The sequence below is a fragment of the Cytobacillus firmus genome, from assembly GCF_023715565.1.
GTDB lineage: Bacteria > Bacillota > Bacilli > Bacillales > Cytobacillaceae > Cytobacillus > Cytobacillus firmus_C.
Genome location: NZ_JAMBOJ010000016.1, coordinates 1 through 84,528 on the forward strand (window position 1 = coordinate 1; position 84,528 = coordinate 84,528).

Genomic DNA, 84,528 nt, shown 5'->3' on the forward strand with positions numbered 1-84,528 from the left:
GGAAATTCACTGCCAAAAAATAAGAATTTAAAGAATTAATACCCTGAAATAAGAGAAAGGTGAATTTGAGCGCACTCAAATTCACCTTTCTTACTATCTGAAGCTAGTTTTGTCCCAGCCCCTTTTTTTGCCAAATAATTGTTCGTTTTTTTATAGGAGTTTGATGTGGTAAAATAATGAAATAATCGTGTACATAGAGAAAAGGAGAAAAAACATGAAATGGATCTATCCTTTATTAGGCAGCAGAGCTATGCTGATACTCCTTCTGATTATTAACACAGCAGGCACCATCTATGGGTATATATGGTATAAGTGGCAGCTGGTAGATACACCGGCTATTTTCTTGCCATTCGTACCCGACAGCCCTACAGCGAGCCTGTTTTTTATGTTTGTGCTCATTGCCTTTCTAATGGGCAAAAATTGGCCATTGATGGAAGCTTTAGCAATTGTAACCCTTATTAAATACGGAATATGGGCTGTAGTTATGAATTTGCTCGTATTTCAGGTTACAGGTGAATTGGATCCCCTTGCTCTCATGCTGATCTTCTCTCATGGTGCAATGGCAGTCCAGGGTGTTCTCTACGCACCATTCTATCGCTTCAAAACATGGCATCTAGTCATTACGGGTATCTGGACTCTGCACAATGATGTAATTGATTACGTCTTTTTCATGCTTCCCCGCTATCCGATACTAAATCTTTACACACCGCAAATCGGCTATTTTACATTCTGGCTCAGCATTTTCTCACTAGGAACAGCGTATTACTTCGTCCTAAGAAAAAATCGATTTCGTCTGGATATAGTGAAATAGTGCTCCGATTCCCTTGATCCAAACCATTTAGTGTTTTGGGTCTTTTTTGGTTTAGGCTGTTTTCGCACTGTTTGTTGCTATTTATATTATATTTACTGAGTTGATTGTAGTGGAAGGTGCGAGATCCTCGAAAATGCATTCGCATTTTCTTCGTGCGGTGTCTACTCAAGGAAGCTTATTCAAAGTCCTGCGGGAGTAGCGGGACAGGTGAGACCCCGCAGACGCGGAGCGTTGAGGAGGCTCACCGCCTGCCCCGCGGAAAGCGAGCAGCCTGGAGCGGAAATCAACGGACAATATTGATAGATGAAAAACAAAATTATATACGAAAAGAGTTTTTTTAAAAGAAATAACCTGGCCCCCAAAATTATTTTCTGGTCTAACCTTGTCCCTCTTTTCATATTTATCTAATAGTAATTTGAGGGGGGACAGTTTGATGAGGCGAAAAGTAATCGCATTCTTATTCATTATTATGTTATTGCCTGGAATGGTGTCTGCAGATAAGACAACCAAAATAGATAAATTAGATAAATTGTCTAATGAAGCCTTACAGATGGTTAAGCTTCACAGGTATGAGGATGCCAAGAAGCTGTTGGAGTATTTCTCCGAGCAATTTGTTGCTATAAACGGCAAGGAAAGGCCATTTACAATGGACGAGCTGCGGATTATTACAGTCTCTCATGATGATGCTGTACAAGCTGCGGTAAATACATCTATGAGCCACGAAGAACGGCTTAATCATGCAACAAAATTCCGCCTCGTAATGGATGCGATTTCCTCCAAATATCAGCCTTTATGGACTGAAATGGAGAAGCCGATCATGTCAGTGTTTGGTGAGGTAAAGGAAGCGGCATACAGCGGTAATAACGAGAACTTCCATTCACGTTTGAATTCCTTTTTGTCTTTATATGAGGTTATTTATCCCAGTCTGAAGATAGATGTGGATGCAGAAAAGGTACAAAAACTGAACGCCCGCATAAATTTTATCGATCATTATCGGCCTCAGGTGCTTTCCCAGCAGGCAAGCCAGCAGGAACTTGCTGCATTGGAAAATGATCTGCAGACTATCTTTGATGAAATGACAGAAGATGAAACGGATCCATCCCTCTGGTGGGTGATCATCTCAACCGGGAGCATAATCATCATTACATTATCTTACGTAGGTTGGAGAAAATATAAGGGAGACAGGGCAAGACAAAAAAATCGATCTTAATAAGAAAAGCGGAAGCACCTTGCTCACCCCCGACAAGCACAAGACGAGCCTCACGGAAAGGCGTTCTTTGCCTTTTTGGGGGGAGCGGCTTGTGACCTCGAGGGGGTAGGTGCTGGAGCTAGACAGGCCTCGAAGTTCAAAAATTTCTACACTCTTATCTTTGAACAAAAAGAATAAAGAGTGTCTTTTCCCGTTTTGTAATCAAGAGGAAAGGGAAAAGATAGGCAAATCGATTTGTATGCTGGATATCTGCAGGCCAGCGGATAAAATACACCATGACCAGCTTAATGGGGAGGTAACAAAATGGGAGGATATCTCATTTATTTCGCAATAATTATTCTTGTTCCGCTTTGGGCACAAATGAAAGTAAAGGGAGCTTACAGCAAATATTCAAAAGTTCCTTCATCCACTCAAATGAGGGGTGCTGAAGTAGCCAGAAGAATTCTGGATGAGAATGGTCTGTATAAAGTTGGCGTTGAAGAAACCAGGGGGCATCTAACAGATCACTATGATCCTCGATCCAAGACAGTCAGGCTTTCGGCAACAAATTATCATGGCCATTCTGTGGCTGCTGCTGCAATAGCAGCCCATGAAGTTGGCCATGCCATCCAGGATAATCAGGATTACGCTTTTCTGCGCTTCCGCCATGCACTAGTACCTGTTGCGAATATTGGTTCAAACTTCTCCTGGATTCTGATCATGATTGGTTTTTTTGCTGGGTTGAGCGGTATGGTGCTGCTTGGTATAATCTTCATGGCAGCTGCAGTGGTTTTTCAAGTGATCACACTTCCGGTAGAGTTCAATGCTTCTAATCGTGCGATGGATCAGGTAGTATCCCTTGGAATTATCAGAAACGATGAAGAAAGAGAGACTAAAAAAGTTTTGAATGCAGCTGCGTTGACATATGTGGCGGCAGCAGCCGTGGCAGTGCTGGAATTGCTGCGTTTAATTCTTATTTATACAGGAATGACCAGATCTGAGTAAAGGCCGGCAATGCCGGCTTTTTTAATGAAAAAAAAATGATGCCCCTGGGACATCACATTGATTTTCAGCGTTCAACCGGCTTTTTATTTTCATCCAAAGTAAAGCCTTCACCCAGCACATCATGTACAGCTGTGACAGAAACAAATGCATGGGGATCAACAGAAGTAATCGCATTTTTTAAACGGACAATTTCATTACGGCCGACAACACAATATAATACTTCCCGCTCTTTTTTTGTGAAGGAACCATGGCCTTTTAATACCGTAACGCCCCGATCCATTTCTTTCATGATTTTATCGGCAATTGCATCGTTTCGTTCTGATATGATCATGGCCCCCCTTGCTGCATAAGCCCCTTCCTGCATGAAATCAATTACTTTTGCACCAACAAAAACAGCAACCAAGGTGTACATGGCTTCCCTGTAATTCAAATATGTAATTAATGAAAGGGCAATCACAAAAAAGTCAAAAATGAACATTGTCTTTCCCATGCTGACTCCGGCATATTTATGTACAAGTCTGGCAATTATATCAACTCCGCCAGTTGTGCCTCCAAATCTGAAAATCGTGCCAAGACCGATCCCTATAAAAACACCCGCGAATAAAGAAGCGAGAGTCAAATCCTCTTTTAATGGCATTTCAATCTGATACCGCTGAAAAATCCATAGGAATAGGGACACACCGACCGTTCCGATGATGGTATAAAGAAAAACATTTCTGCCCAGAAGTTTCCATCCAATAAAGAAAAGAGGTATATTTAGCAGAAGGTTAGTATAGGAAGGGTCCCACTCGAAAAGGAAGTATAAAAGCAGGGTAATACCGGTGAAACCGCCTTCAGCCAAGTTGTTTTGCATATTAAAGTGAACAAGGCCCCATGAAAAAATGGCTGAGCCAAGCAGAATGAAAAAAATATTCTTAAATTTCAATCCATAAAACATGTTATCCCTCCGCTGCCTGAATATCACAATACCAAAGCGTATCTAATTATATAAGATACAGATTATAAGAGCAATAACATCAATGGACAAGAAGCGGCTGACTGACCATCTATTAGCAATGATAAAAAATATTTGTAAAATGGCTGAGCTATAGCTTAACATGAAAAGTGGAAATCTCGTATAGAACATGTAATAAAAACAGAGGTGAAAGTATGGAGACACCAAAAACAATGAAAGACATGCAAACTGACGTTGACAAATACATAAGCCAATTTAAAGAAGGTTATTTCAGCCCATTGGCGATGCTTGCAAGGATGACCGAGGAACTTGGGGAACTATCCAGGGAAGTGAACCATCACTATGGTGAAAAACCAAAAAAATCAACAGAGGAAGAAAAGGCTATCGAAGAAGAGCTTGGAGATATGCTCTTTGTTCTAATATGCTTTGCAAATTCCTTAAATATTGACTTAGAAGAAGCGCACGATCGTGTCATGGAAAAATTCAGCACACGCGATAAAGACAGATGGACAAGAATTGAAGAGTAGAAGGAGAGAGGAAAATGGATAAAGTTAAAGTTATTATAGCGGGACCACGGGGGAGGATGGGAAGTGAAGCCGTCCAGCTTGTTAAGCGAACAGAGAACTATGAGTTAGCTGGCGTGATCGACCATAAAAATGGCGGTGGTTTTCTTAGCGATTTTGAAGGCTTCTCTCATTTTGGCCATGTTCCGGTGTACACAGATCTGGCCCTGGCCTTTCAGGAGCTGAGTCCCGACGTACTGATCGATTTGACAACTCCGGAAGTAGGAATGTTCCATACAAAAACTGCACTGGAATATGGTGTAAGGCCAGTTGTTGGAACAACAGGCTTTTCGAAGGATAATCTGAAAGAGCTTGAAGAACTTTGCCATGAAAAAGGAATTGGCTGTATTATTGCGCCAAACTTTGCACTTGGTGCTGTATTAATGATGAAATTCTCCCAATTGGCAGGAAGATATTTTAATGATGTGGAAATAATTGAGCTGCACCATGACCAGAAATTGGATGCTCCATCTGGTACTGCAGTTAAAACAGCGGAGATGGTTGCTGACGTAAGAACGAAAAAGGAGCAGGGGCACCCCGAGGAGAAGGAAACGATTCCTGGTGCCAGGGGCGCAAATTTCGATGGTATGCATATACATTCTGTTCGCCTGCCCGGCCTGATTGCTCATCAGCAGGTAATGTTCGGCTCTGAGGGCCAAACATTGACCATCCGTCATGACTCATATAATAGAGCTTCTTTTATGTCAGGTGTAAAACTTGCTGTTGATACGGTTTTAAAAATTGATACGCTCGTTTACGGTCTCGAAAATATTATCGACTAGAAAGGGGTGCCGACATGAATATTGCCTTAATTGCCCATGATAAAAAAAAGGATGATATTGTAAGATTTGCGATCGCCTATAAATCCATTCTTGCTGAACATACCCTTTATGCTACCGGAACAACCGGTTCACGCATCATGAAAGAAACTGGCCTTTCCATTCACCGTTTTCAGTCAGGACCTCTTGGGGGGGACCAGGAAATTGGTGCTTTAATTGCCAACAATAAAATGGATGTTGTATTTTTCTTCAGAGATCCTCTGACTGTTCAGCCCCATGAGCCGGATGTCTCAGCGTTGGTGCGCCTTTGTGACGTATATGCTGTGCCGCTCGCGACAAATATGGGCACAGCGGAGATTATAATTAAAGGCATTGAACGCAATGATTTATCGTGGAGAAATATTGTAATTGAAAAAGGTGACATGAATGAATCCGGATAACCTTGATATTCTGGCATTTGGCGCTCATGCTGATGATGTTGAAATCGGCATGGGCGGCACAATTGCCAAATTTGCCTCTATCGGAAAAAAGATTGGAATATGCGACTTAACACAGGCAGAGCTTTCTTCCAACGGGACGGTTGAAATCCGAACAGAAGAATCGTTGAAAGCAGCAGATATTCTGGGTGTTACTATCCGGGAGACTCTTAATCTTCCTGACAGGGGCTTATTTTATAACCAGGAATACATAAAAAAGATTGCTGAATTAATCCGTAAATATAAACCTGCTCTAGTGTTTGCGCCATATATGGAGGACAGGCATCCAGACCACGGGCATTGTGCCCGCCTGGTGGAAGAAGCCGTCTTTTCAGCAGGAATCAAGAAATATGAAACAGGCGGCAATTTCGCTCCGCATAAAGTGAAAAACCTGCACTTTTACATGATAAATGGCTTCCATAAGCCTGACTTCCTGATCGATATCTCCTCTTTTATGGATAAAAAAATTGCAGGTCTCGAATCCTATCAAAGTCAATTTGCAAGAAGCCCAGGTTCATTTGATACACCGCTTGTCAACGGCTATATTGAAACTGTTGCAGCGAGGGAAAGCTTATTTGGAAAACAGGCAGGGGTGCAATATGCAGAGGGGTTTAAAGTGAAGAATCCCTTACTGGTAAATACTGATATATTTGGTGGAGAATTATGAGGAAAAAGTTAAAAATAGGTATCACCTGCTATCCCACGGTTGGAGGATCAGGTGTCGTTGCTACAGAATTAGGGAAAATGCTTGCCGAAAAAGGCCATGAAATACATTTTATTTCATCAAGCCTCCCTTTTAGACTGAAAAGGATGTACCCCAATATTTTTTATCATCAGGTGGATGTCAATCAATACTCCGTATTTCAATATGCTCCTTACGATATCGCGCTGGCAAGTAAAATGGCGGAAGTGATAAAACGCGAGGGCCTTGATCTGCTGCACGTGCATTATGCGATTCCCCATGCAGTTTGCGCGATTCTGGCAAAGCAGATGAGCGGTACAGACATTAAAATTGTTACCACCCTTCATGGAACAGATATTACAGTTCTCGGGTACGACCCATCCCTTACAGATGCGATACGTTTTGGAATCGAAAAGTCTGATGGAGTTACAGCTGTTTCCAAAGCTTTAATATCGCAAACTTATGACCTGATTAAACCTGATAAGTCCATAAGAGCTGTTTATAATTTTATAGATGAAAGAATATACAGGAAAACCGATTCTCTTTACCTAAAAGAAGAGTATGGCATAAACGATGGTGAAAAGGTGATCATCCATGTATCTAATTTCCGCAATGTAAAGCGGGTACCGGATGTTGTTCAAGCCTTTGCCAAAATATCCGAAGAAGTTCCTTCAAAGTTGCTGTTAGTTGGAGACGGACCGGAAATGAGCGTTATATGCAGACTGGTGAATGACCTGAAGCTTAAAGACAAGGTTTTGTTTTTGGGAAAGCAGGACAATGTGGAGGAGCTTTACAGCATCAGTGATTTAATGCTCCTGTTATCGGAAAAGGAAAGCTTTGGACTTGTTGCTCTTGAGGCAATGGCATGCGGAGTGCCATGCATCGGTACAGATGTCGGTGGAATTCCCGAAGTAATCAGCGATGGTGAGACCGGCTATATTTGCACTTTGGGTGATATAACTGGTATCTCGCTAAAAGCAATTAAATTGCTTACTGATGAGAAACTGCTAGACCGGTTCTCTTCACAATCCATATCGCTTGCAAAGAACAGGTTCAGTGCCGGCAGCATTGTCAGTCAATATGAAGAGCTTTATTATGAACTTTTGGAAAAAGGTGACCTTTAATGAATGAAGCTTTTGCAAAGGCAGTTCCTGTGCTGGAGAAGTTAGAGGCTGCAGGTTTTGAGGCCTATTTTGTAGGAGGCTCTGTCAGGGATTATATACTTGGAAAAGAAATTGCAGACGTCGATATTGCTACTTCGGCTACCCCGGAAGAAGTAAAAACCATATTCTCAAGAACACTTGATGTGGGTATTGAGCATGGCACTGTGGTGGTTCTATATCATGGCATACCCTATGAAATTACAACCTTCCGAACAGAGGCAGAATACCTGGATTTTAGGCGGCCTTCAGAAGTAAGATTTATCAGATCACTGGAAGAGGATTTGAAAAGAAGAGATTTTACGATGAACGCGATTGCCATGAATAAAGAAGGGCAGCTTATCGATCCTTTTAACGGCAGGGGCGCCATAGAGGAAAGAAAAATTTGTACTGTAGGCAAGCCGGCTGAGAGATTTACTGAAGATGCCCTTCGAATGATGAGAGCAGTCCGTTTTTTCAGCCAGCTGGCATTTGAGATTGATAAAAACACTTATGCTGCTTTGGCATCCCTGTCACATTTACTAGAAAACATAGCAGTGGAAAGAAAGCTGGCAGAGTTCGAAAAGCTATTGGCGGGAACCGGCAGGATGAAAGCTCTTAAGGTCATTGCGGAAACAGGATTGTTTAATTATCTGCCAAAAATGTCAGGCTTCCAACAGGAATTAAAAGAAGCAGAGAAATATAATGCTGCTGATCTGACTGGAGATGAAATGTGGGCCTTTCTTGCGTATATCTTTAAGTTGGACGAGTCACAGGCTGAAGCTTTTCTGAAGAACTGGAAACTGCCTTTAAAGAGAACAAAGAAAATAGTGTCGATTATCAGCTGGATCCGGTACAGAGCCAAAAACCAGTGGGGGGCCTATTCCCTTTATCAGGCAGGGGACAAGTCCCTGAACGCGGAACGGGTCCGCAACGTAATCTTGCATGAGGACTCAAGCAGGGGAACAGTCAGCCTGCTGAGTCAATATAATTCTCTGCCGATCAAAGAAAGAAGAGACCTTCAGCTTACTGGAGATCAGCTGATGAATTGGTTTGGCAAACCTCCTGGTCCCTGGATTAAAGCGGAGCTTGAAAAAACCGAAAAAGCAGTCTTGCGCGGCGAAGTGAGTAATAGCAATGAATCCATAAGGGAGTGGCTCATAAAGTGCAATCAAAAATCAGGAACAAATTGATTGATGCTTTTACGAAAAGCAATGAGGAATATCTTTCAGGCCAGTATTTAGCTGACCTGATTGGATGTTCAAGAACGGCTGTATGGAAGCATATTGAAGAGCTGAGGAAAGAAGGCTTTGAATTGGAAGCGGTCAGAAGAAAAGGTTATCGGATAACAAAAACACCTGAAAAAGTTACCCCTGATGAAATCAGGCTTGGTTTGCAGACTGAAGCCCTCGGACGCCAGATTCATCATGAAGAAAGTGTTGATTCAACCCAGAAGATTGCCCATCGCCTTGCATACGAGGGTGCGCAGGAAGGAACCGTTGTCATAGCGGAAGAACAGCTTTCAGGCAGGGGCAGAATGGACAGGAGATGGCATTCTCCCAAATCAACAGGCATATGGATGAGTGTTATCCTAAGGCCGAACATTCCACCGCCGAAAGCTCCGCAGCTTACGCTGATTACAGCAGTGGCTGTTGTACAGGCAATTGAAGAGCTGACCGATTTAACACCGCAAATTAAATGGCCGAATGATATTTTGATGAACGGGAAGAAGGTTACAGGAATTCTGACAGAACTGCAGGCGGATGCCGACCGTATTATTTCTATTATCATAGGAATTGGCATCAACGTTAACCAGCAGCTTGATGATTATCCCGATGAACTTAAAGAAATTGCCACTTCATTATCCATTGAAAAAGGCGAAAAGCTTTCAAGAGCTGAGCTCATTAAGATCCTGCTTGGCAAACTGGAAAACCTGTATAAGCTTTATTTAGAGAAGGGCTTTTATCCGATTAAGCTTTTATGGGAAAGTTATGCGGTTAGCATCGGCAAGAATCTTACTGCAAGAACGATTACCGGAAGTATATATGGCAAGGCCCTTGGAATTACCGAAGATGGGGTCCTGATGATTGAAGACAGCAGCGGGAAAGTCCATCACGTATATTCTGCAGACATTGAACTGGATGTTTAGAAGGCCCGCCTGAAAGTTTTTATAGCCAACTCATTTGCCTTTTTGATATACTTTTTATGGGCAGTATCCTTAACAGAACTGCACCTTTTTTAAGGAAACGCAAATATAATATATCTGCCTAGATCCAAAAAAAATGGACCGGGACAGAGGGATGAACTGATATATGAGCTTATGTAAAATCCTTCTGCCAACAGAAGGATTTTTTTAATGTTCTGTTTTTTAAACTCATTAAAGTTTTATTGCCTCTTCCTGCATAAGGAGGACGAATGATGAAGCAAACAACAGACTTTTTAAAAATGAAAGAAAATGATGAGAAAATTGTCATGCTGACCGCCTATGATTTCCCTGCTGCCAAGCAGGCTGAAAAGGCCAATGTGGACATGATACTTGTTGGGGATTCGCTGGGGATGGTAGTCCTGGGCTATGATTCAACGGTTCCTGTGACGATGGAGGATATGATTCATCACGGAAAAGCTGTTAAACGGGGGGCACAACATACTTTCATTGTCATTGACATGCCGTTTATGAGTTATCACTTGTCCGTGAAAGATACACTGTTAAATGGAGCAAGGCTCATTCAGGAGACTGGTGCACATGCTGTTAAGCTTGAAGGCGGTGATGAAGTCGCACAACAAATCATGGCGTTAACAAAAGCAGGCATTCCTGTTATTGCCCACCTCGGTCTGACACCACAATCCGTTGGCGTCCTGGGAGGCTATAAGGTCCAGGGGAAAAACGCTGAAGCAGCCAGAAAGCTGATTGATGATGCCAGGGAATGTGAGAGAGCCGGAGCCTTTGCTCTTGTCCTTGAGTGTGTTCCAAAACAGCTGGCAAAGCAGATCACGGAAGAATTGACGATTCCAGTCATTGGAATCGGGGCTGGCAAGAATACCGATGGACAGGTCCTTGTGTACCATGATGTATTAGGATACGGTGTTGATCGTGTTCCAAAGTTCGTGAAACAGTATGAAAATCTGAACCCGATTATCGGCGAAAGCCTTACTAAGTATTCCGCTGAAGTGAAGAATGGAGCATTTCCTGATGATTCCCATTCTTTCAGGATGAAAGAGGAAGAGCTGCTGAGTCTGTATGGAGGAAAAGCATGAGAACGATTACTGATATAAGAGAAATGCAAAGGATTGCTTTACAGCTTAAGAGGGAAGGAAAAACAATCGGTTTTGTCCCGACAATGGGCTATTTGCATGAAGGCCATCTTTCGTTATTAAGGAATGCCAGGAAAGAAAACGATGTGACTGTGGTCAGCATCTTTGTCAATCCGCTGCAATTTGGCCCTAAAGAAGATTTAGCGACATACCCAAGGGATTTCGAGCGTGACAGCAGCCTTGCAGAGAAAGAGGGCTGCGATTATCTTTTCTTTCCTTCAGCAGAAGATATGTATCCTGCAGCACTGTCGGTAACGGCTAAGGTACAGGAGCGGACAAATGCTTTATGCGGAAAATCACGGCCTGGACATTTCGATGGTGTGGCCACAGTCTTGATAAAACTGTTCAACATTGTTCAGCCGGATAAAGTGTATTTCGGGATGAAGGATGCCCAGCAGGTGGCTGTCGTTGACGGGCTTGTAAGAGATTTTAATATTCCAGTGGAGATTGTTCCTGTTCAGACGGTAAGGGAAGAGGATGGTCTTGCTAAGAGCTCACGCAACGTTCACCTTCTGCCGGCGGAACGCGACCAGGCCTCTGCTCTCCATCAAAGCCTTAAAATGGCGGAGTCTCTAATAGCTGAAGGGGAAAATGATCCCGTCAAGCTTCTCAGCATCATCAGGGGATTTATTGAAAAAAACACAAGCGGGGAAATAGATTACATTGAAATTCTATCCTATCCGGATCTTAAACAGCTCACCCGTCTCGAAGAGAAAATCATTATCGCTATGGCCGTTAAATTCACAAAGGCCCGTTTAATAGATAACGCAATAATATCAGTGAAAAAAGAAAGCTAAGGGAGGAAGGCAGCATGTTTCGCACCATGATGAATGGCAAGATCCATCGTGCAACAGTAACAGAAGCCAATCTGAATTATGTTGGCAGCATCACAATTGATACGGACATTATTGAAGCGGTAGGAATGGCACCTAATGAAAAGGTTCAAATCGTCAATAATAACAATGGCGCAAGATTTGAAACCTATATTATTCCAGGGGAAAGAGGCAGCGGAGTAATCTGTGTAAATGGGGCAGCTGCACGTCTTGTTCAGGAAGGCGATATTGTCATTATCATTTCATATGCTCTTGTTCCTGATGATAAGGTGCCTTATCATGAACCAAAGGTAGCCATAATGGACAGCAGCAATCGGATCGCTGACATGATACATGCAGAACCGGAAAGTACAGTGCTATAATGTATTTAAACTAGAGCGGAACTCTTATGGAGCTTCGGCTCTTTTTTATAATCGGCAATGAATAAGGGATAGAAGCAGGTGGAAGAAAATAAAGAGGGAAAAGTATTTGCCTTTTTCTTTTTCCGTTTTTATGATACCTTTTGAATGACTGAATATGAGGTGTTAGCCATGGGTAATAAATATGTTGTAGTGGATTTGGAAACAACCGGGAACGCCCCGAAAAAAGGCGATAAAATAATACAATTCGCTGCTGTGGTAATCGAAAACGGAAAAATTACTGAGCAATACTCCTCCCTTATAAACCCGGAGCAATCTATTCCCCCTTTCATAGAAGAACTGACAGGTCTGTCAGATGAAATGGTGGAGGATGCCCCGCTTTTTTCGGAGATTGCCCATAAAGTCCTGACTTTGCTTGAGGGTGCCTATTTTGTGGCACACAATGTCCTATTTGATTTGTCTTTTTTACAGGAAGAATTGATTGAGGCAGGATATAACGGATTTTACGGCCCTGTTCTCGATACAGTGGAGATGGCCCGAATTCTTCTTCCCACCGCAGATAGCTACAAATTATCAGATCTGTCGCTCCGGGAAGGACTGAATCATGAACGCCCCCATCAGGCAGATAGCGATGCATATGTTACTGCTGAGCTCCTGTTAATATTATTAAACAAGCTTAAAAACCTTCCTAATACCACCATAGAACGGCTGCATAAGCTGTCTGGAGGCTTAAAGAGTGACCTTGATATATTATTGGACGAGCACATTTTAATTAATGATAGCAAGATTGAGCAACTGGCAGATGATATTGAAGTTCACAGAGGAATTGCTTTAAAAAAAGGAACGGAACGGCAGGAATCTCCAGGATCCGGAGTTCAGGCCTTTCCTTTCCGTGAAGAGGAAAAACAGGCATTGTTCGTTAAAGCTTTCCCGTCCTATGAAAAAAGGCAAGGCCAGTTTATCATGATGGATTCGGTTTATGAAGCTTTCAAAAATAAACAGCATGCATTAATAGAGGCAGGAACTGGTGTTGGGAAATCCCTGGCATACCTTGTTCCGGCTGCTTTACATGCAAAGGAGAGCGGCAGAACTGTCATTATCAGTACATATACAACACAGCTGCAGGAGCAGCTGCTTTCAAAGGATGTTCCTCTGCTGCAAAAAATGCTTTCATTCCCGCTTAGTACTGTATTGCTGAAGGGGAGAAGCCACTATATCAGCCTGGCGAAGTTCGTTCAAACACTGAGAGATGATGAAGATAATTATGATACAATCCTCAGTAAAATGCAGATTCTTGTATGGCTTCTTGAGACTGACACTGGTGATATTGATGAATTAAACCTGTCAAGCGGCGGGATGATTTACTGGAGCAGAATAAAAAATGATGAAACAGCTTTTTTGCAGGATAAGTCGTGGATATCGAGAGATTTTTATCTGAGGGCAAGAAAGGAAGCACAAAAGGCAGATATCATTATTACGAATCATTCACTGCTATTAACGGATCTTACAGCAAGTACTGCTATTTTGCCGGAATTCAGCCATGTGGTGATCGATGAAGGGCATCATTTTGTGAAGGCTTCCGGGAAACATTTCGGAAACAAACTGGATTATTTATCAGTGCGGCTGATGCTTGGACAAATTGGAATGATGGAACAGAAACAGCTCTACTTTAAGCTTGAGAAGCTGGTGGAAGAGAAAGCAGTTACACGGGATGATTTCATGCATTCTTTTGAAGTCAACCAATTAATAGCTGATATTGTTCATGAAATGGATGAATTGTTCAGAGTAATAGCGATGTATGCAAAGAAGTACAATAAAGCCAAAAAAAGCGTAAATCGAATTTCAGTGAGATTTAATAAAAGTGCTGCCAATAAGGAAATGAAGGCTGTTTTAGCGGGTGCTGAACGTTTTGGCTTTATGATTAAAGATTTAATCCAGGCCCTGGACAGTCGTGTATGCGCAGTTTCAGCAATTAAATCGGCCCTGTCTCTTGAGGAAAAGGCATTAATGGAGGAAGTGGCTTCTATTTTGGATGATTTGCGGGATATGAATGAAGACGTAAAACATATCTTTCATTTGCCGGCCGCCGAATTTGTTGTATGGATAGAAATGGATACGCGCGCAGCCCAAAATGCCACAACGGTTTATGCACAGCCTGTATCGGTTTCTGAATACCTTAAAGATCAATTCTTCAGCCAAAAGGAAAGTACGGTTATTACATCTGCCACTTTATCAGTAAAAAATTCCTTTAGTTTTATCGTAAAAGAATTAGGGCTGGAGGAACAGCAATGCACTCTGAAGCAAATTCAATCTCCTTTTGATTATCAGAATCAGGTTAAGCTCGTGATTTCTGATGATTTGCCTGAAGTTAATGCAGTACCGCTCGAGGAGTATGTCGCATCCATTACCGAGCATATTATTTCCATTGCGGAAGCAGCAAAGGGAAGAATGCTGATTCTTTTCACTTCGCATGAAATGTTAAGGAAAACCCATGAGCTTATAAAGGAATCAGGATTTCTGGAGGACTATGCTATCATCGCACAGGGTGTGACAAGCGGGAGCAGGTCAAGGCTAACGAGAAATTTCCAGCGTTTTGATAAAGCCATCCTCTTAGGGACAAGCAGCTTTTGGGAAGGTGTAGATATCCCGGGTGAGGATCTTTCCTGTCTTGTTATTGTAAGACTGCCATTTTCTCCGCCTGATGAACCGATGGCACAGGCAAAAAATGAGCAGATTGCCAATAAAGGAAAAAATCCGTTTTCCGAATACTCTTTGCCCGAGGCAATTATCCGTTTTAAGCAGGGTGTAGGGAGATTAATCAGAACAAGTTCCGACAGGGGAGTCATCGTGATATTTGACCGGAGAATCATCACCGCACGATATGGGAAAGCATTCCTGGATTCCATTCCGCCCATTCCTGTCGAGAAAAGCAATATTGATGAAATTGTTGATTTAATTAATAATTGGCTATAAACGTTTAGTGTATTTTCACTTTCACTCCTTTATGATGAACAAAGGTCTGTAATGCAGGATAAATTTAGATGATTAACACATTATAAATTTGTTGGGTTTTAATAAACCCTCATTCTGCTTTTGTTTCAATGTAGGAGGAATGGAAAGATGAACGTGCTGTTCGCCTTTATGCTGCTGTTTGCGAATTGGTATTACATACCGAAAGATTCACCGGCAGTTCCTGTTAAAGTGGAAAGCATTGACCTAAAACTGAAAAGTGATGAACTGGCTTTTACGTTTCTTTCTCTATCGGATGGCGAGTCTGCCTTAATTCATCATGGAAATGACGAAAAAATCCTCATTAACACCGGTGGGCAGGGAACTGAGGGTGAATTAAGAACGCTTCTTGAATTATATGGCGTTAATCAGATTTCAGCAGTCATCCTGACAGATGAAGAATTATATAATAAGACAAGCCTTAAATGGCTTATTAAAAACTTCGGCATAAGGGAAATTATAGCGAATGAATCTGCCCTTTCAGAGCTGAAGTCTGAAAAAGGAATAAGTGATCTCGGTTTTCATGCCTGGAATCAAAATACGAAGCAGCAGCTTTTTCCGGGATTACATGCAGAAGTTTTATACGAAGGCAGTGACCCGGGTGAAGGAATGGATATTTCCTTTATATTCAAAAGACATCGGGTATTGTTTATGAACTCGACAAGTCCGGAAGCCAAAGAATTTCTTATGGAAAAAGAGTTATCGAATGTTAATATTGTTAAACTTCCTGCATTTGGAGAGAATGGCTCTATATCAGAAGAGATGATTAAACATCTGGATCCCCAGATCGCTATTCTTTTTTATAGACCATCCATAAAACATGATTCAGATCTGTTCAGGCTGTTAAATGATGCCTGGGTTGATGTGTATTATACAAGAAAGCACGGTACGGTAACCATCAAATTTACAGACGTGAATTATGAGCTATTCACGATTTTTCCGGGTGAGGAGTTCAAATAAACAGAAACGAAAAAGCTGCGCTTAGGGCGCAGCATGACGTGGTGGACCAGAAGAAAATTTGTATTGTTTTAATACCAGTTGATCATTTCTGCTGTTATACTGTTACTGAGAATTATTTCTTTGTAAAATTAGTTTAACCTTAAGGGTTGGATATATAAGTTACAAATATTGTAGAGGCTGAGGAGGAATTCCAGAATGGAAAGCAAAATTGAGGTTTTATCTACGGTGAAGATCCAGCAAAGCCCGGATCTGTATAAAATTGTTGATGCACTGAACAGAACGTTAAAAGAAAAAGACTTGATGTTCGGTTTGGCACTTGATCAGGAAGACCAAAATAAAGCGATTTTTACGATTTATCGTACATAAAAGAGTGATTGAGATATGAAGAAAGTATTATGGGGTATCATTATTCTGCTTGTCATAAGCATTGGAGCAGGATCAGTTATTTATTTCAACAGCATGAAGCCAGTGAGGGCAGCAGAATCAAAGGCAGTTGAGCTTGCAAAACAGGAAACGGATCTTGCTGAAGCTGAGGACTTCAATTTATATCATGGAACTGAGACCTTCTATGTGATCGAAGGCAAAGACCATGATGGTACAAGCATGTATGTCTGGGTTCCGGAAAAAAAGGGAAAAATCGTCTCACTGAAGCAATCTGATGGAATTTCCAAGAATGAAGCCATTAACAGGCTCAAGCAGGAGAAAAATTCTGCTGAGATCGTGTCTGTCCGGCTCGGGATGGAGAAAAATATTCCATTATGGGAAATTCATTACCGTTCCGGCAGTAATTTAATAAATTATTACTATTTAGATTTTAAAACAGGGGAATGGCTGAAAAAAATTGAAAACCTGTAGCCTGAGGCAATCACTGCCGCAATGCAGGAGAAAATCGGGAGGAAGCAAGCAATGGAGATTCAACTGGCACAAAGAGTAAAAGCATTAACACCATCCACAACTCTGGCAATCACTGCTAAAGCAAAAGAGCTAAAAGCTCAGGGACATGATGTTATCGGTTTGGGAGCAGGCGAACCGGATTTTAATACGCCACAGCATATCATTGATGCTGCAGTGAAATCCATGAATGAGGGTCATACAAAATATACACCATCGGCAGGTCTTCCAGCATTAAAAAAAGAAATTGCAAACAAGTTTAAAAAAGATCAGGGACTTGAATATGATGCTTCACAAATCATCGTAACCAATGGGGCAAAGCATGGCTTATATACACTGTTCCAGGTCTTGCTGAATGAGGGGGATGAAGTCATTATCCCGATTCCATATTGGGTCAGCTATCCTGAACAGGTTAAACTAGCCGGAGGTGTTCCTGTTTATGCAGAGGGAAGAGAAGAGAATGACTTTAAGATCACTCCGGAACAGCTGGCCAAAAGCATAACTGACAAAACCAAGGCTGTTATTATCAACTCTCCAAGCAACCCGACTGGCATGCTTTATTCTGCTGAGGAATTAAAGGAGCTTGGAGAGGTATGTTTGAAGCATAATGTTCTGATTGTTTCTGATGAAATTTATGAAAAACTGGTTTATGGCAGCCATCAGCATACTTCGATTGCTGAGCTTTCACCAGAGCTTAAGGAACAAACCATTATAATTAACGGGGTATCGAAATCTCATTCTATGACAGGCTGGAGAATCGGATATGCTGCAGGGAATAAAAGTATTATCAAAGCTATGACAAACCTTGCCAGCCACAGTACATCCAACCCGACAACAACAGCACAATATGGCTCAATCGCTGCATATGCCGGGCCGCAGGATACACTGGAAGAAATGAGAGAAGCATTCGAACATCGGCTAAACGTTATCTATGATAAATTAATCAGCATTCCGGGATTTACATGTGTAAAGCCACAAGGTGCATTTTATCTGTTTCCTAATGTAAAAAAGGCAGCAGAATTGACCGGATTTGCGAGTGTCGATGAATTTGTGGAGGCGCTTCTGGAGGAAGCGATGGTTGCAGTCATTCCTGGATCTGGTTTTGGCGCTCCGGATAATATCCGTTTATCCTATGCAACTTCCCTTGAGTTATTAGAAAAGGCAGTGGAACGGATGCACGGATTTGTTGAAAAGAAGTTAAAATGATAGTAAAGCGGGGAAAGCCGGATCGTATCCGGCTTCCTTCTATGTTTTCAGCCTAATTAGAGCGTTTAATGATTTACTGTTATTGCTTGTCAATGTGCTTGAAGGTATAATATATAGCGATACATAAGAAGAGATTGCTTAGATTTTTTTGGAGGGAACTTAAATTGATAAAAACAACAATTTCTCAAGTTCATAAATATGTTGACCAGGAAGTTACCATCGGTGCTTGGATTGCCAACAAGCGTTCAAGCGGGAAGATTGCGTTTTTACAGCTGCGCGATGGAACAGGATTTATTCAAGGTGTTGTAGTAAAAGCAGAAGTGCCGGAGGAAATCTTCCAAGGTGCTAAATCAGTCACTCAGGAATCATCCGTATATGTGACGGGCAGAATCCAAAAGGACGAGCGTTCTCCTTTCGGATTTGAAATGCTTGTTACAGGCCTTGAAGTTCTTCATCAGGCTGTCGATTATCCTATTACGCCAAAAGAGCATGGAACTGAATTCCTTATGGATAATCGCCACTTGTGGCTGCGGTCCCGCCGTCAGCATGCAGTGATGAAAATCAGAAATGAAATTATCCGGGCAACTTATGAGTTTTTCAATGAGCAAGGGTTTTCCAAGGTTGACCCGCCAATTCTGACGGGCAGCGCACCGGAAGGAACGTCTGAGCTTTTTGCGACCAAGTATTTTGATGAAGATGCTTATTTATCCCAAAGCGGCCAGCTTTATATGGAAGCAGCTGCGATGGCTCTTGGAAGAGTATTTTCATTCGGGCCGACCTTCCGTGCTGAAAAATCGAAAACCCGCCGTCATTTAATCGAATTTTGGATGATTGAACCTGAAATGGCTTTCTGTGAATTTGATGAAAACTTAAAGGTTCAGGAAGAATATGTTGCTCATATTGTTCAGTCCGTACTTAAGAATTGTTCAATTGAACTTAAAACACTTGGCCGTGATACAGAGAAGCTTGAGAAAATTACAGCTCCATTCCCGCGCATAACGTATGATGAAGCAATTAAGTTTCTTCAGGAAAAAGGCTTCGATGATATCCAGTGGGGTGACGACTTTGGGGCACCACATGAGACAGCTATTGCAGAAAGCTATGATAAGCCAGTCTTTATCACGCACTATCCAACTTCACTGAAGCCATTCTATATGCAGCCTGATCCTGCAAGAGAAGATGTTGTACTATGTGCCGACTTGATTGCACCTGAAGGATATGGAGAAATCATCGGCGGCTCTGAGCGGATACATGATTATGACCTGCTTAAGCAGCGCATTGATGAACATAAATTAGATTTGGATGCTTACAAGTGGTACCTGGAGCTACGCCAATATGGTTCAGTGCCTCATTCCGGATTTGGTCTTGGTCTTGAAAGAACAGTTGCCTGGATCAGCGGCGTCGAGCATGTACGTGAAACAATTCCGTTCCCTCGATTATTAAACCGCCTATATCCATAATAAAAATGAATTAATAAATAAAGCAAAAATCCGCCTCCCGCGGATTTTTTGCTTCTTCCGGTTTCGTTAGAACATTCAGAAGAAGGCAGTCAAGCTGAACCTTCATGGAAAAGTTACCGTTTTTTCAACTCACTTTGGTCACTATGTTCATGATATACTGAGAAGGAGGTGTCCCGAATGTCTAAAAATAGTTTATTAAAATGGCTTCAGGAAGGTAATATATCAATTCCTGGAGTCCTGCTTTCACAATATAAAGAAATGAATTTGAATGAGCATGAACTCGTCCTGATACTTCATGTAATTTCCTATATTGAACATGGGAATAAATTTCCCACCCCTGTAGAATTATCTTCCCGCATGACTATTTCTGTGGCGGAATGCACGGAAATGCTAAGAAAACTAATCCAAAAAGGCTTTATTGATATTAAAGACAGCTACTCTGAAGGTGGAATCAGATATGAAAGTTACCATCTTGATCCGCTTTGGGAGAAGCTCATTGATCAGTTTCTGCTCAGCGGTAAAAAAGAGGAAGCTGCTAATATGCAGCAGGAGGAAACAGATCTTTATACCTGCTTTGAAAGGGAGTTTGGCAGGCCGCTCTCACCTTTTGAATGTGAGACACTTGCTCTTTGGATGGATGATGACCACCATGATCCCCATATTATAAAAGCTGCCTTAAGAGAATCGGTCCTGTCCGGTAAACTGAATTTCAGGTATATAGACAGAATCCTTTTTGAATGGAAAAAGAACGGCATAAAAACGATTGAACAGGCTAAAAGCTATGGAAAAAAATTCAGGCAGAATCAAGCACAGCAAAGGACGAAGAGGGAGGATACTCCGTCACAGACAACGAAATCTGTTCCCTTTTATAATTGGCTTGAACAGTAAGCAGTCACTGCTGCCCGAAAAAATAATGAAGACAGTAAGTTGGTGATTTTTTTGTTAAATAAAACACAAATTAGACACTGCCTTGATGAAATGGGAGAAATGTTCCCGGAGGCACATTGCGAATTGAATCATTCCAACCCTTTTGAACTGGTCATAGCGGTGGCACTGTCTGCACAATGTACTGATGCACTGGTTAACAAAGTGACAAGGAACCTGTTCCAAAAGTATAAAACTCCTGAGGATTACCTGAATGTTTCCATAGAGGAATTGCAGGAGGATATCCGCTCCATTGGTCTTTATCGAAACAAAGCCAAGAATATCCAAAGGCTATGCAGATTGCTTCTCGATGAATATGGAGGGGTAGTGCCGCGTGACAGAGATGAGCTGACAAAGCTTCCCGGAGTAGGCCGCAAAACTGCTAATGTCGTTGTCTCAGTGGCTTTTGGAGTGCCTGCCATTGCAGTTGATACTCATGTTGAACGAGTCAGCAAAAGGCTCGGTTTCTGCCGCTGGAAGGACTCTGTACTGGAAGTTGAAAAGGCATTGATGAAGAAAGTGCCGATGGATGAATGGTCGATTACACATCATCGTATGATCTTTTTTGGAAGATATCACTGTAAGGCACAAAATCCTCAATGTGAAATCTGTCCGCTGCTCGATTTATGCAGGGAGGGCAAAAAACGAATGAAGGTGAAGCAGGCAAAATGACCGGAGAAATCGTCATACCTGTTAAAGCGCATTTATGCCATACCCTGTTTTATAAAAGGGGTGATTCATTGGCTGTTAACGAAGAATCTCTTTTCACTTACCAGCCGCTGCCGCCCTTTTTATATGAAGCGGCTTTTTATGCGGGTATCCCTGCAGTAAAACCTTGGGAAAACAATGCTGAATATATTCCGGTTTTGATTGATGAGTGGGCAGGACAGAAGGATCTTCTTGGTATGCACTTCACAAACCGGGACCTTAAAGCTGCTTTAGATCCGATGAAAGTATCTCTGGGATTGTTTTTGCAGATGCTCTATTGGACAAACGGGAAGCCGGTAAACCTTTTATCCGATCCCGGGGAATTATCCATAAAGCCAGTGAATATAAAAGAACGGCTGGATTTCATTTTTGCACGTCCGGCTTTATATCATTCTTACATACAGCTGTCTGGACTGATAGCTGAAATGGAGAAGCAATATATGAAGATGCTGGCATTGGAACAAATGAAGAAAAAGCGCTGATTCAAATCTGAATCAGCGCTTTTTTCATTAGCTTTATTTAATTACGGCCGCCACTGGATTCAGATCCATTTCCGGAAGCTCCTCCGGTGTTTCCGCCAGTTCCGCCAGTTCCAGTTCCTGCTCCGGTACCTGTATTGCCATCTCCAGTACCTGTATCGCCATCTCCGGAACCTTCACCATCACCGTTTCCAGTTCCTTGACCATCTCCAGAGTCATCCCCGGAACCTTCACCATTACCATTTCCAGAATCGTCGCCATCCTGGTTTCCGTCCTGGCCGCCTTCACCATTTTGATTGTCCTGATCTTCCTGATCTTCCTGTTCTTCTTCTTCCGTTCCATCTTGCCCTTCACCTTCCGTTTCATCTTCTTCGATGAGGCTTGGGTCGGGGATTTCTACTTTTACAGAAGCAGGATCACTTTGCTGGTCACCGTTAAATGCTGTTACTTTAAAGGTATACACAGCTCCTGGCTGAGGGTTGGCAATTTTCAAGCCTTTTTCTGAAGTAACGCTAAGCTGCTGATCTCCGCCTTCATTTACGGATACAGTCACTTCAAATTGAGTACCTTCTGCATCTCCCGGGTAATCCCATGATAATGTGATTTCATTTGCATCCTGGTCAAAGTTCGCTGACAGTCCAGAAGGCGAGTCCAGTTTATCAAACTTCTCGGATACTTGTGTCGGAGCATTGCCTTTTACAGCATACTCATAAATGATTTGCTCCTTAGGTGTGTACTGGCTTGCCAGTTTGGCAGGATTGCTGCCTTTTTCAATGGCTACCTTCTCTACAGAGTCAGGGGCCTTGAAGTCTTCTGTTTCTTTTCCTTCTGAAACATGTGCCATTAAGCTGCTGAAAAGCTTTTGAGCAATTTTTTGCTCATCGCCGGCCGGGATATAATTTTTTCTATCCTGATAGCCGGTCCAGACAGCTGCAGTATAGTTAGTTGTATAGCCTGCAAACCAGGCATCAGGCACGGCACCTCGAGGTATCCCAAATTCCTGTTCCTGTTCATCCGTATAGTTAGTAGTCCCTGTTTTCCCTGCAACTGGCAATCCTGGTACATCAGCCAGACGTCCTGTTCCGTAAGAAGATTTAACTGCACTTTTCAGCATGTCACTGATCATAAATGCAGTATAATCCTTCATTACTACTTCAGATTCAGGTTTCAAATCAAGTTTCGTGCCGTCACGCATTTCAATTTGCTTGATGGCATGTGGTTCAGTGTAGAAGCCATTGTTTCCAAATGCACTGTATGCACCGGCTACCTGAAGGGAAGAAACCTCATAAGCGCCGATAGAATAGGACTCATACATCTCTTTCATTGGAATGCCTAAATTATTGGTGAATTCCAATGCCTTATCAGTCCCGACTTCCTGAAGTGTCTTCAGAGCCGGAATATTGCGTGAGCGGGCAAGTGCCTCCCGCATGGACATAGGACCCATGTGCTTTCCATCCCAGTTATTGATTTTTGTACCTCCGGAATATGTGTGAGGTTCATCAACAATTGTCTGGTAAGTTCCCCATTTTAGATATTCAATTGCTGGTCCATAATCGACAATTGGTTTAAAGGTTGAACCGGCATGTCTTTTTTGATCCACGGCAAAGTTAAAACCGCGTTTTACTTCCTGATTGCGTCCTCCGCCGATTGCTCTGATTTCTCCTGTCTTTGTATCAAGAAGGGTGATACCCGCCTGAAACTTCTCATCAGGATAGGCTACAGCTGCATCAGTGTTTAAAATATTTTCTACGTGTTTCTGTGCATTTGGATCGAGTGTAGTATATATTTTCAGCCCGTCAGAATATGGGTTAAGATCCGGATATTTTTTTTCAACTTCATCCAAGACAACATCGATGAACGAGTCATATTTTGATTCGTTTGTTTCTCTTTTTTCTTCAGCTACAAGTGTAGATTCCACAGGAACCTTTTGGGCTGCTTCCATTTCTTCTTTTGTAATAAAACCATGCTGATTCATCAATGAAAGGACAATATTTCTCCTTTTCTCTGCCTTGTCAGGATGGTCAAAAGGATTATAATTGTTCGGGCTCTGCGGCATGCCGGCTAAGAGGGCAGCTTCATGAAGCTCCAGCTCACTAAGTTCCTTATCGAAGAAAATTTTCGATGCCGTTAAAACACCATGGCCTTTGGACATATAAATCTTGTTCACATACATTTCAAAGATTTCCTGTTTTGTATACTTGCGTTCAAGCTGGAAGGCAAGCCAGGCTTCCTGGGCTTTCCTGCTAAGCGTTTTTTCATTATTCAGGAAGGAGTTCTTTACCACCTGCTGGGTAATCGTACTTGCCCCTTCAGAACCGAATCCGCGCGTCACATTAGCGATAACAGCACCGCCTAAACGGATTAAGTCCATTCCATTATGTTTATAAAAGCGGACATCTTCAGTTGCCAAAAAGGCGTCTTCCACAAGTTTTGGGATGTCTTCATAAGCGACATAATCCCGGTTTTCCGAGCCTACATCTGTTATGAATTCGCCCTCCATATCGTAAATCTGTGAAGAAATGGGATCCTTCAGCAATTTTTCATCAAGCTTTGGTGCGTCTTTCACCATAAAAGCAAAAGCGCCTGCTCCTAAGAGCATTCCAGCAATTCCGAGGGCAATTAAAATAAGGAAAATGCGTTTAAAAGTGCTCGTGCCATTTTTCTTGCCCTTCTTTTTAGGCTGGGATTGCTGTTTGCGGCGCTCCTCCCTTGATTGATATTTTTCTGTCATATCTATGTTCATCCTTTCTGACAATGGAACTGTAAATTAGTTATTTAAGGGTATAAAGATAATCTATTATCTTAATATAGTCAATTCTTGGCTGAAATCCAAGCGGAATGTAATGGCCATTCATTTCAATTTCACCCTTGGTGATTGATTTTCTCCCCCCATCCTTCATTCTCTCCCAATATGAGAGCAGATGATGTGCCTCTAACAGGAAAACTTCTTCGGTAGCCGAGAAGCGGAGGAGGACAAAACAAATCCCTTTCTGGGCTAAAACTTTCTCCATGTGCTTTACCTGGTGCTCATGAAAATTCTTTAAAGGGAAGGAGGTCGTGTTCTGGGTTTCTTTTGCTTCAAAATCAATATACCTGCCTTTATACACACCATTATAATCAGTTGTTGATGCTTGTTTGAAATAAGCTTCTTTAATAACAGCTGCACTTCTCTTTGGATAATCGACCTGTACGATTTGAACAGGCGTGGGCTTTTTATGAATAGTGGCTATTCCATGCTCCAAATAGAATTCATTGGTTTCATTTATATCTTCCTCCAGTGTCATTCCGCGATTGCTGTAGGTCCATTTCTTCTCTGGAGTCAGTTTTTTGGCGCTATTAGCAGGCGGGGTATATCTCCTGCCATTAGGATAGTGGAAATTCATGCATTCACCTCATTTTCAGCTACTCCCTATGATAACAAATGTACGCACGATTTGGTTGAATAAAAAGTTCTAAATAACAAAGTATATAGGAAACTCCAGTTAAGCAGTATTTTCAGGTTTTACCCGGATGCTGCCTGACGCCCAAATATAGAACATTCATTTTCTCTGAGGTGAATTGCGGTGTCGCTTTCTTGGAAATTCCTGAACAGACATGAAAAAAAGGAACAGGCAATAAAGGATCATATTATGAAAATGACAGCCAAATATAACATAGACAATATCTCGAGAACGGAAGCTTATTTTCATTTTTACAAAAAGCATCCTGAAATACGCTGGGCGTTCCTGGCCTCCATGGTATCCCGTAATGCCGGCTGGAATATGTGCGATCTTGAAGGAAGCTGTTTTCCTAAATTGATAGGAAAGAAATTCAGGGATATGCTTTATATTACATATGAAAGGGCCAATTGGCTGATTTTTCAGGATGCATTTCCCCAGCTGCTCCTCTATCATTATTCGACGAAACTAAATAGGCCAATGTTTCATTTATTAAAAACTTTTCATGTATCGGCCTTTATGGAAAAGGAGTGGCTTTATTTCTGGAAAAATAGAAATAAAAAGAGGTTAATGATTTCACTGATTATCAACGAACAAAATGTTATTCAAGAGCCTGTAATGGAGCATTCTATTTATAAAAATAAAGTTTTTCATACATTGCTTTTTTCCTTTCAGGATTATCTTCATTTTAGTTCAGTCATCTTCCCTACTTGTAAAGGGGAATTATACGGGGCGAGTGTAAATGGTTTCCGCTCGGTGTCCAAAAGAATTGATCTTGGAAAACGGCTGGCAGAAATATTATTTGACACAAGTTATTATGACGACGTGTATGAATTTGCTTTAAGGACGGTTCATACGGGTTCAAGGAACGATTATGAGAAATACTTTAATGGAAGCAAACGGAGAACTACTCCTTTCTTACGCTGTACATACCCAATAATCACTCATCACATACATCAATTTAATGATTGGTTTGTCAAAAAACGCATAAAGAGTAAATGGACATCAGAATCGGTTGTCCTAAAACATCCCGTCCATATTACAAAATGGTATTTGCATAAGCAGGACCAGCTTCACAAGGCTGCCAGGCTGGGAAAAATATTTCGCTCAATTTGCTAACAGAATAATACTGCAAACAAAAAAGCAAGGGGTCCCTTGCTTTTTTAGTGTCTGTATTAAGCTCCAGCGCCTGCCAGTCGAGAGCAGAAGCCATTCCGCTTCCGTTTTTCTTCTGTTAAGTTGAAGGGCGGTCAGGACCTTCAAGCTTCTTGTTGCCATAGCCAGCTTTTGTTTCTTCCAGCTTTTTTGGCTGAACTTTATTTTGTTTTTCTTTTTTTGCCATAACAGAACACCTCCGTTCATTAGTTTGTTCAATGTTGTGATTTTCATTCTTCGGAGGCTGTCGAAACCTTGGCGCTTCTATGCAAATAAGTACTTTCTTTGGCGAATCACTTCTAGTTTTGTCATGCATGGAGGAAACCCTCAGGGAAGATAGAATTTATGTAGGCACAAAGCAAATTTTCACTGTATCCTTCGTTGTATTTATAGCAGATGGCAAGGAGAAAAAGAAATCGGGAGGTTTTTTGAATGCAGGGAAAAATGGTAGAAAAAGAAGAATTGCTGGCCATGCTTTCGGAAATATACGATCAGCTTGAAGTGCTTGAAAATGTACTGGAGTCTAATTTGTCGGGACTTCGGCAGGATTGGTATTATGAACAGTCAGAGAAAATAGAGGCTTGTGAAAGCAGACTCGAAGTGATTGAAGAAGATATGACGGCAATCAGGTCTGAGACAGACAGTTTAGAAAGCGCAAAAAAATCAGCACGAATGAAGCTTGAACTCGGCTTCTAAGTGGAATAGAATAGCAGTATCCTTCAGTAGCTAAAATTGACTAGCTACTTTTATTTTTGGAGATGAAGCCCATGGTAAATGAAAATTCGCTGCAGCAAATGACAGAACTGCTGCTTGAATATGTGGAGATCTCGGACAGCAGGTATATAAAGGTTAAGGAATCAGGTGAAAAGGGTGATTTTTATAATGAAGTCAAGCCTTTTGCTGATGAGGTTAAATCCATAAATGACAGATGGAAAGAAGAAGCCCGGGAGTGGGTTAGCATCCATAAACCGCGAAATCTTTATTCACAGCAAATTGAATCTGCTTCTGAACATATTGAAATGGTTTCCATTCAGGCATTTTTTCCTGAAACAAGCAGAACAAGATTCATTAATTATGTTAATTCGGCTGTGTATGTGTTAAAGCAGTTGATAATATTATTAAGTGATGAAAAAAAGGGAACCTGAATCAGGCTCCCTTTTTCATTGAATTCTTATGCATTTACTGAATCCTGGAGGGTATTATCTTTGTAGCTTTCTGGAACGGCCGCTCCTTGAGCTTCGAGCTCACGAACGAGATTTCGATAATCTGTACTGGAAATTTCATTATGGATATAGGCCTTTTTAGCAAAATCCAATAATTCATTAACATTTTCAGGAGTATACTCCCGCAGCTGATGAAACTTCATTTGTAGTTCGTGAACATTCATGATATTTCCTCCTCTGGAATAGATTCGCGGAGAAATTTCTTCCCCGCATCCGGTAAATGAAAAAGCGGACAAGAAACGATTTGTTTTTTATATCCTAACATGAAAATTTATTTTTCATCGTTTTTAAAAAAATCAAACTTCCGACATCTTTCATCATAGTTAGACAAAAACGGAAAGCGCTTCCTTTTTTGCTCATTTTTTACTCCTTTCACATTCTGGGCAAATCATTCATATATTGTAATGGTGATAATGCGAAGGCTACTGCCTGATAGTATCGCTAATATACTTATCTTATTGAATGGGGAGGATGTTTGCCCATGTTTGGCCGAGTAATGAATAGAACGAGCCATATACAGCCATACGGCCATTTAAATCAAAATGTATACTTTGATCCATTTTATATGGGGACCAATGGCCAATATTATATGAGGCAGCAGCCATTGCAGAATTATAACCAAGCTGCCGAACAGTATAATCCTTATTTTTCGCCTTTTAATATGGAATACCAACAGCCGCAGCAAATGACAGGAATGCCGCAGAGTTTTCCGCACCAGCCCTATCCGCAGCAAAATTTTGATCCCGGATATTACTCACATACAGGATCAAAAAATGCAGGTATTTTTCAGAATCCGCTAGAATCTGAAGATTATTATGGAAATCAGCCAAGCAAGCCAGCAGCTCCGCAAATGCCATACATGAATCCATATCCAAAGCAATCCTTCATTCCAAAACAGCCATCTGGCGTGCAAAGCATTATGAATTCATTTAAATCCCAGGATGGATCACTGGATCTCAATAAAATGGTGGACACAGCAGGCCAGATGATGTCTGCAGTCACGCAGGTATCATCCATGGTTAAAGGGATTGGCGGAATATTTAAAGCTTAAAGGATCATGGCCGCACAGGCCTTTTTTTTATGGTTTAAAAAAATCAGACTTGAAAAAAGATTAAATATATTTAAAAATAGAATAGCCGGTCTATTTTTAAAGGTATATAGGGAATATTATCTATGAGAATTTAGTTGTATGATTGACAAAATTTAGATAAAAGTGAAAAAATAAAAAATGACTCTTAGTCATAAAGGGGGGGTAATATGGTTCGTGCTGTCCAGCAAATTTTTATTATATTTGTATTAATTTTAGTTCTAGCAGCTCTGCCAAAAATTATATCTGTTGATCCATTGAGCGGGAGTCTGCAATGGAGCTTCGAAAGTCTGCCGCATATTTATGGAGATTTTATTTCTGAAATAAGCAAGGGCAGCCTTGGTACCTATGAGCTTGGGATGCAGACACGTCCTATAGCCGGGGACATTGCTGATAACTTTTTTACCAGTCTCCTGATCGTATTGATTGCTGTAAATGCATCCTTAATTATAAGTCTAATTTTCGGGGTATTTATCAGCCGCTTCAGGCTTACTAAGCTTTTTGGGGCATTCATGAATATTCTTGCGGCCATACCTGACTTTATCATCATAGTGATGTCTATGATTCTTGCCGTTAAAATATATAAAATGACCGGTATCAGAGTGATTTCACTCAGGCCGGATGGAGGAGCCCTTAACACCTGGTTTCCCACAGTGCTTGCAGCGATTGCCCCGACACTATATTTATTTAAGCTCGTGTCGGTCAAATATTATCAGACAAGCGGGGAGGACTACATTAAGACTGCAGTTGCTAAAGGAATGGGCTTAAATTACATAAACTTTCAGCATGTCTTCAAAAATTTAGAGCCATTTATCAAATCTGAACTTGTCAAAGTGATTTCCCTGGCTATTGGAAATCTCTTTATTATTGAACATATTATGAATGTTTCCGGCATAACAAAATTCATTTTTCAGAGCAGCGGAGTTCAGCCGATTGCAATCGGCTTGTTTGCAATGCTTCTGATTTCTTTAATTGTCTATATTTCTAATAGACTCATATTCTATCTGTTTAAACGGGGTTTTATCTATGAATAAGCTGATAAAAATAAATTACTCCTTAATTATCGGAACTGTTATGGTTACCGGCTTGCTTTTTCTTAGCATATTCGGGCCTATTCTGGCACCGCATTCATTAACATCGGTTTTAGAAACACAATATACAAACGGGAAGGTTCTGGCACCGCCAATGGAGCCTTTTGAATCCTCTTCCTATCCGCTGGGCACCGATAAATGGGGTTATGATATCTTATCCATGATTTTATATGGATTAAGGTACACTGTTTTTATTGCAGCTGCTGTGACTGTTATAAAAATGGCATTTGGAACAATTATCGGTTTGTATGCGGGCACCTTGAAAAGGACGCCAGGCTGGCTGATTGCTTTCGAAAATGCATGGAGCTATGTACCTCTGTTTCTTATCCTGTATTTTTTCCTTGCCCCAATAAGCTTCAACAGTACTCTTAAGCAAAATGTGTTAATTGTTTATTTTATTGTCATTGCGTCAGTCATCAGCATTCCAAGCATTGTATCTTCTGTAAGGCTTAAAACCGCACAGTTATATAAGTCTGTTTATGTTGAAGCTGCAAAAGCCCTGGGGGCCGGAAAACACCGTCTGATCTGGAAGCATGTTTTTCCTCAGTTAAAGGAAACGTTCCTGGTAATGTTTATACTTGAAATTGTGTACGTAATCGCCCTTATGGGCCAGCTGGCACTAATAAATATATTTGTCGGCGGAACCATTATGAGATATGACCCCATCATCTTCCTTTCAGCAACAAAGGAACTGGCGGGATTGGTTGGTCAAGCAAGATTAAATATTTATGGCAGCACCCATATATTAATTGCACCATTAGCGGTCCTTTTACTTGCAACTGTGTCTTTCAGTCTGCTGGCAAATGGACTGAAGAACCGTTTTCAATCAAACTATCAGCGTACTCCCTGGATTAAGACTGGGCATGAGCCATTAATAAGGCCCTCCAGAAAACAATATGGCCGAAAAAAGAAATTCTGGTCATTATCCGGCCCTAAAGCCGGCTTTGCTGCATTAGTGATTGCTTTTGCAGGTGCAGGTGTCTATGCTGTGGCTGCAAAGAATTCAAATACAGGCGTCCAAAGCGGCAGCAAGGCGGATTATAAAATTGATCTGGAAATGAACGCTGAAGGCTATTTTACTGCTAATGCAAATATTCAGTTGAAAAACAAATCAGATAATAACTGGAATGAGCTTATCTTTTATTTCATTCCGAATGTTTTTAAAGAGGGACATTCATTTGATTCTGTTGAAGGATCGTCTGAAGCGAAGATCGAAAAAGTGACAGTGAATGGGCAAAAAGCTTCTTTTAAGCTGGATGGTGATACGCTGACAATAAACTTAAAACCGGAAATGAAAGATAAAAGCAGACATAAGGTGGAGATCCAATATGGATTTACAGTACCAGAGGGAGGCAGCCGTTTTTCAAAAGCAGGCACAAATTATTATCTTGCTCAATGGTACCCAATGGCTGCAGTCTATCAAAAAGGCAAATGGAACAAAGAGCCTTATATGGAGGGGCTGGAAACATTTCATACAGGCTTCTCTGATTTCAAAGTTTCCTATAAGCTGCCTGAAGGGTATTCCCTGGCTTCTACAGCAGAAATAGATCCGGCAAAAGGAAAAAATGAGGGGACAGTTAAAGCTAAAAAGGTCAGGGATTTCTTCATTGCAGTCATGAAGGATATGAAAGTGTATGAAACGGAAGCGCAAGACGGTGTGAAGGTCAGACTATTTTCAAAAGGGAATCATGACAAAAACCCGGAAGCATCGTTAACACTGGCTAAAAAAGCACTATCTTTCTATCAGAATAAAATTGGAGATTACCCGCATGAGCAGCTTGATATTGTTTTGGATGAAGGGCAATTCATGGAATATCCCGGTATAGTCACTATAAATCCTTATATTGATGATAAAAGGTTTTATGATATTTCTATTGTCCATGAAATTGCTCATCAGTATTTTTATGGAGCAGTAGCCAATGACCCATACAACAATGCGTGGATTGATGAAGGAATCACTGAATTTGCCACCTCTATGTATTTCTATGCAGGACAAAATCAAGCTGAACAGCAGGCATTTGGCATCTCCCATTATCGGATGGAGGCAATCGAGGAAGCTGGTTTAGGCAGGCAATATTCAAATGTGCCGGTTAATGAGGTAAAGCATACAGGATATATTTATGGTCAGCCTGCTCTGGAGATTTTACAAATGATTCAGGAAAAGTATACCTTGAAAGGGGAATCTCCAAAGGATGTGGGGATGCAGTTCCTGTCCGATTACTATCAGAAATTCCGCTATAAAGAGGTCGATACGAAGGAGTTTATATCCTTCACAAAGGATTACTTCAGTGTTCCGACAGGCTATTTCAATAATTGGATTGATACATCTAAACTGAACAGTTAAGCCCAGCTTAGATAACCCAAACAAAAACAAGCAGGCATGATACTGCTTGTTTTTGTTTAACCAGATTCTATAAAAGTGCAGCCAGAATCACTTCTCATCGATCAGGATTCTTTTTCCCTGCTGCTTAGGTACTGTAATTTGCAAAAGACCATTTTGGTAAACCGCTTTTACTTTCTTTTCATTAACTGGCTGTGGAAGCGGAATTGTCCGGCTGGAACGCTGCATGCTTTGCTGCCTGCGGAAAATTTTGTTTTTTTCATCTTCTTCCGTTATTATCTCAGAGGATTTAACTGAAATGGTTATATAATTATCCAGGATATCAATCTGTATTTGCTCTTTATTTATTCCCGGAAGTTCCGCACTAATGATGTGTTCCTTTTCAGTTTCAGCAACATCAACATGGAAGGAAGAAGAAGCCGGGAAGGGATTTTTAAAGAAATCATCCATTGTCTGCAGAAATCCTCTGCCAGGTTTTTCATGGAAAAGCTGATTCATTGATCTCATCAAATCCCCAAATGGTTCGTTTCGATCCTTTTTCTTTGGATCCTCCATATCCATCCATCCCCTCTCAAACAGGATTTTTCAACATATCGTATGCCGCCTATTGGGTGGATGTTCCTGTTGAATAATCAGGAAAAAGAAAAAACCGCAAGTTGCGGTTTTAAAATATTGTCTCTAATAGTTGATCAGGGTTTATGATTAAATGTCCATCCTGGTCTGTTTCAATTAACATTTCTTTTTTCATTTTGGTTAAAGTCCTGCTGACCGTTTCCCTTGTGGTGCCAATCATATTAGCCAGGTCTTTATTGGTAAAGTCCCCTTTTAAAACAAAGGTGCCGTTTTCAAGCTTTTTTCCATGCATTTTGGCAAGCCGGATAAGCAATTTAATGATTTGCTCGTAAGTATTGTTTAAAATTTGCGATTCCAGGCGCTCCTGCAGATCGACAATCTTCTCGCCAAGGACTTTAAACACCTTAATACATAACTCCGGATTTTCTATAAGCACCTTTTCAAATTGCGAAATGGGCACAACTACGAGCTGAGCGTTTTCCAGCACCTCGGAAAAAGCCGGGTACCCGCCTTTTCTAAAGAATCCCACGTGAGGGAACATCTCGCCTTTTGCCAGGATGGCAACAATCTGTTCTTTACCACTAATATCACTTCTATAAATCTTAACTCTGCCGTTGTTAATAAAATAAACATTATCCAGCGGGTCGTCCTGCAGAAAAACATGACTTCCTTTTTTCCATTCCCGTGATATGGATATCTCAACTACTTTATCCAGTTCTTCGCTGTTCAGCTCTTTAAAAAGAGAGAACTGGGAAAGAACTGCCTTAATTTCTTCTGTTTTCATAATCCACCTCTTGCTTCTGTCCTATTAAGCTTATTGTAACAAAAAATATTAATAACGTTTATATTAAGAAAAGCTTATTTTAATAATCCCTGCTGGGTCATCTAAATATATCGGACCTTCCTGGTGAAAAATGATTTTAATCCCTCTGCGAATATATTAAAAGTTAAGATGGCATAGGTCATGGCAAATGCCGAGAAAAAAGGAATCCAAATTGGGCCTCTTATATCCTCAAAGGCTTTCATCATCATCATTGGCCAAGAAATCGAATTATTGACCAATTGCCAATCTCCTGTCATGGATTGAACAAAATCCTGCGAAATAAAAATGCCGACAAACCCTAATTGACCAAGCAGAAACATGACTTTTCCAAGATCAGTAACCATATATACAAGAAGCTTACTATATAAAAGAGGAAGATAGTATATTCTGAAAAGCCTGTATGGTGAAGCTCCGGCAGCAATCCCTCCATATATATACTCTTTAAATGAAATCTGATCAAATTCCAGCTTTATCATTTCGGCAGCACGGGGCATTTCTGCCAGAGCAATAATAAGGAGCAGGAATAAGGGGCGGTATTCACTCAGTAAAAATGGCGGCAGCATGGCAAGAAGCATGATAATGATGATGGTTGGAATATATGACAGCAGTCCATTCAGCCATTTTAGCAAAAGGTGTGTACCCAGCCATTTTTTGTGTGCAAGAAAGGAGAGCGGAATGGCCAGTACATAGCGAAGGACAGTTATACAGGCAACAAGCAAAATGGTTTCTTTTGCTCCCAGGATGATCAGGCTGAGTATATCCCGTCCGCTTTTGTCAGTGCCCAATATGTAATCCTCTGATGGCGGATAAGGCGGTATAACTGGCTTCTTTTCCTCATTTAGGATGTATGTAATCGTTGTTAGCTCACGGTCAACAAATGGAAGATATGGTCCTGCAAATGTGATTGCCAGCAATAGCAGCAGCAAAAAGGTTCCTAAGCAAAATAAAGCATGTTTCCTGATCCATAATAAAAATCGCATCTCCCTCACACCCTTTCCTTTTGGACGAGCCATAATTTTGCTGTCTGTGAAAGGATAATAGTTAAAAACATGATGAAGAGGAAGGGAAGCATTAGGGACAGTGCCTTAATTTCATCATTAGATGATATGCTGAATAGAAGTTCCTTGCCTGCCCCGTTATAGCCTGCCAGCTTTTCAATGATTGGAAGGCTTGATAGGATATAGAGCATCACCAGCTGCGCCTGGTTCATAATGGGGGACCAGCAATTCCAGAGCATGTGAAGAAGTGCTTTAAAGTGGCCAAGCCCTTTTGCATATGCTGTGCGGACATACTCTTCGCCCATTTCATTTTCAAGAGCAGCCGATGTAAAACGGGACATGTGCAAAAATGGAAACAGGGATAATGAAATGAGCGGCAAAAAAAAGCTATACCAATTTTCATGTCCATATAGCTTAAAGTGCGGAAGACCATGCTGCATCATCAGAATGAAAAGATACTGTATGGCAATAAACAGAAAAAAATCGGGTATGGAAGAAAACATCCAGGAAAGAAAATTCTGGAGTTTCCCGGTGAATTTTGTTCTCCGGTAAAATTGGACAGCACCCATTAGTGTGCCAAGAAGCATGCTGACCATGAAAGCAGGCAGAACAATTTTTAAGCTGCGCGCAACAAATATTCCAGCTTCATCACTAACTGGGCGTCCGGTGCGGGCTTCCCCTAATCCTTTTTCAGTTAAAATATGGCCTGTGAAATCTTCAATTCTTTCCACATACAGTTCAAAGCTGAAGGGGTAATCTGCTTCAATTTGAAAGGCCGATAAAAAGGTTAATTCCTTTTCTCTTGGAAGAAAAAGAATCAGGATAAATCCAATAATAATTAACATAAATACACCTGTTGATTTTAAAATGCTTTGCAGCAAGACTTCACCTCATTTGAGAAAAAATGGATATATTATATTCTCTTATATTTAGAACTTTCAGTCAATTTTTTCTGTGAATCTGAAAAAAAGAGCAAAGACTTAAAGGCTTAATAGGAATTTTCCATAAAAAGTTAATAGAAATTAAGAGTTTGCTCTGTTAGAACGAACGTTTATTCGATAGAATAGAAACATGAGGTGAAATAGATGAAAGTGCGAAAAAATTTGCCTGAAATCATGAAAGAGCTAATATCTGAACAGCAATATAAAGAGAATATTGTCCATTGGCACACAATAGAAGAAAAAGAGGCTAAAACTGCCAGTCTTCCGGAAAACATTCATCCATCATTAAAGGATGCACTGCAAAAAAGGGGCATTTCAAGGCTTTATACACATCAGAAAACATCTTATCAGACAGTCATGAATGGGGACAGTCTGGTAGCAGTTACTCCAACGGCATCTGGAAAAACGCTTTGCTACAACCTTCCAGTCCTGCAGACGATCGTAAATGATCCGGATGCAAGGGCGCTTTATATGTTTCCGACAAAAGCATTGGCTCAGGACCAAAAAAGCGAAATCAATGAAATCATCCAGGAGTCCGGATTGGATATAAATTCCTATACATATGACGGGGATACACCGGCAAACATCCGTCAAAAAGTTCGCAGGGCCGGGCATGTGGTTATTACAAATCCGGACATGCTTCACTCGGCAATATTGCCCCATCATACAAAGTGGGTATCCTTGTTTGAAAATTTAAAGTATGTGGTCATAGATGAACTTCATATTTACAGAGGTGTATTTGGCAGTCATGTAGCAAATGTTATTCGCCGCCTCAGGCGCATTTGCCGTTTTTATGGCAGCGACCCCATTTTTATCTGTACATCTGCAACAATAGCCAATCCTCTGGAGCTGGCAGAAAAGCTTACTGAAAAGCCGATGAAACTCGTGGATAATAATGGAGCACCAAGCGGGAAGAAACATTTTGTATTTTATAATCCCCCAATCGTCAATAAACCGCTGAATATCAGAAGAAGTGCAACTCTCGAAGCGAGAAAGCTCGCAGGAGAACTTCTGAAAAATAAAATCCAGACCATTGTATTTGCAAGAAGCAGGGTCAGAGTCGAAATTCTTTTGACGTACCTCCAGGAGCTGGTCAAACATAAACTGGGGCCTAAAGCTATTCGGGGTTATAGGGGCGGTTATTTGCCAACCCAGAGACGGGAAATTGAAAAAGGACTGCGTTCAGGGGAGATCTATGGAGTTGTCAGCACAAATGCCCTTGAACTGGGAGTGGATATCGGACAGCTGCAGGTTTGTGTCATGACCGGCTACCCCGGTACCATTGCCAGCTCATGGCAGCAGGCTGGACGTGCAGGCAGAAGGCATGGTGAATCGCTTGTTATTATGGTGGCAAGCTCCAGTCCGCTGGATCAATATGTTATTCAAAATCCTGATTACTTTTTTAATAAAAGTCCTGAAACAGCCAGAATAAATCCGGATAACCTTATTATTCTGGTTGATCATATCAAATGTGCAGCCTATGAGCTCCCTTTTAATGCCGGGGAATGTTTTGGCACTTTTGAAACTGAAGAGGTATTGGAATACCTGGCGGAGGAAAGGGTGCTTCATCAGAACGGGGATAAATTTTATTGGATGAAAGACTCATTTCCTGCCCACAACATCAGTCTCCGTTCAGCATCACAGGAAAATGTTATCATAATTGATCAGTCAGATATTGCGAATGTAAAAGTAATTGGTGAGATGGACCGCTTTTCCGCTATGACCCTTCTTCACGATGAGGCAATCTATCTTCATCAGGGAACCCAGTTTCAGGTGGAAATGCTTGATTGGGAAGAGAAGAAAGCATTTGTCAGGGAAGTGGATGTGGACTATTTTACCGATGCTAATCTGGCAGTAGAGCTTAAAGTGCTTGAGCAGGATAAAATCAGGTCGTCATCCATTGGAGAGATTGGCTTTGGAGATGTCAGTGTTGTAGCAATGGCAACAATATTTAAAAAAATCAAGTTTGAAACACATGAAAATATCGGATCCGGTCCAATAACACTCCCTGAAGAAGAGCTCCATACAAGCTCAACCTGGCTTTCGTTTAACCCGGAGTCGCTGAATTATAAGCAGGACCGGCTTGAACAGGGACTCATTGGAACAGCACATGCGCTTAAGCATATTGTGCCGTTATTTGTTATGTGCGATCCTCAGGACGTTCATGTTATCCCGCAAGTGAAAGCTGCCCATAATGAAAAGCCGACGATCTTTTTCTATGACAGGTATCCTGGCGGTGTAGGATTAAGTGAGAAAATTTTCGGGGGAATCGAACATATCATGAACGAAACGATGGAAATGGTATGCAGATGTGCATGTGACCATGGCTGTCCTTCCTGCATAGGAACAGATACCTCATCAGAAACGGCCAAAAAAGACGTACTCAGGATTCTCGGCTCTTTAAAAAATGGCGTTAATAGCGCAGGTGATAGAATTGTCCATTAAAAACAAGCTGAACAGGCTTAAGGGCCATCTTGGGACAGATAACGACAAACAGCCTTCATCCGTCCAAAAACAGCAGGAGAATAAGACCGATGTTCCTTTCAGAGAAGTATGGGCTAATGAAGGGGTTTATCCATATTATTTTGAAGACTCTTACTGTCTTGTAAGAGAAAAGGAATACAGCCTTGATTACAGGCATGGAATCTATTCTTTTGGGCAGTTTACTGCAGCGGTGGATGCCTGGAATTCTTCCAGCTTAAGGCATCCGCTGTCTGCTTCCGGTCACGGGCCTGAAAATCTTTTCTTTTTTGATACAGAGACAACCGGATTGGGCGGAGGGACTGGCAATACTATTTTCCTTCTTGGCCAAGCCAGCCTGCAGGGAAGCAAAATAAAGCTGAAACAGCATATTCTTCCTCAGCCGGGTGCTGAGATAGCTTTATATAAAAGTTTTCTGGAAAGCATTGATTATTCAACAATGGTCACATATAACGGGAAAGCTTTCGACTGGCCGCAGGTTAAAACGAGACATACCCTGTTAAGGGAGCATGTTCCAAAACTGCCGCCCTTTGGACATTTTGATTTATATCATGCTGCAAGGAGAATGTGGAAGCATAAGCTTGAAAGAATAAAGCTTGCTGCAGTGGAGAAGGATGTTCTGGGGATTGAAAGAAAAGACGATATTCCAGGGTTTCTGGCACCAATGATTTATTTTGATTTTATTGAAAGAAAAGATCCTGAAGGCATGCTGGGAATCATAAAGCATAATGAAATTGATATCCTATCCCTGATCAGCCTGTATACACATCTTTCTTTCCAGATACTGCAGCTCGATGAAAAACAGACTTCCCGTGAGGTTTATGAAGTAGGAAGGTGGCTGTCAACACTGGGTGAATCTTCAGAGGCAGCAATTGCCTTCAATAAAATATCTGAAGGAGAGTCTTCTGAAGCTTTGGATGCCAGGTTTGCATTAGCTTTTGAGCATAAAAAACATAAAAATTGGGATGAGGCAGCGAAACTATGGAAGGATAGTGCTGAAAAAGGCTTGATCAATATGAAGGTAATATCCTGTGTTGAACTGGCCAAGATCTATGAGCATCGATTAAAGGATATTGACCAGGCATTAAAATACTCGAAAAAAGCGTTAAACCTGCTGGAGGCAGATACCGGAACAGAAAAGCTGAAAATAAAACAGGAAGATCTACACCGGCGGATTGTACGGCTTGAACGAAAATTTAATCAGGCTTAAATCTCTCTGTAACATAATTTTAATATACCAGACAAAAAAATCCACTATTTCCTAGTTGTATGTACTTCTTCTAACAGTTAAAATTATAAATTGTGTGGTACTTTTTTAGGAATTTTATATAGTGAGGCTGGTATAAAATGTATAAAGCAATCTTATTTTTATTCTTCCTTGTAATTTTCACTACTGCAATCGTTTTCTCCAATTTAAAAGACAGTTTCTACAGTATGCTCTAAGGCTAGTACCTATAAAATAGGTGTTTTCATTAGTACAAGATTACTCTTTCTAACATAGGTTGTTAATGTAAAAACAATTTCGAAAGGGGATCTTCACATGTATTGCAGACCAAGACCTTCGCAGGTGATGCCTGCTGTTGTTCATCCGACAAAGTGCTGTGTAACTCATTCGTTCCAGAACATTGTGGTTCCGCACATTCATCCTACACATCATACTCATGTAAACCACATTAACTATCAGAATCAGCACTCTTACCCGCAAACGCAGTCAAATGTTAACCAGGTGACACAATCAAATGTGAACATGGGACCGAGACCTGGTGTGGCAGGTGCATATAGCCCAGGAATGGGTCCAGGTATGGGAATGGGCCCAGGAATGGGAATGGGTCCGGGATATGGCGGACCTGGAACTGGCGTAGCTGGAGCATCAACTGGTATGGGTCCAAAACAAGGGCCGGGCTTTTCAGGCAGATAATGAACAAGGGCTTTTGCCCTTGTTTTATTTTTATTAAATGGCAGCATTCCCAGCCAGATTTCTTTAAGGAGTTTTGCAATTGACAAAAGTAGCAGTTATTTCAGGGTATAAGCCTTTTGAGGTAGGGATATTTAAAAATGATGACCCTGCTGCAGGCTATATCAAAACCGCAATCAGAAAAAGCCTGCTTTCATTGCTGGATGACGGTCTCGAATGGGTAATCATCAGCGGGCAGCTTGGTGCAGAACTTTGGGCAGCTGAAGTTGTATATGATCTTCAGCTTGAAGGTTACGAAGACCTGAAGCTTGCAGTCATTACTCCCTTTTTAGATCAGGAAGTTTCCTGGAAGGATGCCAACAAGGAATGGTATGAATCCATATTGGCTCAGGCAGATTTTGTGGATTCAGTAACAAAAAAACCATATGAAAGCCCGCAGCAGTTCAGATTAAAAAATCATTTTTTGATCAGTAAAAGTGATGTTCTGCTGCTGTTTTATGATATGGAAAAAGAGGGAAGCCCAAAGTATCTGTATGAAACCGCAAAAAAATATCAGGAAGAAAATGAATATGATATTAGACTAATCACCTTTTATGATTTACAATTGATTATAGAAGAAGAACAATTCTCTCAGAGAGACACATTTGAATAATGCTCAGATAAATTGACAAATGTACATATCTCTGGAAAAATAGTATTAATTATGATTGCCGATATACTGAGGTGAGTGTCATGCTATCCGATAAAATTAAATTAACTGCAAAAGATATTTTGGAAAAAGAGTTTAAGACAGCCATGAGAGGCTACAAGCCTGAAGATGTGGATAAGTTTTTAGATGTTGTCATTAAAGACTATGAAGCATTCCATCAGGAAATTGAAGATCTGCAGCTGGAAAATATGAAGCTGAAAAAACAGGTTGAGGAAGCTTCACGCAGACCTGCAGCACAAACTGCGGGAACAACCAATTTTGACATCCTAAAAAGATTATCAAACCTGGAAAAACACGTTTTTGGCAGTAAATTGTATGATTGACAGTATTTATCGGACTTTCCAGTTTAAAACCATTGCTATTCTATCACAGATTACATATAATATTCTTTGTGATCATTAATAGCGTTCGGGTAATCGCTGCAATATATTTTATATTGTAGAGGAAAGTCCATGCTCGCACAGGCTGAGATGCCTGTAGTGTTCGTGCCTAGCGAATTCATAAGCTAGGGCAGTCGGAGTTTCTTCGGCTGACGGCAGGGAAAATGCCTAAGTCCTTCGGGATATGGCATGAATACCTTGAAAGTGCCACAGTGACGTAGCCTTTTCAGAAATGAAAAGGGTGGAACGAGGTAAACCCCGCGAGCGAGAAACCCAAATGATGGTAGGGGCACTTTCCCTGAGGAAATGAACAACGGGAAGGACAGGCAGATGCCTGTAGATAGATGATTGCCACCTGAGTACGAGACATTTGTCGCTTGCAGTACTACGGTACAAAACATGGCTTACAGAACGTTATTAGTGAGACAGTATGAGTGTTATAAATTCAAGCTCTCCTTTTTGGGAGAGCTTTTTTATTTTGCTGCAGGCTGGTAAGAAATATATGCTAGTTCCAGAAAAATTGATGTTAAAAATATTGGTCTAATTTACTGAGTTGATTGGAGTGGAGGGTGCTTGACTCCTGCGGGAAGAGAGGGAGCGGGAGACCCCGCAGGCGAAGCCGAGGAGGCTCCCGTTCCTCCCCGCGGAAAGCAAGTGCCCGCAGCGGAAATCAACGGACTAATTCATTATTGAAACAAACTATTAGAATAAAGCAAAGCTGAGTTCAAGATGACTAAGCAGAGGACCTGAGAGTCTCATTGCGGCTAAAGAAATAAACAGATATACTTTAAGTGTTGATTGCTATGCCCAGTTAGGGTATACATAATAGAAATAAGAATTAGGTTAGGGTGAAAATATATGTCTAAATACGATTTAATCGCCACTACGGCTATGGGCCTTGAGGCACTTGCTGCCAAAGAAGTGCGCGATCTTGGATATGAATGTGAAGTTGAAAATGGCAGAATAACATTTAAAGGCGATGAAGCTGCAATTGTCCGGTCTAATTTATGGCTGAGAACAGCAGATCGGGTTCGCATTAAAGTAGGAGAATTCAAAGCAACAAGCTTTGACGAGCTTTTTGAAAAAACAAAAGCGCTGCCGTGGGAAAGGTATATGCCGGAAAATGCCGAATTCCCAGTATCAGGTAAATCTGTAAAGTCCAAGCTTTTTTCTGTTTCCGATTGTCAGGCGATTGTCAAGAAAGCAATCGTGGAACGGATGAGAACAAAGTATAATAAGACAGGCTGGCTTGAAGAAAATGGCCCCCTATTTAAATTAGAAGTCGCTCTCCATAAGGATGTAGCCCTTCTGACCATCGATGCCAGCGGAAGTGGCCTCCATAAACGGGGATATCGTGCAGGGCAGGGTGAAGCACCCCTGAAGGAAACACTTGCAGCTGCATTGGTTATGCTGACAAATTGGAACGCTGATAAACCATTTGCTGATCCCTTCTGCGGATCCGGCACTATCCCGATAGAAGCAGCATTAATCGGCCAGAATATTGCACCTGGTTTTAATCGTGAATTCATTTCGGAAGGATGGTCCTGGATTCCTGAAAAAGTCTGGGAAGATGCAAGAAATGAAGCTGAAGACCTGGCAAACTATGATCAGCCACTCGATATAACAGGTGCAGACATTGATCACAGGATGGTTAAGATAGCAGAAGAAAATGCTTTCGAAGCTGGATTGGGTGATTTGATCAACTTTAAACAAATGCAAGTGCGTGATTTTACGACTCCTAAGGAATATGGTGTCATTGTCGGGAATCCTCCATATGGGGAGCGCCTTGGTGAAAAGGCTGCGGTACAGCGCATGTATGCTGAGATGGGAAATGCCTTTGCTCCTCTTGACACGTGGTCCATTTATATCCTGACTTCAGACGAGGAATTTGAAAATCACTATGGAAGAAAAGCAACTAAAAAAAGAAAGCTCTTCAATGGTTTTATCCGTACAGACTATTATCAGTACTGGGGCAAAAGACCGCCGAGAAATAATTAGCAGCATAAGCATAAAACCTCCTGAAACTGTATAGAATATATCTATCTGATTCTTTTTTCAAAACATCAGAATCTATATTCTACTTCGAGAGCTGTCTAGCTCCAGCGCCTACCCCCTCGAGGGGATTGTCGGGGGTGGGCAAGGCGCTTGCGCTTTTCTAAGGAGGGGTGGCAATGAAACATTCCAGCATCGATTTCCATAAAATTTCCCAGGCGCTGAATGGAACACTTGAAGCAATACACGGAGACGGTGATCCATCAGCAGAGGCACTGGAGAGTCTTAAAAACGCACAGGACGAACTTCAGCAGGCATTGTCATTTTCTATGTCACGTTACAACTAGTCGTTTCTCGCAGTCTAACGGGCAGTAAGACCCCCACTTCAAGAGATAAGTGGGGGTCAAACTGCCCGTAAAGGCCCGATTGGTTCAACTAACAATCAGTGGGGGATAAGGAAAACCCCCACTGATTGAAGTTTCACTTTATAATGAGCAGGGGGCAGCTTTAAAGCACCCCTGTTTTTTTGATAAATTTGCAGGTTTGGCGTTATATCTTGACAGTTACTGTATTTGAGATAAAATTATATGATGTTCATTTGATTATTAACATCTAATATATGAAATAATGATAGAGCTGAATTCAGGAGCGTCTGGCTAATAGGCGCTTTAACTTTTTAATTACGGAGGGGTAGCATGTCGAACCGGATGCCTTTTGCCGTATCCAAGAGCGAATCTTTTTATGAAAAGCTAAGTGAGTGGATCGGAGATGTTTTTTACGATATATTGCCTGAAGCAGGATTTGAAATTCGGGATGAGCAAATATTTATGGCCTTTCAGCTGGAAAAAGCTTTTAAAGACAAAAGTGTTATATTTGCTGAGGCAGGTGTAGGGACTGGGAAAACGATTGTTTACCTTTTATATGCAATCAGTTATGCAAGGTACATAAATAAACCTGCTATTATCGCCTGTGCGGATGAAACTTTAATCGAGCAGCTTGTGAAAAAAGAAGGTGATATTGCCAAGTTGGAAAAAGCTTTAGGCTTAAATATTGATGTCAGACTGGCAAAGTCACGCGATCAGTATCTATGCCTAAACAAGCTGGACAAGCTCGTAGCAAATGATGTTCATGATCACTATAATCACATTTTTGATGATCTTCCGGACTTTGTTCAAACAGGCTCATCCATGCAAAAGTTTGAAAGATATGGTGACCGGAAAGATTACCCTGAATTGCCGGATGAGCATTGGACCAATGTCTCTTGGGATTCAATCCAGGACTGTTTCACTTGTGAGAAGCGTCACCGCTGCGGTCAAACTCTCCATAGAGAATATTACCGCAGCGCAAAAGACTTGATCATTTGCTCACATGATTTTTACATGGAACATATTTGGACCAAGGAATCGAGAAAACGGGAAGGACAGCTGCCTTTGCTTCCTGAGAGCTCTTGTGTGGTTTTTGATGAAGGACATCTGCTGGAATATGCATCCCAAAAGGCTCTGACATATCGTTTTTCCGAGCAGATTCTGGAGTCCATCCTAACAAGGCTTATGGCGAATGATGTACGTGAAAAAACGTTAAATATTATTGAAGATGCTATTTACCAGAATGAGCATTTCTTTTTGACACTGTCCATGTCTGCTTCGGGTGATACTGGTTCTGACAAGAAAGCGATTGAAAAAACTGCAGATGTTATGAGAGAAGGACGTAAACTGCAGGACTTGATCAATACACTTGAGGAAGAATTAGTTTTTGAAAGCGAAATGTATGTCATTAATGAATATGATTTAAAAATTGTTGAAGAATATCTTGAGCAAATCTCATACTCGCTTTCATTGTTCCTCAAGGAATTAAAAGGAATCACCTGGTTTGAAGAGAATAATGGGGAAAGAACTCTGGTTATTATGCCTAGAATGGTCGAAGATATTATGCGGGAAGAAGTATTTTCCCAGAAGAAACCGTATGTTTTTTCCTCGGCAACACTGTCTGAGAATAAGTCCTTTGATTATATGGCAACAAGCCTGGGAGTAGACGATTATCTATCCTTTACCGTAGATTCCCCGTTTGACTATGAAGAAAATATGGTCATTCGCATGCCGGAATTTTCAGAGGGATCAGGAACTTCGAAAATGGACTACATTCTCGAACAAGTTAAAGCAACAGAAGGACGGGCTTTAGTATTATTCAACAATTCTTCTGAGCTGGCAGAATTCAAAGCATTTGTTTCTGGGAAAATAAGTGTGCCGGTCTTTTTTGAAGGGGATGCAGAGATAAGCAGCCTCGTATCAAATTTCCAAAATGATGAGCATTCAGTACTCTGCTCTGTTCATTTATGGGAAGGTCTTGATATACCGGGCAGATCCCTGGAGAATGTGCTTATTTATGGCCTCCCATTCCCTCCGCACGATCCGGTCTTTACGGCCAAAAGGGAAGGTTCGGCTGATCCTTTCAAAGAGGTTGATCTTCCATATATGATCCTGCGGTTAAGGCAGGGGATTGGAAGATTAATTAGAACACATGAAGACAAAGGGACCGTTCATATTCTGATGAATAAAAATGAAAATCCTGAAGTCCGCGAATTGATAAAAAAGGTTCTGCCTGCAGAGCCCGTAACAAGCTGAACTAAGGCAGTGCCCAAGCGGGCACTGCCTTCCTTTTAACCTCTTAACAGCTGATTTGCTTCGGGTGTCATACGAGCAGGAGTCCAGGCAGGCTCCCAGACAAGGTTAACCTCTACATCTGAAAACAGCTCAAGTTCTTCAATGCAATATCTAACTCCACTGACTATGCTGTCATGCAACGGGCATCCAGGTGTTGTCAAAGTCATGGTAATAACCGCCTTGTCATCCTCTGGAATATTAATATCATAAATAAGACCCAAATCAACCACGTTTATATTCAATTCAGGATCCATAACTCTTTTTAGATTACTGAGGACTATTTCTTTTCGATTCATGGTAATTCCCCCTATTGTTTTATAACAGTAATAATCAAATAACAGAAAACAATGCTTGCCCCAACAGTTAAAATCTGGCCGGATAGGAACAGGGCGGGCTGTTCATATGCAATGGAGACTGTCACACCAAGGATACCGAGAATGAATGCGGAAAGAACCGGAATGGATGCCTTGTCTTTCATCATATCTTTGAGAGAAGGCACACTCCGTTTGCCTATCTCTTTGCTGTATTTCCAGGTCCACCACAAGAATGGCACGATTTTAAATAGATAACCGAGAATACTCAAAGCTACCCAAAGCATGAGATAAGCAAATACGAGATACCCAACCTTATTTTGAAAACTCCCGATTAGAGAGCTTATGAAAGCTCCAAGGTGGATTGCCAGTCCTGCAGGTATGGCGAGAAGTGCAAATCGGAATGAATAATCAAGCTTTTTCTTTACTCTTTTCTGCAGGATTTGCAGCATGTGCCAGGTGAAGAATGCAAATCCGCCCGCCAGGATCATTAATGCAATGGTTAAAAGCGAATTATTCCCGGTGAAAAAAGATATAACTGCCGCTGCCAGCCCTGCAGCATACACCATAAACACATATTTGGCAGGCTTCATGCTGTAGCCATGGGACAAGGAAAACATGGGAACCATTTTATAGGAAAATCCAAAAATCAGAAGTGTAAACCAGCCTGCAGTTCCGAGCAGTATGTGGCTTTTAAAGACTGCCTGATAATGGCTGGAAATAAATCCGGTTTTCATGCTGAAGACCATAAGGATTCCGAGTATAATTGCAGATAACAGGCTAATCAATGCAGTTCCTACGAAAAGAGTCAGTACATTGGGCTTTGCCTGCTGCCTTAAAGTCATAAACATTTGCAGCAGAAACATTAAGATGCCTGTTAAAGTAATGAGCCCGGGCAGCATTGCACCCGCCGGATTATAAAATAAACTATGCGCAAAATATAATATTCCAAAGGCAGTTACAGTAAATTGTATAAATCCAAATCTTTCATTCCATATAGGGGTAAGAAAAGCCACCGGAACGAGCTGATACATGGCTCCCATTGCTGTCATCAGCGCCCAGCCTAATATAAACAAATGAGCAGCTGACCAAATGGCGGGTATACGAAACTGACTGTTAATTATGGATTCCCCTTGAAAAAGAATGAGCGCCATAGATCCTATTAAGCAGAGCAAGCTGAAAAGAATAAATGAAAAGGGAAGTTTGATATTGGTCTCATTTTTTGTATTGGCCAGCAACGCGATCACCTGCTTATTTTGTTATTTCTATTAAAAAGCTTCCGTCTTCCTGTTCGGCAGTTACATGCCTGCAGCCCATTTCGTCCAGCTGTTCATAAAGAAACATGGGCCTCCTGTCATTTATAATGGATAAGGTTTCTCCCTCTGGCAGATCTTCAAGAGCTGCCAGAGTTCTCATCATCGGCTGAGGCGGTTCCAGTCCCCGGTTATCAAGTTTCATTTTGAAGCACCTCTCTTAGTAAAGATCACTTTCCAATGCTTCTTTTCAATTTCTTCAGCTTTATATTCAAACCCTTTAGCTTTCAATACTCCAAAGAGAGGGACGGGTTTAAACGGAGCATGAAGGATAAAAACATCATCGATATCAAGTTCAGCAATCGCCGACATGATTTTCTGAAACGGCTCCAATTTATTTTTTAAATCCTCTCTTACGTCAAGTTCAATCACTTTGTTTTCCATTCTGATCTCTCCTTCGTTAACTGAAAATCACCTGCCAGTGAGAATCGTTATTAATTACTTTAAGTTTAACAGCATGAGCTTTTCAAATAAGTGACATATATCATATTGCAAAGAACATTTTTTAAAATGCACAAATCAAATGGGACAAAAAAATCCGCGGATGCTTAATCTGCGGATTCCAGACTGTAGACAAACTTGATGAAAAACGAGCTTGTCTGCAGTTTTTTTATTTAGCGTGTAATCGAGGCTGTTGATTTCCGTTCCAGGCGCTTCGCTTTCCTGCGGGCCGGCGCTGAGCCTCCTCGGCGCGTTCGCGCCTGCGGGGTCTCACCTGTCCAGCACTCCCGCGGGAGTCTTCGCGCCTTCCACTCCAATCAACAGGCTTTCTGAATTTTGTATCGCATGTTCTCTAAGTCTTGATACAATAGGAATATCAATTGCTTGAGGTGATGGTCTAGAAGGAGGCCAGAGGAAGATCTGTATATAGAGGAAAATGAGTGAAAATCACAAAAGGGCTTCGGAATGAGAGCATTCCGAAGCCCTTTTGTCGACAAACTGAAATCCGCAGTTGCTTAATCTGCGGATTCTTCCTGTTTCTCCATACATTCAAAACAGATGGTTTCATTTTTTTCATTATGGACTCCGTTGAAGAATCCATCAAGACAGTATAGGTCTTTCCCGCAAACAGTGCAGCTGCCAACTAATTCTTTCATTTTCAGTCACTCCCGTTTTTTAATAATTTGGGGATTCTCTTTTTAAAGTATATCGACATGCCGCATACTGTTAACAGCAAAATGGCTGCGGCGATTAAAAAACCTATGTTAAATGTTACTCTCAAGAAACCTAATATGGTGGAACCGGCTACCACACCTAAAGAAAAAAAGGCATAGAAGAGGCCGAACGCCTTTCCTCTTGTTTTTTCAGTTGTATGATTGGCTATAAGGGCATTAATGGACGGGAATAGAAGAGCAAATCCGGTGCCGTAAAGAACCATGCATAGAAACATGAACCCAAGAGAGGATGCTGAACTTAGCAGGATTAATGCAATTCCTATGATCACCATTCCAGAAAGCATGCTATTGTGATGCTTATATTTATCAAATATTTTATTAATGGGCAGCAGAAAAATAAGAATTGCAGTTATTCCGAATGTGCTTAATAATATTCCGCTGTACATCGCATCAATTTGCAGCGCTTCTACCTGAAGAGGAAGAAGATAGGCAAGTGTCCCTTGAGCAAACATAAGAGAAAAGGCTCCTAAATAACTTGCTGCGAGCATAGGATTCTTAAGCAAAGGAAGCATTTTCTCATGGGAGCTCTCTTTTTTTACATTTTTCAGAGTCCCTGCCGGCAAAAACACAAAGGCAAGGACTGCGCTGCTGATCATTGTTGCTGCTATAGTTAAAAAGACCCAATTTATGCTGTAATTGGAAGCAATGACTGCCCCAAAAGCGGGTCCTATAATGGCTGAACAGCCGACAGCTGCGCCTGATACAGCCATTTTTCTGCCTTGTTTGTCTGAAGTTCCAAGGTTTGAAATGATTGTAAAAGCCGCAGGGACCAGGAAGCCGCCAAATAACCCGTGCAGAAATCTTACTGAGATTAATTGGAGGGGTGAATCAGTAAAGGTATACAGGACTAAAATGATTCCGGTTAATGATAGACCGGACACAAGAACTCTTTTTGCTCCGCTTCTATCTATCCAATAGCCGGCTAAAATATTGCCTATCATATTCGAGAAGGAATACATCCCAACAATCATTCCCGCAAAGGCGGGTGATGGATGATATGTCATGGCAAAGGGGCTCATTATAGGAAGCTGAGAAAATGTATCAATAAATGCTGCAATAACGATAAAGTAAATCAAATATTTCATGCTATCTCACTTTCCGGTTAGTTCACTTTCCACTATTATAACTCTTTGGGAACCAGGTGAAAAAGAAAAACAGCCAAAGGGCAAAGAACAAGAAAAAGATTATAGAGACTGCCTTTTCAGAAAAATATGATAAAATGAAACTGTAATTGATACAAAGGGGGAAAAATTGTGGCAGAATCACTAAAAAAGACAGAACAGCAATTCCTTGATTATGTCAAAAAAATGACGGCCTATAATGAAGCGATCGGGCTGATGTATTGGGATATGAGGACAGGCGCACCCAAGCAGGGAATGGAACAGCGCTCAGAAGTGATTGGAATGATTTCTTCAGAAGTTTTCAGAATGTCCACTTCTGAGGAAATGGCAGCATACATAGCGAAACTCTCCGGCCGGGAAAATCTTTCTGAAGTAACTGTGAAAACACTGGAAGAATGCAAAAAGGATTATGACCGGAATAAGAAAATTCCTGCGGAGGAATATACCGAATATGTCATCCTGCAATCCAAGGCTGAAAGTATTTGGGAGGATGCAAAGGAAAGTTCAGATTTTGAAATGTTCCAGCCTTATTTGGAAAAGCTTGTTGAAATGAATAAAAGATTCATTTCTTATTGGGGATATGAAGGAAATAAATATAATACTCTGCTGGATATGTATGAACCTGGTGTCACCGTAGAAACGCTTGATCAGGTGTTCGGGCAGCTGAGGGAAAAAATTGTTCCGCTTGTTCAGCAAATCTCTGAATCACAGAATAAACCGGACACCAGCTTTTTGTTTGAACACTTTGCCAAGGATAAACAGCGGGATTTCAGCCTTAAAGTTCTTGATCAAATGGGCTATAACTTTAAAGCAGGTCGTCTCGATGAAACTGTGCATCCATTTGCAACAGGTTTAAATCCTGGTGATGTCCGAGTGACCACCAAATATGATGAAGCTGATTTCCGGACAGCTGTATTTGGCACGATTCATGAAGGCGGGCATGCTCTATATGAGCAAAATATTTCTTCTGACCTGGTTGGAACTCCGCTGTGCTCTGGAACATCAATGGGAATTCATGAATCACAGTCATTATTTTATGAAAACTTTGTCGGAAGACATCGTTCTTTCTGGAAAAAGAATTATGACCTTCTTAAAGAATATGCAAGCGGTCAATTTGATGATGTGTCAATAGATGCTTTTTATCGTGCAATTAATGAATCAAAGCCTTCATTAATCCGTATTGAAGCAGACGAATTAACATATCCGCTTCATATCATTATCCGTTATGAAATTGAAAAAGGCTTGTTTAACGATGAAATTGAAGTTAAAGACCTTCCAGCGATCTGGAATGAAAAATATGAACAATACCTCGGAGTAAAGCCTGATAATAATGGAGAAGGCGTTCTGCAGGATGTTCACTGGGCAGGGGGAAGCTTTGGTTATTTCCCTTCATACGCTTTGGGTTACATGTATGCAGCACAGCTGAAAAACAGCATGTTAAAGGACTTGCCAAACTATGATGAATTACTTGAAGAAGGCAATTTAATGCCAATCAAAGAGTGGTTTACTAAGAATGTGCACCAATTCGGCAAAATGAAAAGGCCGCTTGAAATCTTAAATGAAGTCACCGGGGAAGGCCTGAATGCCCAGCATTTAATTGATTATCTGTATGATAAGTACGGTAAGGTGTATCAGCTGAATTAATTGTTTAATCATAATTTTTGTAAGAGGGTGGTCTCAGCCATCCTCTTACTTCATGGAGAGACAAAATGAAGAAATTACTTCCTTTTCTAATGATTGCGTTAGGTGCAAGTCTATGGGGTATTATTGCTGTATTTGTTAAAGGGCTCGGGGAATATGGTTTTTCAGCTATGGAAATCGTGACTGTAAGAGTTTTTTTTGCAGCCATCTTTCTCGTTCTGATCGGGATCATGCGTTTCCGGAACTGTTTTAAACTGGAATCTGCCTCTGACATTAGGTTTTTTATTGGAACCGGGATACTGAGCATTGTCTTTTTTAATTATTGTTATTTCACAGCGATGAACCAGATCAGCATTTCATTGGCAGTCGTTCTGCTTTATACAGCTCCGGCATTTGTGACTGTATTATCTTACCTGTTTTTAAAGGAAGGGCTAAATTTGAGAAAGATTGCAGCTGTGGCAGGCACCATTGTGGGCTGCATTTTAGTAGCCGGATTATCAGCAGGCAGCAGTGATATAACTCTTCTTGGAATTTCAACGGGATTAGGTGCCGGGTTTGGCTATGCACTTTATACAATTTTCGGGAAATTTGCGTTAAGAAAGTATCATCCCTTTACAGTTACGCTTTATACATTCCTGATTGCTTCGGTATTTCTGATCCCCGTTACAAAGCTATGGACAAAAGCTTCAGTTTTTTTCAACGCTGAAGTTTTGTTTCTTAGTATGGGTTTAGGGTTTGTGCCTACGGTTCTCGCCTATTTTGTTTACACATGGGGACTGGAAAAAACAGATGGAAGCAAGGCAGCTGTGATCGCTACAGTCGAACCAGTCGTGGCCATGCTTTTAGGAGTGACACTTTACGGGGAAAATCTTGGTGCAGTCCAGATTGCAGGTGCTTTGCTGATACTCAGTTCGGTTATTATTGTTAATTTGCCTGTAAGAAGGAAAAATGCGGGAATGGCGGCTGACACCAGCAGGCCAGGACACTAAAACACTCCGATCCAACTGGAACGGAGTGTTTTTTTACCAAAGCTTATATCCCTTAGCCCCTGGAGGTGCATTTTGAATCAAATCGATAAATGGAATGGTGTAGGCAAATAGAATAAGAACAACGGTAATTCCGAGCCACAGCTTCCAGTTTTCAAATACCATCGGAGCTTTTTCAGCTTCATCAGCAGCTTCTCCGACAGGGAACTCCTGCTCGCCCTTCGGTGCGAAGAATGCAAGGTTGATAAAGATATAGATCATTAAAATAATGCCAATGAAAAGAATTGATCCGCCAATTGCCTGTGCAATCTGGTATGGAATCCATTCTGCTGCTTGTGCTGCTCCGCCATATTCAGAATATGATGAACGGCGCGGTGCTCCAAGCAAACCGACAGCATGCATGGCACCGGACATGAATGTCATTCCGATGGACCAGATAACCGCCTGGATGATCCCTAATTTATTCATCGCTTTGGTTAATGTTCTTCCGGTCAGATGAGGAATAAGCCAATAAGAAATCCCAAAGAATGTAAGCATTACTGATGTTGCCACTGTTAAGTGAAAGTGGCCGGTTACCCAAATCGTGTTATGAACTACCTGGTTCATCTGGTGGGAGGCGTTGACGATCCCGCCTGCACCCGCAGGGATAAAGGCTACCATCCCAATGAAAGGAACGACAAATCGCGCATCTCCCCAAGGAAGCTTCTTAACCCAGCCGAATAACCCTGTAGCCCCTTTTGAGCGGCCAAAGCTTTCGAAAGTAGCAAATAATGAAAATGCAGTCATTAAAGATGGAATGACCACCAGGAATGTCAGGATAACCTGAAGGAATTTCCATGCAGGGTCAATTCCCGGCTCCATTAATTGATGGTGAAATCCGACAGGGATTGAGAACAGCAGGAATAATATAAATGACAAACGCGCCAATGAATCAGAGAAAATTTTTCCGCCGATGACCTTTGGAATGACAACATACCAGGCCATATAAGCCGGCAATAGCCAGAAGTAAACAAGCGGGTGTCCGAAATACCAGAATAGAGTACGGCTGACACCGATATTTACGGTTTCCACAAATCCTAAAGACCATGGAAGCAGCTGGAAAAGTACGGTAGATGCTACACCGATTGTTGCGACAATCCACATCATTGTATTGACCAGAGACATAAAAGTTAATAACGGACTCGGCTGACCAGGATTTTTCCTTCGCCATTCTGCATACTTCATAATGATTGCTGCCCCGTCAATCCAGCTTCCCACTATAACAAGTGTTAAACCGATATAGTACAATGCATGTGCCTGAAGAGGAGCATAGAAAGTATAAAGAACTGTAGCTTCATTCAGCAGAATCATAACAGCTGCAAGAACAGTTCCCGCTGTCATCAGCCAAAAACCGATCCAGCCGGCGATACGCTGTTTATTTGTAAGTGCTCCTGATGTTTTGCTTGTTGCTGCTAACTGGAAGCCCATTATAAAAAAGGTAGTAAGTACAAGTCCGAGCACAACACCGTGAACCGTGAGTATTTGGTAATAGCCGATGCCTGCAGGAAGCTCAAATTTACCGGATCGGACCAAAGTCTGCAATAAACCGGCAAGGCCTCCTATTGCTAAAGCAGTAAAGGCAACGAAAAAGTGAGCCATTGCCAATTTACCGTCCCGAGGGTCAACTTTTAATTTTGCTGAAGGATTAAACATTATTCCACCACCTTAATTTTAGACGACATCATGTGGTGACCAACACCGCAATATTCATTACATACAATTAAGTATTCGCCTGTTTTATCAAATGTTGTAACATGCTCACTGATATAGCCGGGTTCAAGCATCATGTTGATATTTGATCCCGCAACCTCAAAACCGTGGACAACGTCTTTGGTTGTAGCGATAATTTTCACTTTAGCGCCATATGGAACCTCCACTTCAGCTGGGCTGTAGGAAAACGCAGATGCAACGTATACCAATTCGTAATCCCAATCTTTTCCTTCTACCTTTTTCAATCCAGGCTCATTAAATGGAACGGTAGTATCGACCTTTTCAGGGTCAATAGTTGCCAAACAGCTCGGAGGCTGATTGCCCAGGTAAAATGCGCTGACTCCCAGTACTGTTAGAAAAACAAGCAGTGATCCGATTCCGAAACCGAGCCAGGCTTTTTCAAACTTATGCATATGCATGGCTTTTTCCCCTTTCTAACTTTAAAAGCGGCTGATAAATAATAGATAAACGCCTACCCATGTAATAATCAGGAAGAATCCCAATAAGAAAACGGAAGCTAACGTTCCCTTTAAGGAAGAGCTATCCTCTATTTCAGTTTTCGTTTTGCGGCTGAGTTCCGTTTTCGCCATTTTCCTTCACTCCTTTCGAAAATTGGAAAAAGTAAATGATTACACTTTCATAATACAAAACATTTAGGAAGATTCTAGATGCTTTTAGTGAGTTCACAAATTGTTCATTCGTAACTTAAACACTATGATAATGGTGAAAAGTTGATATTTAAGTGATTTAAATCACAAAACTTATGTGTAAATTGTGAAATAAATGTGAAAGTTTACATTTGGCTTCAAAAGAGGTACTAATTATAGAAAAAAATCATACTGAAGATGAAAAACCCTTTAATTTACGAACGATTATACATAAAAAACCCTTTTGGTTCGTATTTACTTGTAGGTTTTTGTTGAAGTATGAGGAAATGATGTTATAATGTTAATAAATTAATAACATTCACTCATATAATCGCGAGGATATGGCTCGCAAGTTTCTACCGGGTTACCGTAAATAATCCGACTATGAGTGAGCAATGACCAGGACGTTTTTTTGTCATCCCTGTTTGCCTGCAGCTAAACTCCCAGCCTGAAGGCCATTGCTTCACTCATTTTTATGTTGTGAATGCGATGGGCCTCAGGCTTTTTTTATGGTCCTGAAGGCTTTCTATCACAGAGGAGGATGCAAAATGGATATGCTTATTGAAAAAATAAAAAGCGAAGGGATTGTTTTATCACCTACAGTCTTAAAGGTGGATTCATTTCTGAATCACCAAATAGATCCTCAGCTTATGCAAGAAGTCGGAAGAGTATTTGCAGATAGATTCTCAAACTGCGGGATTACAAAAATATTGACAATTGAATCTTCAGGGATTGCACCAGCTGTAATGGCGGGACTTCATCTGAATGTCCCGGTTGTATTTGCGAGAAAAAGAAAATCTCTCACTCTGGTAAATGACCTGATTACAGCTTCTGTCTATTCTTTTACTAAAGAAGAAACAAGTGAAATCTCTGTCTCAAAGAAATTTCTTTCAAAAGAGGATAATCTACTGATCATTGATGATTTTCTAGCGAATGGACAGGCTGCATTAGGTCTTGCGGATATAGCGGAAAAAGCTGGATCAGCAGTTGAAGGGATAGGAATTGTTATTGAAAAAGGCTTTCAAAAAGGCGGACAGCAGCTGAGAGAGAGGGGATTCCGGGTCGAATCTTTAGCTATTATTAACTCTCTTGAAAATGGCATCATCAGCTTTGAAAAAACATCAGAGAATGTGGAGGAAATGTTGCGATGAATCAGAATCCAATAAAAATTGCTTCGCTCGGAATTCAGCATGTCCTTGCTATGTATGCAGGCGCGGTCATTGTACCGCTGATTGTAGGAGGGGCACTGGGATTAACAGGTGAACAACTTACCTATCTGGTTTCAATTGATATTTTTATGTGCGGAATTGCAACACTGCTTCAAGTATGGCGCAGTAAATTTTTCGGGATTGGCCTTCCGGTCGTGCTTGGCTGCACATTTACGGCTGTTGGACCAATGATTGCGATTGGCGGTCAGTATGGAATACCAGCAATCTATGGGTCTATACTCGTTTCCGGTATTTTTGTGGTTGCTGTTTCAAAGTATTTTGGAAAACTGGTGAAATTTTTCCCGCCTGTTGTGACAGGGTCGGTGGTTACAATAATCGGGATTACGCTTATTCCTGTTGCTATGAATAATATGGCCGGCGGGCAGGGAAGCCCTGACTTTGGTTCGATGACAAACATAGCATTGGCTTTTGGAACTTTGCTGTTCATCATTATTCTCTTCCGTTTCTTTAATGGCTTTATCCGGTCGATTGCCATTTTACTGGGATTGGCTGCAGGAACCATAGCATCCTATTTTATGGGCATGGTCGACTTCACAGCTGTTGGTGACGCTTCCTGGTTTCATATGCCATCCCCTTTCTATTTTGGCATGCCGACATTTGAGGTGACAGCCATCCTGACTATGATTCTAGTAGCAATGGTCAGTTTAGTTGAATCTACAGGCGTATACTTTGCTCTGGGAGATATCTGTGAAGAAAAACTGGAACAAAAAGATCTGTCAAATGGTTATCGTGCCGAAGGGCTTGCCATTATCCTTGGTGCTGTCTTTAATGCATTTCCTTATACAACCTATTCCCAAAACGTTGGACTTCTTCAGCTGTCAGGCGTAAAAACAAAGAATGTTATATATACAGCAGGGGCATTCCTTGTACTGCTGGGTCTGGTTCCGAAAATTGGTGCATTGACCACGATCATTCCCACTCCAGTATTAGGAGGCGCAATGGTTGCCATGTTCGGCATGGTAGTCGCCTATGGAATAAAAATGCTCAGCAAAGTGGAATTCTCCTCCCAGGAAAATTTATTGATCATCGCCTGCTCTGTCGGGATGGGACTGGGTGTAACAGCTGTTCCTGAACTATTCGCACAAATGCCTTCGAGTGTGCGGATCCTGACGGATAATGGGATAGTGGCAGGCAGTGTGACGGCCATTCTTTTAAATATCGTATTCAATGTAGTTAAAGGAAAAAAAGCAGTTCAGCGTCCTTCTCTTACGGAGCCGAAGGCTTTATAATTCTCGTTTGAGGCAATCACAATAATATTGGAAATCAATATAATATTCTATCGGTATTTTTACATTTCCGAAGCGATGTTTCTCGCAAGAAAGAGAGTGTAATGTGATGGAGAAATATTATTGTGATAACTGCCGGCTTTTATATAATGAAGAAGAAGTTTGTGCTGCCTGCGGTATCCAGGTGACAAAAAAAATATATATAGAAGTTCAAAAGCATCATAAAAATCTTAATGGATTGGATGCATCAGAATAATTGCTTAATCGCCGGCCGCATTTCATGGTTAGATGAGGGACTAAATAGTAATTGGAAAAGATTTAGTAATGCTATTCATTTAATGATTCATTTATAATAAAGATGCACAACAACTCCTTCAAAACACATTGCTTCCTCCATACGGGGGGAGCTTTTTTTTTGCTCTTTATCCAACTTTGAAACATAAATTGCTTTTATTTGGAAAAAATAACAGAAAGCAATAGAAGGAGAGTTGCTTATGCCAGCAATTGTATCAGTAGCGGAGGCAATACCTGAACATGTTCTGACACAGGATCAGGTAATGGATTTTGCCAGAGATTTATTTTCCGATTCCTTTAAGGATATTGAAAGGCTATTAAAAGCTTTCCACAACGGCCAGATTGAGAAGCGGCACTTTGCAAAGGGACTGGAATGGTTTAAAACAGATAAATCATTTGAAGAACGAAACAATGCATATATTGAGCAATCTATTGAACTGGGAACAAGGGCCATAAAGCGCTGCCTGGAAAATGATCTTTTCCTGACCAGAAGTCTTCAGTGCGATGAGATAGACGCCATCTTTACTATCTCAAGTTCAGGGATTGCCACTCCAAGTATTGAAGCAAGAATCATGAATAAGCTTCCATTTTCTGAGCATACGAAACGAATTCCGATATGGGGGCTGGGATGTGCAGGAGGTGCTTCAGGGCTTTCAAGAGCCTATGAATATTGTCTGGCATTCCCTGAAGCGAAGGTGCTTGTATTAAGTATAGAATTATGCAGTTTGACCTTTCAGCGCAATGACCGGTCAAAAAGCAATCTTATCGGGACCTCTCTCTTTGCTGACGGTGCAGCATGTGCTCTTATAACAGGTGATAAGGTACAAAGGGATTTTCAAAAGCTGCCATCCATTCCGGGAATTCGGGGAACCCAATCGACAACCAAGCGAAATTCTCTGGATGTAATGGGCTGGGAAGTTAAGAATGAGGGTCTATTTGTGGTTTTTTCAAAGGACATCCCATTCATAATAGAGGGATGGCTGAAGCCCAATGTAACGGAATTTCTAAGGGGAAAAGGCATAGAAATGGAAGAGATAAACCATTTTATTGCTCATCCCGGAGGAAAAAAAGTCATTGATGCTTATCAGAAAGCGCTGCAATTTGACCCTGGTATGACAGAGATTTCACTTGATGTATTAAGGGAGTTCGGTAATATGTCATCTGCAACTATTCTATACGTACTCAAAAGGTTTATGGAGATCGGCAGAAAGGGAGACACCGGGCTTGCAACTGCACTCGGGCCTGGATTCAGTTCGGAATTGCTGCTGCTGGAATGGGAGTGAATACATGCTGTTCTTAATTTTTATAACCTTCATCATTTTACAGAGGACTGCAGAGCTTGCTGTAGCCCGGGGTAATGAAAAGTGGATGAAAGAGCGTGGAGCATTAGAATTTGGCCAGAGGCACTATCCATGGATCGTTGCTGTTCACGCTTCCTTTTTTGTCTGCTATTTGCTTGAAGTAATCATCTTTGAAAAGAATCTGTCGCCTTTTTGGCCCATATTGCTGATTCTGTTCTTCCTTACCCAGGCGGGAAGGGTGTGGGCGCTGTTTTCCTTGGGCAAATACTGGAATACAAAAATCATTGTCCTGCCGGGAGCTAAGGTAGTCAGAAGAGGGCCATACCGGTTTATAAAGCATCCCAACTATGCCATTGTAGCTGCTGAATTTCTCGTGATTCCTTTAATGTTTCAGTCATATATAACGGCTGCTGTTTTCACTCTGTTAAACATAATGGTGTTATCGGTCAGAATACCAGAAGAGGAAAAAGCGCTGAAGGAATTGACAGAATACGAAGAAGCCTTTTTACGGTTACGGCCTGACCTTAATAAAGATATTAAAAAAGTTTGACAATTTTAAATTACCTATTGAAAATGATTATCGTTCGTGATAAACTTCTAATTGAATTTGAAAATTATTCTCAATATCATTCCAACAGGAAGGTGCTGCTACATATGACAATTCTATTCGTTGCCGGCACAATTGCTGCCTACTCACTTGTTATGAAACATGTTTTAAATAACGTAGCTAGACCACATACAAGATAATAATTACTTATTGAAACCAGGCTATCAATGCCTGGTTTTTGTTTTCATATCGTCTATTTAATTAAATTTTTAGAAGTTAAATACATTAATGCACTGAGTTGATTGGAGCGGAAGGTGCGAGACTCCGGTGGGAGCAGCGGGACAGGTGAGACCCCGGAGACGCGTAGCGTTGAGGAGGCTCAGCGCCCGCCCCACGGAAAGCGAGTGCCTGCAGCGGAAATCAACGGGCCAAATTGAAAGACAAACAATTTATAAGCAGTAATTTGAAAATAGAACATAGAATAACAGCAGAAACTGATTTGCTGAGAAAAATTAGAAATATCAAAGATTAATCCATCCTGTATAGGAAAATAAACAAAAATCATTTAAAATAGGAAGTAAATTAAAGTTACAAGGGGATTAATGGAAATGGCCGAAACGATTTCGCAACCAGGATTGCAGCAAACTGAATTAATAAACAGAATATCTGCTATATATACATTTGCCCAGAGAAATGGAGATGCCGAGACAGCCCAAAGAGCTAAAGATCTCGTGATTAAGCTAAGGAACCAGGAATTTGCCATCGCTTTTTGCGGGCATTTTTCTGCCGGAAAATCGAGCATGATCAACAGGCTGGCAGGCGAAGATCTTCTTCCTTCCTCACCAATTCCAACCAGTGCCAACCTGGTCAAAGTCAAATCAGGTGAGGAAGATTATGCAAAAGTAATTTTTAAGGAAGGAAAGCCAAGGCTTTATCCTGCTCCATATGATTACGGACAGGTAAAATCCTATTGTAAAGATGGCGATTCTATCCATTCCATTGAAATAAGCCATTCCTCCACCAGCTTGCCAAAGAAGGCAGTGATTATGGATACACCCGGAATCGATTCCACTGATGATGCGCATAGGATTGCTACTGAATCTGCTCTTCATTTGGCTGATCTCATTTTTTATGTAATGGATTACAACCATGTCCAGTCGGAATTAAATTTTCTTTTTACTAAAGAACTGACGGCTGCTGGAAAAGACGTTTATCTTGTTATCAATCAAATTGATAAACATCGCGATGAAGAACTCAGCTTTGAGCAATTCAAAAAAAGTGTTAAGGATTCATTTGCATCCTGGGGAGTAAAGCCTGCCCGGATTTTTTACACCACGTTAAAAGACGAGAACCATCAGGCAAACGATTTTAAGGATCTTCAGAGTTTTATTAACAGCAGCATCGCTGATCGTGAAGAACTTTTGCCTCAGTCTGTTTTTAATTCTTTGAAGAAGTTAACAGAGGATCATCTTGAGTTTTTAAGAGACTCTCATGCAGCTGAAAAAGCTGACTGGGAAGAAAAATTGGCAGACCTTGAACAGGATGACAGGGAGCAGCTTCCCGAAAGACTGGAAGAACTGGAGAAGCAGTTAAATGAGTTGAATTCTTCCTTACATGAAGCTGATATAGAGGTAACCGATAAATTAGATGAGATTTTGAAAAATGCCTATTTAATGCCTTTCCAAACGAGGGAACTGGCTGAATCATATCTGGAATCGTGCCAGCCTTCATTTAAGATTGGCCTATTTTTCAGCAAACAGAAAACGGAGCAGGAAAGGTCATTGAGGCTTGACCGCTTCTACGAGGATTTATCAGAAAAAGTTAAATCTCAGCTGGAGTGGCATATAAAGGAGCTGTTTTTACAGCAGTTCAAGAAGCATAATATCCATGATTCTGAAAAGCTTGCACAAGTTCAGAGCTTCAAGCTCTCCTTTGAACCGGCTGTTTTAGCTGAAACGGTAAAATCCGGAGCAATGGTTTCTGGTGACTATGTTTTGCAGTATACAAACGACACAGCAGAGGCCCTAAAGAGAATTGCCAAAAAGAACGCAGCTTCTTTAACGAATTCACTTTTAGAAGCACTTGAAGAAAATAACAGCCAGGAACAAACTGCGCTGGTCAATGAAATTCGCACCCTTAATGCTTATGCTGAAGCACTATATGCACTCAAGGCTATCAATGAAAAAATTAGTAGCGCATCAGCGGGAATGAAAGTCTATTTGACTGGTGAATTCAATACTCATGAGTTTCAGGGAAAAGCCCAGATGCTTGCAGCAGAAGAAGTTGATGAAGCTGAAGTTGTTTTCCTGAATGAAGATAATGCTGAGAAAGAACAGGCAACCCGGAAATCTGAGCAGTTACCTGACGAAGAGCCTGAAAAGGAAGCGGTTTCTGCAGTTGACGTACAGCCTGTTATTGAAAAGCTTCGATATACTGCTAATGCAGTAAAGGAGCTGCCGGGCTTCAGAAAGCTTGCAGCTGATTTGGCAGATAAAGCATCAAGGCTTGAAAGCAAGGAATTCACAGTTGCCCTTTTTGGTGCATTTAGTGCAGGGAAGTCTTCCTTTGCCAACGCTTTGATCGGGAATAAGCTTCTTCCGGTTTCACCGAATCCGACGACGGCTGCTATCAACAAGATTAAGCCTGTCACAGATGAAAATAAACATGGAACCGTCCTTGTTAAAGTTAAAGATTCACATACTCTTTTAAATGATATCAATCATTCCTTGAAGGTGTTTGATTATTCAGCAGGAAACTTCGATGAAGCTGCCGCCGCTATTAAGAAGATCACTGGGGAAAATCGGGATTTTGATGCGAGTGAAAAGACACATTTTGCATTTCTTAATGCCTTTATGAAAGGGTACAAATTCTTTACAGATAAGCTGGGGAAAATCATTAAAGCTGACCTGGATGAGTTTGGGGATTATGTTGCCAATGAAGAAAAATCATGCTTTGTGGAAACGATTGAAGTTTACTTTGACTGTGAACTGACAAGGCAGGGAATTACCCTGGTTGACACACCCGGCGCTGATTCGATTAATGCGAGGCATACCGGGGTTGCATTTGAATATATTAAAAACTCGGATGCTATCCTTTTTGTCACTTATTATAATCATGCCTTCTCAAAAGCGGATAGAGAGTTCCTTATCCAGCTGGGAAGGGTTAAGGATACCTTCTCTCTTGATAAGATGTTCTTTCTTGTCAATGCCATTGACCTTGCCAATAATGAGGAGGAAAAAGATTCGGTGCTCCAGTACGTTGAAGAACAGCTGGTGCAATACGGAATCCGCCGTCCGAATCTGTCTGGCATTTCAAGCCTTCAAGCTCTGGCAGAGAAGCTGGATAGCAGCAAAGAGGAAGTATCCAATATCAGTTCATTTGAAAAAAGCTTTTACTCCTTTATTAATCAGGATCTGCTGAATATTTCCATTTCATCAGCAGAAACAGAGTGGAGGCGCCTATTATCCCAGCTGAGGTCTTATATTTCTTCCTCACAGGAAAATAAAGAAGTCAGGCTCGAAAAGCTCAAACAGCTTGAGAAAGAACATAAGGATATTTCTGCGATTATCAGCGGACAAAAACCTGAACTGCTTTCCCAAAGGCTTGAACAGGAAACAGATGAGCTCGTCTTTTACATCAAGCAGAGAGTATTTCTTCGTTTCTATGACTTTGTTAAGGAGGCCTTCAATCCATCAGTTCTGAAAGATGATGGCAGGAATTTAAAGAAAATGCTTAAGCTGGCACTGGATGAATTCCTTGCAAGCTTTGGATTTGATTTTGCCCAGGAGCTCCGTGCAACAACATTAAGGCTTGAATCCTATTTATCCAAATTGATCGCTCAGCAGCAGGAGACTATTTCGAAAAAAGCCTCAAGTGTAAACAGTGATTTGACTTTTAGCATATATGAGCCGTTAAAAATGGACAGTATTGAATTTGAATCAGCATTTTCCAATGAAGACCCGAACCAATTTAAAAAAGCTTTGTCCTACTTTAAAAATCCAAAAACATTCTTTGAAAAGAATGAGCGCAAGCAATTAGCGGATGAACTGGAGAAGAATCTGCAGGATCCTGCAGACCGTTATTTGCAGGCTGAAAGCAGCAGGCTGAAATTCCATTACAGCAGCCAGCTGATGAATGAATTTGAGCGGCTGCTCAATTCGCTGATTGAACAGAATAACGAATATTATGAAGGTATTACGGCTGCTTTAAAAGATAATTTCCCAATTGAAGAGCTTAAAGAAATTGAGAGGGGTATTGCACAGTACGAAAAATAACTTGGAAAGGTTGCTGCTTTTCAGATGGACAAATGGCTGTGCACAGCAGAAGAAAAGTATAATATCGATATCCTTTTTGCTTGTGAAGCAGGGAGCAGGGCTTGGGGGACAGATGATGCGGATTCAGATTATGATATCCGCTTCATCTTCAAACATAAGAATCTTAAAACATATCTTTCCCTTGAACGCGCAAGTGATGTTATCAATACAGATACCCCTTATGATGCGCACGGCTGGGATATCTTTAAAGCATTTGACCTTGTGCAGAAATCCAATCCCAGTATATTTGAATGGGCTTACTCACCTATTATCTATAAGGATATGAACGGCTTTTCAGAAAGGCTGAGGAGTACTGCGGAAGAAGAGTTTTCAAGATTTAAGTTATTACAGCATTACACTCAGGCTTTTTCCCGGAATCTCGGTGAAGCTGCAAAAAATGAGAATCTTACGTTTAAGAAACAAAAGCTGCTGATTCAGGCAGTAAGGGCATGCCTCATATCAAGGCAGCTGCTTAAGAAAAGTAATGTAAAAGGGGATTTTTTGTATACAGGACTCTTTGGCATAAAGGCCGAGGATGAGATCACCCGCTTTTATCAGACCCTGGTTGATGCAAAACAAAGCGGGAGGATAATCGAGAAGCATTTAGCAATGCAAATGGCGGAGAAACTGGAGTCAGAAAGGGAACTGCTCTATGCAGCAGCTGACTCAATGCCTAAAGAAAAAGGCAAGGTATCCGGATTGAATGAATGGCTCTGGGAACTGCTGAAGGTTTAAAATCATTTCTGAGAAGAAAAGGGAGACAAATGGAGAAGAATTCTTTTCATGCATGTGCCACCTGCATAAACTTCCAGCCTGAAAAACGTAAAGACGGAATGTTTTATTTTTGCAGCAGGCTGGGATATGAAACAAAGCCTGACTATCAATTCAATTGCTGGACACCAAAGGAACATATCATACACCTGATGGAAAAGAGAAAAGGGGAGAACCTTTAATGAAGTATCTAGCAGAAAAGGAATGGGTATTATCCAAACTGGATGATCCCAATATCCGAATTGCCGACTGCCGTTTTAAACTTGGATCGCCAGATGAAGGGCGCAGCTTATATGATCATAGCCATATTCCCCATGCAGTGTATTTTGATCTGGAGAAAGATCTGTCAGGTCCGGTAAGAGAACACGGAGGCCGGCATCCCCTTCCGGATCCGGCTCAACTTAGAAAAGCCCTTGAGAAAGCCGGGATCAGCAGAGATACCACAGTTATTGCATATGACGGCGGAGAAGGGGCATTTGCCGCAAGATTCTGGTGGCTGCTCAGGTATTTAGGGCATGAGAAAGTTTTTGTATTGAACGGCGGATATAAAGAATGGACTGAAAGCGATTATCCTTTGACTAAAGAAGTTCCCCGCATGGAGCGGGCGGATTTTAAAATTGATCTGCAGCCTGACATACTTGCCTCATACGAAGAAGTTAAAAGCGCTGCAGGTAATCAGGAAAGTGCTGTAGTAATTGACTCCAGAGAGGAAAAAAGATACCTTGGGCTGGAGGAGCCAATTGATAAAAAAGCAGGCCATATTCCGAGAGCAATCAATAAAGTTTGGCTTGAAGCATATAAAAATGGCAGATTTAAAGATGCCGAAGAACAGGAAAATCGATTTGCGGGTATTGATAAAAACAAACCCATCATTGTTTATTGCGGCTCTGGTGTAACGGCGGCACCTAATTTTCTAGCTTTAAAGGAAGCCGGCTATAAACATGTTAAATTATATGCCGGAAGCTTCAGCGATTGGATCTCTTATGACAGCAATAAAATAGAAACTGTCGAAAAATAGTGAAATCCCTTTTGGAAAAGGGATTTTTTTACTGTTAAATTTATTATATAATTTAAAATGTTTGATAGATTTGAAAAACGGAGGGTAAATATGAATACTGCTGGTTATACCATAACGAAAAAACAAAAAACAGATATAACTCAAATATTGGTCACGATGGGAATCATTCTAATATTATCTGCCATATTTATTCCAATATTTTTACTTTCCCCATTTCAGGCTCAATTTTATAGACCTGAAGGAACCTGGGTATTCGAAGCGCCAAAATCAGCTTATTTGACATTTAGCATTGGTCTGGCAGCTGTGGGTGTTTTTATCTTATTGGGAGTTTGGATGAAAAGCGCCGAAAAATTCGGCTGGTTTGGAACAGTTTTTGCAGGAGCAGGATTATTAATTTCGCTTTTGATAGCGATTTTAAGTTTTGATTATTATCACTATATCGATAAAAATGGTGTGCATTTCAACACATTACTCAGTTTGCAGGAGAAGCATTATGAATGGTCCGAAATTCAGCAGGCAAGGCAAACGGTTATAAATAAAATGGGTGTTATGTCAGATGATGAATTAATTTTTACTTTTAACGATGGGACAGAATATTCATTCCAGCTGAATGATAATATCCGCAAAGCGAGAATAGCGACTTACTATGAACTGGAAGAACAGGGAGTGGAATTGATCAGGGAAACAGACTAATTCTGTAAAACTTTTCAAGAGAAATGGAGAGTTTCCCATGTTATAATAGTTGTTATGATTATAATTGGGAGGCGGAGACATGAACGAGAATAAACCTTCACTGCTGCTTGTTGATGGAATGGCACTGCTGTTCAGAGCTTATTTTGCAACAGCAATGTCCGGTCAATTTATGATAAATTCTAAAGGAATTCCTACAAACGGAGTTTATGGTTTTGTTAAACATTTTTTAACAGCTGTTTCTTCCTTTAATCCGTCACATGTGGCAGTATGCTGGGATATGGGCAGCAAAACCTTCAGAACGGAAATGTTTGGTGCCTATAAAGCAAACCGTCCAGAAGCTCCAATCGAACTTGTGCCTCAATTCAGTCTGGTAAAAGAAGTGGTGGAAGCGTTCGATGTACCTAATATTGGCCTTGAAGGATTTGAAGCTGATGATTGCATTGGAACCATTGCAAAAAAGGCAAGCCAGGAAGCGGATGTGCTGATCCTTACAGGTGACCAGGATATGCTGCAGCTTCTGGATGACAATATTTCTGTCATTTTACTGCAAAAAGGCTACGGCAATTACCTTGTGCATACGACGGAGACGTTTTATGAAGAAAAAGGAATCACACCTAAGCAGATGATTGATCTGAAAGCCTTCATGGGGGATACAAGTGATAATTACCCGGGTGTAAAAGGAATTGGCGAAAAAACAGCGCTGAAACTGCTTCAGCAATTTGAGCATATTGAAGGCGTATTAGAAAATCTGGAACAGCTAACAAAGGGACAGCGTGCCAAGATCGAACAGGATCTTGAAATGCTTCACTTGAGCAGGCAGCTGGCCGAAATAAAATGCGACGTTCCTGTTGAATGCCCTCTTGACCTCGCCCAATTCACAATGAACCGGGAAAAGGTCATCGAGAAATTCACTGAAATTGAATTCAAGGGACTTCACAGATTCCTTGATATTAAAAAGGAATATGCATAAATAAAGCTCCAGGCTTAGCCTGGAGTTTTTTTGCATACTTCGAAAAAAGCCGCACGTGGCGGCCATCCTAATATTATTTAGTATTTTTCTTCTTCGCTGCATTCTCCAGCTTGCTTTTAGGCTCTTCTGCAAATTCAGCATCCTGCCCGTATCCTTGCGGGTTTACGCCAGGTGCTTTTTTTCCTCTGTTTGTATGTCCGTTTTTACTCATCTGATTCACCTCCTAAATCCAGCAATTCTTCATTTGATAAGCTTATTATTGTTTAAGTGTTCGTGTTTTAATCATGTACAGGCAGGGTACAATTTAGCAACTGATGCGGTGAATTTTTTCTTCAGATTCGGTTTAAATTACTCCATAAAATCCAATCTATTTAGCATTTGAAGGAGGAATAATAAAAGTCTGCATACTTAACACTAAAGATGAGGTGAGTTTTTATGAATAAGGGAGTTTATATCGCTCTTTTAAGTATAGGATTGGCACAGGGCCTGAAAATTCCGATCCACTATGTCAAAAAGAGGGAACTGCGTCCGGATTTATTTTTCCAGACAGGAGGCATGCCAAGTTCCCATTCGGCAGGCGTATCGTCTTTAACCACGTTTATTGCTTTAAAGCGGGGTGTACCAACAGTGGATTTTGCTCTATCTCTGGTTTATGGCCTGATCGTAATGTATGATGCCCAGGGAATCAGGCGCCAGACAGGTGAGCTTACCTTAAAGGTAAACAGTCTGGGTGAACTGGTTGATAAAATTCACAAAGATGAAACAGTGAAATTTGAGGAAGAAGGTCCAAAAAAGCTGAAGGAAATGCTGGGCCATCAGCCTGCTGAAGTATTAGGCGGAGCAATCCTGGGTGTATTAACCGGAACACTTGGCTACCTTCTTACTAAAAAGAAAAAATAGCTGCTCACTTGAGCTTACAGTGCCCCTGCTTCATGCCGAAAAAAGGTAGATAATTGTCGAAAAATCAGTTAAGATTTAAGAATACAGGAGGAGCAGGGGAAGAGGGTAAGTACAGTGAAGACAGTTGAAGAATATTTGCATTTTTTGCAAAGTAAAGGTTTTCAATTCAGGGAGGACGCAGTTGGCTTCATTTACTTTGGAAAACATTATACCAATGCTTCTGACGAGCTGGCCAATGCAGCAATTGAACTGACATTAAAGGCACAGAAATCATTTGATGGAAGTTTTTACGTTTCTTTGCTGGAAACTTTGGTTTCAAAGAATATAACCAGCAGGCGGGAAGCAATAAAATTTGTAAAAGAAAAAGCAATCATCTAAAAAGGCGTGTCTGTTTCGAGAACACGCCTTTTTCAAATTATGAAGCTGTCTTTTTTCTGATGGTTAAAAAAGTTTTCTTAGCAGGCAGTTCTGCAAAAATCATTCCCGCAAAAATAAGCAGACAGCCGGCCAGGGCGCTGAGTGAAAGTCTTTCATTCGCCCACATAAATCCTGCAGCTGCTGCAAACACAGGCTCCATGGCGAAAATCAGGGCCACTCTTGTTGGTGTTGTGTACTTTTGAAATGCCGTCTGTGCAAAGAATGCAATAGCGGTAGCAAAAAGTGAAGTCACAATAAGGGCAGTTACGACATTGGCTTTAAATAAAACTTCTGTCTCCAATGCCTGCTGCCAGTCTTCATTGATCAATGCAAAAATGACTGATAAAACTGCCACCGTACTCACTTGGATAACCGTTAATAGCAGGGCAGGATATCTGCTGCTGTATTTACCTGTAAAGATAATATGGAGGGCAAAACCGACAGCGCAGATTAATACATAGGCATCACCAATATTCAGCGGGGCATTATCGTTCATGGTTAGAAAATATAGTCCGGCCGTCGCGATTGAAACGCCGATAATGGCATTGAATCCCGGCTTGATTTTTAGCAGCATTAAAGATAAGACTGGAACCATTACTACACTTAACCCCGTAATAAAGCCGGCTTTTGAAGAAGTTGTGTGCAGCAGGCCGATCGTCTGGAAGGCATAGCCTATAAATAAAAACAAGCCCATAATAACTCCGGATATTAAAAGCTTTCTATCCATTTTCTTTACCTGTTCTCTTTCAAAAATTGCAAGCCATCCGCCCAGAATTAAAGCGGCCAGGAAAAAGCGGACACCATTAAAAGAGAATGGTTCAAGAAAAGCAATGGCGTTTTGTACAAGCACAAAGGTGGTTCCCCACACAAAGGCAACCAGCAAAAGGCTTACATCTGCAAATATGACTGATCTATTCATGATCTTCCTGACCTTTCACTTTGTTTTTGTGAATGGCAGCTCTTGCTAATTCATCCGCTGCCTTGTTTTCAGAGCTGGGAACCCACTTCATAAAAAATAAATCAAATTTTCCTGTAAGCTCCAAAGCTTCTTCAAGCAGTGGGGCAAACTTTTTATTTTTTACAAATTCTTTTTCAACAGCACGGTTAACAAGCTGTGAATCCGTTCGAAACGAAACTGTTTTATATCCCTTATCAATGCATAGTTTCAGTGCATGAATAAATGCACGGTATTCTGCTTCATGATTTTCCATGCAGCCCAATGCAATGGAAAAGCGTTCAACCTGGCCATTATTTTTTATGAATATGCCTGCACCGCTGGGACCCGGGTTTCCCGCACTTGCTCCATCGATATATACTTCAACCAATTGAATTGCCTCCTGATTTTAACACTATAATAGGGTAAACTAAATGTAGTTTATCACAAAAATAGTTGATACTGCAGAAAAAGGATACCTAAACGGCATCCTAATCTTTTACTGGGAAACGTTTAGCAATATAGCCAAACGGGGTATCAAGTACAGCTACTATAAATTTCAGAAAGTAAGTTGTGATGAAAATTTGAATCCATTCTTCCGTAGGAAATACACCGAGGAAGGCAATGCTTGTAAACACAAGGGTATCCAATAGCTGGCTGATCATGGTGCTGCCATTATTCCTGATCCAAAATTGGCCGTCTTTTGGAAATTTCTTTTTTAAATAGGAAAAGATATAAACATCAGTAAATTGGCTGACTAAATAGGCAGCGAGGCTTCCGGCAGCAATCCGCGGCAGAACCGAGAAAAGAGTGCTGAGAGATTCCTGTGCAAAATCCGTTTCATGCGGTTTGAACAATAATACCATCTGCATGATTAGAGTCATGGACAGAAGAGTAAAGAAACCGAGCCATACAGCTTTTTTCGCTTCTTCTTTTCCGTACTTCTCATTTAAGATATCTGTAACAAGAAAAGCAGTACCATACATAGCGTTGCCTAAAGTGGCAGTCAGTCCAAACATTTCAATTGTTTTTACGACTTGAAGATTGGCCATGACAGTGGAGAAGCCGATCCACACGAAAAGTCCAGTCTTTCCGAACAGGCGGTACATCGCCAATACTAAAATGAAATTAATTATTGCAAAAAGCAATCCAAACCATTCATTAAACATCAAATTCCTCCTAGTTTTGTTAATGCGGGAGTTTTCGAACCGCAGAATATAAAAATGTCATTGACCATTATACATTGAAATATACTCATTTAGTAATAAACAAAGCAAAGTATAATAAGTTCAACTATTGCAAACAGTTCTAATAATGATAACCAGCTAATAAAGTACAGAAAGGCTGACCTAAATGAAATATAAATTAGAATGGAAATACAAACTTAAAGGAACTGAGGATATTTTATTTACTTCAGACCTGATCGATGGTGAAACTGCTTTGCAGGCTGGTGAAGATATTGAAAAGTCGGGCAAGGGCAAAGAGGTAATTTATTATGATGAAGCCGGCACTTCCTGGAGCACAAAGGAAATGAAAAAGCTTCTTATGGAAGTTGAAGAGGACCCTCATGATATTACCGTATTTTTTGATGGCGGCTTTAATAAAGATACCGGCCAGGCCGGACTCGGTGCGGTCATTTATTTTAAACAGGGCAAAAAAAAGTACCGTGTGCGGGCAAATGAGCTTTTTGATGAGATGGATAATAATAATGAGGCAGAATATGCAGCAATTTATTACACCCTGAATCTGCTTGAAGAAATGGGTGTTCATCATATGACATGTGAATTTAAGGGGGATTCCCAGGTAGTATTAAAACAGCTTGAAGGTGAATGGCCGTGTTATGAAGAAAATCTAAATCGCTGGCTTGACCGAATCGAAGAAAAAATTAAAAAACTGGGCATACTGCCAAGATATAAATCCATTCCGCGCAATGAAAATAAAGAAGCGGATAAGCTGGCAAGCCAGGCATTGCAAGGGAAATTTATTAACAGTAAAATGCAGATCATATAATTGTGAATAAGGAAGGCGTGAACAGTTTTGAGCAGAAAGGAAATTATCAATGAAGTGGAGGAGCTGATGACCAGTAACTGCAAAGACTGCTTCCTTCATAAACATCATAAAGATGAAAAAGGGCGCAGATATGCCCATCGATTTTGCATTACAGAGTGCACTGTCGGTGAGAAAATAAAATCGATAGGAAGCAAGCTTTCATAAAGGGAAACTTTAATCAGTGGGGGGGTATCCGGTGCAACTTCTGACACAAAAAGAGAAAAAGGGCGGTTTAGAGTCAGAACCCGGTGCAACTTCTGACAGAAAAAGAGAAAAAGAGCGGCTTAGAGTCAGAACCCGGTGCAACTTCGGACACAAAAAGAGAAAATGGGCGCTCCAGAGTCAGAACCCAGCCCAACTTCGGACACAAAAAACATCCCCACTGATTGTTAGTCGCGTTCTAGTGTCGCTAAGATCTCCGCTAGCGCTTCGATCAATCGACACTACGAACCCGATTGGTTCAACTAAGCCTCTGCATGCGCGTCGGCAAGTTTCACTGTATCTCACTAATCGGGCCTTTACATTATAAAGCGAGGCGACTTGCCTTGGGGTGACAAGCATAAGACGAGCAGATGGTGGGGAGTGCTTTTCTTCCCATCAGCTGATTGGCTTATGACCTCGAGCCCCTAGGAGCCGCAGCTAGATTGGGCAGTTACCCCCGCTTATCCTCTATTGATTCATCTGAGTTTTAAAGTGGGGATCTTACTGCCCGTTAGACTGCGATGAATCCTGTACAAAAATATAAGGCTGGCAGATGCCAGCCTTATTATCATTATATTTGAATTATAGTTTTACAACGTTTGCAGCTTGTGGTCCGCGGTTTCCTTCAACGATTTCAAAAGAAACTTCCTGGCCTTCTTCTAAAGATTTGAAACCGTCACCTTGGATAGCTGTGAAGTGTACGAATACATCGTCTCCGCCTTCAACTTCGATAAAACCGAAACCTTTTTCATTGTTGAACCATTTTACTTTACCGTTTTGCATGTTTACTTTTCCTCCTAAGCCTTTAAAGACACAACAGGTGTCTAAGATGAATATTACCACCTAACAAAACATAAAGCAGATATTTTTAGCTAAAATACATTCTGTTAAATGATGATTATAATATACACGAATGGGCAATTTCAGTCAAGGAATTGAACACCATTTTTACAAAAAACATTAAAATATTTTAAATATTTTTACTTTTTTGCTTTGGGAAGGAAAATACCAAGTTTCTGCTGTGATCTGATAACATAATTTATCGTTTTTCTCATATGAATTATTAATTATCTTGTTGTTAAAGGGTGAGGAAAATGTACCGGTTTTCGATTGAGGATCAGGATTGGATTTTGAGGTTTTCACCCAACATCCAAATTGAAGCGGAAGAGAAGCAGGCCATTATCAGTTCCATCCTGCAGCTTGGGAAGGATCTCCCGCAATACTCGCATGGAGAGTCTTTTATCATTATGAATGACCAATTAGGCATTATCGTTCTTAGTGTCGAGAAAATACCATCTATGATATTGACCGTTTCAAACATTGTTACAGAAGATAAATGGTACATTCAAAAGAACCTGACCATAAAGCGCTATCTTAAAGAATGATCGGCAAATGCCGATTTTTTTTGTGAACAGGTTTGATATAGGTAAAAATTCACAGAGTCTTCCGCCTTATGCAAACGCTTTCCTTGTTGGATTAAAATATAAATGCAGGAATCTTTAAACAATTTATAAAGGAGGGCTTAAGTTGAAAGGGTTTAAACCGTTTATTTTTCTGGCCGCAGCTATAATATTGGCGGCATCCAATTTTTTATCCCCATTTATGCAAACGATTGCATCGGCCGAAAAAACAACACAAGGGGCCGGTCAGACTACAGCAGTTACCATCCATTATCAGCCTGAAGAGGGTGAAATGAAGGATTGGAATTTGTGGGTATGGCCTAAGGATGGCGAGGGTCAGGTTTTTGAATTCACAGGTGAAGATGAATTTGGACTTATTGCAAAGGTTGTGCTACAAGGTATTCATGATGAAGTTGGTTTTATTGTCCGCACCGACAGCTGGGAGAAAGATGGAGGGGACAGATTCATCAATGTAAAGAGCGGCATTGAAGAGGTATGGGTGAAAGCAGGCGATGAAAATACATATACATCACCGCCTGATGGTGAGTACAGAGACTTTCCGGCATTTGAACGGGTAAAGGTAAAACTCCACTACTTTCGATATGACGGAAATTATGAAGGCTGGAATTTATGGACATGGCCAGAAGACAAGGATGGAAAAAGAGTTGAATTTACAGCAGAAGATGATTTTGGGAAAGTTGCAGAATTTGAGCTTGAAAATCCGGAAGGTATGAAAAAGGCCGGATTTATAGTCAGGAAGAGCACGGAAGGAAATGATTGGGCCGGCAAGGAATTTGGTGATCGCTTTATTACAAAGTTCGATGAAAATGGGAATGCGGAAGTTTGGATTGTTCAGGGAACAGAAAGAATTTATTACAATCCAGCTTATATTGAAAAAGATCCAAAAATAGTGAATGCTTCTATGGATGCTTTTAATCAGATTACACTTGAAACCAATTTTCCTTTCCAGTGGAGGGATTGGGAATCCATAATTAATATTGACAATGCCGATATTAAAGAAGTTGTCCCTTATGACGGGAACGAGGAAAACAATTTTACAAATAAAGTAAAAGTGATAACAGAAGATAATCTGGATTTTAGACAATCTTACAAAATCTCTGCAAGTTCATTTGGAGAAGCAGAGGTGAAGATTGGGGAGGTTGTCAGATCAAAGGAATTTGATGATGCTTTCTATTTTGATGGCAAGCTTGGAAATCAGTATGCGAAAAATCAAACCTCCTTCAGGCTTTGGGCCCCTACAGCAAGTGAAGCATCGATTGTGCTTTATGACAGCTGGGATGATCAGACCGCTGAAGAGCTTCCTCTTAAAAGAGGTGAAAAAGGAACCTGGACAACTGTTCTAAAAGGTAATCAAAATGGGCTGATTTACAATTATAAAGTCAAAATTGGAGGGGAATGGACAGAAGCGACTGATCCCTATGTCCGGGCTGTAACAGTAAATGGCGACAGGGGCGTTGTGATGGATATGGAATCTACCGACCCTAAAAAGTGGAATAATCAGAAGCCGAAATTAAAGAATCCAGAGGACTCCATCATTTATGAAGTCCATGTACGGGACCTTTCAATTCATAAGGACAGCGGCATTAAGCATAAGGGGAAGTTCCTTGGGGCTGCTGAGAAAAGCACCCTAACTTCTAAAGGAGAAAAAACAGGTTTAAATCATATAAAAGATCTTGGAGTCACACATGTCCAGTTCCTTCCGATTTATGACTACCGGACAGTTGATGAAACAAAACTGAACGAGCCGCAATATAATTGGGGCTATGATCCTAAAAACTATAATGTGCCGGAAGGATCGTATTCTACTGATCCTTATGATCCGGCTACAAGAATTACAGAATTAAAGACAATGATTCAGGAATACCATGATCAGCAACTGCGGGTTGTAATGGATGTCGTGTATAATCATGTGTTTGCTGTAAATGAATCCAGTTTCCATAAGCTTGTTCCAGGCTACTATTTCCGCTATAACGAAGATGGAACACTTGCCAATGGCACAGGCGTCGGCAATGATACAGCTTCAGAACGAAAAATGGTGCAGAAATTTATTGTCGACTCTGTTGCCTATTGGGCAGAGGAATATAATCTTGATGGATTCCGCTTTGATCTGATGGGCATTCATGACACTGAAACAATGAATAAAGTAAGAAAGGCATTGGATACTATTGATCCTACTATCATTATCATAGGGGAGGGATGGGATTTAAACACACCACTGGCAGCTGAAAGAAAGGCCAATCAGAAAAATGCCGAAGATATGCCTGGCATTGGCCATTTCAATGATGGCATCCGGGATGGTTTAAAAGGAAGTGTGTTTGATGAACTGGATAAAGGTTTTGTAAATGGCAAACAAGGTATGGAAAACTTTGTACAGCAAGGAATTGCAGCAGGATTGGATTATCCGGGCACAATGGCCACATACAAAGATCCTGAACAGGTGGTTACGTATGCTGAGGCACATGATAACCACACTCTTTGGGATAAGCTTGAACTGACCAATCCAGATGCAGGGGAAGAATCAAAAAAGAAAATGCATAAATTGGCTTCTTCCATTATACTGACGTCCCAAGGGGTCAGCTTTGTTCATGCAGGCCAGGAATTTATGCGGACAAAATACGGGGATCACAACAGCTATAAATCCCCTGACAGTGTAAATCAGTTAGACTGGGACCGACGAACTGAATTCAGCGGGGAAGTAGACTATTTTAAAGGTCTGATTAAGCTCAGAAAGCATTATAAATCCTTTAGAATGACAACAGCTGAGGATATTCAATCAAAGCTTAATTTCATTGAGGCCCCGGATAATACGGTGGCCTATAGACTGGATGCAAAAGGCCTGAAGGATAGGGCGAAAGAGATCGTTGTAATCCATAATGCAAATACAGAACCAGCCATAATTTCACTTCCGGACAAGGGTCCTTGGCATTTACTTTCAGACGGAAAACAGGCTGGGATTAAAACACTAAAGATATATCATTCAGAAACAATTGAAGTACCTGCACAAACAAGCTTTATTCTCAAAAGATAAGTAAAGGAGGAGAATCCTGTAAGGGGTTCTTCTTTTTATTTAGCGCAACACGATTGTTTTAAAAATTTCATAACAATAAAGGTATTTTAACTCCCTTTGCTAAATTTTTAGGTTAATATTAAAATAGATGTCTATATTTTGTTCTTACAACACAAAGGGAGCTAAAGTATGAAACTGATTATCGCGGAAAAACCCGATCAGGGTATGACGCTGGCTTCTATTTTTAAAATGAGGAAACACCAGGGATATATTGAGATCTTTCCAAATGATATATTCCCCCAGGGGGCTCATGTTACCTGGGCTATAGGCCACCTATGCCAGCTGTCTGCCCCTGAAAAATACAAAAAGGACTGGAAAAAATGGTCATTGGACACATTGCCGATCATTCCGGAGCAATTTCAATATGAAGTGACAAAGGATAAAGCAAAGCAATTTAATATAATCAAACAGCTTGCTTCTAATCCTGATTTAACAGAAATTATCCATGCGGGCGATGCAGGGAGAGAAGGAGAGCTTATCATCCGGAACATTCTTAGGCTTACCGGTTCTGGAGTGCCCATGAAAAGACTCTGGATTTCTTCTTTGACTCCTAAAGCCATAAAGGAAGGGTTCCTTGCCCTGCTGGATGAAAGTGACACAAGGAACTTATATTATGAAGCCTATACGAGAGCATGTGCCGACTGGGTCGTTGGGATGAATGCTTCGCGTTTATACAGCCTTCTTCTGCAGCAGCAAGGGTTCTCAGATGTTTTTTCTGTAGGAAGGGTTCAGACCCCAACTCTTGCATTAATCGTAAAAAGAGAGCAGGAGATTCAGAATTTTGTTTCCGAACCTTTCTGGGAGGTAAATGCACAATTTAAAGTGAACGGGAAAAAATATACCGGCAAGTGGGAAAAAGATGGTGAGACCAGAATTAAGACCAAAGAGCTTGCCGAAAAGATTGCTGCATTTTGCAGAGATAAAGAGGCACAGGTGGAAGATGTGCAGGCTGAAAAAAAAGAATTCCTGCCGCCGATGCTTTATAATCTTTCGGCCTTGCAGGCGGAAACCAACCGCAGGTTCAAGTTCCCGCCTAAAAAAACACTTGATGTTCTGCAGAAGCTTTATCAAAAAGGAATCGTATCATATCCCCGTTCGGACTCCAGGCATGTAACAGAAGGAGAAGCGGAAATGTTTCCGGAAATCCTCAGAAAAATGGAATCAAAAGAGGAGTATAAGGAATTTTTCCCTCTGCCTATAAGCTCCATATTGCAGAATAAACGGTATGTGAATGACAAAAAGGTAACGGATCATTATGCCATTATTCCGACGGAGCAGGTGCCGGATCTCGGAAGACTGTCACAGGATGAAAAAATTCTCTATGATCTGATCGTGAGGAGCTTAATAGCTGCACATTATGGAAAAGCTGTATCAGAATATACAACTATAAAAACCCTTGTTGATGGAAGAGCTTTGTTCCTTTCTAAGGGAAAAGTACAGCTTGAAGAGGGCTGGAGAAAAGTGATTCCTCAGCAGGAGAAGGAAAAGGAACCGACTCTGCCTTTATTGCAGGCAGGCGACCAGGGAACAGTGTTAAAGGCCGATGTAAAAGAAAGTAAAACCCAGCCGCCCAAAAGGTATACCGAAGGCCAGCTGATTACACTCATGAAATCGGCCGGGAAACAGATCGAGGATAAGGAACTCGAGAAGGTTTTGATGAAAACAGAAGGCCTGGGAACGGAAGCCACAAGAGCGGGAATCATTACTATGCTGAAGGAGCGCAAATACATTGATATTAAGAAGAATCTTGTATATGCAAACTCAAAAGCAAAAATCCTCATAGAAGCAATAGGAACAGAGATACTTGCTTCCCCTGAAATGACTGCCAAATGGGAACAGCGGCTGAAGGACATTTCCGATGGGCAGGCATCCCCGAAACAATTCATGGAGCAGACCAATAAAATGGTTGGCCATTTGATCTCTGCTTCCATTGAAAATGCAGGAAAGTGGGCATTCTCAGAAGATGACAAAGAGGGATTTATCCCTGGGAAATTCAAACAAAAAAGATCAGCCAATCTGGGAAAATGCATGCTGTGTGATGGTAAAGTTGTGGATAAAGGAAACTTCTATGGCTGCTCCAATTATAATAAAACCAAATGCACTTTCACTATTTCTAAAAGCATTATGGGCAAGACAATAACTCAAAAACTGCTCAAACAGCTATTAAAGGATGGAGAAACAGAATTAGTCGAAGGATTTACAAGTAAAGGAAAAGAGAAAACATTTTCTGCTAAATTATCCTGGGACCGGCAGGAAAACAGAGTTAAATTTCTCTTCCCGCAAAAGGCCTGAATATGCCTGATGCAGTATATTTCCTTGTCTCCATTTTCCAACTGTAGTAAAATCGTTAAAGTCTAATATTTATTTAAGAAAGATATAAAGTGAACATGCGCTCTGCGCTTTTCTAAAATAGTTGTCTAGCTCCGAGCGCCATCGGCTCGAGGTCTTAAGCCAATCGCTTCTGAAGGCAAAAAACGCCTTCTGCCAGCGCTTGTCTTAAGCAGGTCGCCGAAAGGCAGGCGCTCTGCGCTTTTCTAATTGGCAGGAGGTTGCGTAATGCCAACACCAAGTATGGAAGATTACATTGAACAAATATATATGTTAATTGAAGATAAAGGATATGCGAGGGTTTCTGATATTGCCGAGGCTCTTTCTGTGCATCCATCATCTGTGACAAAAATGGTTCAGAAGTTGGATAAAGATGAGTATCTTGTTTATGAAAAATACCGCGGGCTTATATTAACGCCAAAAGGGAAAAAAATCGGCAAGAGACTCGTGTATCGGCATGAACTTTTAGAACAGCTCCTGCGTATCATTGGAGTCAAAGAAGAAAACATTTATGAAGATGTGGAAGGCATCGAACATCACCTGAGCTGGGATGCTATCGACCGGGTTGGCGACCTGGTTCAATTTTTTGAAGAAGATGACAGCCGAATCGGAGTACTTAGGGAAATTCAGCGTAAAAATGAAGAAGAACAGTAAAAACCTGACTGCTATGAGTCAGGTTTTTTCATGTTGCAATATTAATAGAGGCTTGGAAAGTCATCAAAAGATGGCGCATCGGAAGGATTCAGCTGCATAGAGCCATCTTCGTTTTCATAAATATGGATACCCTCAATCCCACCGTTCTCAGCCTCCATTAGTGCTTTGCGATAAGAAATAATCCGTCCTCCGGAAGTCTGGAATGAAATTATTTCACCCCTATTGTTGCGGTAGACTGCTGTCAGCTGCTCGCCGTTCATACAAAACTCTCCTTATTCATTTTCTATCACTATTGTTGACGGTTTTAACAGTTAATAATCAGAGGTATTTTTGTGAATCTTAGCGAATTTAAAATATTGGGAACTTTTTTATTGCACAATCGTATTCATAAACGGAGGGATAAAATGAGCACTTTTAATTGGTCTGCAGAAGCAGAGAAGCTGTGGGATAATAATTCGAAATCATGGAATGCAAAAAGCAGGGCAATGTGGGAGGAAGGAAGCCGAAAGGATATCATCTCTTTCTTCGAAAAGCATGTCAAAAAAGGATCTGCTGTTTGTGATCTTGGTTGCGGGGATGGTTACGGTTCATACAAGCTTGCTTTGGCTGGCTATAAAGTTACTGGGATTGATGTCTCAGAAGAGATGATACATAAAGCTGAAAAGTTAAACGCAGAAACTGATGCGGTTTTTAAGAAAGAAGACATCTCAAATCTTTCTCTTGGGGAAAATGGGTTCGATGCGATTCTTGCCATTAATTCATTGGAATGGACTGAAAGCCCGCTGGATGTTTTACAGGAAATTCGGCGAATTGTTAAGCCGGGCGGAAGGGCGTGTATAGGGATTCTTGGCCCCACAGCCGCCCCCCGTGCTAACAGCTACCGCAGGCTATATAAGGAAAAAGTTATCTGCAATACCATGATGCCGTGGGAATTTGAACAGCTTGCATATGAAAACGACTGGACCAAGATTGATGAACTGGGTGTTTATAAAAAAGCATCAGAGCAGCTTTCAAAAGGCTCGCTGACTGATGAGCTAAAGCAATCATTATCTTTTATGTGGCTCTTTATGCTTGAAAACGGAGAAAAGAAAGGATGAAAAGAGAATGAGCAGATATTCAATTGAAGAGTTTGTAAATCAGACGAAACAGCAGGATAAAGGGGAAGGGCTGTTTGAACTGGAAACACCAAGGATGCTCGAAATCAATTTAATGAGCCAGGTTTGGGCTAAAGCAGGCGGGATGGTTTCTTACCGCGGCCAGATAAAATTCGAGCGCGAAGGAATTCTTGAGCACGGCTTAGGAAAGATGTTCAAAAAGGCACTTACTGGAGAAGGCACCGCCTTAATGAAAGCAACAGGGAACGGAAAGCTGTACCTTGCAGACCAGGGGAAAAAGATTTCAATCCTGAATCTTGAAGGGGATTCCATCTTTGTAAATGGGAATGATCTCCTTGCATTTGAGCCTTCCATCAGCTGGGATATTAAATTAATGAAAAGGATGGCAGGCATGCTTGCAGGCGGCTTGTTCAATGTCCGTTTAGAAGGGACGGGAATGGTGGCTATTACTTCTCACTATGAGCCCCTGACACTTTTAGTTACTCCTGATAATCCCGTATATACCGACCCAAATGCGACAGTGGCATGGTCAGGGTCGCTGCAGCCGGAATTCGTAACAGATATCTCTCTTAAAACGTTTCTGGGAAGAGGGAGCGGAGAGTCGATCCAGATGAAGTTTTCAGGCAGAGGCTTTGTAGTGGTTCAGCCATTCGAAGAAGTGTATTATACCCAGCAATCATAAGGAATAGCGGAAGTGCTTCAATTACATGTCTCTTGAAAATATTTAAATTCTATAAAATGAAAAAGCCGTTTTTGAGAGTAGGAAACTCTGCAAAAAATCGGCTTTTCATGTTTTCGGCTGCATCTTAAGTTACTGCGCTCACTGCATGATTAATCCCATTCATAAGGTGTCTCCTGGTATACATAGTAGTTCAGCCAGTTGGAAAACATTAAATGGGCATGTGACCGCCATATATTATGGGGTCTTCTGCCGGGATCATCATTCGGAAAGTAGTGTTTTGGCACGGGAACCTGCAGACCTCTGCTTCTGTCTCTGGTGTATTCTTCTGCGAGTGTGCCAGCTTCATATTCGAGATGGCCAGTTACCATGATTTGTCTGCCACCGTTAGCGCTCATGATGAAAGGACCCGCCTCCTCAGAAGAGGAAAGAAGCTTCACTTCCGGGTGTTTCTGCAGCTGCTCTTTATAAACATCTGTATTTCGTGAATGTGGAGCAAAATAGATATCGTCAAAACCTCTCAGCAATTTTTCGCTTCTATCATGAACTTCATGGAGATAAACACCGGAGCATTTCTCAGGCAGCTCATATTTTCCGATCCCAAAGTGATAGAATAAGGCTGCCTGTGCTCCCCAGCATATATGCAGAGTGGAGGTAACATTGGTTTTTGTCCACTCCATGATTACAGTTAACTCTTCCCAATAGTCAACCTCTTTAAAGTCTAGAAGCTCTACAGGAGCCCCAGTAATAATCATTCCGTCAAACTTTCTTTTTTGAACCTGCTCAAACGTCGTATAGAATTGTTCGAGATGCAGGGGACTGGTATTTTTTGATTGATGAGTGGCAGTTTTTAAAAATGAGATGTTTACCTGTAAAGGTGTATTTCCAAGTAGCCTTAAAAGATGAGCTTCCGTTTTTTCTTTCTCAGGCATCAAATTCAGGATGAGGATATTTAATGGGCGAATATCCTGTTGTTTGGCACGGTCCTCATCCATGATAAATATATTTTCTTCCTCTAAAATCTCCCTGGCAGGAAGCAGCTTAGGAATTTTTATCGGCAAGTGATCATCTCCCTGTAAAAAAATCAATTAAACTTATTATAAAGACGATTCAAAATTGTATCAATGCTTTACTGTGTGAAAATGGGAAATTATCAAAAGTAATTGGCAATATTTCGTTTTAGTGATGGTACAATATAGCTGTAAGGAACCTATACATATTGGATTCTGGGGGTATTAAAATGAATGTGAAACCAATCGTGAAATCAGACATTGAAATTGCTCAGGCATCAAAAATGAAACCCATTACGGAAATAGCTGAAAAACTAGGCCTCATTGAGGATGATCTGGAGCTGTTCGGCAAGTTTAAAGCAAAAATATCCGCAGCAGCCTTAAAAAAAATAAGTACGAATGAAAGCGGTAAAATAATTCTTGTCACTTCCATTAATCCAACACCTGCAGGTGAAGGGAAGTCCACGGTAACAGTCGGACTTGCCGATGCTTTTAACAGACTTGGCAAAAACGCTATGGTCGCCATAAGGGAGCCTTCCCTGGGGCCGACAATGGGAATTAAAGGCGGTGCAGCTGGCGGGGGGTATTCTCAGGTTATGCCAATGGAAGATATCAATCTGCATTTTACCGGCGATCTTCATGCAATCACAACAGCCAATAATGCCTTGGCTGCCCTGATTGATAATCACCTCCAACAGGGGAATCCGTTAAATATTGACCAGAGGAGAATTGTATGGAAGCGAGCTCTGGATTTGAACGACCGTGCTTTAAGGAAAATCGTGATTGGCTTGGGGGGACCTGTACAGGGTGTTCCGAGGGAGGATGGCTTTGATATTACTGTGGCTTCAGAAATTATGGCCGTTTTATGCCTTGCATCTAATCTGCAGAACCTGAAGGTAAGACTGGGAAAAATGGTTATTGCCTACAATTATGATAAACAGCCTGTAACAGTGAGTGATCTTGGAGTAGAAGGCGCTCTTACTCTCCTTCTTAAAGAAGCAGTCAAACCTAATCTGGTACAGACTTTAGAACATACACCTGCATTGGTCCATGGCGGCCCATTTGCCAATATCGCTCATGGCTGCAACAGTGTAATTGCAACTTCCGCAGCATCCAAGCTCGCTGATTATGTAGTGACAGAAGCCGGTTTTGGTGCGGATCTTGGCGCTGAAAAGTTTCTGAATATTAAAGCCAGAAACGAAGGCATTAATCCTGAAGCAGTGGTTATTGTCGCCACAATTCGTGCTTTAAAAATGCATGGAGGCTTGTCAAAGGCTGAATTGGGCAGGGAAGATACTGAAGCACTTACCAAAGGCTTTGCTAATTTAAGAAAGCATGTTGAGACAGTTAAAAGCTTTGGGCTTCCGTATGTAGTGGCCATTAATCGGTTTATATCAGATAGCGAGAATGAAATTGCAACCCTTAAAGAGCTTTGCGGTGAGGCAGGTATGGCAGTAGCCCTGACAGAGGTTTGGGAAAAAGGCGGGCAGGGCGGAATTGAGCTTGCAGAGAAGCTGCTGGAAATTTTGGACCAAAACACAGCGAAGTTCAATCATCTTTATGATTTATCACTGCCTCTTGAAGAGAAAATTTTAACAGTAGCTCAGAAGGTTTATGGAGCTGAGAATGTTGAATACTCAACCAAAGCTAAAAAGCAGATTAAAGACTTTGAAAACTTTGGCTGGGATGTTCTGCCGGTTTGTATGGCTAAAACACAATATTCTTTATCTGATGATCCTTCCAAACTGGGAAGGCCGTCCAATTTTACCATTACAATTCGTGAGCTGAAACCATCTATTGGTGCAGGATTTATTGTAGCACTCACCGGTGATGTGATGACTATGCCCGGCTTGCCTAAAGCCCCTTCAGCCATGAACATGGATGTAGATGAGGATGGAAATGCAGTCGGCCTATTCTAAGGGGGATAACCATGTTTGATCCAACGGCCTTTGAAAATATGAAGGTTGTCATGGAAGGCGGATTTTATGACCGTGATCTGGGCGGAGAAATAAGAATAGTTGACCGGAATGATATTATAAACTCAGCGAAAATGTGCCGCACCTATGACATTACTTTCACAGATCATGCTAAAGAAATGGCGGGAATTTATTGTATCTTTACAATGGAAGCGGGACTTGATAATCTTGCAGCTGAGCTATTGCCGCAACGGAAAACTGAAATGCTGGCCGGCTGCCGGATTTCGGTGAATTTTAAAGTTAAACATCAGCGGGATCACAAAAAATTTGAGGAAATCCGGGAAGTCCTTGAGCAAATATGGGGCAGCGGACGGCATATCGAACAGACTGTGAAATACAGCCCCGAAAATAGGCAGAGTCTGGCCGAAACCGAAACCAGCATTTCCTTTAACCGCCTTGTACAGGAAGAGCAGATAGATGACCTGAATGAAATGATCAATTATATGACTGCCTCATTGGATGCTTTGAGAAAAATTCAGTTTTAACCAACGGCTGTTTTCGCAAAGTTTGTTGCTATATTATTACTGAGTTGATTGTAGTGGGAGGTGCGAGATCCTCGAAATGCATTCGCATTTTCTTCGTGCGGTGTTTACTCAAGGTAGCCTATTCAACGTCCTACGGGAGTAGCGGGACAGGTGAGACCTCACAGACGCGTAGCGTCGAGGAGGCTCACCGCCTGCCCCGTGGTTTGCTGAGCATCCTCTCACGGAAATCAACGGACAACATTGATAAGCGAAAAACAACAATTTATACGAAAAGAGCCTAACCAAAAAACGCCTTGCTAGTTAAAGCAAGGCGTTCAGTTTGTAGACAAAAGGGGTTCGGAATAGTCTCATTCCGGACCTCTTTTTTGAATTTTATTGGCTTTGAAGCATTTTCAGATGATGATAGACCTCTCCGAGGTCATCTTCTAGGCCATTTCTGGA

86 protein-coding genes, 1 other RNA gene and 1 riboswitch are annotated in these 84,528 nt (G+C 41.2%); of the genes, 63 read left to right on the top strand and 24 right to left on the bottom strand.

Annotation, left to right across the window (positions count from 1 at the left end; translation table 11 throughout):
- Positions 1-214 precede the first annotated feature (214 nt).
- The 3 genes from lhaT to M3205_RS08230 all read left to right on the top strand — a co-directional run bounded on the left by lhaT (position 215) and on the right by M3205_RS08230 (position 3,005).
- The gene (lhaT, locus tag M3205_RS08220; protein ID WP_251169464.1) at positions 215-811 is read left to right on the top strand and encodes a lipoprotein heptaprenylglyceryl N-acetyltransferase LhaT; all 597 of its coding nucleotides are present in this window, start codon (positions 215-217) and stop codon (positions 809-811) included.
- 433 nt (positions 812-1,244) lie between these two features.
- Positions 1,245-2,021 (top strand): sporulation protein YpjB, encoded by a 777-nt coding sequence (gene ypjB / locus M3205_RS08225; RefSeq protein ID WP_251169465.1) that lies wholly within the window; start codon positions 1,245-1,247, stop codon positions 2,019-2,021.
- A gap of 303 nt (positions 2,022-2,324) precedes the next feature.
- Positions 2,325-3,005, top strand: a complete 681-nt coding sequence (locus M3205_RS08230) for a zinc metallopeptidase (RefSeq protein ID WP_251169466.1) — start codon at positions 2,325-2,327, stop codon at positions 3,003-3,005.
- Positions 3,006-3,069: 64 nt separating this feature from the next.
- Here the strand turns inward: M3205_RS08230 and M3205_RS08235 are convergent, their stop codons facing one another.
- Positions 3,070-3,942: a YitT family protein gene (locus M3205_RS08235; RefSeq protein WP_095244672.1), complete on the bottom strand. Its 873-nt coding sequence runs from the start codon at positions 3,940-3,942 to the stop codon at positions 3,070-3,072.
- Positions 3,943-4,154: 212 nt separating this feature from the next.
- Between M3205_RS08235 and M3205_RS08240 the strand changes: the two genes are divergently transcribed.
- The 19 genes from M3205_RS08240 (at position 4,155) to M3205_RS08330 (ending at position 21,743) form a co-directional block, all read left to right on the top strand.
- Complete coding sequence (locus M3205_RS08240) at positions 4,155-4,487, top strand: nucleotide pyrophosphohydrolase (RefSeq protein WP_251169467.1); 333 nt, start codon at positions 4,155-4,157, stop codon at positions 4,485-4,487.
- Positions 4,488-4,501: 14 nt separating this feature from the next.
- Complete coding sequence (dapB, locus tag M3205_RS08245) at positions 4,502-5,305, top strand: 4-hydroxy-tetrahydrodipicolinate reductase (RefSeq protein WP_251169468.1); 804 nt, start codon at positions 4,502-4,504, stop codon at positions 5,303-5,305.
- A gap of 14 nt (positions 5,306-5,319) precedes the next feature.
- Positions 5,320-5,742 (top strand): methylglyoxal synthase, encoded by a 423-nt coding sequence (mgsA, locus tag M3205_RS08250; protein ID WP_251169469.1) that lies wholly within the window; start codon positions 5,320-5,322, stop codon positions 5,740-5,742.
- Complete coding sequence (bshB1, locus tag M3205_RS08255; RefSeq protein WP_251169470.1) at positions 5,729-6,445, top strand: bacillithiol biosynthesis deacetylase BshB1; 717 nt, start codon at positions 5,729-5,731, stop codon at positions 6,443-6,445. Before mgsA ends, bshB1 begins: the two co-directional genes overlap by 14 nt.
- Positions 6,442-7,584, top strand: coding sequence for an N-acetyl-alpha-D-glucosaminyl L-malate synthase BshA (gene bshA / locus M3205_RS08260; RefSeq protein WP_251169471.1), 1,143 nt, complete (start codon positions 6,442-6,444; stop codon positions 7,582-7,584). Before bshB1 ends, bshA begins: the two co-directional genes overlap by 4 nt.
- The gene (locus M3205_RS08265; RefSeq protein WP_251169472.1) at positions 7,584-8,792 is read left to right on the top strand and encodes a CCA tRNA nucleotidyltransferase; all 1,209 of its coding nucleotides are present in this window, start codon (positions 7,584-7,586) and stop codon (positions 8,790-8,792) included. The genes bshA and M3205_RS08265 overlap by 1 nt, the downstream gene beginning before the upstream one ends.
- The gene (locus M3205_RS08270) at positions 8,765-9,748 is read left to right on the top strand and encodes a biotin--[acetyl-CoA-carboxylase] ligase (protein WP_251169473.1); all 984 of its coding nucleotides are present in this window, start codon (positions 8,765-8,767) and stop codon (positions 9,746-9,748) included. The genes M3205_RS08265 and M3205_RS08270 overlap by 28 nt, the downstream gene beginning before the upstream one ends.
- Positions 9,749-10,017: 269 nt before the next feature.
- A complete protein-coding gene (panB, locus tag M3205_RS08275; protein WP_251169517.1) occupies positions 10,018-10,854 on the top strand; it encodes a 3-methyl-2-oxobutanoate hydroxymethyltransferase in 837 nt (278 codons plus the stop codon).
- Entirely contained in the window at positions 10,851-11,708 is an 858-nt protein-coding gene (gene panC / locus M3205_RS08280; protein WP_095244663.1) for a pantoate--beta-alanine ligase, read from the top strand. The genes panB and panC overlap by 4 nt, the downstream gene beginning before the upstream one ends.
- A gap of 14 nt (positions 11,709-11,722) precedes the next feature.
- A complete protein-coding gene (gene panD / locus M3205_RS08285; protein WP_048008317.1) occupies positions 11,723-12,106 on the top strand; it encodes an aspartate 1-decarboxylase in 384 nt (127 codons plus the stop codon).
- Between the two features lie 168 nt (positions 12,107-12,274).
- Entirely contained in the window at positions 12,275-15,076 is a 2,802-nt protein-coding gene (gene dinG, locus M3205_RS08290) for an ATP-dependent DNA helicase DinG (protein WP_251169474.1), read from the top strand.
- Between the two features lie 147 nt (positions 15,077-15,223).
- Positions 15,224-16,072, top strand: a complete 849-nt coding sequence (locus tag M3205_RS08295) for a ComEC/Rec2 family competence protein (protein ID WP_251169475.1) — start codon at positions 15,224-15,226, stop codon at positions 16,070-16,072.
- A gap of 195 nt (positions 16,073-16,267) precedes the next feature.
- On the top strand, positions 16,268-16,438 hold the full coding sequence (locus M3205_RS08300) for a YpmA family protein (protein ID WP_009332715.1): 171 nt from the start codon (positions 16,268-16,270) through the stop codon (positions 16,436-16,438).
- Positions 16,439-16,453: 15 nt separating this feature from the next.
- Positions 16,454-16,927 carry a cell wall elongation regulator TseB-like domain-containing protein gene (locus tag M3205_RS08305; protein ID WP_095244659.1) on the top strand — a complete coding sequence of 158 codons (474 nt, stop codon included), beginning with the start codon at positions 16,454-16,456 and terminating at the stop codon, positions 16,925-16,927.
- 57 nt (positions 16,928-16,984) lie between these two features.
- Positions 16,985-18,169 (top strand): pyridoxal phosphate-dependent aminotransferase, encoded by a 1,185-nt coding sequence (locus M3205_RS08310; RefSeq protein ID WP_251169518.1) that lies wholly within the window; start codon positions 16,985-16,987, stop codon positions 18,167-18,169.
- A gap of 167 nt (positions 18,170-18,336) precedes the next feature.
- Entirely contained in the window at positions 18,337-19,629 is a 1,293-nt protein-coding gene (gene asnS, locus M3205_RS08315) for an asparagine--tRNA ligase (RefSeq protein ID WP_179289031.1), read from the top strand.
- A 177-nt stretch (positions 19,630-19,806) separates the two neighbouring features.
- Positions 19,807-20,517 (top strand): DnaD domain-containing protein, encoded by a 711-nt coding sequence (locus M3205_RS08320; RefSeq protein ID WP_095244656.1) that lies wholly within the window; start codon positions 19,807-19,809, stop codon positions 20,515-20,517.
- Positions 20,518-20,568: 51 nt separating this feature from the next.
- Positions 20,569-21,225, top strand: a complete 657-nt coding sequence (gene nth, locus M3205_RS08325; protein ID WP_251169519.1) for an endonuclease III — start codon at positions 20,569-20,571, stop codon at positions 21,223-21,225.
- Positions 21,222-21,743 carry a YpoC family protein gene (locus M3205_RS08330; RefSeq protein ID WP_251169476.1) on the top strand — a complete coding sequence of 174 codons (522 nt, stop codon included), beginning with the start codon at positions 21,222-21,224 and terminating at the stop codon, positions 21,741-21,743. Before nth ends, M3205_RS08330 begins: the two co-directional genes overlap by 4 nt.
- A gap of 37 nt (positions 21,744-21,780) precedes the next feature.
- Here M3205_RS08330 and M3205_RS08335 read toward each other — a convergent pair whose 3' ends face one another.
- Both M3205_RS08335 and recU read right to left on the bottom strand, forming a co-directional pair.
- A complete protein-coding gene (locus M3205_RS08335; protein ID WP_251169477.1) occupies positions 21,781-24,471 on the bottom strand; it encodes a penicillin-binding protein 1A in 2,691 nt (896 codons plus the stop codon).
- A gap of 40 nt (positions 24,472-24,511) precedes the next feature.
- Entirely contained in the window at positions 24,512-25,123 is a 612-nt protein-coding gene (gene recU, locus M3205_RS08340) for a Holliday junction resolvase RecU (protein WP_095244652.1), read from the bottom strand.
- A 180-nt stretch (positions 25,124-25,303) separates the two neighbouring features.
- Between recU and M3205_RS08345 the strand changes: the two genes are divergently transcribed.
- The 3 genes from M3205_RS08345 to M3205_RS08355 all read left to right on the top strand — a co-directional run bounded on the left by M3205_RS08345 (position 25,304) and on the right by M3205_RS08355 (position 27,477).
- Positions 25,304-26,296, top strand: coding sequence for a DUF2515 domain-containing protein (locus M3205_RS08345; RefSeq protein WP_251169478.1), 993 nt, complete (start codon positions 25,304-25,306; stop codon positions 26,294-26,296).
- 468 nt (positions 26,297-26,764) lie between these two features.
- Positions 26,765-27,028, top strand: coding sequence for a hypothetical protein (locus tag M3205_RS08350; protein ID WP_251169479.1), 264 nt, complete (start codon positions 26,765-26,767; stop codon positions 27,026-27,028).
- A 71-nt stretch (positions 27,029-27,099) separates the two neighbouring features.
- Positions 27,100-27,477, top strand: a complete 378-nt coding sequence (locus M3205_RS08355; RefSeq protein WP_251169480.1) for a YppE family protein — start codon at positions 27,100-27,102, stop codon at positions 27,475-27,477.
- Positions 27,478-27,503: 26 nt separating this feature from the next.
- Here the strand turns inward: M3205_RS08355 and M3205_RS08360 are convergent, their stop codons facing one another.
- The gene (locus tag M3205_RS08360) at positions 27,504-27,719 is read right to left on the bottom strand and encodes a YppF family protein (protein WP_061792775.1); all 216 of its coding nucleotides are present in this window, start codon (positions 27,717-27,719) and stop codon (positions 27,504-27,506) included.
- Between the two features lie 317 nt (positions 27,720-28,036).
- Here M3205_RS08360 and M3205_RS08365 point away from each other — a divergent pair, with 317 nt between their 5' ends.
- The 3 genes from M3205_RS08365 (at position 28,037) to M3205_RS08375 (ending at position 32,077) form a co-directional block, all read left to right on the top strand.
- The gene (locus tag M3205_RS08365) at positions 28,037-28,606 is read left to right on the top strand and encodes a YppG family protein (protein ID WP_251169481.1); all 570 of its coding nucleotides are present in this window, start codon (positions 28,037-28,039) and stop codon (positions 28,604-28,606) included.
- Positions 28,607-28,812: 206 nt separating this feature from the next.
- Complete coding sequence (locus M3205_RS08370; protein WP_095244648.1) at positions 28,813-29,676, top strand: ABC transporter permease subunit; 864 nt, start codon at positions 28,813-28,815, stop codon at positions 29,674-29,676.
- Positions 29,669-32,077 (top strand): ABC transporter permease subunit, encoded by a 2,409-nt coding sequence (locus tag M3205_RS08375; protein ID WP_251169482.1) that lies wholly within the window; start codon positions 29,669-29,671, stop codon positions 32,075-32,077. Before M3205_RS08370 ends, M3205_RS08375 begins: the two co-directional genes overlap by 8 nt.
- Positions 32,078-32,164: 87 nt before the next feature.
- Here M3205_RS08375 and M3205_RS08380 read toward each other — a convergent pair whose 3' ends face one another.
- The 4 genes from M3205_RS08380 to M3205_RS08395 all read right to left on the bottom strand — a co-directional run bounded on the left by M3205_RS08380 (position 32,165) and on the right by M3205_RS08395 (position 35,349).
- Entirely contained in the window at positions 32,165-32,629 is a 465-nt protein-coding gene (locus M3205_RS08380; RefSeq protein ID WP_251169483.1) for an Hsp20 family protein, read from the bottom strand.
- Positions 32,630-32,738: 109 nt separating this feature from the next.
- Entirely contained in the window at positions 32,739-33,431 is a 693-nt protein-coding gene (locus tag M3205_RS08385; RefSeq protein ID WP_095244646.1) for a Crp/Fnr family transcriptional regulator, read from the bottom strand.
- 101 nt (positions 33,432-33,532) lie between these two features.
- Entirely contained in the window at positions 33,533-34,450 is a 918-nt protein-coding gene (locus tag M3205_RS08390) for a peptide ABC transporter permease (protein ID WP_251169484.1), read from the bottom strand.
- A gap of 5 nt (positions 34,451-34,455) precedes the next feature.
- Positions 34,456-35,349 carry an ABC transporter permease subunit gene (locus M3205_RS08395; RefSeq protein WP_251169485.1) on the bottom strand — a complete coding sequence of 298 codons (894 nt, stop codon included), beginning with the start codon at positions 35,347-35,349 and terminating at the stop codon, positions 34,456-34,458.
- Positions 35,350-35,553: 204 nt separating this feature from the next.
- Between M3205_RS08395 and M3205_RS08400 the strand changes: the two genes are divergently transcribed.
- The 9 genes from M3205_RS08400 to M3205_RS08445 all read left to right on the top strand — a co-directional run bounded on the left by M3205_RS08400 (position 35,554) and on the right by M3205_RS08445 (position 45,507).
- On the top strand, positions 35,554-37,854 hold the full coding sequence (locus tag M3205_RS08400; protein WP_251169486.1) for a DEAD/DEAH box helicase: 2,301 nt from the start codon (positions 35,554-35,556) through the stop codon (positions 37,852-37,854).
- A complete protein-coding gene (locus M3205_RS08405; protein WP_251169520.1) occupies positions 37,844-39,100 on the top strand; it encodes a ribonuclease H-like domain-containing protein in 1,257 nt (418 codons plus the stop codon). Before M3205_RS08400 ends, M3205_RS08405 begins: the two co-directional genes overlap by 11 nt.
- Before the next feature lie 330 nt (positions 39,101-39,430).
- Complete coding sequence (locus M3205_RS08415) at positions 39,431-39,808, top strand: CotD family spore coat protein (protein WP_095244641.1); 378 nt, start codon at positions 39,431-39,433, stop codon at positions 39,806-39,808.
- Between the two features lie 79 nt (positions 39,809-39,887).
- On the top strand, positions 39,888-40,457 hold the full coding sequence (locus M3205_RS08420; protein ID WP_251169487.1) for an SLOG family protein: 570 nt from the start codon (positions 39,888-39,890) through the stop codon (positions 40,455-40,457).
- Between the two features lie 80 nt (positions 40,458-40,537).
- Positions 40,538-40,837: a cell division regulator GpsB gene (gpsB, locus tag M3205_RS08425; protein ID WP_095244639.1), complete on the top strand. Its 300-nt coding sequence runs from the start codon at positions 40,538-40,540 to the stop codon at positions 40,835-40,837.
- An 81-nt stretch (positions 40,838-40,918) separates the two neighbouring features.
- An RNA gene (gene rnpB / locus M3205_RS08430) (RNase P RNA component class B) lies at positions 40,919-41,306 on the top strand.
- Positions 41,307-41,752: 446 nt separating this feature from the next.
- Positions 41,753-42,892, top strand: a complete 1,140-nt coding sequence (locus M3205_RS08435) for a THUMP domain-containing class I SAM-dependent RNA methyltransferase (RefSeq protein WP_251169488.1) — start codon at positions 41,753-41,755, stop codon at positions 42,890-42,892.
- 173 nt (positions 42,893-43,065) lie between these two features.
- Positions 43,066-43,233: a hypothetical protein gene (locus tag M3205_RS08440; RefSeq protein WP_179289030.1), complete on the top strand. Its 168-nt coding sequence runs from the start codon at positions 43,066-43,068 to the stop codon at positions 43,231-43,233.
- A gap of 348 nt (positions 43,234-43,581) precedes the next feature.
- Positions 43,582-45,507, top strand: coding sequence for an ATP-dependent DNA helicase (locus M3205_RS08445; protein WP_251169489.1), 1,926 nt, complete (start codon positions 43,582-43,584; stop codon positions 45,505-45,507).
- A gap of 35 nt (positions 45,508-45,542) precedes the next feature.
- Here the strand turns inward: M3205_RS08445 and M3205_RS08450 are convergent, their stop codons facing one another.
- From M3205_RS08450 to M3205_RS08475, 6 genes are all read right to left on the bottom strand, one after another.
- Complete coding sequence (locus M3205_RS08450) at positions 45,543-45,842, bottom strand: metal-sulfur cluster assembly factor (protein WP_251169490.1); 300 nt, start codon at positions 45,840-45,842, stop codon at positions 45,543-45,545.
- Between the two features lie 11 nt (positions 45,843-45,853).
- Positions 45,854-47,095 (bottom strand): hypothetical protein, encoded by a 1,242-nt coding sequence (locus M3205_RS08455; protein WP_251169491.1) that lies wholly within the window; start codon positions 47,093-47,095, stop codon positions 45,854-45,856.
- 13 nt (positions 47,096-47,108) lie between these two features.
- Positions 47,109-47,315, bottom strand: coding sequence for a DUF2249 domain-containing protein (locus M3205_RS08460; RefSeq protein ID WP_076260609.1), 207 nt, complete (start codon positions 47,313-47,315; stop codon positions 47,109-47,111).
- Positions 47,312-47,554 carry a DUF2249 domain-containing protein gene (locus M3205_RS08465; protein ID WP_251169492.1) on the bottom strand — a complete coding sequence of 81 codons (243 nt, stop codon included), beginning with the start codon at positions 47,552-47,554 and terminating at the stop codon, positions 47,312-47,314. The genes M3205_RS08460 and M3205_RS08465 overlap by 4 nt, the downstream gene beginning before the upstream one ends.
- Before the next feature lie 572 nt (positions 47,555-48,126).
- Complete coding sequence (locus tag M3205_RS08470; RefSeq protein WP_251169493.1) at positions 48,127-48,267, bottom strand: hypothetical protein; 141 nt, start codon at positions 48,265-48,267, stop codon at positions 48,127-48,129.
- Positions 48,268-48,269: 2 nt separating this feature from the next.
- Positions 48,270-49,430, bottom strand: a complete 1,161-nt coding sequence (locus M3205_RS08475) for an MFS transporter (RefSeq protein WP_251169494.1) — start codon at positions 49,428-49,430, stop codon at positions 48,270-48,272.
- 168 nt (positions 49,431-49,598) lie between these two features.
- Here M3205_RS08475 and M3205_RS08480 point away from each other — a divergent pair, with 168 nt between their 5' ends.
- Together M3205_RS08480 and M3205_RS08485 are read left to right on the top strand one after the other, a co-directional pair.
- Positions 49,599-51,110 carry a carboxypeptidase M32 gene (locus M3205_RS08480; protein ID WP_311315719.1) on the top strand — a complete coding sequence of 504 codons (1,512 nt, stop codon included), beginning with the start codon at positions 49,599-49,601 and terminating at the stop codon, positions 51,108-51,110.
- A gap of 65 nt (positions 51,111-51,175) precedes the next feature.
- Positions 51,176-52,096, top strand: a complete 921-nt coding sequence (locus tag M3205_RS08485; RefSeq protein WP_251169495.1) for a DMT family transporter — start codon at positions 51,176-51,178, stop codon at positions 52,094-52,096.
- A gap of 33 nt (positions 52,097-52,129) precedes the next feature.
- Here M3205_RS08485 and M3205_RS08490 read toward each other — a convergent pair whose 3' ends face one another.
- The 3 genes from M3205_RS08490 to M3205_RS08500 are packed head-to-tail and all read right to left on the bottom strand — an operon-like array spanning position 52,130 to position 54,432.
- The gene (locus M3205_RS08490; protein WP_095244630.1) at positions 52,130-53,785 is read right to left on the bottom strand and encodes a b(o/a)3-type cytochrome-c oxidase subunit 1; all 1,656 of its coding nucleotides are present in this window, start codon (positions 53,783-53,785) and stop codon (positions 52,130-52,132) included.
- The gene (locus tag M3205_RS08495) at positions 53,785-54,261 is read right to left on the bottom strand and encodes a cytochrome c oxidase subunit II (protein ID WP_095244629.1); all 477 of its coding nucleotides are present in this window, start codon (positions 54,259-54,261) and stop codon (positions 53,785-53,787) included. Before M3205_RS08495 ends, M3205_RS08490 begins: the two co-directional genes overlap by 1 nt.
- A 21-nt stretch (positions 54,262-54,282) precedes the next feature.
- Positions 54,283-54,432, bottom strand: a complete 150-nt coding sequence (locus M3205_RS08500; protein WP_035333553.1) for a hypothetical protein — start codon at positions 54,430-54,432, stop codon at positions 54,283-54,285.
- 360 nt (positions 54,433-54,792) lie between these two features.
- A riboswitch (purine riboswitch) is annotated at positions 54,793-54,894 on the top strand.
- 143 nt (positions 54,895-55,037) lie between these two features.
- On the opposite strand from M3205_RS08500, the gene M3205_RS08505 reads away from it, so the two are divergent.
- From M3205_RS08505 to M3205_RS08560, 12 genes are all read left to right on the top strand, one after another.
- Positions 55,038-55,640, top strand: a complete 603-nt coding sequence (locus M3205_RS08505) for a xanthine phosphoribosyltransferase (RefSeq protein WP_095244628.1) — start codon at positions 55,038-55,040, stop codon at positions 55,638-55,640.
- Complete coding sequence (locus M3205_RS08510; protein WP_251169496.1) at positions 55,637-56,947, top strand: nucleobase:cation symporter-2 family protein; 1,311 nt, start codon at positions 55,637-55,639, stop codon at positions 56,945-56,947. Before M3205_RS08505 ends, M3205_RS08510 begins: the two co-directional genes overlap by 4 nt.
- A gap of 106 nt (positions 56,948-57,053) precedes the next feature.
- Positions 57,054-57,200: a hypothetical protein gene (locus M3205_RS08515; RefSeq protein WP_251169497.1), complete on the top strand. Its 147-nt coding sequence runs from the start codon at positions 57,054-57,056 to the stop codon at positions 57,198-57,200.
- A 238-nt stretch (positions 57,201-57,438) separates the two neighbouring features.
- Positions 57,439-58,521: a type III polyketide synthase gene (locus M3205_RS08520; protein ID WP_251169498.1), complete on the top strand. Its 1,083-nt coding sequence runs from the start codon at positions 57,439-57,441 to the stop codon at positions 58,519-58,521.
- 4 nt (positions 58,522-58,525) lie between these two features.
- Entirely contained in the window at positions 58,526-59,089 is a 564-nt protein-coding gene (locus M3205_RS08525) for an isoprenylcysteine carboxyl methyltransferase family protein (protein WP_251169499.1), read from the top strand.
- 23 nt (positions 59,090-59,112) lie between these two features.
- A complete protein-coding gene (locus M3205_RS08530; RefSeq protein ID WP_251169500.1) occupies positions 59,113-59,286 on the top strand; it encodes a hypothetical protein in 174 nt (57 codons plus the stop codon).
- Between the two features lie 408 nt (positions 59,287-59,694).
- Positions 59,695-63,360 (top strand): dynamin family protein, encoded by a 3,666-nt coding sequence (locus M3205_RS08535; protein WP_251169501.1) that lies wholly within the window; start codon positions 59,695-59,697, stop codon positions 63,358-63,360.
- A gap of 24 nt (positions 63,361-63,384) precedes the next feature.
- Positions 63,385-64,134 carry a nucleotidyltransferase domain-containing protein gene (locus M3205_RS08540; RefSeq protein WP_251169502.1) on the top strand — a complete coding sequence of 250 codons (750 nt, stop codon included), beginning with the start codon at positions 63,385-63,387 and terminating at the stop codon, positions 64,132-64,134.
- Positions 64,135-64,163: 29 nt separating this feature from the next.
- Positions 64,164-64,352: a hypothetical protein gene (locus M3205_RS08545; protein WP_095244638.1), complete on the top strand. Its 189-nt coding sequence runs from the start codon at positions 64,164-64,166 to the stop codon at positions 64,350-64,352.
- Positions 64,352-65,188: a sulfurtransferase gene (locus M3205_RS08550; RefSeq protein WP_251169503.1), complete on the top strand. Its 837-nt coding sequence runs from the start codon at positions 64,352-64,354 to the stop codon at positions 65,186-65,188. Before M3205_RS08545 ends, M3205_RS08550 begins: the two co-directional genes overlap by 1 nt.
- 90 nt (positions 65,189-65,278) lie before the next feature.
- Entirely contained in the window at positions 65,279-65,881 is a 603-nt protein-coding gene (locus M3205_RS08555; RefSeq protein ID WP_251169504.1) for an efflux RND transporter permease subunit, read from the top strand.
- Positions 65,882-65,960: 79 nt separating this feature from the next.
- Entirely contained in the window at positions 65,961-66,851 is an 891-nt protein-coding gene (locus M3205_RS08560) for a 5'-3' exonuclease (protein ID WP_095244620.1), read from the top strand.
- 73 nt (positions 66,852-66,924) lie between these two features.
- On the opposite strand, the gene sspL is transcribed toward M3205_RS08560, so the two are convergent.
- Positions 66,925-67,062, bottom strand: coding sequence for a small, acid-soluble spore protein L (sspL, locus tag M3205_RS08565; protein WP_026581140.1), 138 nt, complete (start codon positions 67,060-67,062; stop codon positions 66,925-66,927).
- 224 nt (positions 67,063-67,286) lie between these two features.
- Here sspL and M3205_RS08570 point away from each other — a divergent pair, with 224 nt between their 5' ends.
- Together M3205_RS08570 and M3205_RS08575 are read left to right on the top strand one after the other, a co-directional pair.
- Positions 67,287-67,751, top strand: a complete 465-nt coding sequence (locus M3205_RS08570) for a divergent PAP2 family protein (RefSeq protein ID WP_251169505.1) — start codon at positions 67,287-67,289, stop codon at positions 67,749-67,751.
- Positions 67,752-67,865: 114 nt separating this feature from the next.
- Positions 67,866-68,129, top strand: coding sequence for a DUF6123 family protein (locus M3205_RS08575; protein ID WP_048007866.1), 264 nt, complete (start codon positions 67,866-67,868; stop codon positions 68,127-68,129).
- Between the two features lie 37 nt (positions 68,130-68,166).
- On the opposite strand, the gene M3205_RS08580 is transcribed toward M3205_RS08575, so the two are convergent.
- From M3205_RS08580 to M3205_RS08590, 3 genes are all read right to left on the bottom strand, one after another.
- A complete protein-coding gene (locus tag M3205_RS08580; protein ID WP_251169506.1) occupies positions 68,167-69,087 on the bottom strand; it encodes a DMT family transporter in 921 nt (306 codons plus the stop codon).
- Entirely contained in the window at positions 69,080-69,493 is a 414-nt protein-coding gene (locus tag M3205_RS08585) for a reverse transcriptase-like protein (RefSeq protein WP_095244617.1), read from the bottom strand. The genes M3205_RS08580 and M3205_RS08585 overlap by 8 nt, the downstream gene beginning before the upstream one ends.
- 100 nt (positions 69,494-69,593) lie before the next feature.
- The gene (locus M3205_RS08590; RefSeq protein WP_251169507.1) at positions 69,594-70,271 is read right to left on the bottom strand and encodes a queuosine precursor transporter; all 678 of its coding nucleotides are present in this window, start codon (positions 70,269-70,271) and stop codon (positions 69,594-69,596) included.
- A gap of 184 nt (positions 70,272-70,455) precedes the next feature.
- Between M3205_RS08590 and M3205_RS08595 the strand changes: the two genes are divergently transcribed.
- Together M3205_RS08595 and M3205_RS08600 are read left to right on the top strand one after the other, a co-directional pair.
- A complete protein-coding gene (locus M3205_RS08595; RefSeq protein WP_048007862.1) occupies positions 70,456-71,112 on the top strand; it encodes a reverse transcriptase-like protein in 657 nt (218 codons plus the stop codon).
- 27 nt (positions 71,113-71,139) lie between these two features.
- Entirely contained in the window at positions 71,140-71,316 is a 177-nt protein-coding gene (locus M3205_RS08600; protein WP_251169508.1) for a zinc-finger domain-containing protein, read from the top strand.
- 618 nt (positions 71,317-71,934) lie between these two features.
- On the opposite strand, the gene cspD is transcribed toward M3205_RS08600, so the two are convergent.
- Positions 71,935-72,135, bottom strand: a complete 201-nt coding sequence (cspD, locus tag M3205_RS08605) for a cold-shock protein CspD (RefSeq protein ID WP_009791749.1) — start codon at positions 72,133-72,135, stop codon at positions 71,935-71,937.
- Between the two features lie 311 nt (positions 72,136-72,446).
- Between cspD and M3205_RS08610 the strand changes: the two genes are divergently transcribed.
- The 4 genes from M3205_RS08610 to mntR all read left to right on the top strand — a co-directional run bounded on the left by M3205_RS08610 (position 72,447) and on the right by mntR (position 78,822).
- Positions 72,447-72,737, top strand: a complete 291-nt coding sequence (locus M3205_RS08610) for a hypothetical protein (protein ID WP_251169509.1) — start codon at positions 72,447-72,449, stop codon at positions 72,735-72,737.
- A gap of 142 nt (positions 72,738-72,879) precedes the next feature.
- On the top strand, positions 72,880-75,801 hold the full coding sequence (gene pulA, locus M3205_RS08615; RefSeq protein WP_311315720.1) for a type I pullulanase: 2,922 nt from the start codon (positions 72,880-72,882) through the stop codon (positions 75,799-75,801).
- Between the two features lie 168 nt (positions 75,802-75,969).
- Positions 75,970-78,132, top strand: coding sequence for a DNA topoisomerase III (locus M3205_RS08620; RefSeq protein WP_251169510.1), 2,163 nt, complete (start codon positions 75,970-75,972; stop codon positions 78,130-78,132).
- A gap of 264 nt (positions 78,133-78,396) precedes the next feature.
- Complete coding sequence (gene mntR / locus M3205_RS08625; RefSeq protein WP_048009428.1) at positions 78,397-78,822, top strand: transcriptional regulator MntR; 426 nt, start codon at positions 78,397-78,399, stop codon at positions 78,820-78,822.
- 41 nt (positions 78,823-78,863) lie between these two features.
- Here mntR and M3205_RS08630 read toward each other — a convergent pair whose 3' ends face one another.
- Positions 78,864-79,082 carry a DUF3892 domain-containing protein gene (locus M3205_RS08630; RefSeq protein ID WP_251169511.1) on the bottom strand — a complete coding sequence of 73 codons (219 nt, stop codon included), beginning with the start codon at positions 79,080-79,082 and terminating at the stop codon, positions 78,864-78,866.
- Positions 79,083-79,226: 144 nt separating this feature from the next.
- Between M3205_RS08630 and M3205_RS08635 the strand changes: the two genes are divergently transcribed.
- Complete coding sequence (locus tag M3205_RS08635) at positions 79,227-79,919, top strand: class I SAM-dependent methyltransferase (protein WP_251169512.1); 693 nt, start codon at positions 79,227-79,229, stop codon at positions 79,917-79,919.
- A gap of 7 nt (positions 79,920-79,926) precedes the next feature.
- Positions 79,927-80,619, top strand: a complete 693-nt coding sequence (locus M3205_RS08640) for an AIM24 family protein (protein ID WP_251169513.1) — start codon at positions 79,927-79,929, stop codon at positions 80,617-80,619.
- 149 nt (positions 80,620-80,768) lie between these two features.
- Here M3205_RS08640 and metA read toward each other — a convergent pair whose 3' ends face one another.
- Positions 80,769-81,677 carry a homoserine O-acetyltransferase MetA gene (gene metA / locus M3205_RS08645; RefSeq protein WP_251169514.1) on the bottom strand — a complete coding sequence of 303 codons (909 nt, stop codon included), beginning with the start codon at positions 81,675-81,677 and terminating at the stop codon, positions 80,769-80,771.
- Between the two features lie 179 nt (positions 81,678-81,856).
- Here metA and M3205_RS08650 point away from each other — a divergent pair, with 179 nt between their 5' ends.
- Both M3205_RS08650 and M3205_RS08655 read left to right on the top strand, forming a co-directional pair.
- Positions 81,857-83,545 carry a formate--tetrahydrofolate ligase gene (locus M3205_RS08650; RefSeq protein ID WP_251169515.1) on the top strand — a complete coding sequence of 563 codons (1,689 nt, stop codon included), beginning with the start codon at positions 81,857-81,859 and terminating at the stop codon, positions 83,543-83,545.
- 11 nt (positions 83,546-83,556) lie between these two features.
- A complete protein-coding gene (locus tag M3205_RS08655; RefSeq protein ID WP_251169516.1) occupies positions 83,557-84,087 on the top strand; it encodes a hypothetical protein in 531 nt (176 codons plus the stop codon).
- Positions 84,088-84,528: the final 441 nt, after the last annotated feature.

Coding starts and splice junctions, on each gene's coding strand:
- lhaT (WP_251169464.1), top strand. CDS start 215: ATGAAATGGATCTATCCTTTATTAGGCAGCAGAGCTATGCTGATACTC.
- ypjB (WP_251169465.1), top strand. CDS start 1,245: ATGAGGCGAAAAGTAATCGCATTCTTATTCATTATTATGTTATTGCCT.
- M3205_RS08230 (WP_251169466.1), top strand. CDS start 2,325: ATGGGAGGATATCTCATTTATTTCGCAATAATTATTCTTGTTCCGCTT.
- M3205_RS08235 (WP_095244672.1), bottom strand. CDS start 3,942: ATGTTTTATGGATTGAAATTTAAGAATATTTTTTTCATTCTGCTTGGC.
- M3205_RS08240 (WP_251169467.1), top strand. CDS start 4,155: ATGGAGACACCAAAAACAATGAAAGACATGCAAACTGACGTTGACAAA.
- dapB (WP_251169468.1), top strand. CDS start 4,502: ATGGATAAAGTTAAAGTTATTATAGCGGGACCACGGGGGAGGATGGGA.
- mgsA (WP_251169469.1), top strand. CDS start 5,320: ATGAATATTGCCTTAATTGCCCATGATAAAAAAAAGGATGATATTGTA.
- bshB1 (WP_251169470.1), top strand. CDS start 5,729: ATGAATCCGGATAACCTTGATATTCTGGCATTTGGCGCTCATGCTGAT.
- bshA (WP_251169471.1), top strand. CDS start 6,442: ATGAGGAAAAAGTTAAAAATAGGTATCACCTGCTATCCCACGGTTGGA.
- M3205_RS08265 (WP_251169472.1), top strand. CDS start 7,584: ATGAATGAAGCTTTTGCAAAGGCAGTTCCTGTGCTGGAGAAGTTAGAG.
- panB (WP_251169517.1), top strand. CDS start 10,018: ATGAAGCAAACAACAGACTTTTTAAAAATGAAAGAAAATGATGAGAAA.
- panC (WP_095244663.1), top strand. CDS start 10,851: ATGAGAACGATTACTGATATAAGAGAAATGCAAAGGATTGCTTTACAG.
- panD (WP_048008317.1), top strand. CDS start 11,723: ATGTTTCGCACCATGATGAATGGCAAGATCCATCGTGCAACAGTAACA.
- dinG (WP_251169474.1), top strand. CDS start 12,275: ATGGGTAATAAATATGTTGTAGTGGATTTGGAAACAACCGGGAACGCC.
- M3205_RS08295 (WP_251169475.1), top strand. CDS start 15,224: ATGAACGTGCTGTTCGCCTTTATGCTGCTGTTTGCGAATTGGTATTAC.
- M3205_RS08300 (WP_009332715.1), top strand. CDS start 16,268: ATGGAAAGCAAAATTGAGGTTTTATCTACGGTGAAGATCCAGCAAAGC.
- M3205_RS08305 (WP_095244659.1), top strand. CDS start 16,454: ATGAAGAAAGTATTATGGGGTATCATTATTCTGCTTGTCATAAGCATT.
- M3205_RS08320 (WP_095244656.1), top strand. CDS start 19,807: ATGTCTAAAAATAGTTTATTAAAATGGCTTCAGGAAGGTAATATATCA.
- M3205_RS08330 (WP_251169476.1), top strand. CDS start 21,222: ATGACCGGAGAAATCGTCATACCTGTTAAAGCGCATTTATGCCATACC.
- M3205_RS08335 (WP_251169477.1), bottom strand. CDS start 24,471: ATGACAGAAAAATATCAATCAAGGGAGGAGCGCCGCAAACAGCAATCC.
- recU (WP_095244652.1), bottom strand. CDS start 25,123: ATGAATTTCCACTATCCTAATGGCAGGAGATATACCCCGCCTGCTAAT.
- M3205_RS08350 (WP_251169479.1), top strand. CDS start 26,765: ATGCAGGGAAAAATGGTAGAAAAAGAAGAATTGCTGGCCATGCTTTCG.
- M3205_RS08355 (WP_251169480.1), top strand. CDS start 27,100: ATGGTAAATGAAAATTCGCTGCAGCAAATGACAGAACTGCTGCTTGAA.
- M3205_RS08360 (WP_061792775.1), bottom strand. CDS start 27,719: ATGAATGTTCACGAACTACAAATGAAGTTTCATCAGCTGCGGGAGTAT.
- M3205_RS08365 (WP_251169481.1), top strand. CDS start 28,037: ATGTTTGGCCGAGTAATGAATAGAACGAGCCATATACAGCCATACGGC.
- M3205_RS08370 (WP_095244648.1), top strand. CDS start 28,813: ATGGTTCGTGCTGTCCAGCAAATTTTTATTATATTTGTATTAATTTTA.
- M3205_RS08375 (WP_251169482.1), top strand. CDS start 29,669: ATGAATAAGCTGATAAAAATAAATTACTCCTTAATTATCGGAACTGTT.
- M3205_RS08380 (WP_251169483.1), bottom strand. CDS start 32,629: ATGGAGGATCCAAAGAAAAAGGATCGAAACGAACCATTTGGGGATTTG.
- M3205_RS08385 (WP_095244646.1), bottom strand. CDS start 33,431: ATGAAAACAGAAGAAATTAAGGCAGTTCTTTCCCAGTTCTCTCTTTTT.
- M3205_RS08390 (WP_251169484.1), bottom strand. CDS start 34,450: ATGCGATTTTTATTATGGATCAGGAAACATGCTTTATTTTGCTTAGGA.
- M3205_RS08400 (WP_251169486.1), top strand. CDS start 35,554: ATGAAAGTGCGAAAAAATTTGCCTGAAATCATGAAAGAGCTAATATCT.
- M3205_RS08415 (WP_095244641.1), top strand. CDS start 39,431: ATGTATTGCAGACCAAGACCTTCGCAGGTGATGCCTGCTGTTGTTCAT.
- gpsB (WP_095244639.1), top strand. CDS start 40,538: ATGCTATCCGATAAAATTAAATTAACTGCAAAAGATATTTTGGAAAAA.
- M3205_RS08435 (WP_251169488.1), top strand. CDS start 41,753: ATGTCTAAATACGATTTAATCGCCACTACGGCTATGGGCCTTGAGGCA.
- M3205_RS08440 (WP_179289030.1), top strand. CDS start 43,066: ATGAAACATTCCAGCATCGATTTCCATAAAATTTCCCAGGCGCTGAAT.
- M3205_RS08445 (WP_251169489.1), top strand. CDS start 43,582: ATGTCGAACCGGATGCCTTTTGCCGTATCCAAGAGCGAATCTTTTTAT.
- M3205_RS08450 (WP_251169490.1), bottom strand. CDS start 45,842: ATGAATCGAAAAGAAATAGTCCTCAGTAATCTAAAAAGAGTTATGGAT.
- M3205_RS08460 (WP_076260609.1), bottom strand. CDS start 47,315: ATGAAACTTGATAACCGGGGACTGGAACCGCCTCAGCCGATGATGAGA.
- M3205_RS08465 (WP_251169492.1), bottom strand. CDS start 47,554: ATGGAAAACAAAGTGATTGAACTTGACGTAAGAGAGGATTTAAAAAAT.
- M3205_RS08470 (WP_251169493.1), bottom strand. CDS start 48,267: ATGAAAGAATTAGTTGGCAGCTGCACTGTTTGCGGGAAAGACCTATAC.
- M3205_RS08475 (WP_251169494.1), bottom strand. CDS start 49,430: ATGAAATATTTGATTTACTTTATCGTTATTGCAGCATTTATTGATACA.
- M3205_RS08485 (WP_251169495.1), top strand. CDS start 51,176: ATGAAGAAATTACTTCCTTTTCTAATGATTGCGTTAGGTGCAAGTCTA.
- M3205_RS08490 (WP_095244630.1), bottom strand. CDS start 53,785: ATGTTTAATCCTTCAGCAAAATTAAAAGTTGACCCTCGGGACGGTAAA.
- M3205_RS08495 (WP_095244629.1), bottom strand. CDS start 54,261: ATGCATATGCATAAGTTTGAAAAAGCCTGGCTCGGTTTCGGAATCGGA.
- M3205_RS08500 (WP_035333553.1), bottom strand. CDS start 54,432: ATGGCGAAAACGGAACTCAGCCGCAAAACGAAAACTGAAATAGAGGAT.
- M3205_RS08505 (WP_095244628.1), top strand. CDS start 55,038: ATGGATATGCTTATTGAAAAAATAAAAAGCGAAGGGATTGTTTTATCA.
- M3205_RS08510 (WP_251169496.1), top strand. CDS start 55,637: ATGAATCAGAATCCAATAAAAATTGCTTCGCTCGGAATTCAGCATGTC.
- M3205_RS08515 (WP_251169497.1), top strand. CDS start 57,054: ATGGAGAAATATTATTGTGATAACTGCCGGCTTTTATATAATGAAGAA.
- M3205_RS08520 (WP_251169498.1), top strand. CDS start 57,439: ATGCCAGCAATTGTATCAGTAGCGGAGGCAATACCTGAACATGTTCTG.
- M3205_RS08525 (WP_251169499.1), top strand. CDS start 58,526: ATGCTGTTCTTAATTTTTATAACCTTCATCATTTTACAGAGGACTGCA.
- M3205_RS08530 (WP_251169500.1), top strand. CDS start 59,113: ATGATTATCGTTCGTGATAAACTTCTAATTGAATTTGAAAATTATTCT.
- M3205_RS08535 (WP_251169501.1), top strand. CDS start 59,695: ATGGCCGAAACGATTTCGCAACCAGGATTGCAGCAAACTGAATTAATA.
- M3205_RS08540 (WP_251169502.1), top strand. CDS start 63,385: ATGGACAAATGGCTGTGCACAGCAGAAGAAAAGTATAATATCGATATC.
- M3205_RS08545 (WP_095244638.1), top strand. CDS start 64,164: ATGGAGAAGAATTCTTTTCATGCATGTGCCACCTGCATAAACTTCCAG.
- M3205_RS08550 (WP_251169503.1), top strand. CDS start 64,352: ATGAAGTATCTAGCAGAAAAGGAATGGGTATTATCCAAACTGGATGAT.
- M3205_RS08555 (WP_251169504.1), top strand. CDS start 65,279: ATGAATACTGCTGGTTATACCATAACGAAAAAACAAAAAACAGATATA.
- M3205_RS08560 (WP_095244620.1), top strand. CDS start 65,961: ATGAACGAGAATAAACCTTCACTGCTGCTTGTTGATGGAATGGCACTG.
- sspL (WP_026581140.1), bottom strand. CDS start 67,062: ATGAGTAAAAACGGACATACAAACAGAGGAAAAAAAGCACCTGGCGTA.
- M3205_RS08570 (WP_251169505.1), top strand. CDS start 67,287: ATGAATAAGGGAGTTTATATCGCTCTTTTAAGTATAGGATTGGCACAG.
- M3205_RS08580 (WP_251169506.1), bottom strand. CDS start 69,087: ATGAATAGATCAGTCATATTTGCAGATGTAAGCCTTTTGCTGGTTGCC.
- M3205_RS08590 (WP_251169507.1), bottom strand. CDS start 70,271: ATGTTTAATGAATGGTTTGGATTGCTTTTTGCAATAATTAATTTCATT.
- M3205_RS08595 (WP_048007862.1), top strand. CDS start 70,456: ATGAAATATAAATTAGAATGGAAATACAAACTTAAAGGAACTGAGGAT.
- cspD (WP_009791749.1), bottom strand. CDS start 72,135: ATGCAAAACGGTAAAGTAAAATGGTTCAACAATGAAAAAGGTTTCGGT.
- M3205_RS08610 (WP_251169509.1), top strand. CDS start 72,447: ATGTACCGGTTTTCGATTGAGGATCAGGATTGGATTTTGAGGTTTTCA.
- M3205_RS08620 (WP_251169510.1), top strand. CDS start 75,970: ATGAAACTGATTATCGCGGAAAAACCCGATCAGGGTATGACGCTGGCT.
- mntR (WP_048009428.1), top strand. CDS start 78,397: ATGCCAACACCAAGTATGGAAGATTACATTGAACAAATATATATGTTA.
- M3205_RS08630 (WP_251169511.1), bottom strand. CDS start 79,082: ATGAACGGCGAGCAGCTGACAGCAGTCTACCGCAACAATAGGGGTGAA.
- M3205_RS08635 (WP_251169512.1), top strand. CDS start 79,227: ATGAGCACTTTTAATTGGTCTGCAGAAGCAGAGAAGCTGTGGGATAAT.
- M3205_RS08640 (WP_251169513.1), top strand. CDS start 79,927: ATGAGCAGATATTCAATTGAAGAGTTTGTAAATCAGACGAAACAGCAG.
- M3205_RS08650 (WP_251169515.1), top strand. CDS start 81,857: ATGAATGTGAAACCAATCGTGAAATCAGACATTGAAATTGCTCAGGCA.
- M3205_RS08655 (WP_251169516.1), top strand. CDS start 83,557: ATGTTTGATCCAACGGCCTTTGAAAATATGAAGGTTGTCATGGAAGGC.